The 90,650-nt window shown below is 36.0% G+C and carries 92 protein-coding genes and 2 pseudogenes; 17 read left to right on the top strand and 77 right to left on the bottom strand.

Features of this window, described 5'->3' with window-relative positions:
• Both AC1FXP_RS19555 and AC1FXP_RS19550 read left to right on the top strand, forming a co-directional pair.
• The coding region (locus AC1FXP_RS19555) for an IS3 family transposase (RefSeq protein ID WP_480063667.1) at positions 1 to 101 on the top strand (101 nt) is incomplete at its 5' end.
• 199 nt (positions 102 to 300) lie between these two features.
• On the top strand, positions 301 to 1,308 hold the full coding sequence (locus AC1FXP_RS19550) for a hypothetical protein (RefSeq protein ID WP_480063666.1): 1,008 nt from the start codon (positions 301 to 303) through the stop codon (positions 1,306 to 1,308).
• A 97-nt stretch (positions 1,309 to 1,405) separates the two neighbouring features.
• Here AC1FXP_RS19550 and AC1FXP_RS19545 read toward each other — a convergent pair whose 3' ends face one another.
• From AC1FXP_RS19545 to AC1FXP_RS19440, 22 genes are all read right to left on the bottom strand, one after another.
• On the bottom strand, positions 1,406 to 2,743 hold the full coding sequence (locus AC1FXP_RS19545) for a cell wall-binding repeat-containing protein (RefSeq protein WP_480063665.1): 1,338 nt from the start codon (positions 2,741 to 2,743) through the stop codon (positions 1,406 to 1,408).
• A 58-nt stretch (positions 2,744 to 2,801) separates the two neighbouring features.
• The gene (locus tag AC1FXP_RS19540) at positions 2,802 to 5,264 is read right to left on the bottom strand and encodes a heavy metal translocating P-type ATPase (protein WP_480063663.1); all 2,463 of its coding nucleotides are present in this window, start codon (positions 5,262 to 5,264) and stop codon (positions 2,802 to 2,804) included.
• Positions 5,265 to 5,477: 213 nt separating this feature from the next.
• Positions 5,478 to 5,684 (bottom strand): copper chaperone CopZ, encoded by a 207-nt coding sequence (copZ, locus tag AC1FXP_RS19535; protein WP_480063662.1) that lies wholly within the window; start codon positions 5,682 to 5,684, stop codon positions 5,478 to 5,480.
• A 405-nt stretch (positions 5,685 to 6,089) separates the two neighbouring features.
• Positions 6,090 to 6,332, bottom strand: a complete 243-nt coding sequence (locus AC1FXP_RS19530; protein WP_250096210.1) for a hypothetical protein — start codon at positions 6,330 to 6,332, stop codon at positions 6,090 to 6,092.
• Between the two features lie 89 nt (positions 6,333 to 6,421).
• Positions 6,422 to 6,676: an SHOCT domain-containing protein gene (locus tag AC1FXP_RS19525; protein ID WP_480063661.1), complete on the bottom strand. Its 255-nt coding sequence runs from the start codon at positions 6,674 to 6,676 to the stop codon at positions 6,422 to 6,424.
• A 2-nt stretch (positions 6,677 to 6,678) separates the two neighbouring features.
• Positions 6,679 to 6,876, bottom strand: a complete 198-nt coding sequence (locus tag AC1FXP_RS19520; RefSeq protein WP_480063660.1) for a hypothetical protein — start codon at positions 6,874 to 6,876, stop codon at positions 6,679 to 6,681.
• 261 nt (positions 6,877 to 7,137) lie between these two features.
• The gene (locus AC1FXP_RS19515; RefSeq protein ID WP_480063659.1) at positions 7,138 to 8,550 is read right to left on the bottom strand and encodes a sensor histidine kinase; all 1,413 of its coding nucleotides are present in this window, start codon (positions 8,548 to 8,550) and stop codon (positions 7,138 to 7,140) included.
• Entirely contained in the window at positions 8,547 to 9,242 is a 696-nt protein-coding gene (locus AC1FXP_RS19510) for a response regulator transcription factor (RefSeq protein ID WP_480063657.1), read from the bottom strand. The genes AC1FXP_RS19515 and AC1FXP_RS19510 overlap by 4 nt, the downstream gene beginning before the upstream one ends.
• Positions 9,243 to 9,591: 349 nt before the next feature.
• Complete coding sequence (locus AC1FXP_RS19505) at positions 9,592 to 9,798, bottom strand: hypothetical protein (RefSeq protein ID WP_480063656.1); 207 nt, start codon at positions 9,796 to 9,798, stop codon at positions 9,592 to 9,594.
• A gap of 131 nt (positions 9,799 to 9,929) precedes the next feature.
• Positions 9,930 to 10,232 carry an urease accessory protein UreH domain-containing protein gene (locus AC1FXP_RS19500; protein WP_480063655.1) on the bottom strand — a complete coding sequence of 101 codons (303 nt, stop codon included), beginning with the start codon at positions 10,230 to 10,232 and terminating at the stop codon, positions 9,930 to 9,932.
• Between the two features lie 160 nt (positions 10,233 to 10,392).
• A complete protein-coding gene (locus AC1FXP_RS19495; protein WP_480063654.1) occupies positions 10,393 to 10,647 on the bottom strand; it encodes a hypothetical protein in 255 nt (84 codons plus the stop codon).
• Positions 10,648 to 11,122: 475 nt separating this feature from the next.
• On the bottom strand, positions 11,123 to 12,268 hold the full coding sequence (locus tag AC1FXP_RS19490; RefSeq protein WP_480063653.1) for a YncE family protein: 1,146 nt from the start codon (positions 12,266 to 12,268) through the stop codon (positions 11,123 to 11,125).
• A gap of 502 nt (positions 12,269 to 12,770) precedes the next feature.
• Positions 12,771 to 13,301 carry a hypothetical protein gene (locus AC1FXP_RS19485; protein ID WP_480063652.1) on the bottom strand — a complete coding sequence of 177 codons (531 nt, stop codon included), beginning with the start codon at positions 13,299 to 13,301 and terminating at the stop codon, positions 12,771 to 12,773.
• Positions 13,302 to 13,466, bottom strand: a complete 165-nt coding sequence (locus AC1FXP_RS19480) for a hypothetical protein (protein WP_480063651.1) — start codon at positions 13,464 to 13,466, stop codon at positions 13,302 to 13,304. It lies immediately after the preceding gene.
• 35 nt (positions 13,467 to 13,501) lie between these two features.
• Complete coding sequence (locus tag AC1FXP_RS19475) at positions 13,502 to 14,650, bottom strand: MFS transporter (protein ID WP_480063650.1); 1,149 nt, start codon at positions 14,648 to 14,650, stop codon at positions 13,502 to 13,504.
• Between the two features lie 223 nt (positions 14,651 to 14,873).
• Positions 14,874 to 15,221 (bottom strand): four-helix bundle copper-binding protein, encoded by a 348-nt coding sequence (locus AC1FXP_RS19470; RefSeq protein ID WP_480063649.1) that lies wholly within the window; start codon positions 15,219 to 15,221, stop codon positions 14,874 to 14,876.
• 213 nt (positions 15,222 to 15,434) lie between these two features.
• A complete protein-coding gene (locus AC1FXP_RS19465; protein ID WP_480063648.1) occupies positions 15,435 to 16,268 on the bottom strand; it encodes a M15 family metallopeptidase in 834 nt (277 codons plus the stop codon).
• Positions 16,269 to 16,356: 88 nt separating this feature from the next.
• Positions 16,357 to 16,914, bottom strand: a complete 558-nt coding sequence (locus AC1FXP_RS19460) for a TVP38/TMEM64 family protein (RefSeq protein WP_480063647.1) — start codon at positions 16,912 to 16,914, stop codon at positions 16,357 to 16,359.
• A 322-nt stretch (positions 16,915 to 17,236) separates the two neighbouring features.
• A complete protein-coding gene (locus AC1FXP_RS19455) occupies positions 17,237 to 17,476 on the bottom strand; it encodes a hypothetical protein (protein ID WP_480063646.1) in 240 nt (79 codons plus the stop codon).
• A complete protein-coding gene (locus AC1FXP_RS19450; protein ID WP_480063645.1) occupies positions 17,477 to 17,734 on the bottom strand; it encodes a hypothetical protein in 258 nt (85 codons plus the stop codon).
• 213 nt (positions 17,735 to 17,947) lie between these two features.
• The gene (locus AC1FXP_RS19445; RefSeq protein ID WP_480063644.1) at positions 17,948 to 19,333 is read right to left on the bottom strand and encodes a sensor histidine kinase; all 1,386 of its coding nucleotides are present in this window, start codon (positions 19,331 to 19,333) and stop codon (positions 17,948 to 17,950) included.
• Positions 19,330 to 20,028, bottom strand: a complete 699-nt coding sequence (locus AC1FXP_RS19440; protein ID WP_480063643.1) for a response regulator transcription factor — start codon at positions 20,026 to 20,028, stop codon at positions 19,330 to 19,332. Before AC1FXP_RS19440 ends, AC1FXP_RS19445 begins: the two co-directional genes overlap by 4 nt.
• A 289-nt stretch (positions 20,029 to 20,317) precedes the next feature.
• Here AC1FXP_RS19440 and spoIIP point away from each other — a divergent pair, with 289 nt between their 5' ends.
• Together spoIIP and AC1FXP_RS19430 are read left to right on the top strand one after the other, a co-directional pair.
• Positions 20,318 to 21,481 carry a stage II sporulation protein P gene (gene spoIIP / locus AC1FXP_RS19435; RefSeq protein ID WP_480063642.1) on the top strand — a complete coding sequence of 388 codons (1,164 nt, stop codon included), beginning with the start codon at positions 20,318 to 20,320 and terminating at the stop codon, positions 21,479 to 21,481.
• Between the two features lie 397 nt (positions 21,482 to 21,878).
• Positions 21,879 to 22,715, top strand: coding sequence for a cupredoxin domain-containing protein (locus tag AC1FXP_RS19430; protein ID WP_480063641.1), 837 nt, complete (start codon positions 21,879 to 21,881; stop codon positions 22,713 to 22,715).
• Between the two features lie 72 nt (positions 22,716 to 22,787).
• On the opposite strand, the gene AC1FXP_RS19425 is transcribed toward AC1FXP_RS19430, so the two are convergent.
• The 25 genes and pseudogenes from AC1FXP_RS19425 to AC1FXP_RS19305 form a co-directional block, all read right to left on the bottom strand.
• Positions 22,788 to 23,207: a rhodanese-like domain-containing protein gene (locus tag AC1FXP_RS19425; RefSeq protein WP_480063640.1), complete on the bottom strand. Its 420-nt coding sequence runs from the start codon at positions 23,205 to 23,207 to the stop codon at positions 22,788 to 22,790.
• Between the two features lie 189 nt (positions 23,208 to 23,396).
• A pseudogene (gene asnB, locus AC1FXP_RS19420) lies at positions 23,397 to 25,318 on the bottom strand (asparagine synthase (glutamine-hydrolyzing)).
• A gap of 222 nt (positions 25,319 to 25,540) precedes the next feature.
• A complete protein-coding gene (locus AC1FXP_RS19415) occupies positions 25,541 to 25,783 on the bottom strand; it encodes a DUF1405 domain-containing protein (protein WP_480063639.1) in 243 nt (80 codons plus the stop codon).
• A 185-nt stretch (positions 25,784 to 25,968) separates the two neighbouring features.
• The gene (locus AC1FXP_RS19410; RefSeq protein ID WP_480063638.1) at positions 25,969 to 26,622 is read right to left on the bottom strand and encodes a ferric reductase-like transmembrane domain-containing protein; all 654 of its coding nucleotides are present in this window, start codon (positions 26,620 to 26,622) and stop codon (positions 25,969 to 25,971) included.
• 140 nt (positions 26,623 to 26,762) lie between these two features.
• Positions 26,763 to 28,042: pseudogene (spoIVB, locus tag AC1FXP_RS19405) on the bottom strand (SpoIVB peptidase).
• 181 nt (positions 28,043 to 28,223) lie between these two features.
• Complete coding sequence (lgt, locus tag AC1FXP_RS19400; protein WP_480063637.1) at positions 28,224 to 29,081, bottom strand: prolipoprotein diacylglyceryl transferase; 858 nt, start codon at positions 29,079 to 29,081, stop codon at positions 28,224 to 28,226.
• A 304-nt stretch (positions 29,082 to 29,385) separates the two neighbouring features.
• Positions 29,386 to 29,946, bottom strand: a complete 561-nt coding sequence (locus AC1FXP_RS19395; RefSeq protein ID WP_480063636.1) for a class I SAM-dependent methyltransferase — start codon at positions 29,944 to 29,946, stop codon at positions 29,386 to 29,388.
• 304 nt (positions 29,947 to 30,250) lie between these two features.
• Complete coding sequence (locus AC1FXP_RS19390) at positions 30,251 to 31,153, bottom strand: F510_1955 family glycosylhydrolase (RefSeq protein ID WP_480063635.1); 903 nt, start codon at positions 31,151 to 31,153, stop codon at positions 30,251 to 30,253.
• 308 nt (positions 31,154 to 31,461) lie between these two features.
• A complete protein-coding gene (locus AC1FXP_RS19385) occupies positions 31,462 to 32,172 on the bottom strand; it encodes a cytochrome c biogenesis CcdA family protein (protein ID WP_480063634.1) in 711 nt (236 codons plus the stop codon).
• A gap of 13 nt (positions 32,173 to 32,185) precedes the next feature.
• The gene (gene ccsB, locus AC1FXP_RS19380) at positions 32,186 to 33,382 is read right to left on the bottom strand and encodes a c-type cytochrome biogenesis protein CcsB (RefSeq protein WP_480063633.1); all 1,197 of its coding nucleotides are present in this window, start codon (positions 33,380 to 33,382) and stop codon (positions 32,186 to 32,188) included.
• Positions 33,383 to 33,403: 21 nt separating this feature from the next.
• On the bottom strand, positions 33,404 to 35,011 hold the full coding sequence (gene resB, locus AC1FXP_RS19375; protein WP_480063632.1) for a cytochrome c biogenesis protein ResB: 1,608 nt from the start codon (positions 35,009 to 35,011) through the stop codon (positions 33,404 to 33,406).
• A 5-nt stretch (positions 35,012 to 35,016) separates the two neighbouring features.
• Positions 35,017 to 35,547 carry a thiol-disulfide oxidoreductase ResA gene (gene resA, locus AC1FXP_RS19370; RefSeq protein WP_480063631.1) on the bottom strand — a complete coding sequence of 177 codons (531 nt, stop codon included), beginning with the start codon at positions 35,545 to 35,547 and terminating at the stop codon, positions 35,017 to 35,019.
• A gap of 382 nt (positions 35,548 to 35,929) precedes the next feature.
• Positions 35,930 to 37,333 (bottom strand): sensor histidine kinase, encoded by a 1,404-nt coding sequence (locus AC1FXP_RS19365; protein WP_480063630.1) that lies wholly within the window; start codon positions 37,331 to 37,333, stop codon positions 35,930 to 35,932.
• A gap of 18 nt (positions 37,334 to 37,351) precedes the next feature.
• The gene (locus tag AC1FXP_RS19360; protein ID WP_250095573.1) at positions 37,352 to 38,050 is read right to left on the bottom strand and encodes a response regulator transcription factor; all 699 of its coding nucleotides are present in this window, start codon (positions 38,048 to 38,050) and stop codon (positions 37,352 to 37,354) included.
• A gap of 72 nt (positions 38,051 to 38,122) precedes the next feature.
• Complete coding sequence (locus tag AC1FXP_RS19355) at positions 38,123 to 38,833, bottom strand: hypothetical protein (protein ID WP_480063629.1); 711 nt, start codon at positions 38,831 to 38,833, stop codon at positions 38,123 to 38,125.
• A gap of 541 nt (positions 38,834 to 39,374) precedes the next feature.
• The gene (locus tag AC1FXP_RS19350) at positions 39,375 to 40,970 is read right to left on the bottom strand and encodes a multicopper oxidase family protein (protein WP_480063628.1); all 1,596 of its coding nucleotides are present in this window, start codon (positions 40,968 to 40,970) and stop codon (positions 39,375 to 39,377) included.
• A 160-nt stretch (positions 40,971 to 41,130) separates the two neighbouring features.
• Positions 41,131 to 41,481, bottom strand: coding sequence for an AbrB/MazE/SpoVT family DNA-binding domain-containing protein (locus AC1FXP_RS19345; RefSeq protein WP_480063627.1), 351 nt, complete (start codon positions 41,479 to 41,481; stop codon positions 41,131 to 41,133).
• Positions 41,482 to 41,690: 209 nt separating this feature from the next.
• Positions 41,691 to 42,623 carry a metal ABC transporter substrate-binding protein gene (locus AC1FXP_RS19340; protein ID WP_480063626.1) on the bottom strand — a complete coding sequence of 311 codons (933 nt, stop codon included), beginning with the start codon at positions 42,621 to 42,623 and terminating at the stop codon, positions 41,691 to 41,693.
• 28 nt (positions 42,624 to 42,651) lie between these two features.
• On the bottom strand, positions 42,652 to 43,530 hold the full coding sequence (locus AC1FXP_RS19335; RefSeq protein ID WP_464368897.1) for a metal ABC transporter permease: 879 nt from the start codon (positions 43,528 to 43,530) through the stop codon (positions 42,652 to 42,654).
• A complete protein-coding gene (locus tag AC1FXP_RS19330) occupies positions 43,527 to 44,273 on the bottom strand; it encodes a metal ABC transporter ATP-binding protein (protein ID WP_480063625.1) in 747 nt (248 codons plus the stop codon). The genes AC1FXP_RS19335 and AC1FXP_RS19330 overlap by 4 nt, the downstream gene beginning before the upstream one ends.
• 1,336 nt (positions 44,274 to 45,609) lie before the next feature.
• Entirely contained in the window at positions 45,610 to 45,792 is a 183-nt protein-coding gene (locus AC1FXP_RS19325; protein ID WP_480063669.1) for an aminomethyltransferase beta-barrel domain-containing protein, read from the bottom strand.
• A gap of 27 nt (positions 45,793 to 45,819) precedes the next feature.
• Positions 45,820 to 47,067 carry an NADP-dependent malic enzyme gene (gene ystJ / locus AC1FXP_RS19320; RefSeq protein WP_480063624.1) on the bottom strand — a complete coding sequence of 416 codons (1,248 nt, stop codon included), beginning with the start codon at positions 47,065 to 47,067 and terminating at the stop codon, positions 45,820 to 45,822.
• 650 nt (positions 47,068 to 47,717) lie between these two features.
• Positions 47,718 to 48,002: a hypothetical protein gene (locus AC1FXP_RS19315; RefSeq protein ID WP_480063623.1), complete on the bottom strand. Its 285-nt coding sequence runs from the start codon at positions 48,000 to 48,002 to the stop codon at positions 47,718 to 47,720.
• A 310-nt stretch (positions 48,003 to 48,312) separates the two neighbouring features.
• Positions 48,313 to 49,761 carry a UDP-N-acetylmuramoyl-L-alanyl-D-glutamate--2,6-diaminopimelate ligase gene (locus tag AC1FXP_RS19310; RefSeq protein WP_480063622.1) on the bottom strand — a complete coding sequence of 483 codons (1,449 nt, stop codon included), beginning with the start codon at positions 49,759 to 49,761 and terminating at the stop codon, positions 48,313 to 48,315.
• 229 nt (positions 49,762 to 49,990) lie between these two features.
• Positions 49,991 to 50,668, bottom strand: coding sequence for a CAP domain-containing protein (locus AC1FXP_RS19305; RefSeq protein ID WP_480063621.1), 678 nt, complete (start codon positions 50,666 to 50,668; stop codon positions 49,991 to 49,993).
• Positions 50,669 to 51,165: 497 nt separating this feature from the next.
• Between AC1FXP_RS19305 and AC1FXP_RS19300 the strand changes: the two genes are divergently transcribed.
• Entirely contained in the window at positions 51,166 to 52,080 is a 915-nt protein-coding gene (locus tag AC1FXP_RS19300; protein ID WP_480063620.1) for a cupin domain-containing protein, read from the top strand.
• 353 nt (positions 52,081 to 52,433) lie between these two features.
• On the opposite strand, the gene AC1FXP_RS19295 is transcribed toward AC1FXP_RS19300, so the two are convergent.
• Both AC1FXP_RS19295 and AC1FXP_RS19290 read right to left on the bottom strand, forming a co-directional pair.
• Positions 52,434 to 52,637, bottom strand: coding sequence for a hypothetical protein (locus tag AC1FXP_RS19295; protein ID WP_480063619.1), 204 nt, complete (start codon positions 52,635 to 52,637; stop codon positions 52,434 to 52,436).
• 416 nt (positions 52,638 to 53,053) lie between these two features.
• Positions 53,054 to 53,743, bottom strand: a complete 690-nt coding sequence (locus tag AC1FXP_RS19290) for a Crp/Fnr family transcriptional regulator (RefSeq protein ID WP_480063618.1) — start codon at positions 53,741 to 53,743, stop codon at positions 53,054 to 53,056.
• A gap of 228 nt (positions 53,744 to 53,971) precedes the next feature.
• On the opposite strand from AC1FXP_RS19290, the gene ric reads away from it, so the two are divergent.
• The 3 genes from ric (at position 53,972) to AC1FXP_RS19275 (ending at position 57,944) form a co-directional block, all read left to right on the top strand.
• Positions 53,972 to 54,679, top strand: a complete 708-nt coding sequence (ric, locus tag AC1FXP_RS19285) for an iron-sulfur cluster repair di-iron protein (protein WP_480063617.1) — start codon at positions 53,972 to 53,974, stop codon at positions 54,677 to 54,679.
• A gap of 350 nt (positions 54,680 to 55,029) precedes the next feature.
• Positions 55,030 to 56,001: an NAD(P)H-dependent flavin oxidoreductase gene (locus AC1FXP_RS19280; protein WP_480063616.1), complete on the top strand. Its 972-nt coding sequence runs from the start codon at positions 55,030 to 55,032 to the stop codon at positions 55,999 to 56,001.
• Positions 56,002 to 56,279: 278 nt separating this feature from the next.
• Positions 56,280 to 57,944, top strand: coding sequence for a GMC oxidoreductase (locus tag AC1FXP_RS19275; protein WP_480063615.1), 1,665 nt, complete (start codon positions 56,280 to 56,282; stop codon positions 57,942 to 57,944).
• 269 nt (positions 57,945 to 58,213) lie between these two features.
• On the opposite strand, the gene AC1FXP_RS19270 is transcribed toward AC1FXP_RS19275, so the two are convergent.
• The 12 genes from AC1FXP_RS19270 to nikA all read right to left on the bottom strand — a co-directional run bounded on the left by AC1FXP_RS19270 (position 58,214) and on the right by nikA (position 69,798).
• Positions 58,214 to 59,161, bottom strand: a complete 948-nt coding sequence (locus tag AC1FXP_RS19270; protein ID WP_480063614.1) for a sugar ABC transporter substrate-binding protein — start codon at positions 59,159 to 59,161, stop codon at positions 58,214 to 58,216.
• Between the two features lie 434 nt (positions 59,162 to 59,595).
• On the bottom strand, positions 59,596 to 59,964 hold the full coding sequence (locus tag AC1FXP_RS19265; protein ID WP_480063613.1) for a sensory rhodopsin transducer: 369 nt from the start codon (positions 59,962 to 59,964) through the stop codon (positions 59,596 to 59,598).
• A gap of 16 nt (positions 59,965 to 59,980) precedes the next feature.
• Positions 59,981 to 60,700: a LutC/YkgG family protein gene (locus tag AC1FXP_RS19260; protein WP_480063612.1), complete on the bottom strand. Its 720-nt coding sequence runs from the start codon at positions 60,698 to 60,700 to the stop codon at positions 59,981 to 59,983.
• A complete protein-coding gene (locus AC1FXP_RS19255; protein ID WP_480063611.1) occupies positions 60,697 to 62,127 on the bottom strand; it encodes a LutB/LldF family L-lactate oxidation iron-sulfur protein in 1,431 nt (476 codons plus the stop codon). The genes AC1FXP_RS19260 and AC1FXP_RS19255 overlap by 4 nt, the downstream gene beginning before the upstream one ends.
• 16 nt (positions 62,128 to 62,143) lie before the next feature.
• On the bottom strand, positions 62,144 to 62,863 hold the full coding sequence (locus AC1FXP_RS19250) for a (Fe-S)-binding protein (protein WP_480063610.1): 720 nt from the start codon (positions 62,861 to 62,863) through the stop codon (positions 62,144 to 62,146).
• Between the two features lie 114 nt (positions 62,864 to 62,977).
• Positions 62,978 to 63,106, bottom strand: a complete 129-nt coding sequence (locus AC1FXP_RS19245; RefSeq protein ID WP_480063609.1) for a hypothetical protein — start codon at positions 63,104 to 63,106, stop codon at positions 62,978 to 62,980.
• A 290-nt stretch (positions 63,107 to 63,396) separates the two neighbouring features.
• On the bottom strand, positions 63,397 to 64,746 hold the full coding sequence (locus tag AC1FXP_RS19240) for an MATE family efflux transporter (protein WP_480063608.1): 1,350 nt from the start codon (positions 64,744 to 64,746) through the stop codon (positions 63,397 to 63,399).
• A gap of 45 nt (positions 64,747 to 64,791) precedes the next feature.
• A complete protein-coding gene (locus AC1FXP_RS19235) occupies positions 64,792 to 65,562 on the bottom strand; it encodes an ABC transporter ATP-binding protein (RefSeq protein ID WP_480063607.1) in 771 nt (256 codons plus the stop codon).
• The gene (locus AC1FXP_RS19230) at positions 65,559 to 66,374 is read right to left on the bottom strand and encodes an ABC transporter ATP-binding protein (protein ID WP_480063606.1); all 816 of its coding nucleotides are present in this window, start codon (positions 66,372 to 66,374) and stop codon (positions 65,559 to 65,561) included. Before AC1FXP_RS19230 ends, AC1FXP_RS19235 begins: the two co-directional genes overlap by 4 nt.
• A complete protein-coding gene (gene nikC, locus AC1FXP_RS19225) occupies positions 66,371 to 67,219 on the bottom strand; it encodes a nickel transporter permease (protein ID WP_480063605.1) in 849 nt (282 codons plus the stop codon). The genes AC1FXP_RS19230 and nikC overlap by 4 nt, the downstream gene beginning before the upstream one ends.
• On the bottom strand, positions 67,219 to 68,166 hold the full coding sequence (gene nikB / locus AC1FXP_RS19220; protein WP_480063603.1) for a nickel ABC transporter permease: 948 nt from the start codon (positions 68,164 to 68,166) through the stop codon (positions 67,219 to 67,221). The genes nikC and nikB overlap by 1 nt, the downstream gene beginning before the upstream one ends.
• A 78-nt stretch (positions 68,167 to 68,244) precedes the next feature.
• Positions 68,245 to 69,798 carry a nickel ABC transporter substrate-binding protein gene (gene nikA, locus AC1FXP_RS19215; protein ID WP_480063602.1) on the bottom strand — a complete coding sequence of 518 codons (1,554 nt, stop codon included), beginning with the start codon at positions 69,796 to 69,798 and terminating at the stop codon, positions 68,245 to 68,247.
• A 445-nt stretch (positions 69,799 to 70,243) separates the two neighbouring features.
• On the opposite strand from nikA, the gene AC1FXP_RS19210 reads away from it, so the two are divergent.
• A complete protein-coding gene (locus AC1FXP_RS19210; RefSeq protein WP_480063601.1) occupies positions 70,244 to 70,903 on the top strand; it encodes a phosphatase PAP2 family protein in 660 nt (219 codons plus the stop codon).
• A 68-nt stretch (positions 70,904 to 70,971) separates the two neighbouring features.
• Here AC1FXP_RS19210 and AC1FXP_RS19205 read toward each other — a convergent pair whose 3' ends face one another.
• From AC1FXP_RS19205 to AC1FXP_RS19185, 5 genes are all read right to left on the bottom strand, one after another.
• Entirely contained in the window at positions 70,972 to 71,151 is a 180-nt protein-coding gene (locus AC1FXP_RS19205; RefSeq protein WP_480063600.1) for a hypothetical protein, read from the bottom strand.
• 269 nt (positions 71,152 to 71,420) lie between these two features.
• The gene (locus tag AC1FXP_RS19200; protein ID WP_480063599.1) at positions 71,421 to 73,475 is read right to left on the bottom strand and encodes a peptidoglycan D,D-transpeptidase FtsI family protein; all 2,055 of its coding nucleotides are present in this window, start codon (positions 73,473 to 73,475) and stop codon (positions 71,421 to 71,423) included.
• A 143-nt stretch (positions 73,476 to 73,618) separates the two neighbouring features.
• On the bottom strand, positions 73,619 to 74,125 hold the full coding sequence (locus AC1FXP_RS19195; protein ID WP_480063598.1) for a hypothetical protein: 507 nt from the start codon (positions 74,123 to 74,125) through the stop codon (positions 73,619 to 73,621).
• Complete coding sequence (locus AC1FXP_RS19190) at positions 74,115 to 74,501, bottom strand: hypothetical protein (protein ID WP_480063597.1); 387 nt, start codon at positions 74,499 to 74,501, stop codon at positions 74,115 to 74,117. The genes AC1FXP_RS19195 and AC1FXP_RS19190 overlap by 11 nt, the downstream gene beginning before the upstream one ends.
• A 234-nt stretch (positions 74,502 to 74,735) precedes the next feature.
• Positions 74,736 to 75,911 carry a TraB/GumN family protein gene (locus AC1FXP_RS19185; RefSeq protein ID WP_480063596.1) on the bottom strand — a complete coding sequence of 392 codons (1,176 nt, stop codon included), beginning with the start codon at positions 75,909 to 75,911 and terminating at the stop codon, positions 74,736 to 74,738.
• 242 nt (positions 75,912 to 76,153) lie between these two features.
• On the opposite strand from AC1FXP_RS19185, the gene AC1FXP_RS19180 reads away from it, so the two are divergent.
• The gene (locus AC1FXP_RS19180; protein ID WP_480063595.1) at positions 76,154 to 76,552 is read left to right on the top strand and encodes an SET domain-containing protein; all 399 of its coding nucleotides are present in this window, start codon (positions 76,154 to 76,156) and stop codon (positions 76,550 to 76,552) included.
• A gap of 75 nt (positions 76,553 to 76,627) precedes the next feature.
• On the opposite strand, the gene AC1FXP_RS19175 is transcribed toward AC1FXP_RS19180, so the two are convergent.
• Both AC1FXP_RS19175 and AC1FXP_RS19170 read right to left on the bottom strand, forming a co-directional pair.
• Positions 76,628 to 79,738 (bottom strand): efflux RND transporter permease subunit, encoded by a 3,111-nt coding sequence (locus tag AC1FXP_RS19175; protein ID WP_480063594.1) that lies wholly within the window; start codon positions 79,736 to 79,738, stop codon positions 76,628 to 76,630.
• A 16-nt stretch (positions 79,739 to 79,754) separates the two neighbouring features.
• Positions 79,755 to 81,137, bottom strand: coding sequence for an efflux RND transporter periplasmic adaptor subunit (locus tag AC1FXP_RS19170; RefSeq protein ID WP_480063593.1), 1,383 nt, complete (start codon positions 81,135 to 81,137; stop codon positions 79,755 to 79,757).
• Positions 81,138 to 81,420: 283 nt separating this feature from the next.
• Here AC1FXP_RS19170 and AC1FXP_RS19165 point away from each other — a divergent pair, with 283 nt between their 5' ends.
• The 3 genes from AC1FXP_RS19165 to AC1FXP_RS19155 all read left to right on the top strand — a co-directional run bounded on the left by AC1FXP_RS19165 (position 81,421) and on the right by AC1FXP_RS19155 (position 82,879).
• Positions 81,421 to 81,861, top strand: coding sequence for a hypothetical protein (locus AC1FXP_RS19165; protein WP_480063592.1), 441 nt, complete (start codon positions 81,421 to 81,423; stop codon positions 81,859 to 81,861).
• 369 nt (positions 81,862 to 82,230) lie between these two features.
• Complete coding sequence (locus AC1FXP_RS19160; RefSeq protein WP_480063591.1) at positions 82,231 to 82,596, top strand: hypothetical protein; 366 nt, start codon at positions 82,231 to 82,233, stop codon at positions 82,594 to 82,596.
• 118 nt (positions 82,597 to 82,714) lie between these two features.
• On the top strand, positions 82,715 to 82,879 hold the full coding sequence (locus AC1FXP_RS19155) for a hypothetical protein (RefSeq protein ID WP_250095528.1): 165 nt from the start codon (positions 82,715 to 82,717) through the stop codon (positions 82,877 to 82,879).
• A gap of 459 nt (positions 82,880 to 83,338) precedes the next feature.
• Here AC1FXP_RS19155 and AC1FXP_RS19150 read toward each other — a convergent pair whose 3' ends face one another.
• A complete protein-coding gene (locus AC1FXP_RS19150) occupies positions 83,339 to 83,527 on the bottom strand; it encodes a hypothetical protein (protein ID WP_480063590.1) in 189 nt (62 codons plus the stop codon).
• 456 nt (positions 83,528 to 83,983) lie between these two features.
• Between AC1FXP_RS19150 and AC1FXP_RS19145 the strand changes: the two genes are divergently transcribed.
• Positions 83,984 to 84,181 carry a hypothetical protein gene (locus AC1FXP_RS19145; protein ID WP_332633667.1) on the top strand — a complete coding sequence of 66 codons (198 nt, stop codon included), beginning with the start codon at positions 83,984 to 83,986 and terminating at the stop codon, positions 84,179 to 84,181.
• A 57-nt stretch (positions 84,182 to 84,238) separates the two neighbouring features.
• Here AC1FXP_RS19145 and AC1FXP_RS19140 read toward each other — a convergent pair whose 3' ends face one another.
• The 3 genes from AC1FXP_RS19140 to AC1FXP_RS19130 all read right to left on the bottom strand — a co-directional run bounded on the left by AC1FXP_RS19140 (position 84,239) and on the right by AC1FXP_RS19130 (position 86,476).
• Positions 84,239 to 84,973 (bottom strand): FixH family protein, encoded by a 735-nt coding sequence (locus tag AC1FXP_RS19140; protein WP_480063589.1) that lies wholly within the window; start codon positions 84,971 to 84,973, stop codon positions 84,239 to 84,241.
• A 167-nt stretch (positions 84,974 to 85,140) separates the two neighbouring features.
• The gene (locus tag AC1FXP_RS19135) at positions 85,141 to 85,353 is read right to left on the bottom strand and encodes a hypothetical protein (protein ID WP_480063588.1); all 213 of its coding nucleotides are present in this window, start codon (positions 85,351 to 85,353) and stop codon (positions 85,141 to 85,143) included.
• Positions 85,354 to 85,570: 217 nt separating this feature from the next.
• Complete coding sequence (locus tag AC1FXP_RS19130; RefSeq protein ID WP_480063587.1) at positions 85,571 to 86,476, bottom strand: phosphatase PAP2 family protein; 906 nt, start codon at positions 86,474 to 86,476, stop codon at positions 85,571 to 85,573.
• Positions 86,477 to 86,673: 197 nt separating this feature from the next.
• On the opposite strand from AC1FXP_RS19130, the gene AC1FXP_RS19125 reads away from it, so the two are divergent.
• Positions 86,674 to 86,757 carry a YjcZ family sporulation protein gene (locus AC1FXP_RS19125; RefSeq protein WP_480063668.1) on the top strand — a complete coding sequence of 28 codons (84 nt, stop codon included), beginning with the start codon at positions 86,674 to 86,676 and terminating at the stop codon, positions 86,755 to 86,757.
• A 318-nt stretch (positions 86,758 to 87,075) separates the two neighbouring features.
• On the opposite strand, the gene AC1FXP_RS19120 is transcribed toward AC1FXP_RS19125, so the two are convergent.
• The 4 genes from AC1FXP_RS19120 to AC1FXP_RS19105 form a co-directional block, all read right to left on the bottom strand.
• Positions 87,076 to 87,270 carry a hypothetical protein gene (locus AC1FXP_RS19120; RefSeq protein ID WP_480063586.1) on the bottom strand — a complete coding sequence of 65 codons (195 nt, stop codon included), beginning with the start codon at positions 87,268 to 87,270 and terminating at the stop codon, positions 87,076 to 87,078.
• A gap of 179 nt (positions 87,271 to 87,449) precedes the next feature.
• On the bottom strand, positions 87,450 to 87,620 hold the full coding sequence (locus AC1FXP_RS19115; protein ID WP_480063585.1) for a PAS domain-containing protein: 171 nt from the start codon (positions 87,618 to 87,620) through the stop codon (positions 87,450 to 87,452).
• A 201-nt stretch (positions 87,621 to 87,821) separates the two neighbouring features.
• Positions 87,822 to 88,949, bottom strand: a complete 1,128-nt coding sequence (gene ald / locus AC1FXP_RS19110) for an alanine dehydrogenase (protein WP_480063583.1) — start codon at positions 88,947 to 88,949, stop codon at positions 87,822 to 87,824.
• 137 nt (positions 88,950 to 89,086) lie between these two features.
• Positions 89,087 to 89,506, bottom strand: coding sequence for a hypothetical protein (locus AC1FXP_RS19105; RefSeq protein ID WP_480063581.1), 420 nt, complete (start codon positions 89,504 to 89,506; stop codon positions 89,087 to 89,089).
• 173 nt (positions 89,507 to 89,679) lie between these two features.
• On the opposite strand from AC1FXP_RS19105, the gene AC1FXP_RS19100 reads away from it, so the two are divergent.
• Positions 89,680 to 90,111, top strand: a complete 432-nt coding sequence (locus AC1FXP_RS19100) for a DUF2621 domain-containing protein (protein ID WP_480063580.1) — start codon at positions 89,680 to 89,682, stop codon at positions 90,109 to 90,111.
• A 189-nt stretch (positions 90,112 to 90,300) separates the two neighbouring features.
• Positions 90,301 to 90,417, top strand: a complete 117-nt coding sequence (locus tag AC1FXP_RS19095) for a DUF6254 family protein (protein ID WP_480063579.1) — start codon at positions 90,301 to 90,303, stop codon at positions 90,415 to 90,417.
• 132 nt (positions 90,418 to 90,549) lie between these two features.
• Here AC1FXP_RS19095 and AC1FXP_RS19090 read toward each other — a convergent pair.
• On the bottom strand, positions 90,550 to 90,650 hold a 101-nt coding region (locus AC1FXP_RS19090), incomplete at its 5' end, for an IS3 family transposase (RefSeq protein ID WP_480063667.1).

Below are 90,650 nucleotides of genomic sequence, written 5' to 3'. Positions count from 1 at the left end.
ACAGGTATATTCACTGGTTTAATTACAAACGAATCCATGGAACACTGGGCTATTTGAGCCCGATTGAATACAAACTTGGACACCTTAAAAAAGTTGTCTAGTTTAGTGTTGACTATCCATTATCTATCTTATTCAGCATGGGGAGTTGTTCCTGCTTTATTCCCAGATTGGGGAGCTGATCATCCATTTTGGAGGGCATGGGCACATGCTGCATTTGTTCTTCTTTTCCTTACCCTGATCATTTCACCAGCTGCCACACTATGGCCCCCTATTAAAAGATTGTATTCCTGGAGGCGTGAATTGGGTATATGGTTTGCTGTGTTATCATTCGGACATGGTTACGCTATATGGGACCGTTGGGCGCGCTGGGATGTGGCAAGATTATTTGGATTTGAATATATGGAAGACGTAGGTGGATATATTCTCTTTAGACCAGAAGTTGGCATAATGAACATGATGGGACTTATAATAGCTCCCATGATCATCTTACTTGTCGTTACTTCTTTTGATGGAGCAGTAAAGTTACTAGGAGTATCTGCGTGGAAGTGGCTTCACACCACATTAGTACATGTTATTTTCTATATTATTATGATTCGCGGTGTATTGTATCTTTTTTATTTCTTTCAATATTCGCCTCCTAACTGGCGGACGTATCCTCCAATTTGGTTCTTATATATTTTTCTTGGGATGGCTATTTTTATCGTTTTACTTCAGGCGTGCGCCTTTACTAAGACTGTACTCCATCGGAGAGGACGCAAACAACAGAATGGTATTATCCAGGTAGCTACAGTAATTGGTATAGCCATAATGTTTGCAATGCCTTTGGTGCTAATGACGGGAACGGTTGCGTATTTTGACAATCGAACGATAAAAGAACCACCCGAGTTTACCCAGGCCGCAGAAGATTATGCACAAAATTTTGAAATGGTTATCCATGAAGAAAACCAGAATATTTACATTTGGGCAAAAAACCTTGACAGTGCACCATACTTTCGCCAAATGACCGAAATATCAGGGGAGAAGGTTCTGAACCAGATATACCGTTACGACGATCAGACTTTATATATGGAAGAACTTGATGCTGACAAGGAGCTTGTTTGGTCTAAAATAGAGAATGTGAGACCAGAAGATATTGGAATTTTAGAAGTTGCCATAGAAACAGGGGGATGGGCAGAACAGTACGGAGCAGGAGAACACAAAATTCCATTTTCTAGTGGAGAATTACAAGTCTCCATTCATAATGTAGGAGAAATCATTCCCGATGCGGTGTTTGAAATTCCCGATGATATTGAATTTAGTTCACCTTAATGAGGTATCCGTAAGTTAATTCTGAAATTCTAATGCATAGTCTTGAAATCCGAATCTTAGAAAGGAGGGGTTGGTATACCAACCTCTCCTCCATTTATTAATGTCCTCCGTGGTCGTCTCCGCCTAATGATACAATTTCTAGTTTTTCATCTAGTATGCCTTGAGTTGTAAATGAAATATCCTTAAATGTTCCTATCATAAAACCATGATTATATGGACCTTCTGTAGGATCTTCACTAAAAGCGGGCTTAACAGTTGCTAGGTACTGATAAACTTCATCTGTAAGTTCCCCTTCATCTAACCAAATCAATGGAGCATGCTTTCCTAAATGAGCAAAAGGAGCAGCTGCAATAGCAAGCTCAGCTGTATTAGTTGACGAAAACACAAAACCGTGACCAGGACTAGTGATTCCCCAACCAAAGTCTGTTTCAGCATCTTTATATGACGCGAATTCAATGGATTGAGCTACTGAATTATCCCCTTCAATTCGGTGAACCGTTCCATACGTTTCTAACTCTTGAGCAATCTCTTCAGATATTATATCTTTTGGTCCTACAAGATAGATTGTTACCCCATTCTCTCTTGCATTAAGAGCATCAATTGTTTCTTTAGGAATACCATCATTGTCTACATAAAGTAAAGATTCGTTCATGTGAGCAATCCAATTCCCAGCAGAAATCGTATATTCTTTTGCTTCTTCCTCAGTAGAACCAATTATTACATTTGGATGAACTTCGTTAATAGTTTCTGTGAATTTTTCTTCAATGTTTCTAGCGAAATCAGCTGCATTTTCACCTTGTACTTGTTCAACATTATATGCGTTTAATTTATTCAATTCCGCTTCCGGAAGATCCCCAACCACAAGCACTTGAATGTCTTCACTATTTCCTTTTGGTTGTAGTCGATTAAGTTCATTTAATACATCGTCAGAAATTTTACCATCCCAATACAACATAGGACCATCGTTAGGATGGTGAACCAGCGTTAGAGCGGCTAAGGAATATTGCCATTGATTTAATGGAGCCAATATAACTGTCCCAGGTTGATTTTCCTCATGGGTTGCTGGCCAAACAGTTTGTGATACGTGAATGGATAATTGGATAGGATCATCCTCATTTATTCTAGTAATGTTTTTAGTATTTACGACTTTTAATTCTTCGGTTGCTAACTCGTTAAGGTTTTCTGGAGCTTTTGCCGCTTCCTGTTCTAAATTGGATCTATCTACATCATCTGAATTGGAATCGCCGTGGTGCCCTTCATGGTCCATTTCTTCGTCCATATGATCCATTTCTTCGCCGTGATCGATATCCTGATCGTTTCCATGCCCTGCATGATCTTCTTCGGCTTGGGTACAAGCGGCAAGGAGCATACTTAAAAGTAAGAAAGATACAATTAACATCAACTTAGTAGCTTTTGCTTTTTTCAATTTATCCATTCCTTTCTAATCATTAACTTCTTTTATATTTCCTGCTTTTATCTTATCCAAATCAACTCTACTCAATCGTTGACTTGAATTTTTTAAGTCTTAAAGTATTTAACACAACTGAAACAGAACTAAATGCCATTGCAGCTCCGGCTAACATCGGATTTAGTAGAATTCCAAATAGGGGATATAGCAAACCCGCTGCTACTGGAATCAAGACAATGTTATAACCAAACGCCCACCCAAGGTTCTGCCAGATCATCTTCATCGTTGATTTGGATAGTCTAAGTGCCGTTACAACGCTTTTAATATCACCACGCATCAATGTGATATCAGCGGTTTCCATCGCAACATCCGTCCCCGTTCCAATAGCAATTCCTACATCGGCTTGAGCGAGTGCAGGAGCATCATTAATGCCATCACCGACCATAGCCACCAGTTTTCCTTCTCCTTGTAGTTTTTTCACTTCTTCTGCCTTATGTTCTGGCAACACCTCAGCAATATAGTTATCGATTCCGGCTTCCATTGCTATCGCTTTGGCCGTTCGTTTATGATCGCCTGTTAACATAATCACTTCAATGCCCATCGATTTTAAGGCTTTGATAGCTGTGATGGTTCCTTTTTTCAATGTATCAGCTACTGCTATGATCCCTGCAAATTCCCCGTCAATCCCAACATACATGGGAGTTTTCCCTTGATCAGCTAATGCAATTGCTTTTTCTTCGTATAACCCCAAATCAATATTGTATTTACTCATCAGTTTGATGTTGCCAATTAAGACTTGTTTGTTATTTAATGTGGCAAGTAATCCATGACCAACAATAGCTTCGAAAGATTCAGGGTCATTTATAGGAAGGTCTTTTTCTTTGGCCGCTTCCACAATGGCTTCACCTAATGGATGCTCAGATGCAGTTTCAACTGAGGCAGCGACTTGCAATAGTTCCTGTTCACTTACTATATCAGTTGTAATGATATCTGTTAGTTTTGGCTTGCCTTCCGTTATGGTACCGGTCTTATCTAAAATAACGGTCTTAATTTTATGGGCACGTTCTAAACTTGTAGCATTTTTAATTAGGATGCCATTTTCAGCTCCTTTTTCTGTACCAACCATGATGGCTGTTGGTGTTGCCAAACCTAATGCGCAAGGACAAGCAATAATAAGAATCGCAATAAAAGTAGTTAATGCGAAAATCAGACTTGGGTCCGGACCGACAAAATACCAAACAATAAATGAGACTACCGCTATTAGTAAGACTGCCGGTACAAAGTAAGCAGAAATTAAATCAACGACACGTTGAATGGGAGCTTTCGAACCTTGAGCTTCATTAACCATTCGAATGATTTGTGCAAGTGCCGTTTCTTTCCCTACTTTTGTTGCCCGAAAACGGAAACTTCCAGATTTGTTAATAGTCGCACCGATAACCTCATCTCCAGCTGCCTTTTCTACAGGAATAGACTCACCGGTTAACATGGATTCATCTATCGTAGATCTACCTTTTGTGACGACTCCGTCGACAGGAATACGTTCGCCTGGTCTTACAATGATCTCATCATCAATCTTTACTTCATCAACAGAAATTTCGAGTTCATTTCCATCTCTAATCACTCTAGCTGTTTTTGCTTGCAAACTCATTAATTTCTTAATTGCAGTAGAGGTTTGCCCTTTTGCTTTCGCTTCAAAGTAACGTCCTAAGAGGATAAGCGTCGTAATAACGGTTGTGACATCGTAATAAAGTTGGTACGGGAAGCCCATTGCCGTAAGCTGATCCGGAAATAGCGTCATCGCACCACTATAAAGCCACGCAGCTGACGTACCCATTGCTACTAGTACATTCATATCTGCTGAACCATTTCTTAATACCTTATAGCTATTTTTATAAAATCTCCAACCAGGTACGAGTTGGATGTAACTCGTTAACACAAGTAAGAATAAGGGATTAGACAAAAATGTCGGTACCCATGCTCCCCAGCCATGCATCATATGAGGGATACTACCAACTAACACAACAGTTGTTAAGACAGCTGCTACTGTAAAATCTTTAAACAGCTTTCTCGTTTCTTCCATTTGCTCATCGGATTCTTCTCTATGTTCATCTTCATTGATAATGGATGCTTCATATCCTATTTTTTCAATTCGTTTTATAACAGCTTCGGGATCTAATATTCCTTTTTCTCCTTCAACCTGAGCTTGATTAGCAGCGAGGTTCACATTAACAGATTGTACACCTTCTACTTTTGCAATAGCCTTTTCCACACGAGTAACACAAGAGGCACATGTCATTCCCTTGACAGAAAACAGAACCTTTCTTCGACCATCGTTATCAATAGGCTTAGCATCATATCCAGCCTTCTCAATAGCCTTTATAATTGCCTCAGACATTTCTATTGTTTCATCCGCTTCCACTTGAGCTTGATTGGCTGCCAGGTTTACATTAACAGATCGAACACCCTCTACTTTTGAGATCATCTTTTCAACGCGATTGACACAAGAGGCACATGTCATTCCTTTTACCGAAAATATCATCTTACTCACCTGATTCCCCTCCTTTACAATTCGAATAATACTGTTATTGTGATCATATTTCCCCTATAGATTACCAAAAGAATGTAAAGAAAATATGTGAGCTACATCACAAATTCTTCTTTGTTTCTATAAGTATCTTCATTTAGATATAGCTATTGTAAATAGTGAAGAAGGTCGTACTAAAATCGTGCGACCTCACTTCTATGATTCTATCCAACTATTTCATTCTACATCATATCCTTGGTCTTCAATCTCATGAATAATTTGATCTAATGAAATAACATCAGAATCATAATTAAGGTTTACTTCTCCTTCAGACAGTAGAACTTTTACTGAGTTGACACCATTTAAATTTCCAATATTACTTTCTATCGTACTAATGCAATGCCCACATGACATTCCGTTAACTTTTAATGTTTTTTGTTCCATTTTTTCATCCTCCCAAAATCTTTTTTCTTTTCAAATTAATTTCACCATACCCCCCTACGGTAATAAACCCGAATGCTTATTTAAATGTGAAAATTAATTGAATAGATGAGAAGCATCCTTACTAACTAAAGAATCGCCATGGCTTTGAAAAAAGTCATTCCCAAGGTCTCTTAGCCACGCACATACAGATTGCAACGACGATCTTCGTAGTGAATATTAAACGAATCATCACATTAATGGGTTAGAAATGACCTATTAATTTGCTCTTGTAAGACTCAAAAAAGATTAGAGAATGTTTAAAATCATTCCCTAATCTTTTTAATTTTATTGCACTTCATAGACCGTATATTTTCAGCAGTCTCGGTTTCTCCTTCCTCTTATACTTGAAAGCTTTTATTAGAGCTCCTAATTTGTTTCAGCCCCTTTATTTCCATATGATTCCATAAAGTTACTGCATGCTTCCATCATTTCCTCACCTTCTAAGGAATTCATACCTTGCATCATATTCATCATGCCATTACCATTCATCATATTCATCATACCATGGTCTTCATTAGCTTGAGATACTCCTGAAAACCCCATTGTTCCTACGACTAAGACAGAAGATAACCCGAATGAAAAAAGTAACATTTTCGTTTTTTTTCGCATGTTATTCACTCCTTTAAAAGTGTATTATCTATTTACATTTATAGTTTAAACTATAATTTTGATGAAATTGTGATAGATACTGATATAATTTAATTTTTTCCTTTTAAGAACGTATATTTTTGCTCGAACTCATTTTGCGTTAAATTCCCTTTTGCAAACCTCTCTTTTAAAATTTGAAGTGATGTATCTTGTTCATGATCTTGAATGACAACGGTTGAATTGTTCTTCTTTAAGAGTCTAATGACTAATACCAATCCACCATAAATGATTGAACATAATATAAGAATTACTAAGACCATATACAAAATCATACCGATATTCATTATTCCCCAGTTCATCATCATGATTAAACACCTCCAATTATTTCAACTATATGGTTTCCCTCAAATAAAGACTCTGAATAGACCTCTACAGGCTTAGCAAACATGACACTAATATGTTCCGGTGAAAAGTCCAATTTTTCACTCATTCTCGGACTTATTTCTTTTATTTCTGAATGGGCTTCAACAACAGTTCCGTTTACCAATGAAATGAATATTGTCATAAAAAGAATAAGCCCCCCAAGTAAATCTATCTTTTTTTGTCAACACTAGTTACACACATCCTGTTTTTTCTCCTTGAATTGCTTACTTTCTTTTGAACACCAGAAAGATTAGTCCGATCATTAGAGATGGAATACCTACCCAAAGACAAATTTTCAGGAGAGAGATGATAAAATTTTCGTCGGTCGTTAATGTTAAGGACATACTTAAACAAACTAACCCAATAAGTAAAAGTAGACTAACAATGACCCAGTCTATCCACTTCATATCTGTTCTCCCCTCTCCTTTTTCAAAAATTCGTTAGGAAAAGAAAGGGTAAATTGGGTTCCTTCGTTTTCCTTACTAGTTACTTCTATTGTACCACCGTGTAATTTGACTAACATTTTAACGATGGCTAACCCCAATCCTGTCCCTCCAAATTCCCTTGAACGAGATTTTTCAACACGGTAAAACCGTTCAAAAATAAATGGAACTTCGTCGGCAGGAATTCCGGTTCCGGTATCCTTAACAATAACGAAAACTTGATTTTCACCTTGTTTGAACTCACACATTACCTGTCCGTTAGTCGTATGCCTAAACGCATTATCCAATAAGTTGGTAAGAATTTGTTCAATACGTTTCCCATCTCCATAAAACAAGGAAATGTTTTCATCTACTTTAAATATAAATGATAGCCCTTTCTCTTTTGCTTTTAATAAATATTTCATATCGAGATTATCGGCAAGTTCTGTTAAATCGATCCACTCCTTCTTTATTTCAAACTTCCCTTCTTCCATCTTAGATAAATCAAATAGTTCTGATATAAGAGAATTTAATCGATTTGCTTCATGTTCAAGGATTGATATATACTGTTCTTTTTCTTCCTCCGTCTGATACAGCTTTTCTTTCAAGACTTCCGAATAACCCATTAAATATGAAACCGGTGTCTTTAATTCATGAGAAATACTAGCAAAGAATTCACTTCTTGTATCATGGTGCCTCTTTAGTTCCTGAGTTAGGTTGTTAATGCCAACAGCAAGAGAACCGATTTCATCTTTTGATCGTACAATCACTTTTGTATTTAAATCCCCTTTGGCAATCTTTTTTGTTGCAGCCTGCATTTCAAGTAAAGGTGACGAGAGCTTTCTTGAAGCAATAAATGTAAATCCAAGAGCTAGAAAGAAACCTCCAACACCAGCAAGAAGAAACAACTGTCTTACCGTAGACATCGAATCATACATATCATTAAGTGGAAATAACATGAACAGACTACCTTTGAATTGATCAGCATTTATTGGATGACCATACAAAAGATAAGGAATGTCAGTCAACGGTTCTACGTATTCATAGAAAACAGGCCTTCCTTCAAAAAGGTTTTGTAAGTCGAACTCTTTAATGTTTATTTCCAGATCATCCGAACCTGTAAACTTGATCATATCTCCATCTTCGTCTAGTAAGAAGATCTTTTTTTGTGTAATATTTCCTGCCATTTCGACCATTGGTGTTGACATTAACATTTGATTATTCACTATCATCTGGGCATAATTTGACGTTAATTGATGAGCTTCCTCTTTTGCCTTATTGTAATAATAATTACAAAAAACCTGATCAATGACATAAACAAACGGTGCGAAAACTAATAAAAAAACGGTAATCATCGTCAGCCCTAATTTTACATCAATTCGATTCAATCTCATGTGTCTATTTCCTTCAACTTATAGCCGACACCCCAAATCGTTTCGATGATAGTAAAGCTCAACCCTTCTTTCTTTAATTTCAAACGAATACTTTTTATGTGAGAATCAACCGTTCTTTCATCTCCGAGAAAATCCACTCCCCAAATTTTCAAAAGTAACTGGTCTCGGTTAAACACTTGCTTAGGATTCAAGAGTAAAAATTTTAATAACTCAAATTCTTTAGGAGTTAAATGAACAGGATTGTCTTGAACAAAAACTTTATGATCATCCACATCCATTTTCAGCTCGTGGAAGTGGAGTTGTTTTGTTTGCGTTGTTTGATTTACAACAGCTCTTCTTAAAAGTGCATTCACTCGTGCGATAAGTTCTTCTGGTTTGAAAGGTTTAGTTAAATAATCATCCGCTCCAATATCGAGTCCCTTCACCTTGTCCGTTGTCTCCGTTCTAGCGGTTAACATTAATATAGGCAAAGCCAAATTTTCTTTTCTAATCTCTTCACACACTTCCCAACCATCCATCTCTGGCATCATTACATCTAAAATAATAAGTTGAAAAGAATGACATTTCATTTCTTTAAGTGCTTCTTTCCCATTCACAGCTTCCACTATGTTAAATTCTTGCTTGGATAAATGAATTCGAATTAGATTTCTCATATTCCATTCGTCATCAACAATTAGAATTTTAGTGTCCATGTTTTCCCTCTTTTCTATATAAAGAATATTACTTATAAAATATTTTTTTACACAAATCTACTTGAAAAGAAGAAAATGGAGGCAACTCAATTAAAAGCTTCCTCCACCGATTAATCTTACTATAATTTAGACCTATTTTGAGTTTGTTAAGTGGGATAAACTTACAATAAGGTTAGTTACTTTTTTCCCGTTTATCGAAGGGGGCATTCTGTTTATTAATCAAAAATTCATAACCCACTGGTTTTCTTTTGATAGTAGCATAAGAATGAATCATCATCGCAATTATTAGTAAGAATAAAAGTATGATCGGAACTAAAATTGATAATTCCTCCAAACGTACTCCCCTCCATTATTGTGACCTTTTTAAAGAATCAATTTCCTTCATCAACTTTTGATTTTGTTCCATTAAGTGATTCACATTTTTTTGTAAATCTTTTCCGTTTGGTTCACTCTTATTACTGTTATTTCCATCAGACATCCTTTTCATAAAGAAAAATAACATCACTAACATTAAAGGACATAATAATAGTGGAAGATAATAAGCTAAATTTTCCATAGTCAATACCTCCTAATTTTTAAATCTATTTATATTATAAAAGGTAATTGTGTTAAAATTTTGAAGAATAAAATATAAAATATAAATTTCCCTTTGGAATTAGATCATGGTTTAATGCAACACATACTTTCTTAAATCCCCCAATAAGTTATCGTATCTAAAATCCCAAGGATGATCAGAAAAAAACCTGCAACTCGCTGTATCCATTTTCCGATGTTTCTTCCTTTTTTCAAAAGTGTCCCGTTTAATCCAAAAGTCCAGATGAGATACATCGTAATGAACAAAGGAATCGATGTACCAAACGAAAACACAGTTGGTAAAATAAATCCGTATGAAGTAGAAAGGGTTAGCGGCATTAGCAAAAAGAAAAAGATTGAGAACATGGTTGGACAGAACCCTAATGAAAAACTACTTCCTAAAAGAAATGCCCCCATTTGCCTCTTCTTTTATCACCAGCTTCTTTTTGTTTTAGACCGATAGACCATTTCCATGTGATGAGTCCAACTAAATAAAGACCGATTACGATAAAAATGGGCCCAAGTATTTTACGTATCCAAGGAAGATAACCAATTAGTTCTTGTTGAAATTCAGAACCTAATCTAACCCCGAAAAAACAACGACTTTCCCAAGTTGAAAGAATATGACTTCTGACCATGGAATAGCTTTTTGGATAGACCGATTCCCATAAAGTGTAATGGCACCTACATTTCCGGTGAATTGACACGGTGCAGCAGCTGCTAGAATTCCTATAACAAGTGCTGCTAATATCGGAATATGTTCAAAACCATACGTTAGTTTAATCAAAGGATCATATAATAATCTGCTAATAGAATTAAATACATCATACATATTACGAACCTCGCTTTATAGTAAACAACAATTTCATGAAGCTTCCTTAATAGCATTTTCACTTTTTCACTTAATTACTGCCGTAAAAATTGATAAAAATGATTCAATATTTTGCAATTGTAACGAAGAATTGTGATGAAACTATGAAGAAAAAATCTTAAAAATGCGAAATATATATAGATTTTTTCGACAAGCACCGAGAAAAAATTCTTTCATGTGACAATGAAGATTGTATAGTAAGCAAGAAGAACCTCGAAGAAAGGATTATCGTCGAGGTGTTATTTATTAGAGGTGCTATTGAAGGTATAGAAATAGCTTCAATAGAACTGTCAGACAAATTCTCTAGTAAGAAAACGGGAACCATTGCAAAGCCTGCTTTTGCGCTGGCAGCCGAATTTAGGGGGCCATATATATTAACAATTTATCAATGCAAAAGCCTTAAAAAGTTTACCTGCAACTTCTTAAGGCTTTTTCTCTAGTTTATAGAAATACCATTAGGGTACTCCCCTACATCTAATCGTTTCTCTTCTTCTAACGTTTTTAAATCAACAACGGAAACTGTATCTTCAAACATATTCGTAACAAAGGCATATTGGCTATCCTTAGAAATAACGATACCATGTGCCCCTTTTCCTAACGAAACCTCCTTTTCAACTTCTAATGTATCAAGTCCTATAATAGAGATCTTATTTGATGGATTCTCTTCACTTCCTTGATTTGCAACAATGACATATTGATTGTCGTAACTAGCAAACATTTGTACCGGACCTACTCCGACATCAATGTGTTTGATTACCTCTTGTGATGACGTATCAATTACAGCTAGTTGGTTATCAACATGCAATCCAACAAAGGCATACTTTCCGTCATGGGAAAATCCAGTTTGAACAGCACCCTCTCCTACATGTACTCGATTAACTTCTTCATTCAATTGTAAGTCAATAATGCTAACATCAGCACTTTGCATATTCGCTATATAAGCATATTGTTGATCGGGCGATATCCTTACTCCATGCGGATATTCTCCCACTTCTACATTAACAACTTCATCTGTCTTTCTATTAATAATCGTGACAGAATTATCACCTGAATTGGTTACGACAACGTTCTCACCATTCTCTGTAGCCGTTACATGTGCAGGGTGGCTCCCTACCTGATGTTCTTCCACTTTTTCTAATGTGTTTAAATCATATGCTACAACCTTTTCTTGTTTTACCTTATCTTCTTCGTTACCATCATCTTCATGGCTATGACTATGTTCTTCATCTTCATTATCGCCATGTGGCGGATTAATGGTTACCCAAATTAATTGAGACTCAACATTGACTTCTAGATTATGTGCTTCCCCATCAAGGTAAACAAGCTCTTGCCTTTCTTCTGGATAGTAAATGACAGACATAGTCCCATCCATTTCATTTCCGACTACAACAATGTACTCTTCTTCGAAATCATTATCCCCTTCGTCCACTTCTTTTACCGTTTCTTCCATATCATCGTTTAACTTGTTTTCTACATTAGCATTTTCTTCGTTAGTCATCATGCTTTCAGCGTTCTGTCCACAAGCAGCAAGCAAAAGTAAAAACGTCAAAATCATAAGTATGAAGCAAATTTTTCTTTTCATCTATTTCCCTCCTAGATCTTTATAAATGTAAGTATAAAAGGAGGGGGGTTACGACAAATGTGATTCCAATCACAAAAGCAAATAATAAGTATTTTTTGTTCAATATATTACCTTGCTTTCTTCATAGTTTCTATATAATTATCTGTAATAAAAAAGTCGTTATCTGTATTACATTTGTTTGAAATTACAGAAGTTCAAATAATACAGTAAACACATTCAAAAACCTCCTCATCTGATTTATTCCTAGCTATCTATGAGTGATTGCTGCTTTTTCAAAGTTGTGTTCATATTTAACTTCGATTCAAAAAAGAAATCAAATATTGTACATGGAGACAATTATTAATTCATTGCTGATTATTATTTTTAATTCTATCGAATCACCAGATTGTTTAGTATTCGTTTTATATTTACAATAGCCTTTGTAGAATTAAAAGCAAAAAGAAAAAGACAAGAATTTTTAAAATTCAAGTCTCTGATAGGTGTGATAAAATATTTCATCCCTTTACTTTTCCTTTACTTCTATCCAGAAAGGAAAAACAATTATTTGTTCTGCAAATTTAAACTCAACCCATAGTTTGTAAAAACCGCTATCTATAAATTGAGCAACAAATACTGTTTCATGATCTGAATTAGGATGCACATGAATAAATTGCTTTACTTCATCATCAATGATTACTACATGTCCAAGAGCCCCTAGATAAGGTTCAGGTTTCTCTCCTTTGAGATCGAAATGAAGTGTAACATCTTCTCCGATTTTCAATGGACCATGAGTCATTTCAACTAGCTTCCCATTAACCTCCTTTATCTTTTCTTTGTTAGGAATTAGATTCATATGAGTATGATTAAGTATACTGCCCTCTATTGCATACGGTTCAATTAGATAATGTTTCCCTTTCGAATTTATATCAACAAAAGCCTTATATGATGTAAGATCACGAAGAGGAAGCGTTACTTCATACGTATACAAATCAATTTGTTCAGGATGTAAATGATAAAACTCTTGCAAATCATCACTAACTACGATCAGATGCATTTATTTCTCATGTGTTGGTAAAAACTCTGGTGTATTTCCTTCCCGATCTTCTAAATGAATTTTCAAAATAGAATCTTGATACGTAATGGTTGTGATGATATCGTTTTCGGCTGCACCCCTGTACATATGATATTGCAATTCATGATGCTGATGATATTGTTCCATTTGATTATTCACCTATCTCTGTGGATGACTTTTTTTCAGAAAAATACTTCTTGTTCCCAACCACTAAACGGATGAGAGCGGTTTTTCGTAGGTCCCGGTTGAACTCTTGGTGCGTGTCTCGGCTTATCATCTTGTGTCGCAGCCTTTTGTAATAATTGTTCAAGCAGCTGCCACTTTTTGAGTAATAGAACAACCAAGAATAACGCTACCCCTGTTGCTGCATACACGCCCCACGGCAAATAACTAACTTCTGTTCCGATTTGAAGTAATTGACCACCAATAAAGTTTCGCCCAGCTTCACCTAAGCCTGACATCACATTCGCCAATCCAAAGAAGAGACCTATCAATCCAGCTGTCGATAACTGTGAAATTGTACTATCAATAGTTGGTAAGATAAGCATTTCACCTAAAACAAAGATGGCACCACTTAACACAAGGTGAAAAAACGATGTAGCAAAGTAAAGAGAACCGACTCCAAACCCGATAAATAACATCCCGATTGCAAGTGCGGTTAACGGATGTAACCTCTGAATAACTTTTCCTGTCATCACGTTTTGAGCCAAAATGACAATCCCACTATTGATCGTCCAAATTAGGGCCACATTACTTGGATCGGGCAAGACCTCCGTTGCCCGTATTGGAAGGGTCAAAGCCAACTGAGCATATAAAGCCCAAATAATAACACTAACTACACCAAACACAATAAAAGGTTTATTCTTAAACACTTCCTTATATGCACCCGATGGGATAACAGGACAATTTGCATATCCACAATTTTTCGGAAGGAAAAACCAACTCTTTAATGCGAGTGACACATAAATAATCCCCGCAATCCAAAAAGTCAATTTAGAGGATCCTGTCACAACAAAGAAGATAATAAGCCCAGCTGCTGCTGTTCCGATATTAGCGGCAATCCCACGCATCGAAAAGGCTGTCGTTTGCGTTTCTTCTGATGCCAATGCCGCAATGGCCGCCTTGGTTGATGGAGCGTTCAATCCATTGCCAAGACCTGTAATCAGTGAGGCTACAAGTAACAATCCAAATACATTAAAGAGCCCAAAACCGATTAATCCAGCTGCACCAATCATGGCTCCTAATCCAATAATGAACCTCCTCCCAATACGATCTGCCAAAAATCCTCCGAGTAAGCTCCCAAATTGAAATGATATGGCATTCGTTGCCAATACCATTCCTACTTGCGCTAGAGATAATGCTACATCTATTTTTTAGCATAATCGGTAACATAGGAATCACTAAGTACGTTCCTAAATGAGAAAGCAAGACTCCAAATAATAAAATCAGCATGGTACGATCTAATTTTTTAATGTCTTGTATAATCATTTAATCCCTTCTTTAACAGGTATTGAACAAAAACAGGCAACCTTGGTCACCTGCTTTTGCTCGATTTTAAGCTACCATTTTACGGCATTCTTCTGCACACTTACGGCAGTAAGTAGCACATTCCTGGCAATGATCGTCTTGGAACTTCTCACAGTCAGTAGCACAGGCTTCGCAGATCATAGCACACATTTCACAAAATTGTTTTGCAAACATACTCCCACGAGACATCCATTGAGATGCCATTGAACAAATATCTGCGCAGTCTCTTAACATACTGATACAGTGAGTTCTAGCTTGTACATCAGGCTCTTTTAGACATGATGACAAACATTCTTCGCATGCTTGCATACATTTGTTGCAAGCATCAATACAGGCCTGATGTTGTTGTATAGTTGAATCAATCAAAGTGGTCATTTTACATCTCCTCCCTTCTTTCTTATTATTTAATAGACCACTCTACACAAATCTAGTAAATATTACTAAATCTCACAAGGCAGAAGTATTATAGGAAATTTGTTCAAAATTTTAATTATTATCATGACACCAAAACGTAAATAAGCCCCCTTGAGAAGGGAGCTTAGAAAAAAATATTAGTATTTACTTTAATTAAAATCTACTCTTCATAGCTTACTCAAATCCTAAGTATTCTTCTAACGTTAACCCTTGTTCATGAATTACTTTGGCTGGCTCTTTGCCTACAAAACGAAGATGCCATGGTTCGTATTGATAACCTGTAATTTTTTCTTTATCTTTTGGATAACGTATTATAAAACCAAACTGCGCAGCATTTTCCTTAATCCATTGACCCTCAGGAGTATCTTCAAATGAGGTAACTAATTGAAAGTTCACTTCCGGACTAGTAACATCCATTGCTAGACCAGTTTGGTGCTCACTATGCCCAGCATTCGCACTGACTCGACTTGCCTTTTCTTCACCGCTTCTCTCAACATAATACGCAAAGATACTCTCCTGACGTTCATAAGAGCGATACCCTGATTGAGCATAAAGATTTAAGTTTTCATCATTGGCTTTTTTAAACAAATCTTCAAGTGCTGCCGCTGCTTCCTGTCGCATTAAGCGTTGAGGTAGCTCCTCAATGAACGGAAAGGGGACATTTGGCTCAACTAAATCCGAAGGTACATAGTCTTTTGGTAAATCCCGCACTTTATTTACCAATAAAAGAACATCATCTAATTGCTCTTTCGTATAAGATTCCCATGGTTTATCTTTAGCAAGATCTTCTTGGGATTGTTCGCCTTTATCGATACTATTTTTTATTGGAGCACTATCTATATCACCGTTCTTATTCTTCATTTTTCCGTCGTCTGTTGATAAGTAGTCACTTAATAACATTTCTTTATTTTCTTCTTTTGTAGAATTTGTTAATAGTGAATCTTCTTTATAAATTACAATTAGGATTACAAATACGACTGCTAGTGCAGCAATGTAAAAATACCTCATTAAATAAAATACCTATCCTTTCTGTGTTATTACTGCAATTACAACTTAGCGAGATTTCAGGTCTTAAGCTTTATTAGTAAGTGACTCATTATACAGAAGTGGGTTGCTTCCTTTTTTTCCAAACAACAAAAATTAAATAAATCGCTGCAATGCTAAGGATCATTTTTCCTTGCCACTCAAATTGAGTAATCTGATAAACCGAATACGCTTCAATCAAAAGCGCAGATATTTTACCTATTGAGCTTGCAATAGCAAAAGTGATAAATGAAACACTACCAATGGCTCCAGCAAGAGTAACCAGACCTGAAGGAACAAAAGGAAGAAGGCGAAGGGATAAAATTAAATAAAAGGCATCTTTTCCTTTTAAATGTACTAACCGTTTTAATTTCGGGTACTTGTCCAATGGCTTCTGAGAAAATTGTTTAAACCCTTTTCGATACAAATAAAAGGCTATGATGGCTCCGAGCGACTCTCCAACAAAAGAAATAAATGTCCCCATCCAGAACCCGAAAAAGATAAGATTCGCTGCAGTCACAAAGAAACTTGGAATAACTCCTAATACTGCAACAATAATACTAATTCCAATACTAATTAAGATTGCAAAGTGTTCATACTCTTGAAAGTAATATATAAGCCGATCTTCCATTTTCCCCTCCTCTATTTGTCTTCATAATGATCTTGTATTTTTATGAGATTTCCATAGACCCTGACGCTTAATTTTTCTTGTATTGTTACTCTGATCAAGAACTATCATTCTATCGTTCATTTATGTAGAAAATATGAAGTTTTTAAATTTTGGTTATTATCACTAAAGTAACTTTGCATACCTTTTATAAAATACAAAAGACTCCTACAAATTGATAGGAGTCAATGCCATTATTCTTTCATGCGTCATATGCTTTCTTCAATTACCTTCATTTTATATTAACCTTTTCAACAATGATTTCCCTATAAAGTGAGCATTTTTCTTATGATGACTTTGACTTTTTTAGTTCCTCTAAAGATGCCGTCAACTTTTCATTTTCTTCCATTAATTTACTCATTTGTTTATGTGCTCTCTGCCAATCTTCAGATGAGTTAATTAAATTCTCATTCTTATTTTTTTGCGTCCTATTAGGGGTACTCTGCTTAGTCATCTTGACGGCTTTCCAACAGAAGAACAGACAAACGATTTTAATCGCAATAAATACTATTAAAAATATGTTCAATTATTTCAACTCCTTTCGTAATCCGTCAATTTCTTTCAATAGTTTTTGATTATCCTTTTCCATTTTCTCCATTTGTGAATACATTTTTTGTAACTCGATCGATTCAGAAACTGAATCTTCGTTGTTTACTGGACTAACAGTTATGTTTTTTTTAGGCGAACAACAGGTAGAACTTCCACCATGCTTGCCCATGCCTTTAACACAAGTCAGGCTTAAGAGCACAAGAACACCAAGTAAAAGGAATGTAACTACATCCATTTCGCAAAACCCCTTTCAGTAATTCGGTTCCCTACAGAGCTTTAAGGACCTCTCATAAAAAATGTAACAAAAGAATTTGATGGAAATATGAAGTAGTACAAAAGATTAGAATACTTTCTTTGGAAAATTTATTTTTGAGCCGATTTTTATTTATGAAAAAAGGGCTTACTCTGCTTGCTGCTGTTAAGTCCATCTATTTTTAATAACAATATATCAAGAATTGTTTAATCTAATGGTGAAGACCGTTCCTACATTAACCATACTTTTGATTTGTATTGTTCCACCATGCAGTTCAATTATTTGCTTAGTAATGGCTAACCCTAATCCGCTACCACCGTATTTCGTGGAACGCGATTTGTCTACTCGATAAAAACGGTCCCATATATAGGGAAGATCCTTAGCTGGAATTCCTTCGCCATCGTCTTCAATTTCAATTATTATTTCTTTGTTTCTCTTATCTAGTCTAACTTGTATTTTCCCATTTAGGTTTGTGTGTCTTATACTATTATTCAAAAGATTAAGTAAGACTCGTTCAAACTGATCTGGATCAATGTTAGCAAGAAGAGTTGGGTAGGCGTACGAAAAGAGTATGTCTATTTTCTTATCATCAGTAGCTAATGTTACTTTCTTTTTAACTTCTTGAATGAAATCTACAAGATCGATTTCCTGAATATTCAACGGGATTTTCCCTTCCTCTAACTTCATTAATTGAAACAGGTCCTTTACTAAACTTTCCATTCGTACAGCTTCTTGGTGAATAATTGTTGCCTGCTCATGAACAAGGTCTGCTTCAACCTTCTGATCTTTTAACAATGCAGCATAGCCTTTAATATATGTTAGTGGTGTTCGGATGTCATGGGAGACGTTGGTTAGAAATTGTTGTCTTGTATCTTTATATTCTTTAAGTTGTCTTGCCATAGTAGAAATATGTCTTAATAAATCAGCTATTTCATCATTTCCTCTACTAGAAAGTTGGACATCAAAGTTCCCTTTTGCTATTTGCTTTGTCAAATCCCGTGCGTTCTTAAGTGGAAGCGTAATCTTTTTTGACAAGAAAATTGTTAACATACCTGAAAATAAAAGTGTAATCAATCCCATTGACATTGTAATACCTAAAAGAGTTAATCTAGCTTTTTCAAAGCTACCAGTATCTTGGTCAATAAATAGATACCCTCCCAACTCTCCGTTGATTTCAAACGGTTCGTATGACCAGATATGGGGAATATGTTCGTTCATGGTGTTAACAAATTCTGTTTTTTCATTCGAGCGTTCAGAAAGGCTAACAATCCAACTTTGATATCGATCAATCATTTCCTTTGAAACTTGTTGAGTACTATTTTGAACATTGAAATTCTCATCAAACACAATAAATGAATTATCTTGATTTCTTTTTTCCATAATCATCACATGTTCTAGCGTTTCTGGCACCGTATGCAGTTCTACTACTTCGCGGTGTGCGTCAAGTCTATGCTCAATTTCCACCTGCAGTTGATTTTTGTAAAATGATTTCGAAAGGGTGTAAAAAGAGAAACCCATCATGACTATAATCAATACCACGGACAAAAGTACAAGCAAGCTCACTTTAGTCGACAATTTCATATACTCAATCCCTCACATTGAGGAACTTTATAACCAATCCCCCATACTGTCTCCACAACAGTGTTGTCAAGCCCGGCTTTTGTTAATTTGTCACGGATGTTTTTAATATGGGTATCAATATTTCGGAAATCACGATCATCTGCCTCATCCCATACAAGGTAAAAGAGTTGTTCCCTTGTATAAACACGTCCAGGGTTGGATAGAAGGGTACTAAAAAGCTGATACTCTTTTTTCGTCAGTGGAATCCCTTTCTGATTGTAGGAAACCATTTGCTGCGACTGATCTATAATAATTCCAAACACCTCCTTCCTTTTTTCTACCAGTTGTAAAGGTTCTACACGTCGAAGTACAGAATTAACTCTGGCCACTAGTTCTTTCGGTTCAAACGGCTTCGTAATATAATCAGATGCCCCAAGGTTTAACCCCTCTACCACCTGATCTGTTTCACCAATAGCTGAAATAATAATAGTAGGGACTAATAATTCTTTCTCCGTTAATTCCTTCAATACTTGAAAGCCATTCATTTCTGGCATCATGATATCAAGTAACATTAAATCAAACTGTTGCTCTTTTATTAATTCAAGTGCTTCTTTTCCAGAACCCGCTGTCGTTAACTCAAATTCGCTAGAACCAATACATACACAGAGCAATGATTGCATTTGTTTTTCATCATCAACGATAAGTATTTTTTTCATTGATCTCACCTCATATTTAATCTATTTCTTAAACATACTGCCTTTCGACATAGATTTTTAATATTAACAATCCAATGTCATATTAACTTAAAAGTATGTAAAAACAATGAACTTCTTATCAGAAAAGATTCATTTTATTCTATAACCACTTTGTTATGAACTATTTTCTTGCCCCTTTTACTATTATAAATAAAAAGTTCCGCTTAAATTAATAGAGTTTTGTAGAATTTGATTCTTCTAATATTAACTAATCGTCATATCTATTAACGAGTGAAAGGAGAGGTCGCTATTGAAATCTAGCAAAACTCATAGTACTGCAACCATTCAAAATATGGTAACTATGTTGATTTTAAGTATGATATTCATTTTTATAATTATTGGAGCATTAACGACCTTTCAAACATCTCTAACAAGTGACGCAATTAAACGAACAACTTATGACATCTCCGTTGAATCACTCTATTATTTTATGAGCATGGAGAATCAATATTTTTCGGAGGTTTTGCCAGTTGAAAGTCAAAATCCCTCAATGGGCAAATTTGCATTTGAATTTATAACTAATATAAACTTTGATGATCCTAGAACTTTTTTAGGAAGAGAACTTCCTGGGTTTTCCTTTTATGATGGAACGATTGTTGTCGCTGGAGAAGGGTCTAATTTTACAAACATGCCTACTTCTGAATCAGCGCCCCCTATGGATGTCATTCTTGCTGAAAGAGAGGCTGCTTCTGAGAGTTTGGCAAATATGAACGAAGAAACTTCTGATGAACGTAATGATATGAGCGCCGAATCGCAATCAACAGAGAATAAAGTAGTTCATATTATCCATTCACATAGTCGGGAATCATTCCTTCCTGAATTAAAGAACGCATCTGAACCGGACGATGCTTGGCATGTAGATGTAAATGTCACTTTAGTAGGCGAGAGATTAGGAAAAGAATTAGAAAAGAGAGGTATCGGAACGGAGGTCGACAAAACTGATATAAGTGGTATGTTAAGCGAACGTGGATGGAGCTATCCTCAGTCCTATGAAGCGTCAAGAGATCTTATAAAAACAGCCATGGAAAACAATCAAGACTTGGAATTTTTCTTTGAAATCCATCGTGACGCATTACGCAGAGATATAACAACCGTTACAATTAACGGGATAGAATATGCACGAACATATTTTGTTATTGGGAAAAATAACCCTAACTATGAGAAGAATCAAAAACTAGCTGAGGACTTGCATTATTTACTTGAAAAACATTATCCAGGGTTAAGTAGAGGGGTTCTTGTAAAGGATGGAACTGGGATTAACGGTAGATATAATCAGGACCTTTCGGAAAACTCCATACTTATTGAAATGGGCGGTGTAGATAATACATTAGAGGAAAGTTACCGGACAACTGAGGCCTTAGCAGAAATTATTAGTGATTATTACTGGAACTCCGCCGAGAAAGTTAATAATTAATTTTACTTAGCATTTCTAGTAATTACTATAGTTCTACTTTGATTTTTGACAAACGTAACCTAATGAAAAAAATTGAAATGACTTGACTTTTACATGTTATTGAAGGAACCCATAATTTTGGGACCTTCAATAACAATAATTGTATACCCTTCAAAAAGTACGCAAAAAACAAAAAGTAGAAGATAATTTACTTTAGTATAGTTTACATCGTCTTAAATAAAAATGATTAATTTTATGAGCCCCTGTCTCACCTCACGTACTTATCCCTTACCTCGTTAAAATTATTTATATCGACTTTCTCCCGATGTGTGAACATATAACGAAATAGCAACCTTTGTACATATTTAATCTTTTACGCTAATAAACTAACAGTATGAACATGAAGGGAGAGAATTAATTGCTACAACCAGTCGTACTCGGTATTGTATTTATCCTTTTATTAACTTGGTTAATATGTCTTTCCTATCTATTTAAAAAGAAATTAAGCAATATGATAGGAATGGTTGTTTCAATGACTCTTGGAATAATTATCGGATTAAGTATAGGTACGCTCTCGGCAGTTTTATTTCCTGACTTATTTTTCGAAATAACTGTTCTAAGTATGTTAATTGGTGGGTTCGTTGGTGTAATAGCTGGATTCCCATATTCCTTGCTCGCGATTATAGATGGACTCATTTCAGGAGTAATGGGAGGAATGATGGGAACAATGTTAGGTGTTATGATTTCCCCAGAACATTATAATCAACTTCTAAACATTATGAGTCTTTGGACTGTTGGGATTTTCTTTCTACTATATTTACTATTAGTATATGAATTGAATAAAGAGCCGAACAATCAATCTTTGTTTTCACACCCTCTTCCATTTTTTGCTCTTGTTTGTTTGTTTATTTTTAGTTTTCACAATTTCACTTTTGAATTTAATAACAGCCCAGCCCATCATGCCAATCATGGAAATAATCAAGAAATAGTAGTAGGCGCGAATGAATATCAATTTGGTCCAGATCAAATTCAAGTGTTACCCGGTGAGGAGGTATCACTAACATTAGTTAATAACGGAATAGAGGAACATGATTTTGAGATTAAAGGGTTGGATTTTCACCTCCAAGCAATGCCTGGTACTTCTGAAAATATGTCAGTTGTTTTTCCGAAACCTGGTACGTATGAAGCCGTTTGTACCATACCTGGACATGAAGCAGCTGGAATGACAGCTACTATATTCGTTACGGAATTATAAGACAAAGTTTCCCTACTTACTTTTCGCTCAGACTAAGTAGGGGAACTTTGTTATTTTAAAAAGGAAACGAACTTATTCTGTTGAAAGAGGTCCATCCCAAACAGCCATGCCACCTCCGAAGTTAGCTACTTTATCAAATCCTTTTTCCACAAGAAAATCGGCACTTTCAACTCCCATTCTACCTGTATGACAAATAAGAATAATTCGTTTTTCTTGATTTAATTCATTATAGCGGTCTTGAAACTCTTCATAGGGGAAATTAATGGCTCCAGATATATGCCCCTCCTTATAGAGCTCCTCTTCTCGTAAATCTACTATTTCTACATATTCGTTACCAACTTCCATCAGTACTTCCTCTTGGTCAATATCATCCCATTTTTGACTTATAGGCTCCTCTTCTACGGTAGCTGTTTGGAATGGATTAATAACAATTGCAATTGAAATGATTATTACAACGATAAAACTTAAAGATAAAAGATATTTCCTCATCATTTCTCGCTCCTTTTTCTAGTTCTATATTTTTTCTTGCTTATTTAAAAGATTAGAGAAAAGGATATGTATTAAAACTGTTAACATGTAAGCCCCTTAAGGCAGGACAAGCATTGTTAGAAAGCGTTTAACATACAACAAAAATAGCCGAACATGTTGAATAAAGTTATTCAACATGTTCAATGAAAAAACTTAAAACTGTTTACTATGCTCCATAGTAGTATCAAATTCATAGACCTTTTCAATAAAGACTTGGTGCCAAAGCATGAAAGTCAGTACTGTCCATAATGGACGACTATAATCCCCTTTGCTCTTAAACATTGAACTTTCATGCAAATTGATTTTACGATGTTGTTCAAGCAACTGAAGAATCTCTTCTTTCTTAAATATATAGTCAGTCTGACTATCCATAATCAAATTCTTTGCCCAATCGTACAATTCATTTTGTAACCAATGTCTAATTGGAACAGGAAACCCTAGCTTAGCTCGATTGACAATATGCTCTGGTACAATGTGCTTCATAGCACTTCTAAGAGCAATTTTCGTTTGTGATTTATCTACCTTTAAAGTGGGATGAAGGTTAGCAGCCACTTTAAAGACTTCTTTATCTAAAAATGGAACACGGAGTTCTAATGAATGCGCCATTGTCATTCGATCAGCCTTCACTAAAATATCACCTCGTAACCATGTCTGAAGATCGATATATTGCATCTTCGTAATATCATCAAGGTGTTGAATCTGTTCATAAAATGGCGTAGTAATCTTTTCATAGTTATAATCTGATTGATACTGGCTCAATAACTTAAATTTATCGGCTTCCGAAAACATTTTCGCATTCCCAATGTAACGTTTTTCAATTGGTGTAAGCCCACGCTCTATATAGTTTCTTCCCTTTACTTTTTGTGGAACTCTGTTAAGAATAAAGTCATCATTCTTTTACCACTATCAGGAAGAGTTGATAAAGGACGAAGTGACAAAGGCTCCTTATATATTCGGTAGCCTCCAAACAGTTCATCTGCACCCTCGCCAGATAAAACAACTTTTACATGTTTGGCAGCTTCCCTTGCTAAAAAGTAAAGTGGAATAGCGGCTGGGTCAGCAACGGGATCATCTAAATGCCAAATGATTTTAGGAAGTTCCTCAATAAATTCGGTAACTGAAACTTGATAATAAGAATTTTCAACCTCCAAAGCTTCCACTGTTTGCTTTACAGGGTTTAGTTCATGATAACCTTCTTGCTCAAACCCAACAGTAAATGTCTTAATGTTAGGATTAATTTTTTTTGCTAATGTTACTATACAAGTGGAATCAATTCCTCCAGATAAAAAAGCTCCTAATGGAACATCACTTATCATATGACAATTTACAGACTCCTCTAACGTTTGTGCGATCTGTTTAGAACTTGCATCCAGATCACCTTGACTTGGTTTAAAGGTTGGCTCCCAATATTTTGTTTGGATTAAATTCTCTCCTTTCCTTTTGATGAAATAATGGCCAGGCTCGATTTTAAACGTATCAGTTGTCATCGTTAATGGCTCAGGCACATATTGAAAAGTTAAATAATGATGTAATGCTTCCTTATTTAAAGATCTTTTGTTTTCAAGTGCTACTAAACTTTTTTTCTCGGACGCGAAATATAGTTCATGCTCACTTTCACCATTCGTATAATACAATGGTTTGATACCAAAGGGGTCTCGTGCTCCGTACATCGTTTGCTCCTGCTTGTCCCAAATCAAAATAGCAAACATTCCTCTTAAGTCAGAAAAAGCTTCTTCTTTTTTATGACTAAAAAGAGCAAGAATCGTTTCTGAATCTGATGAAGTTTGAAACGTATAACCTATATTTTTCAATGTTTTACGCAGTTCCTGATAGTTATAAATTTCACCATTAAATACCATCCAGTACCGCTCATTTTCAAATGAGATAGGTTGTTTTCCATTTTCCACATCAATGATACTTAGTCTTTTAAATCCAAAAACGATATGATCATCATTAAAGAAACCTGTGTCATCTGGTCCACGATGATGAATCAACTTAAGCATATTATTTATTTGATTTTTTTCTATATTTCCGATTTCATTTTGTTCATTTATATATCCAACAAAACCGCACATTTGACAACACCTCATATTTCTTCTTGTTTTAGATTAGATAATTACATTACCCTCAATGTATGTTTTTTTCATGAAGAACTCATGTAAAACAAAGGGAAATGAATTTTAATGTTCAACATCACAGTGCCAGTCCCATTTTGAACCGCCATTTTTAAAGACATACCATCATAAAAACATGACCTCTACTTTATGGTCATGTTTAGGAGTACACATCGAATTTAATCAAACAGGTATATCATTCTTGTATTGTCCAGTTCTCCTTGCAACCAACACATGAAATACGAGAACACTCGTAATACTTAGACTTACAGTAAACATATAAATATTAGTTAAATAGGGATGAAGTCCTGAATATAACCACGGAAAAATCCCCAGTGAATAATCCAATATATCGTTTGTTAAAGTCCACAGTGCTACAATTAACAAATGTTTTAATTTGAATCGACTAATTGAGGCACATACCATATTTATACGAAGATCGTTCCCAACAAATTGGTCATAAAATAATAACCAATTTGTGTTATAGAGTATTGCATTTAATTGTGTAGAAACTATGAAGAAGATTTTATAAAAATATTTTTAAAAAAGATAATACCTTTAATCTCTTATGACGACAAAATGAATGGCTCCTAACCTTCGTAAGGAGCCATTCATTTATATACCTTTACTTTTTTAGCCTCTTTTACGGTAAACCAAAACCCTATTAAAGAGCTTAGCCAGACTAATGTAATAGTCATGATGAAAGGTACTTGTAACCAATTAGGCGCATCAGGATTGTGTATAAAAATAAAATAAGCCGTATGCAAAATTACCAAATGATACAAGACATGTACAGTTTGTTGGACGTATTTCCAAGATTTGAATCCCAATATTTTTTTACTTCTTGTATTTGATGTTAACATTAAGATAAGAACATATACCAACGCTACAATTCCCAATAAGTTACCTAAAGCAAATCCAGGATGTAAAACCCACTCACCTGCAAATGGACTAAAAACGAAAAAGAACTGGAATAATTCCCATTGAACCCAGCCATCAAGGATAATCAATACATGAACAATTGCAGTAACACCTGTCCATATCCCAAGTTCTCTTCTCCAAACCAGCCATTTCCTTACTGACTTGAATACTTTAGAAAGGGATCCTAGAAGTAAAATCACACTTAAGAATAGTAACGATACATCTGCAAATGCTCTGTTCCATGCATGCATTGGATCCCAGAGACCTCTGCTTTGAAAAAATAGATAAGCTAGTATAAGCGATAACCCCCCTACAACTATTTGTCTATAAGTACTATTTTTCATCGCACTCCTCCTTAATCTTCTGTTGGAGTATATCCTGCATGTTTGTAGAATGTATGAAGAATGATAGAAGAAAAAAATGTTAACGAGCAATTTAAAATACTAGTTAGTCAGACTAACTAGTATTTTTACACCATACATAGCTATTTAACTCCCGCCTCTTGTAACATCCATTCAATGTGGCCACCATAGCCTGATGTTGGATCATTTACAAAAACATGCGTAACCGCACCAATCAACTTGCCCTCTTGAATAATTGGGCTACCGCTCATCCCTTGTACAATTCCTCCTGTTGTTTCTAGTAATTTATGGTCGGTTACTTTAATAATTAATCCTTTTGTTGTTGGAGACTTTCTTGGATTTGATTTGAGAATCTCAATATCAAATTCTTGTACTTTATCTCCCTCTATAACCGTAAGTATTTTAGCGGGACCTTCTTTAATTTGATCAGCAGAAGCTACAGGAATAGGTTGATCAAAAAAAGTATCTTTATTGAATACTTCTCCAAAAAGACCAAAAGGACTATTTAATGTAACTGAACCTAAAAGCTCCTGATTAGGTAAGAACTTTGCTATCTTCTCACCAGGTTCACCGTTAACCCCTTTCTGAATTGATGTAACAGGGGACAACATTATTTGACCATCATGAACAACGGTTGCCTGTTTGGTTCCAGCTTCTGATATAACGTGACCAAGTGCCCCGTATTTATTCGTATCAGGGTGAAAGAATGTTAGAGTACCTATACCTGCCGTGAAATCACGTATATATAGCCCTGATTGATATTTGTCGTCTTCTTTATTTCTTAATGGTGTTAATTCTTTCAAAAAAATTGATTATCTCTCCTAATTTCTATTTTTAGTATTTCTTTTTTCTCACCAGCTTCTTGAACAATTTCTTCCACTTGATCCGCCCTACTTATAGGATTCCCATTAATTTTCGTTATCAAGTCTCCTACTTCTATTCCTGCCTTAACTGCAGGTGATTCTTCTCCAACTGAAGACTTAACAGAATGATAGCCTACGACAAGCACGCCTTCTGTATTTAGCTTGACACCAATGGATTGACCTCCGGGCACAATTTTCAGTTCTGGTAATGTACGAACCTGAACTTGTTTAATTGGAAAATTACCTATTTCAATTGTCAAAGTTGTATCATTGGCTTCTTTGCTTGTTGCAGTGATTGAGGTTGTACCTGTTCTATTATTTGTAGAAGTAATGTTTGTAACAAGTTTTTCATTTTCAGTTTTTGTAGAGTAGTTACCTATACGTGTAGAAGAGATTTCCCAGCTTATTTGTTGCCCTTCATAAACAGTAATCTCATTTGGAATACTTATGACATCTTGAATAGGCGTAGAATAGCCCAAGAAAAATATGCTTAGTAAGAGAATACAACCAATTAATTTTCTGATCCCCTCGCCCATCACAACTTCAGCCTCCTTGGTACAATACATGTGTTAACTTAATCTCCTAAATTTGAAAGCTACATTTTAAAAAATGATGACATTTAACACTCAAGCCCATGACAACTAACTTCTTGGACAACCTTATTTTTTAATTCATTCTTGGGAATTCACAAAATTTTTATGCTTTTATTAATCATTTATCTTAATTTAATTTCTTCTTCCCTTTATTATTTTTTTGTTGCTTCACTACCTCATCAAGATATCCTTGATTAGCTAAACCTGCTCTTCTTCGATAAATCCAAGTTATTACTGCCCCAATAATCAATATAATAGAAGCTACTTGTGCCGTTCGCAAAGTATCACCCATCATCAGGTTATCTAATCTCATTCCTTCTATGACAAAGCGACCCATAGAATACCAAATGAGATAGCTATAAAAAATTTCACCTTGTTTCAGGTTTAACCTGCGCAGATAAAGTAAAATTGCAACACCAATTATATTCCAGATTGATTCATATAAAAATGTTGGATGATAGTAGGTTCCATTAATATACATTTGATTGATAATAAAATTAGGTAACATAAGATTTTCGAGAAACTCTCTTGTTACAGGTCCACCATACACTTCCTGATTCATGAAGTTACCCCAACGACCAATGGCCTGAGCCAGTAAGATACTAGGTGCAGCAATATCCAACAATTTAAATATTGGTATATTTTGTTTTTTGGCATAAACAATAGCTGTCGCTACACCGCCAATTAATCCACCATGTATAGCTAAGCCACCCTCCCATATATACAACATTCTTATAGGGTCGTCTACGTAATGTTCAAATCGGAAGGCCACATAATACAAGCGGGCACAAATAATGGAGATAGGTAATGCCCATAGAAGTAAATCTGCAAATGTATCTTTCGGTAGCCCTCGTTTAATCGTTTCCCGTGTAGCCATTATATAACCAATGGCTACACCGATCCCAATAAGTGCCCCATACCAATAGATTTTTAAAGGACCGATTTCAATAAAAATTCTGCTTAACGGTTGTATTGTTTCTTCCATTTCCCTTTCACCTCTTAGCTGTTTAATTGTTTTGCAAAGTTAATATAAAATCTTAACTATAGTTATTAATATATAAGGAAAGTTTGAATTAATTATGAAAATTAAATATAATTCCTGTTAGATCTTTTATAATTTAACTAGTTTCAAAGGTACGTTGATAGTTTCGATGATTGATACAGGTACGTTCAAAGGGAAATTCATCCTCCCTACCACAAACAGGATACGTAATAAATTCAGCCTTTCTAATTTTTAAAGTATATAAGAGGATCTCCAATCCAAATTCCTAATAAGTAGAACTTCGATTTTATCTCAATGTCTCTTTCTCACAGACAAAGACAAAAGCAGGAGGAATATTTAAAGGAACTACTTTAAGACTCGTTTTATCAAAAGCCGCATTAAGATAAAGAAGCAAAAAAGGTGTATATTGAAAAGCAATAAATTTCCCGCCTGGTTTGAGAACATAGTCTATCTGATCAAGTAAATTGATTAGTTCTTCTTTTTTGAAATTTAGTAAAGGAAGACCAGAAAAAATATAATCAATTGAATTTTCTTGTTTATTTAGGATCCCCTTCAAGTTAAAGGCATCATCAAAAATAGTAATTTCAGAAGCAAATCTGTTTAACGATTGTTTTAAGGAGTTATTGTTTTCAAATACTATTAATGGGTGATCTAGTTTTGATTCTTTGAGTATTGTTTCAGTAAGAACTCCTGTCCCAGCTCCTAATTCAACAACCTTCGAATTTTTTTGTAATTTTACTTGGTTAACCATACTCTGAACGAGGTAAGAAGAGCTAGGGATAATACTTCCAATAGCCTTTGGGGAGTGCATAAAACTTTTCAAGAAAACTCTTTTCTCATTTGGCATAATAAAAACCCCTTATTTTCGTTAATAAGAGGATTATTTCATATGAATTTGTTCAAAGTATGAAGTTTAGTAGTTTTAATAAAAAGTTATGTTATTCTGAAAAATTAATTTTTAACTTACCTGACAATTACGAGCTGCACGAGCCCTTTATATCCGACTCTTAAAATATCTGCAGCTATGCTTCTTACAAAAAAACGCAACAACTTAATATAATACAAACCAAAAAAGGGATAAATGACTTATTATCTCATTTACCCCTTTCTGTTTTCATTTTATTGACTTCACTCTTAATTGAGTTATATTTTTAATTCTTTCTTTTTCCTTCCTCTGCCAATACTTCCCACGATTTCCCAAAGTCCTTTGTCTCATAAATACTTTGTTTCATTGATCCGAGTACTATCTTTTGATCATCTGTTGGATGGTTACTAATATACATAATGTAATCATCGTCTACCTTAAAATTCAAATATGCCCATGTTTCTCCAAAGTCTTCACTTAAATACAAGCCTTCCTTTTCTCCGAAGAGATAGGCTACTAAATCTTCTGAATCAGAATCAAGAGTTTGGAAAGAACTTGCGCTAAGATTCTTTTCTTTTAAAGCCCACGTTTGACCACCGTCTGATGATTCATACATTCCTGTCTCAGTTCCAGCTAGCAAATAATCAGGAAATTGCGGATGAGACGTTAATGAAAGAATGGAAGCTACAGGTCCTGGTAATCCTGTTGTATCCACCATCTCCCAATCATAACCTCCATTGTTTGACCGATATAGGTTTGAGTTGTATACATCAATTCCATACATGATTTCTTGGTTTTCTTCATTTACGTGTAAAAGATGAAAATCTACTTCCTCATAAAGTGCAATTGGTTCCCATGTTTCCCCAGAATCATGACTAATAATGACCCCTAATGGATCAACATAGTCAGATCGAGCACCAGGATGTCCACTTGAGATCATCAAGTCCTCATCTATAATTGTATAACCCATGAAATCATGCTGATGTTCTGGCTCACCAACTAGTTCCCAACTTTCTTCATTTAAATTAATTAAGCCCATATGTGTAGCTAAAAAAATACTCTCGTCATGTTGTGAGTATTCTAATCCATGAATATGCATAAACGAGTCGATCTGATTTGTGTCATTTGAGCATGCTGATATAACAAATAAAGATAGAGTAATTATACTAGCCATTAATCCTTTTTTCATTGAAATAATCCCCTTTAAATGTATTATCTTTTGTTGAAAATTTGCTCACTTTATCGTTAAAACCTTCTACGATAGAGCGACAACTCTTATTTTAACATGTTCTTTCTCTTTACAAATTCTTCTTTGAGATTTTACCGGCTGCGAAACGTTCCTCCAAAATGGCATAGGGAGACTTCGCTTAACTTTCCAATCGAAACAAATGCCTTAGTATTAAATAAATGATAATAAGCAGAGCAAGTGCAACTAATCCCACTTTTAAGATATACGACATCATTTCAGCTGAATCTTCATACGTATGATCCCCTTTTTTAAAAGCCCATAAAACCATTAAAAATATTATTTACTAAATAAGAGGTAATTCTAGTCATCCAATCAAAATACAAAAATACACCAAATACGATCATTAAAATTCCCCCAAATTTCATAATCAGATTCGTATATTTATTAATCCAGTTCATTCTCCCAATAAAGAATGTCATCATAAAGAACGGTATTGCAAACCCAATACTATAAGCACTCATATAAAGCATCCCGGAACCCGGGTTGGTCATACTTAAAGTAATGACGGAAGCTAAGATTGGGCCAATACAAGGAGTCCATCCAGCAGCAAATGCAATGCCAATTACATAGGTGCCAATATACCCGCTAGGTTTATTGGAAAATTGGAATTGATGATTTTTCATTAGAAGCGACGGCCGGATTACTCCAAGAGTTACCAGTCCAAACAAAATAATAAAAATGGCCCCTAGTTGCCGAATAAGATTATTGTATTTCAAGAATAGGTCTCCTATTAATGTTGTGGACATTCCAAGCACAACAAAAATAGTAGAAAATCCTAAAATAAAGATGAACGTGTGTAACATTGCTCGTGGAGGTAAAAAACGACCTTTTTTCTTCATCTCATCCACCGTCATCCCGGTTATATAGGATAGAAAGGCTGGATATAATGGGAGATTGCAGGGGGAAATAAAAGATAATACCCCCGCTCCAAAAGCCAATAATATTGTTAAATCTGTCATAAATATCTCCCTTTTAAGCGTATGAATGTAATCCTGCAATGACTAAATTGATAAATAGCAAGTTAAACATAATGATCCCAAAACCAATCACTAAAAGCCATGCAGATTTCTCACCATGCCAACCCCTTGATAGTCTTAAATGTAAATAGGCAGCATAAAAAAGAAACGTTATAAGAGCCCAAACTTCTTTTGGATCCCATCCCCAAAATCGTGTCCAAGCGATTTGAGCCCAAATCATGGCAAATATTAATCCACCTAAAGTAAAGACTGGAAACCCAATAATAATCGATCTGTAACTAACTTCATCAAATAGTTGGGGACTAACGTTTTTCAAGATAGGTTGTATCGCAGCTGCAATCCGTCTTCTCAGAATCAAACGTAATAAAAGATAAAGAATGCTACCTGATAGAATTGACCAGAAGAACGTATTCAATTTTCTTGGGGACTCTACTCCGTTCATCCAGCTAGGTGTTTCCAGTAATGGTCCGAACCGGTTTTGATCAGCTGTGATTAATTCTCCTTCATAAGGACCTACAATTGCCGGTAATTCATATTCAAGCTGTGCCTCCATTTCCCATTCATTTATCCAATTAAAAGTGACAGAGTAATTATTTAATGAAAACACTCCAACTGTAATTGCAATGGCTACGGCACATATAACCGAATAAATAACAGCCTCGAGCCAAAATGTTTGTTTTGAGCGCTTACTTTGGTCAACGACACGTATGAGGTAGATTAAACCTGCAATAAATCCAACCCCTAAAATCCCTTGACCAATAGCCGTGGTTATCACATGAATATGAAGCCAGTAAGTTTGTAAGGCAGGTATTAAAGGCGTAACTTCGCTTGGGAATACTGATGCATAGGCAATGATCACAATTCCAACAGGCATTGAGAAAATACCTAATACCGGCTTCTTATAAATAAGATAAAGAATTAGAAACGCAAAAATAATGGTTAATCCTAAGAACGTGGTATATTCAAACATATTACTAACTGGGGCATGTCCAGGCGCAATCCACCTAGTGACAAAATACCCTAGTTGTGCTAAAAATCCTGCACACGCCAGACCAAAACTGATCCATCCCCACCTATTCGTTTTATTAACTGATTTACTATTTTCATAATAGATCGTAATAGAGAAAGCAATTGTCGCGAAAATATAGATAAAAAACGCCGCGAGCAATAGATTACTACTTAGTTCGACCATGTTGTAACACTCCCAAACTACTTATTTGTCTTCTGTCCTATCGACCGGCTGTTCGAGCTCTGCCTCTATTGCCACTTCAGTCATTTCACGTTTAAAAGCATACCAATTCTTATTCGTATGGCCTGCCATCATTACTTTCCCATTCTCTACTTGTATCCAAATTCTCCGGTGAGTCCAATAGCTTCCCTGGACTAAACCGATCATAAAAATGAATCCACCTATAACTAAAATGGGCAAAGTATAGTCTTTTCGAACAATCAGCGCAGATACATGTTTTGTCTCTAGATCAGATAACCTAATTGAATAAACATTCTCATCTGTAGGGTCGAAATTACGTCCAATGGTTAAAAAACTCACTTCTTTTTTTTCTTGATTTGGACTATTTACTTCAAAGATAAAGGCAGGATTATCAGGAATCCTTGATTTGGTACTTGGAATTCCATCATTATTTAAATAATAGTCTGGTAGATAATCTTGTAATTTAACGTAGTAGTCGTTAGGAAGATCATATTGTTGTTCAGGATAAAATAGATCAACTGTAAACTCTCCAATCATTTCTCCTGTTTCATCATGTTCAACTGTAAACATCATCTTATTTAACTCGTGAAGTTTATAATCAACTTGGTATAGACCAAATCCATCAAATTTAAAAGGATCATTTACTCTGATTTGATACGAATCCACCTCTTGAAGATCGCGTTGTAAACCTACTGGGCCGTCATCGTTTCGTTGGTACAATGTCACATTTGTTTGATAAGTTTTAACAACCACTCCCCCCGCTCGATCAATCGCAGTTTGGAAGAGCTCGTCATTTTCATCGTATAATTCAACAATAAACTGATGATTTTCCAGATAATATTCTCCATTTGTCCCTGGGATTACCTCAGTATCCCCTTCTCGAACCCAAAGGTGGTGATCAACAAACATTCCCGGAAAAAAGCGTAGCATTCCACCAATTAAGAAAATAATGAGACCAATATGGTTTACATAAGGCCCCCATCTAGCAAATCGTCCTTTTTCAGCTAAAATAGAAGTTCCATCTGTTCTAACGTTGTATTTTTTTTCCTTTAAACTATTCAACCATTTCTCAGTATTTTCCGTTTTATCTAGTTGTGTTTCACTCACTAGACGCTGTTTCTTCATAAAATTGATGTGCTTATGGACACGTTGGTGTTTTAAGGAACGATATAACGGAAAAAAACGATCCACACTAGCAATGATAAGTGAAACGGTCAAAGCAGCCATTAATAATAAATACCACCAAGATTGATACAGGTTATGAAAGCCTAATTCATAATACACTTGTCCAAGGAACCCATATTGATCTTGATAGTACTCTGCCGGGTTAACGGCTGGTGGTATATACATTTCCTGTGGAAGAATGGTACCCAATGATGACGCTAGCAACAAAATGACAATAATCCAAATCCCTACTTTTACTGAGGAGAAAAAATTCCATATTTGATCAACTATCGTTTTATTGTAGGTTTGCGAACGTCTTGCCGCTCCTTCATAACGCATATTTAAAACTTGCTGATTTTCACTCGCGACAAATGGTTTGCCGCATCCTCCACATAAGTCTGTTCCTTGAGGATTTTGCTGTCCACAAGAACAGCTAAGGTTATTCATTTCAATCACTCCTGCGGTTTAATACTTTCCATATACTGTGCGATCGCTTGCTCTGACATGCCTCCTGTAATGATGTTAATGATTTCTCCTTCCGCATTGATTAGAAATGTAGTAGGAAGTGGAATAACACCATAACGGTCTAATACTTGTTGTCCTTTATCCATTGGAATTGGGAACGTTAAGTTTAGTCTTTCGACGAAGCGCTGAACGGTTAATTCGGGTTCACCTACATTAACAGCAAGGATTTCAACTCCCTGATCTTTATATATCGCATATTGATTTTCCATATAAGGCATCTCACGCTCACATGGTGGACAATATGTACCCCAGAAATTCAAAAAAACACCTTGCCCCCGGTAATCTTCAAGCTCCACCTCATTGCCATTAAGATCTGTAAGAACAAAATTTGGTGCTTCATCGCCTAGCCGAACAGCTGCATCCGCATCTGAAAAAAAATTAGAATAGAATGTATACCCTATCGCGATTGCCATGATGAGCAAGGTCACTGTTCGGATAAATAATCGTCTAGTTTTCATAGAACTCCTCCTTTAAACCTACAATATTTAAGAGTATAAAGAGAAATTGTGAAGGAATCATGGAGAAATGCTAAATTGGAAAATCTGTCACATCCTATTCATATATTCACTATGGCATAAAAAATGAGCCCCTTAATATTAAGAGGACCCATTATATTACTATTTATTATGCTTTGCCTTTTTTGGTGTAGATTTTAAAGATAATATAAACGCAACTTACTAGGAAAACTGGAATAAGAGTATATAAACAAATAGTAATAAAGGTAAGACTGAGATGACGATGTGCTTCAGGTAGAATCCAAGTTGCTGAAATCGTTAAACATATAATTCCTAATAAAATAAAAACAAAAATAACTAGCCATTCTGCTTTCTTCAATTGGCTTCATCTCACTTTAATCCGAATTTTGGGTAGAATAATAGTGAATTCAGTGCCTTCACCAACAGTGCTTTCCACCTCAATTGTCCCATTGTGTAACTCTATTAGTTGCTTCACAATGGACAATCCAAGACCAGTACCACCGAAAGCCCTAGACCGAGACTTTTCTACTCGATAAAAACGTTCGAATATATACGGTAGCTCTTCTTCTTCCATGCCAATTCCCGTGTCCCTTACCTTAATCTTAATATTTTCATCATTACTAACAGTAGAAATTGTAATGAATCCTTCTTTCGTATATTTTATTGCGTTTTCGACTAAATTTATAAGAACTTGCTCCAATCTTAAAGGATCACCAAGCACTATACTGTCATCCTTATCAGATAGTTCACCTAGGTATTCTATTTTAAGGTTTTGTTCTAGAGCTTTGTATGCCGTTTTCTTTACAACAAGTTTTATAATTTTATTTAAGTTCACTTTTTTATGTTCAAGATTAAAACGGCCTTCGTCCATCTGTGCTAAGTCAAATAAATCATTGACTAAATAAGTTAATCGCGTTGCTTCATGATCAATAATTTCAAGGTATTGGTTTCTTTCTTCTTCTGTTTTCCAACGCCCTTCGCGCAAAACTTTTGAGTATCCTTTTAAATATGTCATAGGTGTGCGTAACTCATGTGATATATTGGCGAAAAACTCGCGTCTTTGATCATTTATACGTTGTAAGCTAAATGCTAAATCATTAATAGCTCGTGCCAGTGTCCCTAACTCATCACCTGATTTCTGAACGATACGTGTATTATAGTTCCCTTTAGAAATTTGTCTTGCCGCTTTTTCCATCCTGACTAATGGCTGAGATAATTTTTTGGAAATAAAATAAGTAAGTCCAATTCCCAGAAATAAAGCACCAATTGCTGAGAGTTTTAGGAAGTTTTGCACGTTTTTTATGGACAGTATGATACTCTCGAGTGAAGAAAAAACAATAACATGTCCCTTGGCATTATTTACATGTATATGTGAAGCTGTCGCAATGTACGTTTTCCCATCAGAATCTTCAAACGAATTAGTCATATAGTGGTGTGAATTTGCAGAATGAATAAGGTCAAGAAGATACTCTGTGTCATGATGACTCATTACAAAATTTGATTGAGCCCAAACCTCTCCCTCATCACTAAGTGCCAGCATTTTTTGATTCGAGATTTTCGCAGCCACTTCCACAACCTCTAGTCGGTTTTCAACAGTACTATCATTAATTAAGCTAGCATATTGAGAAGACAGCATATGTGTTTCTTCTTGAGCTTGACTAACATAAAATCCATAAAAAATTTGATTCATGACAAAACCTAACGGCAATATTATCGTAATTAATAACAGAAGAATCGTAAGGCCTAATTTAATATCAATTCGATTCATAAGTTATCCCATCTCTTTTTATACAAATTTGTATCCAACACCCCATACAGTTATTATTCGATTATTTTTTAGTCCAGCAGCATAAAGTTTTGATCGTATATTTTTGATATGAGAGTCTACAGTTCTTTGTGCTCCTACATAATCCTCTCCCCAGATTAAATAAAGCAAGTCGTCTCTCGTATATACTCGTTGTGGATTTAAAGCGATCTTATATAAAAGCTCGAACTCTTTTGCTGTTAATTCAACCAATTCATTGTTCACATAGACACTTCTATTTTCATAATAAATGGATAATCCATCTTCAAATGCTAACTTCACCTCGTCTTTCTTTGCCTCAATTGTGGTTACTCTTCTTAGCAATGCTTTTACACGAGCTATTAACTCTTCTGGCTCAAATGGTTTTGTAAGGTAATCATCTGCTCCTAAATTTAACCCATCTACTCGATCTTCTAATGCCTTTCTAGCTGAGAGCATTAGTATCGGAATTGTTGAATACTCTCTTACGATTTTACATACTTCAAAACCATCAAGATCTGGCATCATAATATCTAGTATAATCAGATCATAATTATCTGGGTTATTCCGAATCTTTGTAATAGCTTCCTTACCCGTCGAAGCCTCAAATAGAACAAATCCCTCATCCTTCAAATATATCGATAAAAGAGTTCGCATTTGAAACTCATCATCAACAATTAAAATAGTTTTGTTTTCAATCATATGATTAACCCCTTAGTATTTAATTTGAAACGAAATGGTAAAAATTATGAAAAGCATGTTATCATATTAATGTTAAAATTCTATTGTAAAAGGAAGTTCCCATATCGTTTCTGACAAATTTGCTCTTGAAACCATTAATACAATAGTCTCAGGTAGTGGTTGAGCGAACTCATATTCACCTTTCATCGTATTTAGATTTTGTTCAGTTTTAGACACCAATGGATAAATCCTCTCTCCTTCAAGCTCTATCGTTACCCCTATTCCTTTTGTTGGATGTACATCATTTAAATTTAACCTTAAATAGTTATCCTTTATATCTATATTTGTTAGTATAATTCCGTCACTCATAACATTATTTCTATTCCCATCTATTTCAAAGGTCACTAATTTTTTATTTAAAGTTGGCTTAACGTATAACGAAAAAGATAGGAATCCTGCTAATTTTTGGTTTTCACTTTCACTTAAATAGAACTCGCGTATCATCACTTTCTCATCATTAACGAACTCTGTTTTTTGCTCCTCATTAATTTTGTAAAATTCATGACCATTAGCTAAAATGATCTGACTTGGAAAAGCAACAGCATAATCATTTTTGTTAATTCCGCCCTCCGTAATACTTTCCAGCGTTACTGTTAAGAAAAAACCATTCTCTACTTCCTCGATTTCATCTATTACCACTTTTATATAACTGTTTTCGTAAATATATTGAACGTCTTTGATATCTGGTTGTTGACATCCAGCCAAAGTAATAAAAATGAATATCAGTACTGATATTATTCTCACATTACTCCTCCTATAGCCCACACATTTATAAAGGGGTAACCAGTCCATTTATATTAAGTTACACTAACTACCATTATTTATAGAGAGAAAATATTACTAGTTGCACTATTAATAGAATTCTACTTCCCTGATTGAAAACTGCTTGCATTTGATATAACAATAGGAGATAAATGTGGAGAAAATATGAAGATAATAAACTAAGATCTTACCTTTTCAAAAAACACTGTAGGCGTTGATGCTCATTCATTTGAACCTACAGCTAGACAAATGACTGAAATAATGGAAGGTGAGTCTCTGAAGCTTACTCATCTTTTTGTCAAACAAATTTTCACGATAAGGTTATTGAAATGATACAGAAATTGGTGCCGACATTATTCTTACACAACCGTGCAGTAGCTCCTTCTGAGATATTACGATCAATGAGAATTATATAAGTTTAATGAAACGAAACAGTCAAAATACGCAAAAAATACTGAGTCATTAAAACAAAACAAACATGACTCATATATAGGAGTCATGTTTGTTTATATTTTCTATGAAATTACTCAGGTTTATTCGGGATGTTAGGATCTATTGAAAAGCTTGGTTCAAAACCTTTATAACGGACTTCCGCCATCATTCCTGCATTGGCATGATGAAATTCATGGCAATGGAACATCCAAATCCCTGGATTCTTTGCTTCAAATACAATTTCATATGTTTCCCCTGGTCTGACATTCAATGTATCTTTTAAGATCGGTGATCCAGAGATAGGTACTCCGTCCTTAGAAATAACATTGAAAAATTCTCCATGTAAATGCATTGGGTGGTCAACATCTGTGTCATTTACAATTGTAAATTTCACAACGTCTCCTTCTTCAACCTCATAACTCTCATGGTCTGGAAACAATTTATTGTTAATTGTAAACGTCTCGCCACCATCATTTGTTCCGAGAATCATATCAAACTCTTTTGTAATATCAGGTAGATTTACATCAACTGCTTCTCCGTAGGCAGTAAAGTCAAAAAATGAAGAAATGGTTTCGGTCGTTTGAAGATCATTGCTTTCATAACCACTATAAATAATAGGTAGTAAAGACTGTAAATTATCTCGGTTCTCTTCAGCGAAAACCTGTACTCCCCATGCCCCTGGATTGTCCAGCTCTATTACAACATCATAGCGTTCAGCAGGCGCTATACGAAATGCTGTATCATTTAACCATTCAGGTTCATTTACAGACTGGCCATCATAATTTGTGATTTTAAAAGAGTGCCCTGGAATCGAAACAACTTGAGTAAAGAGCCCTGCATTCAGAAAACGAAGTTTCATTTTATTTCCTTCTTCAACTTGAATTGACTCTATTTGCGGGGTTGCTTTTCCATTAATAATCATAGTATCATACATTTCATTCATCATTTCAGCATGACTTAACCCATTACTATCACTACTCATATCGCCATGATCCATTTCCTCTTCTTCCATATTGCCATGGTCCATATCGTCGTGATCCATATCTCCATGATTCATGCTTCCATGGTCCATATTACCGTGATCCATACCGCTGTGATCCATGTCTCCCATTCCCATAGAGGACCATTCATCAATTACGACCACTTCATCCAGATCATAAGATTCCCCGTCTTTAGGCTCAACAATAAAGACACCGTAAAGACCTTTGCCAACTTGTCTAGCACCATCTTGATGGGAATGATACCAATATGTCCCCGGCACATCAGCCTGATACTCATAAGTAAATGTTTCTCCAGGCATGATTGCATTTTGTGTTACACCAGGAACACCATCCATTTCATTTGGAACCGGAAATCCGTGTAAATGGAGAGCAGTGGGTTCATCTAGTGAATTGGTCACATTTACTACTACACTATCGCCTTCTAGAACTCTAATTTCTTGACCAGGTAAACTACCATTATATGTCCATGCATCATCCATGATCTCATCATTGAACATCCAGTGAGTTTCTGTCACATTTAGATCAAAAACTTTCTTTCCATCTTCTGAAATCACATCCTGTGTTTGTTCTTCCTGCTGAGGCTCACCATGTCCCATCGCGGAATGGTCAACTGCATCATTTGAACAGCCGGCTATAACTAATGACAATGCCAGCGCTATACCAGCTAAACCGTATGATTTTTTCAATGTTAATTTCCCCTTTTCCAAAAAAAATGTTTGATTAGCTTTCAAATATAATTCTAAAAAAAAAGTATATAGAATTTATGAAGAAATGAACTTACATATCATTTTCATAAAAACGTCACACTTTTTCTCTGGAAATAATAAGCAAGAAGCTACATTACACTTACAAATTTTCCTTTTTTAGAAGGATACAATCATCATTTTTTAATAGATAAATGTGAAATACATCACCTCTACATAGGCCCAAACCTCTTGTTAATTCTGTAGGAATACGAATAGAGCCTCTATCACTAACTATCATTTTATTATCAAGAGAATGATCCGAGTATTTTTTAATAATAAGATCTTTTGAGCCACCTTCTAATCCTATTGCAACCTCTTCTCCAGGTAAGATATTTAATTTCCTTCTAATTGAACTAGGAATGGTAATTTGTTGCTTTTCCTTAATACTACACACTAATTTACTATCAACTAATTCTTTAACTCTTTCTTTAATATCGCTAATTTTTACCATATATTAACACCTCATTTCGATGACTATTAATAGAATAGGCTTGAAATTTAAAGAAAGTGTGAAGAAGTCGCAATAATTTTAAAGGGATATTTTGTGAAATTTAGCTATTTACGTAACCCAAAAGATATAAACTACTGAACATTAATCATACGAAAACACACCATCCCTTATTTGTAGGGATGGTGCGTTTTCTTTAAAGAATAAATCAATTACTGACTTAAACCCTCAAGAATCATATTAATATTTGATTTCATCATTTTTAGATAGGTATCTCCATCTGTTCCTTCTTTTCCTAAAGAATCTGTATATACGGTACCTACAATAGGTACACCAGTTTCCTTTGATACAGTTTCCATGGTACGACGATCGACACTTGTTTCAACAAACAGAGAAGTAATCCCTTTATCTCGGACAAGATCAATTACATCACGCATTTGTTGAGGGGAGCCTTGATTTTCAGAATTGATCTCCCAAATATATCCTGTTTCTATGCCATAGGCCTTACCAAAATATTTAAATGCCCCTTCACTTGTAATTAAAAATCGTTTATTTACATCGATAGTTGCAATCCTCTCAATCGCTTTTTCATGCAGCTCGGTTAACTCTAGTATATATTGATCAGCATTTTCTACATAAATACTCTCATTCTCGGGGTCTTCTTTAATTAATGCATCACGTATATTTTCAGTATACTTAATTCCATTACGCAAATCGAGCCAAGCATGTGGATCAGTTTCATCTTCTAACCCTTGGGATTCTAAAAGAATAGGCTCTACTCCTTTACTCACTTGATAAACGGGTGCTTCCTCATCTCCTTTTCCGGCAACTTCAATTAACTTCTTGAACCATCCGTTTCCTTCTTCTAAGTTTAACCCATTATAAAAGACAACATCTGCATCAGTTGTTTTCTTAACATCCTCTGGAAGAGGATCGTATTCGTGTGGGTCCGCACCAATTGGTGTTAAATTATAAATTTCTACTGCATCTCCTCCGACATTCTTTGTAATATCATAAATGATGGAATAAGTCGTGACGACCTTCAATTTATCATTCCCACCCTCTTCTTGGCCAGTCGGTTTACTTCCACATGCCCCAAGTAAAAACAGTGTAAGAATAGTAGTAATAAATAATAAATTTCTCATATTTCCTCTCCCTTTTACGATAATTATTTTAGCTATCTGATTGTATTATCAGTGCTCTCTTTTTTCGAGCACGTATAGAACGCCATAACACCCCTTGCTTTGGTGATAAGAAAAATGCTAGGGCAAACAATGTGCTTGCTACAACGACAATAGTTGGTCCAGAAGCTAAATTATACGAAAAGCTAAAATAAAGACCAACTATTGACGCAACAACGCCAAAACCTGCTGCTAGGAAAACCATAAGCCCCAAGCGATTCGTCAAAAGGTACGCAGTTGCTGCAGGTGTTATTAACATCGCTACAACTAATACAATGCCGACTGTTTGCAATGAAGCAACTGTAGACATTGTTAACAGGGCCATTAACAAATAATGTATGATTTTATTAGGTAAGCCATAAGCTGCTGACATCGTAGGATCAAAGGTAGTAACAAGTAACTCTTTAAAAAATAGATAGACAGATAGCAACACTACGACTGTAACAATTAAGGTCATCCACATTTCAGAAGTGGGCACAGCCAAAACATTTCCAAATAAGATATGGTATAAATCGGTGCTACTTTGTAAGAGGGTAATGACGATTATACCCACTGCAAAAGCAGCAGTAAACATGATTCCTATCGATGTATCATCTTTAATCCGACTATTTTGACTAATAAAGCCAATGGCAATCGCTGTAAGTAAACCCGTCACTACAGCACCATAAAAAATATTGATTCCTAGCATATAAGAAATCGCAACCCCTGGAAGGACTGCATGTGAAATGGCATCCCCCATTAAGGACATCCCTCTTAAAATGATAAAACAACCGATAACTCCACAAACAATCCCTACTAGAACTGATGTAAGTAATGCTCTTTGTAAAAACTCATATTGTAAAATAGACTCATAGAAAGCAATTATACTCATGATATTGTCATCCCCATTTCCTCTAAAAAGGATAATTGTCCATGGTAAGCTTTCGAAATTATCTCTGGTCGACATACCTCGTGTACCAATCCATATTTGATTAGTTCTTTATTTAGTAACAACAACTCATCAAAATACGCACCTGCTTTACTTAAATCATGATGGACAATGAAAACGGTTTTTCCTTCATCTCGCTGTTCACGCAAAATGTTAATAATGGTTTCCTCACTTGTCACATCGATCCCGACAAATGGTTCATCAAGAAAAAACAATTCCGGATTTTGAGCTAACGCCCTAGCAACGAATACTCGTTGCTGTTGCCCACCCGATAACTCTCCAATTTGACGCTGACTATACTCGTTCATCCCGACTTTTTTTAAACATTCATAGGCCCATTCTCTTTCTCTTTTCTTTGGTCGTTTAAACAAGCCAAGCTTCGGATATGTTCCGATCAAAACTGTATCAATCACTGTAATAGGGAAGTCCCAGTCAATAGTACTACGTTGAGGGACATAGGCAATTTTCTCCCGCATTTCCTGAATCGATTTACCTGCGATGTTTATTTCACCCTTATCTTTTGGGATCAAATTCAACAGTGATTTTAATAAAGTTGACTTTCCCGCCCCATTTGGACCGATAATTCCAACAATTTGCCCCTTTTTTGTGGAGAATGATATATTTTTCACCGCTTCATTCCCGTGATAGGAAACATGTAAATTTCGAACTAAAACTAAGTCGTCCAATAGCTTCAACTCCTTTAGATATTTAATAATTTAATCATAAACTTTCCTCAGGGCAACTTTTTAGTTAAAAAGAAAATGTACGTTTGGAATACCTATATCATGATATGTATTTGCATTAACGAAATAAACTTGTACAAATGAATTAATTTTTCACTAGGGCAACTTTAGTTACCATTATATTCACTTTACATATAGTTTACAAGCTTATTTTCTTGAATGATTATTCATTTGAGAATAAAACCATAAAAACACCCCCGAAAGTTAGATTTTCTACTCTAACTTTCGGGGGTCGGAACCATCGCTTATATACGATTTAACTCTATTTCATTTTTTTATCAAATGGAATCATATCTCCTAATGCCTTTTAGTGAATGTCTTCGTATGTACTCTCATCATTTGACATCATCAACTAGTAGATAGTATTTTCCCTTACGAGAGTATATAAAGTTTTTCTCTAGTTTAAGTTTTTTTAATTTATCAACGGAAAAGGATAGAAGGAATTAAGTCAATATTCAGGGCACGAGTTTATCGTGCCTTTGATTGTTCTTCTCAAAATCGCTAGTTGTTTTCTCGCAATCAGAGCATTGGTTCATTTAACGCCATCCTCCCTCGACAACTCAATAGATATTGTTATTCTTTTAATATACATCTATTTTATCACCGAGAAATTCTGTTACGAAAGGGTTTTTCTTAGACAAATAACGTCATTTCCTCCCAAAGAAAGATCGTCTTACATGAAAAAAGGTGAGAGCGAAAGGAGTTTTGTATAGGGTTCATTCAACCTTAATTAGTCCTCTGCTTCTTCTTTAGAAAAATCTGGATACATACTCAACATGTATGGAGTAACTATGGCAGGTATATTCTACGAGACTTTGTTGACAGGCTGAAACAACCAGTTAAAACTGGTTGTTGTTTAAATTTCATAAGAAAAGACCTTCTAGAATTTCGGAACAATTAGATTATAAGTGTTAAGTTTTTCAAACTCCAACCCCACAGAGATTTAAGTAATGAAATTAACCAAAAGCTATTTAAATTGCTCCAATTCCTGTTCTATCTCATAGGTTACTTTTCATCCCCATCTGAACACCAAGAATAACAACCGCTAAACTTAGCTTGGATCGCAGAAATGCATTCACAACGGTCCTTAATAATCCTATTCCTAGATCTATCCTATTTTTTAACTCTTTTTAATATTAAGGTTCGTCCAAAAAGGATTGTTGTATATATAAAATGTTGAAAAGAAGTTGATAGGAGCGGAGATCAACTTCTTTATCATGAATATATTTCAAAAAGAGGGGCACCCTAACCGGAGATAGCTTTTATCTCCGGTTTGTCTTTACCCCACGTAAGTTAACTGTTTATTGTCACGATATACTTGATTAATAGTCCCTCCCCCGAGACATTCTTCCCCTTGATAGAAAACAACTGCTTGACCAGGTGCTATAGCACGAATCGGCTTATGGAAAATTACTTGAACTTTAGAATCATCCAATCTTTTTACTGTTACTTTATAGTAGATAAATTTTCCTTCTTGATTGAATTGGATTTATACAAGAACGGGTTGTTCTACTTCTCCTAATGTTAAAAGCCGCTTTTTGATTTCTTCTACATTCACATATTTCTGTGAAACACCTGTTTCCATTGCTGCAAATGCAACAGCAGAGGCAACATGAGCTGCTACCCGGCGATCAAATGGGTCTGGAATCACATAATCCACATGAAGACTTTCTTCTGAAATCAATTCAGCAATGGCATAAACCGCAGCTAGTTTCATTTCTTCGTTGATTTCTCTAGCGTGAATATCTAAAGCACCTCGGAAAATACCAGGGAATGCCAATACGTTATTGACCTGATTTGGAAAATCAGAACGGCCTGTCCCCACTACAAGTGCTCCCGCTTCCTTTGCCTCTTCCGGCATAATTTCAGGTACAGGGTTGGCCATGGCAAAAATAATTGGATTCGGATTCATGGACCGAACCATCTCTTTCGTAACAGCACCTGCAGCTGATACTCCTACAAACACATCCGCTCCTGCAAGAGCATCTGCTAAGACTCCTTGCTTTTGTCCTTTATTAGTGATACTAGCCATTTCTTCTTTAAATGGATTCATTCCGACCGGGCGTCCTTCATAAATGATTCCTTTTGTATCACATAAAATGACATCTTTTACGCCCATATGCAGAAGCAGCTTAACAATCGCTACCCCGGCAGCACCCGATCCGTTTGCTACAACACGGATGTCTTCAATCCTTTTGTTAGCTAATTTTAAAGCGTTGATTAAACCCGCAGCTGTTACAATCGCTGTACCGTGCTGATCATCATGGAAAATTGGAATGTTACAAATCTTTTTTAGTCGTTCTTCAATTTCAAAGCACTGAGGTGCTGCAATATCTTCTAAATTCACGCCTCCGAACGTTGGCTCTAATAATTTAACAACTTCAACAATCTTGTCTGTGTCAGTTGTATCGAGACAAATCGGGAATGCATCCACATCCGCAAATGATTTAAACAATAACGCTTTTCCCTCCATCACTGGCATGGCAGCTTTTGGACCAATCTTTCCAAGACCAAGCACAGCTGTTCCGTTTGAAACAACGGCAACAAGATTTCCCTTCATCGTATAGTCATATACTTTACTTTCATCATTATGAATGTCTATGCAAGGCTCTGCTACACCTGGTGAATAAGCAAGACTTAAATCTTTTGCATTGCGAACGTCAACTTTTGAATGAACACCAAGTTTCCCCCGATTTTCCTTGTGCATTTTTAATGTTTCTTCACGTAAATTAGACATATCCAGTCTCTCCTTTTAATTAACAACATATATTTTTACACGGTATAAACAAACAAGTTAATGGAATAACCGCCATCCAGCCGTTTCCCGAATACAACCATCACAAGTAAGCTTCCAATCAATCGGCTAAATAACCCCTATATTTAAACGCTTACAATCGTATACTAAAAAGGTGACAAACCAATGGAGGGAAAGGCTCATGATTACCCTATACCGGTGATACAACAGAATTGCTTTCTCTTACTATTTCTTTTGTCAGAACCTCTTGTGCAATCGCTTCCAATTAACTTATACATAGTTTAATAAATTCGAATAATTTAAGACAGTTTATGAAACTTATAAAAACTTTCGTAACTAAAAAAAGCAGATACATCTAATAGATAGTAAATCAATCACTTCTCGTTTAATTACTTCCATTGCTTCATTAATAGATTTTTGCAATATCCACCAACTGAAATCCTTCAATTTCGTTTAAATATCGTTTATTGAACTAGTTATTGATTTTGGGCGGGCGGTGCTAAGGACTGTAAAGAAAGGAAGGGCAATCCACGTAAGAAAGACCTTTAAGCCTGATAATTTAACGAGACTGAAGTTAATATTTTCTACTGTATAAGTTCCAAGAGTTTGAATTAGGAGTACTACTCCCCACTCTACTTAAAAATTTCTTTATGCTCTTCTTTTATAGTATTTAGTGTGTCATTAATGGAGTGGTGATCAACATCTAGCCGATAACTACAAACTCTCTGTAACAGATCTGCTTTACCGTATCCATGAAAAATGTATATGAGTTCTTCCGTTCCCTGATTTCTTTCTTCAATTCTGTTCTCCTTAATTAAAGCCTCAATGTTTTCGAATTTTTCATAGACTACATAATAATTCAATTTTGTTTCATCGACAAAATACTGTTTTGACTCAATTAAATTATGAATTTCCATTCATAATCCACCTCTCTGTATTTAGGAGTATCATACAATAAAAATTTACCATAGAGAGTAACTTGAATATAGATTACATAAATAAATTGAATATTTTTTATTTATAATCATTTTGTTCATTTTTTTCACATAATTACATCACCTGGTGAAGCTTCCTGTATCACCGAAGAAGTATTACAATACAAGGAAAACTCTTATTTTGTTAATTAATTACTAAGGCATGAATTAGAAAAAGCCAAATCATATTCATAAAAACATTTCTAAAAACAGGTAATACCTTATGTATTACCTGTTTTTAGAAATCAACACTTTAGCTCTGCATTTGAATACACTTTAAAATTGTTTCTTTATCGTTACGTGTGTTATAACGGTACTCTTCTCGGTAATTTTCCGGTCCTTTTCCCGTAATGATCATTCCATCGCCTTTTTTTAATAGAGATAGTACATACATGATCGCTTCCGTTCGATCGTCCATAACAACGATATTTTGGTATGGCTTGCTTAGTTCCCTTAACTCAGCCAACATCTGTTCTTTTTTCGTTCCATTCAAATCATCCAATGTTAGAAATACATAGTCACTAACGTTTTGACTGATTTCAACCATCGTTTCTCTTTTGGAACAATCTCTTTTCCCCTTAAAACCAAAAATATGATATAGATATTGTTCTGTGCATTCTTTTGCTGTTTTTAAAGAGTACTGAAGACCATCAGGGGTATGCGCATAATCAACGAACGCCTTTGCACCATTTGGTATCGCAACTGCTTCAAATCTTCCTGGGACACCTTCAAACGTTTCCAATGCCTCTATTACTTCTTTAGGAGAAAGACCTATCTCTCTTGCGCATATATAACTCCCTATCGCATTATAAACATTGTGTTCACCTTGGATTTTCATTTTGATGAGATGATCTTTTCCATTGTCATCAATCACTAAATTTACATCAGGAACAGTCTGATACGATTTTAAATAAATCGATTCAACACCTTTCGATTGTCCAAACGAAATGGAAGGGATTAATTCTTCTGCTAACTCTTCGTGTAATCTCTCTCCCCATGAACCATATGTCCCAACTATTCCTCTACCATCATCCTTTAGACACTGAAATATTTTTTTCTTAGTTTGATAATAATTCTCAAAGTTTTTGTGATAATCTAAATGTTCGTGACTCAAATTCGTAAAAAGGGCATAGTCGAACATTGGACCGTGTACCCGATATTGGTCTATACCGTGAGATGAAACTTCCATAACAACATATTCATCATCGCTTTCGTGAAGCATTTGTTGTAACAAAATGGCATCTGGCGTAGTTAAACTGGATTCTCTCATGTCTCCATTTATCACATATTCAACCGTTCCTAACCTAGCAGCTGTTTTTCCATTATGTTTCAATATATGGTGCAATAAATAAGAGGTTGTAGTCTTTCCATTTGTCCCTGTAATGCCGATCATTTTATGCTTGTTTTGAGGCATCTCGTAGAAATAATTGGCCAACATTGATAATGCCTCTCTTGAATCAGATACTCGGATATACGGAACCGACAACTTCTCCTGAAGATTCTTCTCCCCAATAATAGCAACAGTTCCATTTTCAATGGCAGACTGAATGAATTTATGACCGTCTGATTCATACCCAGAAACCGCAACAAATAGATTCCCTTCTTTTATCTTTCTTGAATCGAATTGGATACCTGTAATGTCAATATCTTCGTCACCTTGTATTCCAAAGGGTTCTAGCAAATTATTTAATGTTTTATTCATAAATTTTTACCCTCGGTTAATAGTTGTATTAAAATTGCAAGCTTTATTAATGTGTACAAATATCCATTAATTTACTCAAAAACATCAATTTCTTGACATACAACATATTTCGGTATATGAAATTTAAAGAACTAGCTAGACAGGATTCAATGAACCTTAAATTTAGACTTAAAGAAGAGGACTCACCTGAGCCCTCTTCCTTTTCGCATAATTGGTTTTTATCTAACTTTTAATCTTTAAATAATTGGACAAACATTTTTCCGTAAGGACCACCTTCGATAATACCAATCCCTACTTCACCATATTCTGTATTAAGGATATTAGCTCTATGGCCGTCAGAATTCATTAATGCTTGATGTGCAGCTTCGACCGTTTGGTTCCCTGCTAAGTTTTCCCCAGCTGTACGATAGCTCACATCAAATTGAGCTAACATATCAAAAGGCGAACCGTATGTTGGCGATTGATGGGAGAAATATTGATGATCAATCATATCTTGTGCTTTCACTCTAGCAACTTCAGTTAGCTGTTCGTCGACTTGTAAAGGAGTTAATCCACGATCAATTCTTTCTTGATTAACTAAATCAACCATATGCTGTTCATCCTGTGTTAATTCTTTCTGCTCATCTTCAGTTGAAGGATTAGTTACTTTACTTTCCGTAGTGGCTTCAGGTTGTACTTCTGCAATTGAATTATCGTGTTCAACCTTGTTTTGCCCCTTTTCTAATTGGTTAAACTGGCTTACGTATGATTGATAGATTTCTTTATACCAGTTTTGCAACGCTTCTTGATTAAATTCATTTACATGAATCGTTTTAACTTGTACTTGCTCACTTGCATCAACCTGTCCACTAAAATTAGTAGCAATTAAGGTTGTAGCAAGAACAGCTGTGACCATTAATTTTTTCATCTTTTGCCTCCTAAGGAATGTTTTGTTGGTGGCGCTTCTCTTAAAATGTAACATGTACAGTCTGCGATCTCATTGGTAAAAAATAGATTAATAGGAAATACAATAACCGTGATTTATTTGACCTATCTGCAACAAAAACCTTGGTATAACAGCAATTACTTCATTATGGACGGTCAAAACCTACAAAATTACAATTTCCAAATTTCATTAGTAATCGCTAATTCTATAGATTTCTACACAGTTGGTTACAAACCTGTAAAAAAGCGTCATCCTTCTTACTCTGCCATGATGCCTGTGCTTGCCAAATAATAAGAAGACTGTCTCAAAAGCCGGTAACAGAGGCAGGGATGTCCCAAAAGCAAACCTTTTGGGACATCCCCTTCAATATTTATACTAAGAGTGCCTATTTCATAAGTAACGCTGAAGCATGCACATTCCCTTCAGATCGGCATATGTTAATGAATAAATTTGATAAACCTTTGAAAGGAATGTATAAAATGTATAATGTGCCTAAAAACACCCCATATCCTTATTATCCGAATATTAATAGGACTAAAAATCATGCAGGGTATATGATCAGGAACCAACATGAAAACAAACAACAAATGGAAAACATACTGTCGGGAATTAATCGAGAGGCTACAGCTATTGAATTCTATAGACGATTAGCTAATGTAGCACCTGATCAAAGACATAAAAAAGATATTCTGCAAACATTAGAATCGAAAAAAGCCCATTTGAGCCTCTTTTCTCAACTTTATATGAATCTAACCGGCAGACAGCCTCAGTACCAAATTGACAAAATTCCTTTTCAAAGCTTTAGAGAAGGTTTGCAAAAGGCTAACGAAATAGAAGTAGAAAGCTATCATGAATATCAGAGAAGTTGTTCACTATCCCATGATCCAAATATACAAAATGTTTTTTTATGGGCTTTACAAGGAGAACAAGAAAATGCTTCTAGGTTAAGCTCATTGATTGAGGAAGATTTGTATCGCTTAACCGATTATGGAACCGAGCCGTTCGTAATTGATATTGAAGAAGTTACAAAGCAAAACAACACGTTCCGAACTGCATTATGGACAGGGGAATATTTGCAAGTGACGCTAATGAGTATCGGCGTAGGAGAAGATATCGGTTTAGAAATTCATCCAAAATTAGATCAATTCCTTCGTATTGAAGAAGGTCAAGGGCTGGTGCAAATGGGAGATAGCAAAGATCAACTTAATTTTCAAGCAGAAGTCTTCGATGACTTTGCAATCGTAATCCCTGCTGGAACATGGCACAATTTAACCAATACGGGTAATAAACCAATTAAACTCTACTCGATCTATGCCCCACCGGAGCATCCATATGGAACTGTTCATGAAACGAAAGCCATTGCAATGGCTGCTGAAGAGGACCATCACCACTAGTCAGCAGCTAAAATGAAAGTCGTAGGATAAAGCAAGAAGGGGTGCATCAAAAAGTCAAAACAAACCTTTTGGCACCCCTATATTTTTTACCCTTTTCTAATCCAAAACTTTAACACACCGTTTTCTTCTGTATCTGTTACAAGCTCATAACCGCCAAATACACATATCCCTACATGTATATAATTATCAAATTCATAGTTTGTCAATTATATCAACTAGAGAAATACTAAAAGCCACTATGTAATACCAACACCCCTTTTTTGAATATAATGAAAAAAAGGTAATTACCGACCTTTTAGTACAATCTATTTTGGGGTGTTGTTACAGGATATGCAAAGAGAAATCTATAGCTATTAGCAACAATAATATGGGTACGATGGATATGGCGGATATATTGGATAAGGTGGATATGCCGGGTATGGATAAAAAAATCCTGGTCGTGGACTTAACAATACCCCGGCTGCTAGCCCTGTAAAAAATGGCAACGCAAATGGGACAAATCTTTGATCTCTTCTATGAAACGGATGATGGTTCATAGCGTAATTACTTCGTATCACTTTTATCTTCCTCCATCATATTTTTTTTAGACGTTACACTAAAGAATATGCCTTACCTATCAAAGGTTCTTGGGTGTTCGTTCCTAATTTCAAAAAAAACATATGATACATGCAAATTTATTTACTGGAGGTACTTAAAATCCGCCCACGAAAAATTTCCCAAATATATAATAAACCAAGTTATGGTAAATGTAGGAGATTAAATAACTGGAGATTATGAGCGGAATGCACCTGTGCCACTTATTAATCGACCGCAACACCGAGCCCTTGATCCGCTTTATACGATAAGATTTGAAAGTATCAAATGAAATAAGTAACAAGCACTTCGCCTTTAGAAGTTCTTGTTACTTATTAAATGGCTATTACAATGGCTTCATTAAGTTCAGTTAATTATCATGTAGTCATAGCAATAAAGCTTACATTATTTCATCTTCCAATTTTTCTAAACTTATTAGAAAAAAACCTTCTGCATCCGTATCAATCATTTCTTTCTTCCGTAAACGATTAATGGTACGATTTATCGTCTCTCTCGAAGTTCCAATCATATTAGCTAATTCTCTATTAGTAAAATGGGTTGTTAGTTTAAACCGGTCGCCGACCTGCTCACCATTTGATTTACATAAGCGAAGAAGTAACATCACAATTTGTTCATATGTGTCACGAAGAATTTTTTCCTCTAAGCGATTCTGGAGATCCACAATTTTTTCCCCTAACACTTTGAACATCTTCATACATAGTTCAGGATATGTAAGAAGGATCTGTTCAAACTGCCCCACCGGAATAACAATTAACTCTGAGGTCTCAAGGATCTCGGCATGTGCAGGGAAGTTTCCTTTTCGGAAAAAACCAGCGTGAGGAAACATATCCCCATCCTCAAGAATGGAGACAATTTGTTCTTTGCCTGACAGATCGGTTTTATTTATTTTCACCTTACCCGAATGAATAAAAAACACTCGATCAAGTGGTTCGCCTTGCATAAAAACAAATGACCTTGCCGGATATGTCCGCAATTGTGAAATATCGACGATCGGCTGGATCTCTTCTTCTGAAAGATCCTTAAAAAGGGATACTTCCTGTAAATGGTTTTTAATCAGCGCTGTTTTCATATCAAAACCCCTTAACTTACATATTCTTCATTTAATTGTAGTAAATCATCAAGAAGTAAACTGTGAGCTAGATCACAAGTATACCTAATAATGGTGAGTTTAATTCTAGAGCTGGTATTTTTGAAAAGACACTTTCCTTTTAGTCGTGATCTAAATCACTACAAGTACGATAATTCGTTGTTATCATTTACTTAGATTCAAATTAATTAATCAAATGGAGGAATTATAATGGACCGAACATTTACTGAAACATCAGTTGTAGGTGAAATCGTAACGAAATTTCCTAAGGCAAGTGACCTTTTCAAATCTTATCGCATTGACTTTTGTTGTGGCGGAAACCGTCCAATTATAGAGGCTATAAATGAAAGAAATCTTTCAGCAGAGGAAGTTTTAACAAACTTAAATACACTGTATCAAGAAACAATTGCTTCAAATGAATCAAGAATCGAGTGGGAACGCGCATCATATAGTGAACTAATCGATTATATTATTAATAAGCATCACCGCTTTATTAATGAAGAGTTTAGTCAATTAAGTCCTTACGTCACAAAAGTATTACGAGTTCATGGGTCTGGACAACCTCATTTAGCTCAAATCCATCGTTTATTCCACGAATTACGAGTTGAATTAGAGCAACATTTAATTAAAGAAGAAACGGAAGATTTTCCTCTTATTTTAGAAGTTGAACAAAACAGAACGAAAGAAAACGTTGAGAAATTACAAAAGGTCGTTGAAGAACTAGAAAATGAACATAGCCACGCCGGGAACATTTTAAAAGAACTCCGTGAGGTTACAAACGACTTTACTCCTCCAGAAGGAGCGTGCGGCACGTATCGTTTAGTCTATCAACGTCTTGAAGACATTGAAGCTGATATGTTCCAACACATTCACTTAGAAAATAATGTATTGTTCCCTCGAGCAGTAGCACAGGTGTAGTTCTCTTAGAGTATATGATGCATGTAACCGGTTAAAGGGGTTTGTTAAAAGATCTGTTTTTGACAAACTCCCACGGCATTGCCTTCTCTGTTTCTGCTTATGAGACAACCATTTGTTTCAACAAAGAAACAAAGACATGAACGCTTTTGCTCATGTCTTTGTTTTTTCTTGTTTCTGCTTTCTCAGTGATTTTGGAATATATACGCAATTCGGTTCACATTCCATATAATCTCCAGTTGACGCATACGCTCTTTAGCGCGATATATTAGGAGTAAATGTTAATTAAGTCACAGTTGTTTGAAGAGTCTATTGTTACTATTAACAGTATTAAGGTCAAACTTAATAAATAGTTGAAATGGGGTGTATCTTTGAACTTTCCACAATTAAAAATAGGCCATATGGTGCCAGAGGTTCCAATCATTCAAGGTGGTATGGGTGTAGGGATTTCTTTAAGTCGGCTCGCATCTGCAGTTGCGAACGCCGGAGGAATCGGGATCATATCAGGGACGGGTATTACTGTAGATGAGATGAGATCACATATTAGGAAGGCTAAGGAAAACATAAACAATTCAGGATATATTGGGGTAAACGTTCTCTTCTCCATGAATGACTTTGCTGAAAAGATGAAAGCAGCCATTGAGGAAAGAGTGGATTTCATTATATCAGGTGCCGGAATTTCAAGAGATATGTATGCATGGGGCAAAGAAGCCGGCATCCCCGTCATCTCGATTGTATCTTCAGCGAAACTTGCTAAGCTATCAGAACGACTTGGTGCTTCCGCAGTTGTTGTAGAGGGCCATGAAGCCGGTGGACACCTTGGTACTGATAGGCCGTTGTTTGATATATTACCGGAAGTGGTAAAAGCGGTTAAAATTCCGGTCATTGCTGCTGGAGGAATTTTAACTGGAGAAGATCTCGCACGCGCATTAAGTCTGGGAGCTTCTGGAGTACAAATGGGAACGAGGTTTGTGGCTAGTGAAGAGTGCGACGCACCGTTATCATTTAAAGAAAAATATGTACATGCCAAACATGAAGACACTCTTTTGGTAAAAACAACTGTTGGTCTCCAGGGTCGTGCAATAAAAAACCATTTCACTGAACTTATTTCAGACGATAAAAAGATAAAAATTAAAAAGTGCATTGATTGCTTGAAAAATTGTTCTTATCGTTTTTGTACGCTAGATTCTTTGATCACTTCTAAGAATGGAGATTGCGAAAATGGCTTAGTTTTCGCAGGTTCAAGAGTACATGAAATTAAAGATATTTTACCAGTTAAAACAATCATCGATAATATCATGAGAGAATATAAAACTTGTATATGACAACTATGGATAATATTTTCTAAAGAATATGAACCCCTTAATTAACAAGGGGTTCAACAAACTTCAAAATTTATATTTAAACCCACATTCAAGCCATCAATAACCTTACGTTCATCTCCTTGTGCCACTACTACACGCTTACATATTAGTGTAAAGTATACGACTAATACTGCAAATTAAGATTATTAAATTATAAACAATCATTTTCAATTGAACCCATACATATGAATATTAAGATTGTAGTTACTTTTTAGAAATACACAAAAGGATGTGTCCGCATGAGAATTTATGTGGCTAAAAATGGTGATACCCTTATAAAAATATCTGAAACATATAAAATTGAGCTTAATAAATTACTAATGTATAATCCACACATTTCAAATCAACTGATGAACATTGCTGGCTATAAAGTATATATCCCTTCTCCACCAAGTTTAGCAACAGTTAAATCACCTATTGGTGAGTGTACATTGTCTCCTCCTTCTGACCCCCTCTCCTCTTGGATTCCACTTACATCTTTAGAACAAATGACTGATACTGATTATGACGTGCTTATCGTAGGGTCTGGTGCAGGAGGTGGAGCTGTACTTAGGAGATTAGCTGAACATTGGAGAAATAGCGGAAAAAAGGTAGGGATGATTGAAGCGGGAAACCTCTTACTCCCGACTCATGCAAGGAATATCCCAACGATGAATGATCCACGCTTCACTCAATATTTTCATACCGCTTCCAAATGGACCGGTAAATACCTACCTGATTTCCCCGGTGCAAGACAGCTTTTTGCTTTAGGGGGGAGAACGTTATTTTGGGGAATGTCTGCTCCTAGAATGGACCGTTCTGAGATTTTAAAATGGCCGATCTCCCTTAAAGAAATGAATTATTACTATGAAATTGCTGAAAAAGTTATGAGGGTAACGACTGCGTATATGGAGGGATCTTCGCTTCAAGAAAAATTGTTAAAACGCCTCCATGAAAACGGGTTCCCGGAAGCAGCAGATGTTCCTACACCGGTTGATCTTCAGGTCACGAAATATGGAGAAATACATTCCGATGTATTTTGGAGTTCTATCTCAACTCTTGCTTATGCTTTAAATCGCATGCCTTTTGATTTAGCTATTAATGCCCGTGCGGTAGAATTGCTCGTCGAACAAAACAGGGCAGCCGGTGTAAAGGTAATGTCCCCTAATAAAAAGTCATATGTTCTAAAAGCAAAAACAATTGTCTTATCTGGGAGTACATTTGAAACCCCCCGACTACTGCTTCACTCAAGAATAAAGGGAAGAGCTATTGGTCATTATTTAACGAATCACTCCTTGCTCTTGGCAACGGCCAAAGTGAACCGACAAGAATTTCCAGAAGTACTCGGTACACTTAGTATATTTATTCCACAAACAACTAAACGTCTCTACCAAATTCAAATGGGTGGCCCTGGAGGAGCCGACCAATGGTACCTTTGGTATCCGCAGTATGAAGAAAAACCCTTACTCGATGAATTATTAATTGGTATCAGTGCGTTCGGCAAAGTTGAATCACGCTTTGAAAATTATGTCACACTAGACCCACACGAACGAGATCAATATGGAGTACCTAAACTAAACGTTAACTTTTCTTATAGCCAACAAGATACAGTAATCATTGAACAAATGGCGGAGACTTTACATGAAGTTTCTTCTGCGATGAATGCTACCTTAGTTGCGAGAAACGGTCAACATCCCATTTGTCTTATGCCTCCGGGAAGTGATTATCACGAGGCAGGAACCTGTCGAATGGGGAGTAATCCATTCTCTTCAGTTACGAATCCGTATGGTCAAGTTCATGGCATAGACGGACTATATGTAGCTGATAATAGTATCTTTCCTTCAATGGGGGCAGCTAATCCTACATTAACAACTGTTGCTTTATCTATAAGAACAGCTGATTATATTGCAAGCAAACATAATTAAATTTTTAATAAATCAGATTTGGATCTTCAAACCGATTTTGAAGTTATACGCGGAGACGACTCATAACTTTAATTCTACTCGAATCTAATTTCCGTACCCCTTTTCTATAACATAACTTAATAGAAAGAGAGAACAATGCCATCTATCGAATGTTCTCTCTCCAATTTATCTTATTAATAAGAATTTGTTATTTCATATCCCTATACATGATTTAATTCAATGCTATTACATTTGTTTACTTAACCAAAAAAACATGCTTACTAATTGGGCTAATCTAGCAACTTTTTCTGAAAATCTAACCTTTGCTGCGCGTTACCCTTAATAATAATATCTACACCACTATCAATATTGCTTTCAACTTTTTCTCCCTTGATGACTTTCATTGCTGCTTCAACGCTCAAATATCCCATATCATAAGGATTTTGTGCTACTGTTCCAGGTAATTCTCCTTCTTCTACCAATTCAATCATATCATTTATACCATCTGCGCCAATGACCGGCATATGGAGATCATGTTCTTTCAAACTCTCAAAAGCACCTAATGCCATGATATCAGTTACAGCATATACACCTTTAACATCAGAATGATTGTATAAAATTGTTTCCATCACTTCTTTTATCACGTTTGTTTCGTTTGGTAAATCTATTTTTTCTACAGCTATACCGATTCCTATATCCTCAAGGCTTTTTTTAGCTCCATTTACCCTATCATTTGAAATAGAGTGGTTCATATCACCTGCAATTATAGCCACTCTATCTCCAGGCTGAAGTTGAGAAGCTAATAACATTCCGCCTACTCTTCCTAATTCGAAATTATTCGTACCTATGTACGAGATTTTATTTTCCCAAGATTCATCTGAATCAACTAGCAATACAGGGATACTTTTTTTATGAAATTCCTTCAAAATAGGGATAACGTTGGAGTTCATAGGAGCAACAATTAATGCATCTGGATTTTGTTCAAGAGTGTCATGTAACATATACTCCTGTAAAACTACTTCAGAATCAACTCTCGGTGCAATCACTTTGCCATTTACACCAAAATCTTGAAATCCTTTCTCTGCTCCAGCTTTTAAAAGTTGCCAATATTGTGTATCTAAATCTTTTATTACAACTACGATTGTAGGTTTTTCATTACCTAATGCCTTTGACAGAAAAAAAACTAAGGTGACTGCTACGACTAGAAGATATAATAGAATAGACCTATTCTTTAACATTAAAGCCTCCCTTTTGCATATAAGTACAATGTTATGTTTCATTAGTTTTGGAGCTTATATGAATATGTATTTTATATGGTATCGGTTCCACATAAGGCCAAAACAATTCCTTTCCTGTTGGTATATAGCAAAAATTCTGTGTTTTCATTCTACTTTCCTTTCTAATAGATTGTCAATACAATCTCGTATTATACTCAAGAAGCCTACGACCGATTTTCTCATTGAACAAAAGTGCTGCAGCTACATAGACATGTGTTGTAAGTATTTCCTCTTCTATATCGATGTTGTGGGGTTGTCCCAAGCAATGAGCGGGAAGGCTACAACGTTTAAAAAGCCTAGAGAGGAGAGATTTTCTCCTCTCTAAGCAAAAAGCGAACGAAGCCCATACCGTATCTTTTTTTCGGCTTTTAAGACAGCTCCTCCTTTCTACGCTTTTAAATAGAATAAGCCATCGTCGACATTAACCCTAACTCAGATTGAGTCGTATCTAATCTACTATACTGAACGATAATTGGAACAAAACTCTCCACCTCAATCGCATAAGGCACATCTACAGGAATATATTTTCCATCTTTATTTAGGGAAGATGTACGAATATGCTTGGTGCGCTTCCCTGATACGATATACTTCATTCTTTCTATAGGAGGCTGATCCTTGAAATAAGTCGTTATCGTTAGATCCGCACTTTCCTCATAGCAATTCAGTACACATATTGATTCATGACTAATTAAATTTACGTTACTAACAGATGGGATATAGCCGTCTGGAATGAACCAATGCTTTTGACCTATTGTTACGCTCATATTAAAATCACCTTTCTTATTTATCATCAACAATCAAATAATAAGCCTTAACCGGCCCATGAACCCCAACAACTAAATTCATTTCAATATCTGCACTGTTACTTGGCCCAGAAATAAAGTTAATACAAGAGGGAACTGTTCCTTTCTCTTGTTGCATTTGGTGAATATAACTAGTCGCTTGTGTCATCCGTGGCACAAGCGTGCTCTTTGGAATAATCGCAATATAAAAGGTTGGCAGTAAACTAACTGATCTGCCTTTCCCTTTATCACTTAATAAGACAACGGTGCCAGATTCAGCTAATGTCATATCCGCAAATGTAATTCCGATATCTGCTCTTTCAGCAATCTTCACATTTTCATCTGCAATACTAGGATCCCATTTATGCACATCAATTCCTTTAGCGGAAGCCTGTTCAAAATAGGTATCTAATTCATACTCCTTAAACCTTGGATCATTCCAGCTTACAATCGACTTAGCGTTCCAGTCGTCTACCACTCTTTCTAAAACCTTTTGAAGGGATTCGTTCGTCACTACTTCTACTTGTGTATGAATGTTCTTGCATTGTTCTTTTAATCTTTCAACCAATTGATCCTGACTTAACCCTTTAAACACATCATGCTGTGGCTGATGCTTCCACTTCGGTCTGGCGACAGGTACAGTTTTTCTTTCACGCCCTAGACTTTTCGCTACTTGGTCTAGAAACCGATCTTTGTTTTGAATGCTTCCAGTTGTCATGACTTGTCGCCGCCTTTCTCACGTTTTTTGTACCATTCTCTAAAGCTCTGTTTACTTGGCTCTGGAAAATCTCGAATATCCGTCCATGGCTTAATTGGCCCTGGTCCTTTCTTAATTTTCCCTTTGCTTACAAGCTGCCCCATCATCGTTGGGGCAGCTTTTGAACCAAGGCTGAAAAGCTTAGGAGAACTGGCAGCTAAAGAAAAACCTCTCATGGCCAGTTTCTCGCCAAAGCCTGCTCTTCCTTGCTCTTCCACAATGTTCCTGCGATGTTTGATGAGTAAATCATGTAGAGGTATTTTAACTGGACATGCTTCCGTACACGCACCGCATAAACTAGACGCATAAGGCAATTCCTTGTAATCATCATAGCCGCCAAGTAATGGAGAAAGCACAGCACCAATTGGCCCTGGATAAATAGAACCATAAGAATGCCCGCCCACATGACGATAAATAGGACAAACATTAATACAGGCTGCACAACGAATGCATTGCAGGACAGACTGGAATTCTGTTCCTAATATATTAGAACGGCCATTATCAACAATGACGAGATGAAATTCCTCCGGTCCATCAACATCTCCTTCTTCTTTTGGCCCTGTTAATCCAGTAATATAACTTGTGAGTTTTTGCCCAACTGCACTTCGGCAAAGCATGCTAACTAAAATATCTAATTCTTCCCAAGTAGGCACGATCCTTTCCATGCCCATAACCGTTATTTGCGTTTTAGGTAACGTTGTTGCAAGTCTAGCATTCCCTTCATTTGTCACAAGCGAGATGGCACCTGATTCTGCAACGGCAAAGTTACAGCCAGTAATTCCAATATCTGCAGATAAAAATTCGCCACGTAATTGTTCTCTAGCAAACCAGGCAAGTTCCTCTGGCTTAGAAGATTTTGAGTAGCCTTTTTTGTCTTTAAATGTCTCCCTTATTTGATCCTTATTTTTGTGTAAGGCAGGAGCAACAATATGAGACGGTGGATCATGGTCATCAATTTGAAGGATGTATTCCCCTAAGTCAGATTCTATGACTTCACAACCAGCTGCTTCTAACGCTTCATTCATACTGATCTCTTCAGTTACCATTGATTTTGATTTGATGACCTTTTTGGCTTCCTTTTGCTTGGCAATCTTTGTAATATATTCATTTGCTTCTTCCACTGTTTGCGCAAAAAAGACATGTCCTCCTCTTTTCATCACATTTTCGGAAAGTTGATCTAAATAATAGTCTAGGTTCTCTAACGTATGTTGACGTATCTCTTCAGATAATGAGCGCCACTCTTCCCAATTTCCTAACTCTTCCTGCGCATCTAGTTTTCTACCTTTTAGTCTTTCCTGTGCAGAAACCATCGCAGTTCGCATAAAATCATTGTTAATTCCCTTGTCGACTCGATCAAAAAATTTATCCTCACTGATTTTCATAGACACTAATAATCACCACCTTTTATTGTTTGCTGTTTAATACTTGAGCGATATGCATGACCTTAATAGGCTTTCCCTGACGTTCAATTCTTCCACCAATATTCATCAAACACCCACAGTCGGCTCCAATTAAAACTTCTGCTTCCGTCTCTTCGATATGCTCAATTTTCTCATTGACCATCTGCTCTGAAATCGGCATCATCTTTACTGAAAACGTTCCTCCGAAGCCACAGCATGTCTCTTTATTTGGAAGACTGGCAAACTCTAATCCTTCTACATTTTCTAATAATTTCATAGGAGCATCCTTTACCCCTAAAAGGCGTGTCATATGGCAGGATGTATGGTACGTTGCTTTCTTATTGAAAACAGCTCCAATATCATCTTTCTTTAACACATCTACAAGAAATTGCGTAAATTCAAACGTCTTTTTTGCTAATGTATTCGCTTTTTCTTTCCAAGTTGGGTCATCTTCAAACAAATGGCTGTATTCATGAATCATAGCCCCGCAAGAGCCTGAAGGAGTCACAACATAGTCAGCATGCTCAAATGTTCGAATCATATGTTTGGCAACGTCCTTTGTTTCTTTGTGATAGCCGCTGTTATATGCTGGTTGACCACAGCATGTTTGCGCTTGTGGAAAATCGACTTCACAGCCATTTTTCTCAAGAATTTCAATAACATCTTTGCCGACACCGGGGTAAAACACATCAGCTAAGCACGTTACAAATAAAGATACTTTCATTGTTTTCCCCTCATTTCAGAGATTTAGTGAGGTTATTTACAAAGGTAACAATACCATTTGTCATAAACCTTACGAGCGAATCATTCGAATTCCAAGATCTAAAAATTCTTCAATCTACTCCTGACCTTTATTCCAGTTATTATAGTATGGATTGCATGAATCGTTCCAACTCGTGAAACCAAACTTTGTATGATCTGCTAGCAAGTAAATTTCATCAGATATGTCAATCATTTTCTTTACCATAATTATCTCCGGTGTAATATTTATTTTCTTCTGAAACAAATATAACGTTTTTTGTTTATTTTTGTATATACCTTTGTTTTGTTTAACAAATAAAAAAGATGACTATAAATAGAGCGATCCTCTAGCATTCAAATTTTCTCACCTTTTGTTTTTGTTTATGTTTTTCATTAATTCCAATACCGCTATCAACCTGTGTTTTAATTTTAGATTTATTAAGGAAACCTTTTTAAAAAACAAAGAGGCCTTTACTTGTAACACAAGTAAAGACCAATAACGGGCAGTTATATTCGTTAACTAAAATGGCTACGCGTTAATTTAGGAACATACAATGATAAAAAAATGGAACGTCCAAAACTAAACAAAACAAAAGCCAACCAAATTCCATGCTGTTGATAAATAGGTACGAATAACCAGATTGCTAATAAAAATAAGATTAATGCGAGAGTAATGGAGTCTCTTACAGACTTTGCCTCTGTAGCCCCTGCAAAAATCCCCTCTAACTGCAATCCCCAAAATCCAACAAACGGGAATATGAGCAGCCAGATTAAAAGATCGTTAGCAACGATCCTTACATCAAGTATCGTTGTGAATAATGCAACGATTGGTTCACCAAATAAAAGGATAACAAAAAACAATACAAAGGCTGAACCAAATCCCCATTGTCCAGATAAAGAAAATGCACGTTTATAAAGTGAGAAGTTCTTTCCTCCTACCGCTCTTCCAACAAGAATACTTGTTGCATTGGCAAAACCACCAAATAAATAAGCCATGATGTAATGGATTTGAAGTAAAATTGCATTAGCTGCTAGTGTTATTTCACCCATACTTGCACCTTTTGCTGTAAAAACTCCAGTCATAATCAATAAACAAACAGTCCGTAAGAAAAAGTCTCTATTCACGTTCAACATCTTTATTAGAGGTTTAGACACTAGTACCATTTGTAGATTTAAGTGTGAGAACTTTCCCCTATTTGCATGAATAATTACCCACGCTCCAAACAATACAGCACTGATTTCAGATATGACTGTTGCATAAGCTACTCCGCTAACTCCCATCCCTAATCCTAAAACAAACACAATATCTAAAAGGATATTCAATAGATTCATTGTAATTTGAATAGCTACAGCTAACCGAACCTTCCCCATACCTATCAGCCAGCCAATCATCACATAGCTTAATAGAATAAAGGGCGCTCCCCATATTCTGATTGAAAAATAAGTAGCAGCAAAACTTGATACCTCTGCGCCGCCTCCAAATAATTGTAAAGCTACTTGCAATATAGGTTGCTGCAAGATGATGAAAAGCAAGCCAAAGATAACGGCCATAATCATTGGTCGCAGGAAAGATAAAAGCATCTCGTTTTGATTGTTTGCTCCTTCTGCTTGTGCCGTAAATCCACTCGTACTTACTCTCAGAAAGCCAAGTAACCAATACATCGTATTAAAAATGACGGCTCCAATCGCTACTCCACCTAGAGCAGCCGGATTAGGTATTTGTCCAACTACAGCTGTATCAACCGCACCTAATATCGGAGTCGAAATCCCAGAAATAATAAGTGGGACTGCGAGCACTAAGTATTCCCTATGGGTGAAAGGCTTCGTTTTCTCTAATTCTAATGATTGTGATGTAGCTAGCTTCATACGCTTCTCCTTTTATCTCTCTCAATCTGTCTATCGTTCCTTCTCTTATTCAATCTTTGCTGCTTGAATCAAAGCCTTCGTATAAGGATGACGTCCCTCATCATATATTTCTGACAACTCGAATTGATCGACAATGGAACCATCTTTAAGAACCATCACCTTATCACACAAAAAAGAAACCGCCCTAATATCATGAGAAATAAAAAGAATGGTCATGTTCGTTTTTTGCTGCAGCTCTTTTAATAAACGCAGAATTTGTACTTGCACTGTAACATCTAAGCTTGCTGTAGGTTCATCGCAAACAAGGAGAGATGGTTCAATACTTATGGCTCTTGCGATACTAACTCGTTGTTTTTGTCCGCCACTTAATTCTCCCGGATAACGATCCACCATTTCTTTATCTAATCCAACTATCTCTAATAGCTCTTGCGCTATTTCCTTTCTTGAGAGGCCTTCTACTTGAAGAAAAGAGGGAGTGATTTCCTTAAAGTTATCTAATGGCTCAAGTAAACTTTTCCAAATGGGCAATTTAGGATTCAACGTACTTGTCGAATCTTGAAAGACCATTTGGACACTTTTCCGAAACTGCCGTAAATCAGAACGTTTCCTCGGGGCTATTGTTTTACCATGGTAGATGATGCTGCCTTCTTTATAAGTTTCCAATCCTAATAAAATTCTTCCTAACGTACTTTTCCCACTACCACTTTCCCCTACAATTCCTATGCATTCCCCTTCATTAACACGAAAGGAAATATGATTCAATGCTTGAACCTGTTTGAAATATTGTTTAGAAAGACCTTTTACAACTAAACTCATACAGACATCACTCTTTCTGTTACTAACGTTTCTCCAGGAAGAGCGAGTAAACAAGAACACAGCTTTTTGGTATAAGGATGTTGGTGATGACAACGTATTTGTTCCGGTAGTCCTTCTTCAACGATTTCGCCTTGATTCATGACATACATTCGGTCCGTCCGCTTATAGGCTTGAGCAAGATCGTGAGTAATCATTAAGACTGCACAACCAGTTTCTTTGCGAACTTCATCAATATAATGCAATACCTTTTCACCATTCATCACATCTAGTGCCGTTGTCATTTCGTCACATATTAATAATGAAGGCTTTAGCGAAATAGCCGTTGCAATCGAAGCACGCTGCAATTGTCCGCCACTTAATTGAAATGGATAACTCAGGTAGACTCGTTTTGAATCTAAGCCCATTTCATCAAGAACTTGCAGAGCTATGTTTTGTGCCTCTTTCTTTCGAATCTTTTGATGCGTACAAATGGTTTCAACCATTTGCTTTCCTATTTTAATGAATGGAGTAAAGCTCCCACGATAATCTTGAAAGATCATACCAATTTCATTTCCTAAAAGTTGACGATGCTCTTCTGTAGAAATCTTTACTACGTCGCTATTTTTAAAAAGAATCCGACCATTTATATTCATTCCATGTGGAAGAAGACCCATGATGGCTCTAGCTGTTAAACTTTTTCCACTGCCACTTTCACCGATGAGACCGACAACCTCCCCTTTATTCACCTCAATATGGACGTTTCTTAAAAGAGTTTTTTCACCGTCTCTTATCTGAATATGCAAATCTTGAATAGATAGTAGAGACTCGCTCACAAACCATCCCTCCCTTTCCGAATATCAAAATGACTTTTCAATCCATCTCCTAATAAGTTACAACATAAAACCGTTAACATAATCGCAAGTCCTGGGTAGATCATTAAAGAAGGGACTACTTGAAAATATCCTCGTCCATCATTAAGCATCGCTCCCCATTCTGGAAGTGGTGGTTGTGCTCCAAGACCGATATAGGACAAAGCTGAAATGAGTAATATCACTTTTCCGACATCAATCGCAGCCATGACAATTATGTCTGGCATAACTTGCGGCATTAAGTGCATACGAATCGTTTTGAACGAACTTGAATAAGAAACCTTTGAAACGAGTACATACTCCTTTTCTTTTTCGGCAAGAACTAAACCACGAACTACACGAGCATAGACAATCCACTTTACTAAAGCAATGGCAATAATAATATTGGTTAGACTAGGTCCTAAAATACCAGCAATAGCAATAGCTAAAATAAAATCAGGAAAAGCTAAAATACCGTCTATGATTCTCATAAAAAACGCATCTAATTTCCCTCCAATATAACCAGAAAGAAGCCCGATCGGAACACCAATACAAATGGCTATGCCAATAGCAAACAGCCCTAACCCGATTGTCAGCTTGGCACCATATATAATTCTTGAAAACACGTCACGACCGAGTTGATCTGTACCAAGCCAGTGTTCAGAAGATGATCCTTGTAACCTATTACTCATATCAATCTGAAAGGGATCATAAGGAACAAGAGCTCCCCCAAAAAACGTAACACCTGCAAGAAAGAGCGCTAGGATGGTCCCTATAGTCATATTAGGATTACGGATCAGTTGAGAGGTTTTCACAAATGCTGGTTCCATTACCCTACCTCCTTTCCTTGCTTTATTTGTGGGTTAATCATTAAGTACATGACATCAACAACAAGATTTGATATCACAACTAAAAATCCGACTATAATAATGTAGCCTTGAATCACAGGATAATCACGCTGCATCACGGCATTTACAATCAACTCCCCCATTCCTGGCCAGGAAAAGAGAATCTCAATGACCGTTATTCCTCCAAGCAGACTGCCAATGCTTAATCCAAACATTGTGACTAGAGGAATGAGACTGCCTCTAAGAGCATGAAAAAGTAGGATCCGCCCTTTCCGTAACCCTCTTGCTTTTGCCGCTTCAATATACGAGCTCTGCAATGTAGCAATAAGCCTTTCTCGTAATAACCGAATATACATTGGCGCCATAGCAATTCCTAGTGTAACAGATGGCAAAACAAAATGAGCCAATGTCCCTGTTCCCATAACAGGTAAAAGGTTAAATTTTAAAGAAAAAACATAAATCAACAACAACCCTAGCCAAAAGCTTGGAATAGAAGCTCCCAGCATGGCTATCCATCTACTCACAAAATCCGGCCAGCGACCTTCATAAACAGCTCCTAGCACTCCTAACGGAACTGAAATGATAAAGAGAACGACCATACCTCCAATCGATAAAGCAACAGTCGCTGGCAATTTGCTCATAATCATCTCAATTACTGGCCTTTTAGCAATGATCGATTCTCCTAAATCAAATTGAGCAATATTCCAAAGCCATTGACCGTATTGAACTAAAATCGGTTGATCAAAGCCATATTCTTTCATTAATCTCTCTTCTTCCATGGTTGTTGATATCACATCGTCTACTTTTAGGATCGCTCTAATTGGATCACCCGGTGTGATTTTCATCAATAAAAAAGTCACCAAAGAGAGCACTAAGATCATGATGATTAATTGGACGAATCTTGAACCGATAATCGACAAAACCCTCATCTTTTCTTCACCTGCCATATTCTCATAAACTAACAAGAAAAGTGAAAGTGTCCTTAAAAAGGCACTTTCACTTTTCCACTATTCTACATCGATTGTATTTGTAATTAGGTAATACTCCTCAGAGCCTGGGCTCCAGTTTTTAACACGTTCATTAACTCCCACAATTATGTGAGGATATAAAATAAATGATTGTGGAACTTCTTCCTGAATGATTTCAACCGCCTGCTTTTGCAAGGCAACTCGTTCATCAAAGTTTGCTATTATATTTAACCGTTGTGTTAATTCATTTAGTTCTGGAATATTAATTTGCCCTGGATTCAAAGACCCCTCTGGTAAGTAGGCAACATTTAAGAAATATCCACCGTCTCCCCTAGGAGCTGTTAGCATCGAGTACGTCGCTAGGTCCCATTCATCTTGTTGATCCCATAAATAACTATCAATATTTTCAACTGTTACAATATTAATCTCTATTCCAATATTTGCCGCTTCCGCTTGCAAGTATTGCGCCATTAAAGGTAGTTCAGGTCTTCCTTGAAATGTTGCCAATGTTAATGTAAGAGACTCTCCATCTTTTTCTAATTTCCCATTTTCATTTTTCTCATATCCAGCCTGTTTCAATAAAGCTTCTGCTTGAGTTGGATCGTAACTTTCTGGCTCTTCATTACTCGCGAATGCAAAATCAGGGTTGAACGGTCCATTTGCAGCTGTTGCATGTCCATTCATGATTTCACTTACTGCGACGTCACGGTTTATAAGTAGATCGATCGCTTTTCGAACGTGTACGTCTTGTAAGGCAGGTTTTGCTGCATTATACAGAATGAAATGAGCTCGCAAACTCGACACCGACTCAACACGAAGGTTATCATTAGCTTCAACTGGATCTAACGTCTCAGGAGGCAAATGATAGGCTATGTCAGCTTCACCTGATTGAAGAGCAAGAGCACGAACATTTCCGTCAGAATTATACTTGATTGTCACTTCATCTAAATTTGCCGCTCCATCCCAGTAATTATCATATCTTTCAAGCTTAATTTCTGTTTCAGACGTAAAATCAACTACTTGGAATGGACCTGTCGCTATCGGTTGTTCACTAATGTTTTCTGCATCAACCTTGATAATAGAAGCATTTGTATGTACCAATTCTGAGACAAATGCCGGGTACTCTTCAGTGGTAGTAAACATAATCTCCTGTCCGCTTGCTTCCATTGTTTCAATTTTTAGATTGGATGCAAGTGCGTCGTTGACTTCCATCAGACGCTCAAACGAAGCTTTTACCGCTTCTGCATTAACTGCGGTTCCATCATGGAATGTGACTCCCTCTCTAATTGTAAACGTCCATGTTCTATCATCGGTTTGTTCCCAAGATTCTGCTACCCATGGCTTGATGTCTAAATCTTTATCTACTTTCACTAACGTCTCTGCAATTCCTGCACGTACACCCATCCAGTCTTGATGTGGATCTATTGTTGTAGATGCAAAGCTAAACAATAGCGTTACTGACTTATCCCCTGCTTCAGAAGAAATTTCACTTTCCCCTTGCGAACTAGTATCCTCCCCTGAGTTATTACACCCCGTAACAAAAGCAAGAATCATAGCAAAAACGAGATACATCATTAATTGTTTTTGAAACATTACTCCACTCCCTTTTTTTAACCACATTTACATATAATAACACAAATCGTAACGATTATTATTTCCACTCACTTAATTTACTTCAAGCAATAACTGAATGTCAATCATAAATCGTAACCATTATGAAATATTTTCTAGTTTAAGTTAGATTCTATTAATGGTTTTTTCATAGATCAGCAAAAAAGTTGTCCCAAAGGTTTATTGACCTTTTAGGACAACTTCAAACAATGATTAGCCGTACGGAATTTCTTCTTTTCCTCTTTAAGTCACTTTGGAAACATATTTGCTTGAGCTGGGATATCTTCATTTCACCAAAAAATTCTTTCCGCCTTCTTTATAAATCAGCTGTAAATTGTCTAAGGTTTTTCATAATATTATTCTTCCAGACTATTATTTGTGATGTTACAATAGAATCTTATTATCAATTTAGAAAGAGTGACAGCTTATGGCAGAATCAAACAAGCATCAATTTTTTATTGCGACAGGTTGCCTTATTTTATTTATTTTTATATCTATTCTTTCCTATCGTAACCAATTGGTCCTTTTTGATCAAACGATTATTTCGTGGGTAACAGAAGGTGCATCCCCATTAATAATCTTAATCATGGAAGGGATTACGAAAATCGGTTCAGGCGAGGTCATTTTAGTTACATCTTTCGCTATTGGTTTATATTTATTAGTTAGAAAGATGTGGGGATATGCTTTATTTTTATTTACAGTTACATTTGGTGGTATCGCATTAAACTTCCTTCTTAAAATCCTGTTTCAACGGGAAAGACCCGGCGAGATGAGTGTAATTGAGGTATTCGGTTACTCGTTAGAAATTGCCTCCTATAGCTTTCCTAGCGGTCATACTATGAGAAGTTTTACTTTCTTTTCATTCTTAATCTATATTTGTGTTCATATTATTAGAGATTCGTTCACAAAGGTTTCGCTTACCCTTCTTTTCATTTCAATGATTGTTTTGGTTAGTTTAAGCAGAGTGATTGTAGGAGCACACTTTCCATCAGATATTCTTGCAGCGGGAACGATATCCATTGCGTGGTTCTATTTTTGTTTACTATTTCTTCGCTTTTTGTTAAAAGGCAGAATATCCTACACGTAAAGTATTAAATACCTAGGATAAGTAATGTGAAAATTCCAAACACCTTAAAGGCGCCAAAAATGGCGCCTTTACTTATGAACTAATGATCGATAGTCAATACAGCATTTCATACAGCCATTCCAAGAAAATACTTTTCTTTGCTTATGTATACAAGATACACAGAGCAACCGTTCACAATAAGGACATTCCTTTCCATTAGACTGTACTTGATCATTAGATCCGCAATCTGCACAACGTGATACCGCCATATTAACCTCCTCCTCTATACAAGAATATGGAAGAGTATAAGTACTTAGACCTGTAAGTATAGCTATATTATTTAAAATTAAGATTCGCTTACCTTTAAAAGAAAAAATACAAAGAAAAGCTTTTACCTTTCCTGTGTATATCAACAAATTTACCATAAAAAAGCTAGCTATAGATGAGGCTACTGAAAAAGTCACTTTTAGTCAATTCGAGGAGGCCATTGAAAAAGGTCAAAACCGTACCTTTTTCAGTGGCCTCTCTATAAATCAGCCTATTCATCCATACTTGCCCAAAATCTATTTGCCATATCAACGACATCGCTGCTTCCGCGACCTTCAACCATTAAGGTGACAAGAAAATCACGATTGTTAACATCTATACTTGTATACCAACCAATTTCGTCACCCTCCGTACCTTGAGTGTCTTTAATCTCTGCAGTTCCTGTTTTTCCAGCAAGCGTACGAGAATGTCCCGCGCTTCCTCTGTATGCTGTCCCATTTGGCTCATTTACTACTGCAATGAGTGTTTCTAATACCATTTCTGCTGTACTTGGTTCGATAACATGTTCTTTCCATGGGTTAGACTCACTTTCCATAAAAAGTATCGGTTGAACAATGGTCCCCTCATTTACGAACATTGTATATAAACTACTTAAATGGACAGGGTTCATTTGCACTTCTCCTTGTCCATAACCCGTATCAGCTAAAAGGATTTCATCATCAAGACCTTCGTTAGCGATCTTTGAATCATTCAGTGGATATTCAAATGTAAACTCCTCTGAAAAACCAAGTTTTTCAGCCCAAGCTATCATTCGTTCTGCCCCAATTTCTAAAGATTTTTGCGCAAAATATATGTTATCGGAGTACTTCATTGCCGTTTTCAAATCAACGTCTGTTACACTTGGGTTAACGCGGGTTACACGATAGTTCCCCCAACTGCTATCAGCTCTCCATCTTTCACCCTCTATGTGAACGACTTCATTTGGATCAAGTTCGTCTTCCTCCACTCCAATTGCAGCTGTAATCGGTTTAAATACAGACCCTGGTGAGAATGTACGATTGAAACGGATCAGATTCACATTCCGCTCATCTTCAATCCAAGCTGTACGTTCAGGTGATCTCGTTTTTAAATAAACTTGATTCGGATCAAATACAGGTCGACTAACAAGTGCAGTTACCTCGCCTGAAACTGGATCCATGACAACACCGGCCCCTGCTTCGTCACCTATGGCATCATATAATTTTTGTTGTATATTCACATCAATCGTTAAATTTAAATCTTTACCGTCTTTTGGCTCCTGATTCATAAGAACATTCCGTATCTCGCCATTAGCATCAACGACTCGAACTTCAAAACCAACTTCACCACGGAGTTGTTCTTCATATGCTTTTTCTAAACCAAATCGACCAATATGTTTTCCAGCTCCGTAACCAGGCCAATCCTCACGCTCCAAGTCTTCTGCATTTACCTCTCTAAGGTCCCCTGTCAAGTGAGCAGTCAAATTTGCGTAAGGGTATTCACGTCCAGGTCTAGTATCCACAACAACTCCAGGAATGTCAGCTTCACCAATTTCATGAATACGTTCATCATTAAATGGAACATACATGATCGGTGCGAGCCAATCTGGATTCGTATCCTTATAAACTACAGCGAGTTCTTCCACTTCTTCCGCTTCTAGACCAAGAATATTAGCAAGTTGTTTTACTTCACCTTCTAAGTCTTCTATTTTCTCGTATTGAAAACCAATTCGACGATATTGCCCATTAATGGCAAGATGCTCTCCATTTCGATCAAAAATTTGTCCACGATTTTCTGGAGTTATTGTTTGGTAGACGATTTCATCATCGATCGATTCAAAGCTTTCAAAAAGGTGATGAGGTTGCCAGCTTACAAACCAATCATCAACCTCTTCTCCCTCTTCATTTGTTTGCAACTCTCTAACTACTTGTACTTCTGAATCATATGTAATTGGACCAACTAGTGTATCTAGTTCTACAGTAACTGGATATGTAAGGTCACTAACTTCATCCCAATCAATCTCTTCTTCCTCAAAGTCTCTTGATTCGTAACTTAGTTCAATACTTGAAACTTCCATCTGCTCATGAACTTCAGCATATTTTTCAGCTAACGTTACACTCCCGTTTGAGATTTCCTCTTGAGAAGCTAATGTGAGAAACTCGGCTATTTCATCATATTGCTGATTTTCCCAAGCATGAATATACCCCTCAACTACATCTTCAGGATTTGGGTCATCTGTAGAACACCCAATTAATAAGAGTATACTAACTAATATTACAACAACATACTTCTGAAACTTTATTTTCATTTGTACCCCCCACATTTATGTTAATCTATTCTTATTTTAATAGTTTTAATATCCATTTGCTACCATTTAAAACTATTTCAATCGGAGTTTCTTTTTAAACAAAGAAAAAGAGATACAAGTTACCGCCATGTATCTCTTAAATATCAATATTTAAATATGGTTGAGATGACCTCATCTAACGACATACTACTATCGATTTCAAATGTACCTGGACGTAATGAATTGGCAAGTCCACGACTTTCTACTTCATTAAAGAAAGCCATTGAATTATCAATAATATCTGCACGAACAAGAGCATTTCCTACATCAATACTCGTCATTCCTGATGAAACAGTTAGGATCAACTTCGTACGATATTCAACCGCCTCGTTCTCTTCCTCTGTTTCTTCATCACTTTGATCAACAGCTACAATTGCTTCTGCTTCTTCATAAGCTTGTGCCGCAACATATTCAAGTTGCTCTTGCCATTCTTCTTCTGTATAGATGAAATACCCTTCAGCTGCTAATGTGGTTTTCATTTCATCTATTGACATCTTCTCTTCTGCTTGTGTTTGGACTACATCACTTGATCCCCAAAAATAAACTGCTCCGCAAACGCTTGCTGCAATAAGCATCCCTCCAGCAAAGCTCCGTAATGAGTTAGCTGTCATTGGCTACTTTTCTCCTTTCCTCTTTCTCTTCTAGGTAAGGAGTAAGCAAGAGTCTTACTTCGTTTTCAGTCAACTCTGTTTCTGTAGCAATCCCTTCCAATGAATACCCGCGCTTATGTAGGTCTAGTACTTCACGCATTAAGATTCTTTGTTTAGGAGAAACAGTTTGTTTCCCTTTCTCATTTGCAGAAATTTCAGCATCAAGCTCAAAATCACGCATTTTTTTCTGTAACTGATACACTTCTTCCATTATTGAAATAGAGAATTGTTCCAATTCTTGTTGTGCTGCTTTTTGAGATTGCCTAGTTTTAGAAAACGACAAAATGAGCAACAAAATGGCTACACCAAACAATATGGCTAACGCCCATTCCATCATAATAGAATCCTCCCTTATATGAATCTATTTTCTCTCAAGTTCTTATTATACAATGATTATGTCTAAATTTCGATTCAAAACAAGAAAATACGACAAAGGTTAGATGTTTGTAACAAAAATGACATAATCCCAGGATAAGATCATAACTAAATGCCTAGTAATTGAACGATAGATCTATGATTCGACTACATATCAAAAAAACCATGCCTCAAACTGTGAGACACGGTGGATGTTCTAAGAACCTAAAATATTTTGTATAAACATACGAACGACGTCGGCTCCTCCTATGATGGACCCTAACGTGCTACCTAAGTTTGCCAACACAACAACAAGTAAAATTCGAGTTACAGAGTTGCTCCAAAAACCTTTCACTGTAAACACATCATCTGATAAATTTTCAAAATCCCCCACTTTTGGTTTTCGAATATACGCTTCGACAAAACCCGCAAACCATCCCGCTGCAAGAAGAGGATACAACGAAGTAATTGGCGCTACGATAAATGCTGTAATGACCGTCAAAGGGTGTCCAAAAGCGATAGCTGCTCCAATTGCAGCGAAAAAACCATTCCAAAGCACCCAACTCATCGTTAAATTGACGCCAACAGCAGGGTTAGCATAGAAGGTATAGCCAATAATCCCTAAAATAAGGAGCGGGATGAACCACGCAATTAATTTAGGAGCGACAGACTTCGGTGGTCGCTTAGATAAAGCGTCTAAATCATGATCACTTTTAATTTCTTCTTTAATGCCAGGAACATGGGCAGCACCTAAAACAGCAACAATTTTATTCCCAGGTGCTTCTTTAATCTTTTGGGCTAAATATTGGTCCCGTTCATCAATTAATGGTTTCTTTAATTTAGGAAAGGCAATTGTAAATTCATGAAGCATGGAATTGAGCATATCTTTTGATTTCATCTTTTCCATTTCTTCTTCTGAAATTTCATCTTTGCTAAAGACACTATAAATAATTTCCATCATTAACTTTGCTCTTCCCCATAATCCCACACCATGCCAAATTCTTGCAAATGTAATTTGGATATTGCGATCAGCAAGGACGAGGGTAGCACCTGTTTCTTCTGCAGAATCAATCCCTTGAATCATTTCTTGACCAGGCTTAATCCCAAATTGTTTGGCCATTCTCTTCTGAAATGAACCTATAATTAAGTTCATTAGAAGGAGGGTAGCTTTCTTTTCTTTAATAACCTTAAAGATATCCATGTCTTTCCATTTATTAGCATCCTTTATGGACTGATATCTTTGATCATCTAACTCCACACAAACCGTGTCAGGTTTTTCTGATTCAATTACTTGTTTTACTTGTTCTGCACTTTGCTTTGATACATGTGCCGTACCAATAAGAATTAACTCTTTGCCTGATATATGTAATCTTGTTATGTTTTGTTCCGACATAAATTACCTTCCTTTATGTATTCTCTCTAAGTATATATGTCTTTTGCATAGTTTCCATTTTAACACTTTTTATTGTATTGTAGGAAAAAATTAATCTTTTTTATTTTGCTAAGGCTGTAATGAGACTGAACTCAAAACAATTTGGTCGGAATAATAGTGTTTTATTGTAAAAAGTCATTAAATCTGCAAAAATAAAATAATTGATAACTTATTTATTAAAATAAAAACTTGTAGGTGACAATATGATCGAAGTTAAAAAATCCGAACTTAGCGATGGTGAATTTAATCGAGGGGTCTTTGCTACTAAAGATATAAAGAAAGGTGAGCTTATTCATACAGCCCCAGTCGTCCCTTATCCAAATGAACAGCACATTTTAATTGAACATACGGTTCTTTCCGATTATGTCTATGAATATGGAATTAACCACGGGGCAATTGTTTTAGGGTATGGAATGCTCTTTAATCATTCCTACACTCCAAATGCAACTTATGATATTAATTTTGAAGACCATACATTTGACTACTTTGCTTATACGGATATAAAAGCAGGTGATGAGATCTTAATTAATTATAATGGCGATGTAAATGATAAAGAACCGCTTTGGTTTAACAAAGAACAGGATACAGAAAAAGAAGATTAGGGGAAAAAAACTTTTTAAAATATAACAAAATGAGTCTGCCTGAGGTACCTATCCCTCAAGCAGACTCATTCTTAATTATTCCTTATCTGTTTCTATTTCACGGTTCTTCTTTCTTCTAAATAACCCTTTCCACCAATTTGTAAAGTTGTCCGTGTAAATGTACATAACTGGTACAAGGAGCAGTGTAATAAATGTCGAGAATGATAAACCAAATACGATAACAGTCGCCATCGGCGCTTGAAGTTCTGCACCTTCACCAATTCCAATTGCAAGTGGTACCATGGCAAGAACCGTTGTAAGCATCGTCATAAGAATAGGACGTAACCTTGTAGGTCCTGCTTCTAATATGGCTTCTTCTCTCTCGAGTCCACGTTCTCTTAGCTTATTAATGTAATCTACTAAAACAATGGCATTATTTACAACAATCCCCGCAAGCATAATGACCCCAATAAAGGCAGGTGCACTTAGAGGTCTGCCCGTTAAGACGAAACCAAGTATAATACCGATAAATGTAGCAGGGAGACTGAACATTACAATAAATGGATACAACACTTTTTCAAACTGGAACGCCATAACCGCGTAGACTAAAAAGATAGCAAGAGCTAATGCAAGAGTGAGATCAAAGAATGCGTCAAGCATCATTTCATAATCTCCACCTGTTTGATAATCATACCCTTCAGGGAATATATATTGGTCAAGCTCTGCTTCTATCTCTGACATAACACTACCTAAATCTCGATCCATAATATCAGCTGTTATTGATACACCCCTCGTTTGATCTTGACGATTGATCGCGATTGGCCCCTCAGCTTGTATAAATTCCGCTACATCGGATAAAAAAATCATATCACCTGTTGGAGTTAAGATAGGAAGGTTTTGAATTTGGTTATAATTCTCTCTGTATTCGATCGGCAAAATAACCGAAATATCGATCTCCTGTCCTTCTGTTCGCATCTGTGTTGCAACAACCCCATTAACACTGTTTCTGACAGTTTGCATCACATCACTATATGATAAACCGTATTGTACAGCTACATCACGATCAACATGAATTTGCACTTCAGGTCTTGCATCCCCCATAGAATGCGTAACATTATTTGTACCAGGAACGTTGTTGATGATTTCTTGAATATCGTCAGCAACAAGTCTTAACGTATCAAAATCTTCGCCACGAATTTCAATTTCAATCGGGTTTCCACCCATACCATCACTTTCGAAGGCCATAACACTAAGATCAATATCAGGAAGAGTATCAGAAAAATCACTAAAATCTTTTATCACATCATTTGTCGTTACATTTCGTTCACTTGCTGGTACAAGACGGATGTAGAGGTCTCCACTATTTCCTCCTCCTCCCATTCCCATCATTCCCCCTCCACCAACAGAGGAATAAATGACTTCTGTAACACCTGTATCTAGTAAATACTCTTCTAGTTCGATTAACGATTCTCTTGTTTCTTCTAAAGATGTACCAGTAGGCATTTCAAAACTAGCTGTTATTTCACCCTGATCAAACGCTGGGATTAATTCTACTCCTACGAATCTTACTCCACCCAAACTAGCAATAAGTAAGATTAATGTACCAAAAACAATTGTTTTTTTGCGTCTGATTGACCACTTTAACATCTTTCGATAGAGGTTATCGACACCCTCAAAGAATCTTCCAATACCGACGCTTACCTTCCCTAACCCTTTAGGTTCTTCTACCACAGTTATCTTCGGCAACAAAAGACCGGACAGCATGGGTACAATCGTTAAAGCAACAACCAAAGAAGCAAGTAGCGTAAAACCAACCGTAAGAGCTAACGGCATAAACAGCTCTGCAGCAATTCCACCAGTAAAAACAATTGGAACAAAAACAACTAAACTTGTTAATGTTGAGGCAATTACAGCAGAAGATACTTCTGATGCCCCTTTTTTGGCAGCTTCAACACGGCTGTAGCCTCTTTCACGGTATTTATAGATGTTCTCCAAAATGACAATCGAGCTATCTACTAATAATCCAATACCTAGTGCTAATCCACCAAGAGTAATAATATTGATCGTTTGACCAGCAAAGTATAGTAATGTAAATGCTGATATTAACGCTATTGGAATCGATAAACCAATAATTAATGTACTTCTAAAACTTCTTAAGAAGACTAGTAGAACGATAATTGCCATTGATCCACCGAGAATCATATTCATAACAACACTTTGAATAGAGTCTTTGATGAACTCGGCCGAATCCATTATCTTTGTTAAGGACACACCTTGTGTTAACTCTGATTCGATCGTCTCTAATTGATCTGAAACAGCATCAGAAACATCTACTGTATTCGCATCACCTTGCTTTACAATATCAAGGCTTAAAGTAGGTTCCCCGTTGACATAAGCTAAAGAGGACACCTCACGGAACGTATCATTTACGTTTGCAACTTCAAATAACTTTATCGTACCACCTGTTTGAAGAGGTATGTTAATGTTTTCAATATCTGTTGTTGAGCGGAAATCACCAACGATACGAAGGGGCACTTCTTGCCCACCGCGCTCCACCTCACCAGCAGGAGCACTCATGCTTTCTCCACCAATAATTTGCGATAGCTGAGTTAATGTCACACCATAGTTTTGTAACATTCTCACATCAGGCTCCACAACAATCTCTCTTACTTGTGCACCCGTTAATTCAATTTGACCGACTCCAGGTATTCGTTCAAGCCGCGGGATAATGCTATCTTCTGCAATATGCGTGAGACTCGTTAAATCCATTTCCCCCGAGATCCCAATCTGCATAATTGGCATTTGATTCGGATCAAAGCGCATGACACTTGGATCGCCGGCTCCTTCCGGTAGCCCTTGTCGTACCATATCAATCCTATCTCGCAAATCTAACATGACCGTATCCAAATCCGTATTAAAATCATACATTAATAGAATGAGAGATTGATTTTGGGCAGAAATTGACTGCATCGTGTCTAAACCTTCAGTAGCACTCAACGCACCTTCGAGAGGTCGAGTAACTAAATTCTCAACTTCTTGAGGCGCAGCACCGTTATACGGTGTCATGACAACAGCAATTGGCAAGTCCATATCTGGCATTAAATCTACCTTTAACCCAGATAATGAAACTCCTCCTAAAATCATCATCACAAGAGCAATGATGATAACACCAACTGGTCGCTTGACAGATTCATTAATCAGTTTCAACTACAGTACCTCCGTTTTAATTACCTTTAGTAGAAGATCCTTCAACATTTTCGATAGGTTCTTCACTTAACTCTTCTTCATCATCTTGACCTTCTTGTTCCACTTCTTCATCGTGTTGTTCTTCAAATGACGGATTAATATCGTTACGAATATTGATCAGTGCACCATCATATAACTGGTGACTACCTCTTATAACAACGTATTCTCCTTCTTGTAAACCACTTTCAATCCCAAACCATTCTGCCGTTTCACCATTAATTGAAATGTCGCGCCTTTCTACACTTGTACCATCTGTAGTTACATACACGAATGTTTCATTATTCTGTTCAATGACGGCATTTACAGGTGCAACAACTTGTTCATTATCTCCACCAGTTTCGATCAACACTTCTGCAAGCATACCTACACGAAGATTGTCGTCTGGATTCGCAAGTTCAATCTCAACAGGATAAGAACGGGATTGTTCAGAAGGAAGCAAACTTATATAGTTGATCTTGCCTTCATACGTCTGATTGAATGACCTAATATGAACTACTACTTCTTGTCCTTCCTTTAAATTAGGAAGCTGAGATTCGTTGACATTTACTTCAATGACTGGTGAATCCATTTGTACTAATTGTAAAAGCGGTGCTTGAGGTGATGCCATTTCTCCTAAGCTGACATCAAGGCCTGTAACTTGACCTGTCATTGGCGCCTTTACAACAGCATGTGTTTTTTGTTGCTCTGCTATATCAACAGAAATTTCAGCTTGTTTTACAGAGGCTTCAGCTGCTTTAATTTGATCGGTTGCCTTTGCTTGTTCTAATCCCATCTCAGCTTGTCTCACAGCAGCTTTTGCTTGTTGTTTATCTTGTTCAGTCGGCATACTCCCACCTAGTAAACTAGCAAAAACGGCCTGAAACTCTTCAGGCACTTCAGAAAGATCAACATCCGACGAATCTTCAGCATTTGAAATCATATTGTACGTATTCTTTGCTTGTTCTACCTGCATTTCTGCTTGTTTGACACTTTGATCTCTCATGTTTTTGGCATTAGTTAGACTCGCTTGAGCAGCTTCTAATCCTGCACGTGCTTGAGCAATATTTAAATTTGCATCTGTTGCATCTAACTCAAAAAGGGTGTCTCCACGTTGTACCGTATCACCATTTTTGACGTGTACCGCCTTTACTTCTCCAGTTAACATTGGTAAAACAGCCATGTGTGACTCAGCCATTACATGACCTGATAAATTAAAATCATTAGAAAGGGTTCCTTTTGTTATCTGTTCTATTTCAACTGGATGTATTGGTGCTTGCTCTTCATCTGCTGATACACTATTTTCAGTCGTCTGCGAGCTACACCCAGCTAACATAACAGTCATTAACATTAATGCTGCCCAAAAGATTCTCTTACTTACCATGCATTTGCCCTCCAATTAATTAAAATCGTTATAACTAAGCCTTTAGAATAAGCCTTTTCACCATTAATAAATGATCCAAGTACCATTCTATCATTAATAAATGAACTGAATATGAACTAATTTATGAACTTACATGTTATATAAGACTCTCTAATGATTGATCGTATCAATCTATTATGAACTGAACATGAACTATAAATAATTTCGTTTATCTGACTGATAAGCTGTCAAGGCTAAGGATGATATCACTTTTGATCATAGCATGGAGAAGTTGGAGGGATTTATGGTTTCTTTTCGCGGGGACGCACATAAATTTTATTTGAAAATAAAAAAGAAGTATCAAAAAGGCTTTAAACCTGAGGAATCAAAAGAGCTTCGAGAATTAAAGGAAATAAGACATTTTTACCAAAAGATTGAAACTCGAACACTAGGAAATATTCATTATTGGATTTTAAAAGAAAAAAGTGGTTCTGGATTAATTCCGATTTTAGTAACCGCTATACCTTGGGTGCTCTTTATATTCGGGAATCAGGTACAAGAGTTTTTTAAGAACGATGATGGATACCTATGGTTACTATTTGTCTTTATTTATTTAACAGCCGTTACAATTAGTGTTAGTATTCACTTCCGAGAACGATCGTGGGCAACCGTACACTCACGGATTATAGAGGATATTATTGAAGAACGAGAACAGGAACAAAAGCGTTCCAATACCAATTATTGAAAATTTTTTTATTTGTAAAAAGATTCCTATAAGGTCAATTAACCCTATAGGAATCTGATTAAATAAGTCTAATGCCTGATTTACATCTTCCCATACATCTTCCCACGCTTCTAGCCCTACTGATAAACGAAGAAGTTAATTGGAGATACCCATTCGCAATCTTCCTTCAACTGGGACAGCAGCAAGCAGCTTGCATTGTTTCGAAAGAAGAAGAAACTTTAACTTGTTTTAAAAAAAACAATTCTTAATTGAGATTGGTAGAATTGATGTAATCTGCTAAAATAAGTGTTTAATATAATAGATGACTGTACTTTAAAAAGGTAATTACACCTTTTTAAGTGGCTTCAGGTAGACAAGGGGGTTTTTTACTTGTATAGAGGAAAAGCTTATTGTGAAGCAAATATTTACTTATACGCTCCAGAAAACGCATGTAATGAGACTCTTACGAAGCACAAGAGTGTTATAAAAAATTATTGTAGCAACACCGTTAAAGTAACTGAAATTCGTATTAAAGAATCAGGGTTCGACAAAAAAACAAAAGAATATTTTATATCGCTTTCCGTCATGTCAGAAGTGCTCGTCAAATATGATCCTGTCATTACTCATCTAAATGATTATAGAGTGAATGCTTGTAGAGAATTTAGAAAACAGTTTCCAACCGCTGGAGCTATCATGGCGCACTACATTGATACGTATAGTCCTTTTCGATTAGATGGATTTAAAAATCGAGCATAATTCACTTGCCTTTCAATAGTCATGATTGTTAATTTTAAAATTAAGTTAATTTCCTTTAATAAAAGGCAATGTCACTGAATATAATTTTGTGAAATTACTTACCAGGGGGGATATCTTAATGGTACATTGGAAAATTACAGCCACCTTAAGAAATGGTGATTATGTACTTCAATATGGATCTTCCGAATCTGAAGAAAAGGCTTATGAAGAAATGAAGCAAGAAGAGTTATTAATAAGGCAACAATATAGCGACAATGTTAAGGAAATGGATTATTGGCTATAAATATGGCTCTCCAGCATTGGAGATTTAAATGCTGGAGATTCTACGTAGTGTACATTTATTAACCAGCTAAGCTCTCAGTATTCTTTTTGAATAGACTCGTATTAGTAAAGAAGATGCAAAATCATATTATAATTCCAATGAGTCCAATTATGCTCCCAAATGCTCCACCGACTAATAACGACCGTGCCTTTAGAAAATCAAGTAACATAATGTTCCCCCCTTTTTTCCTTTCTATCACATAATATGCTGTAAATTCATTATCATGTGTATATAGTCGTATACCTTTTTAATCAAAGGAAGTTTGATAATGTTTTTTCGGGCTTTAATAAATTAGTGAAGTTATATGTAATCGAAGTAGGATAGATGATATCAAGGAAGATTTGTAAAAAGCAATGCGCTCTAGCAATTAAATTAATTAATAATATAAAAGATTAATAGGGTTAGAAGATTAAATTATCATTAAGCCAAAGCCTCATTCGTTCTGTGATATTGAGAATCAATCATGAAATTAAGTATATCAATTTCTTCAGTTGTAAGTTGTCTATTTAACTTTTCTTCAAACTCTTCTCTTAATTCTTTTAAAGTTACCATAAAAGCGTCACTCCCTTTTAGTATCATTGGAGATTTCTTGTTACTTTGTTTCGACATACCTTGTACACCTTATTATAGTGAAAAGAGAAAATATTGCAAGCGTTTTCAATAGATGATATAGCTTTTTTTTAGTTGTCTCCATACATACGTTACACATATGAAAAAAATATAATTGAAAAACTTTAAAAACAAACAATGAAAAATAACATTAATAATAATATTCGAGCTTCCAATCCCATACAATAAACTAAGACCTGACATATTAAAGAAGACACGTTTTAAAAAATGAAGTCACCGAAAAGGCCCCCCCTCTTCAGTGCCTCGATTAAGTGTAATGGCTGCGCACATTGCATAGAGGACACTGACGTGAGAAATTCCCTTTCTGTGCCCTCTAAAAAAAACATGTCTTTTTTTCTTTTTATCAGGAATTATTCGTTAATAGCTCCTCTGAACAAAGGGGAATTATAGTTTTTTATAGAAACGTGATATACTATCTTTAAGGAGCTGATTAGTATGAAAAAATTTCAAGTCTCCGTTGAGTTTCATAGCGGACAGCAAGTTAATTTCACTACTAAGTCAGATGTGAGAAAGGATATGTACCGGCTCAAGATTAACGGTGAAGATTGTATTGTAACCGACGATAATTTTGTCTTAAACATTTCCAAAATCAAAGCCTTAAAGGTCAAGAAATTAAAACGTAATTCTGCTTAAGCATCTGTATTAAGTAAAGAAGACGCGGATCAACACATATCCGTGTCTTCTTTTATTTTAAAAGTCTAACGTCATATGAAGATGTTCATGTAATTCTTCATCTTGAATATGGACAATGACAGAGTATTGACCTGACAACCCTTCTATATTACGAAGCTCGTACACTCCATTACCGACCTCAATTAAATCTAACCATTCTCTTTGTTCGTCTTCCTCTTGCCACATTTCAAATGTCACATTCCCGGATTCATAATTGTCACCTTCCACTACAATTTGAACAACTAGTCGATTATTTTTTAACTCTGTATCTATATCGACATGATAGTGATGGTGAGAATGGTTATTATCATGCACCTGCTCATGGCTATGATCAGCCGTTATTTCTTCTTCGCCAATTTGAATTTGTTCAGTCGGCATACGATGCATTCCACGTGCTGTCACATGTGTTTGGACATGATACACTCCTGCCTCTTCAAACGTATAATCTAATGAATAAATATGCCCCTCTTGAGCATCTGCTTCTACCATAATACTTGCTTCCTTTTGGCCTTCTAGCCAAATTTCATAAATTACTTCATTTGCATCTTCAACTAAGTTATCACCATGAGTCACAATGCTGTTAAACGTAACGGCTTCACCAACTTCCGCAAATTCAGGAATCTCTAATTCCACTTCTATGGCCGTAAGTTCATCAACGATTTCAACACTTCCTTGTTCCTCTTCTGTCTGCCCACATGCAGTAAGGATTAAGAATAAAACAATTAGTGCTACACTTCCTATTGTTTTTCGCACCTTAAGTCACCTCATTTTCATATTCTCTACTAACCTATAACATTCTCACCAAGAATTTCAACGTTATACTACTAAATTCATTTTTTTTTCACCTTTTATGTAATCTATTCAAATGAAAGAGGAAATCTATTGACAGATCCCCTCTCTTCATACTAACTTGTTATTTTTTATTTAAAAGCTCTGCCTTTTGTTAAATGACAGGCAACTCCTTTCCCTATAGTACCAGGTTTGCTCATTTTATCTATATATCGTAATCCCCTTGTGCATTGTTGTTTACAAGCTAGACAGGTTGCTGATGTAACTATTTTCATCGTATATTGATATTTTTCTGCTGCTGTAATTTTCGGTGCTGCTTTTTTCTTTTTATTCTTTGTTGCCATATTCATCGCTCCGTTCTTTGTGATGCTACATAGTATGCGATCTGTACCCAAACGGCGCATCTTCTAAAAAAATAATTTCTTCGTACAGTCAATTGATCCAGGTAAACATTAAACGAAAAAGGAGCCCCAAAGTTAGCATAACGTTTTGGACTCCATTCTTATTAACATGAATTTGTAAACTTAATTGAAGGTAAGAAATAGAACTGGATTCTAGTTATTAAACTGATAAATGTTCACTCGGAATTGTCGTTTCATAATCCTTCTTATAAATATGTAACTTTACAAATACGTAAGGTGCTCCGAGTAGTCCCCATAAACCTATGCATCCATAACGTATAAAATCAAAAACTAACATTTCAGGAAACAACACTTTTAGCCCAACTTGAAGTGCAAATAGGCCTACAAGTCCAACCGCATAGGCAGCTGTCTTTCTCCATACCTTCTTTGAAATAATCATTCTAACTTTTTTATATTCAAATAAATATCCAATCCCTGCTCCTAACAAAAAGCCTGCATATTTCACGCCTTCTTCTTCAGGGAAAACAGCAACAATAAGTAGTGGCGTAACAATTGCTAACGTCCATTTTACTTTCTCTGATAACTTCGAGACTTTATCTTGTAATCGTATAGAAATAATTAAAAAAATAACTGCTACAATAATACCTATTACCACATCCTTTGGCCAATGAAGCCCTGTGTAGAGACGAGAAAATGAAATACACAAAATAAGAATGATCGAAAATACCCAAAATAAAGGTTTTGCTACTAAATACGCTAAATAGCCCCAAAGTGTTGTGGAACCTTGAGCATGACCACTAGGAAATGAATCATAAGGATAATGACTCCCTACCTCCGCTGATTCTATAAACAGCGAATTGATTCCATCCGTTCCGATCGGACGCTCGATAGCATAAGTAATTTTCAAGAAAGCATTAATAGTAACCGATAATAGAAAAATGTAAAATAACCTAAATCCTGCTTGTTTTGCAATACACCAATAAACCAATGGAACAATTAAAAAGTAAAACTCTTCGTTTCCAAAAAAGGTAAAAAGAGCTGCTAACGCATTAAAGAAAGGTTGTTGATGCTGGGTAATATTCATTAAAATTTCCGTCTGACTCATAAATTCCTCCATATGTATTTTTTACAACTATTAAATATTCTACTTAGTTTGATAATCTCCTTGTCGAAATCACGAATTTGCACCTCTGCAATTAAAGTCTGAAGATTTCGACCATTGTATTTTTTAGGCATATGCCCTTCCATTATCTCATATAAAACATATTCATACATTGTATCGATAAAAAGGAGGAATGCTTCATGAGTCACACTTCTACCAGCTTTGCGTTAATTGTAGTTCTGTTCATCTTATTAATTATCGTAGGGGCTACTTACATTGCGTAACTAAAGAGATATCCATTAGCATTAGTACGTTTCCAATTTAAAAAGGAGGTGTTTCAAAAAGCTTACCTTTTGAGACACCTCCTAAACTACATCGAACTTGCGAACAGGTAACATTTTAACCGTACACACAAGAAGATTAATAAGTAATTAATTAATGCCTCATCTATCGAATAAAGTCTACTTCCATTTAACAGTAGATAAATGGAAACGGCCATAAAGTGGATAAAAAAGAAAGCACCTATTATTAAATAACAGGTACTTTCTTTAGAACTTATTTAGTTAACTGTATATACGAGCTAACGAAATTATCACAGCTAATTATTTCGTCCAACCGGGTTCGTAAGTATAAATTGTTTCCCCACTATGCTGGGCATTTCCTCGAAAATCAATTGCATCCTCTTGTTTAAGTAATATTATTCGAAAAACATTAAAGTCCTCTTTCGACACTCTATACGATTTCAATTCTTGATCACGTAACTGGTTTAAAATCGATAACACTTCTTGTTGATCCATCTCTTATCATCCTCTTTATCAGCCTACTTACTAGCACTCTGTTAAAACTTTATAATTTAAATTTCATTTAGTTTTAGGTTCTGCTTCAACTGGTAAATAAATTTCAATTGTTGTACCTTTATTTTGTAAACTTGATATCTCCAATTTGCCGCTATGCGAATTAATAATTTTTAATGCTGTCATTCTGGAAAGACGGACCAAACACTCTTCCCAATTATTTTTTCCCTGTCTTGCTGTAGAATTCTAGAAGCAGCTTTATTAATATATGTAAAGTTCCCGTTTAGATCGATAGCATAAAATGGATCCGTAATTCGGTCTAAGATTTCATTCTCCGTTTCTGATATGTTCATCTTAATACCCCACCAAATTTATAATTAGTAGTTAAAAGCTTTTATAAAATGACATACTGTCCTTTCAATTAGTTTAAGCATATCATTTTCTAAAAAATAAGGAAACTAACTATCGACAAAGAGATTTTCTTGTAAAAACAGACCAGTTAGTTAAGCCAATGAAAAGTCCCTTATTTATTGGCTTTACTAACTGGTCTGCCCTTATTTATTTAATTTTTCCAGTGCTTCGTTCGCTGTCATGTATTCCAACCCTAAATCAGAAGCCACGGCAGCATACGTAACTGCTCCAGCTGCTGTATTTAGCCCTAACAATAATGCATGATTCTCTGTAAGAGCGAGATGCACTCCTTTATTAGCAATTTGAAGTGCATAAGGAATTGTCACATTTGTTAACGCAATAGTTGACGTTCGCGGAACAGCACCGGGCATATTAGCTACTGCATAATGAACAACATCATGTTTCGTGTAGGTTGGCTCATCATGTGTCGTAATTCGGTCAACAGTTTCAATAATACCACCTTGGTCAATCGCTACATCAACAACTACAGATCCAGGTTTCATTGATTTAATCATTTCTTCTGTAACAAGTTTAGGAGCCTTCGCACCTGGTATGAGTACTGCACCAATCACTAAGTCAGAATCAGCAACGGCTTCAGCGATATTTAAAGGATTGGACATAAGTGTTTGTATGTCGGTTCCGTATAAATCATCTAACTGACGTAAACGGTCTGGGCTTAAATCCATAATTGTCACATCTGCCCCTAGACCCATAGCAATTTTCGCTGCATTTGTCCCAACAACTCCACCACCAATAACTGTTACTTTTCCACGTTTCACCCCAGGAACACCAGATAAAAGAATTCCCATCCCGCCTTTTGGCTTTTCAAGGAATTGGGCCCCTATTTGAGCGGCCATACGACCAGCTACTTCACTCATCGGTGTAAGAAGTGGTAATGTTCTTCCTACTTGAACCGTTTCATAAGCTATCGCAGTAACTTCTTTCGTAACTAACGCTTTAGCTAGCTCAGGTTCTGCTGCAAGATGTAAATACGTGAATAAAATTAAGCCTTTACGAAAATATCCATATTCCGTCGGAAGTGGCTCTTTGACTTTCATGATCATATCAACTTTTTCCCAGATCGCTACTGGATCGGCTTCGATTTCAGCACCCGCTTGAACATACACAGCGTCTTCAAACCCACTCCCTAATCCTGCATCCTTTTCAATGATTACTTCATGACCAGCTTGAACGAGTGTCATAACACTTGCTGGAGTCATCGCAACACGGTTCTCATTGTTTTTAATTTCCTTTGGTACTCCAATCAGCATTATAGGTCCTCCTTTTACATTTCTCTATTACTGTTAGTATAGACACTTTTACAGTCAATGACATTGTTCACATCGCAAAACATACATTGCACCATTTGTGAACACTCACTAATCAATAACCTTTTTTTACCATTTCATTATATGTATAATACTATTTTCATCATAAACATTGATAGGATGGCAATCGTCAGTAAAAAGCTATACAATCTTAACTTACTTATTTCATCTTCTACTTTTTTATCCTTCTCCAGACTCTCTAGAATAATCCGAACTGCTTTTGCTGTCATCCCCAAAAGTGCGCTTAATGCTAACCAAATTAACACAACAATGAAAAACCACACTGTTAACCACTGTGTCGTCATAAGAAATCCAGAAACAACGGCAATAACTACACCACCATGAGCAAGCCAAATGATTCGTTTGTATATTTTCAACAAAAGAGTAAACCTGCCAGACTCGTCCAATAAGCTACCCTTAATTAGAAAAGGAAAAGGAATTAAGACAAAGAACAAAACTGACACAAGCATATGAAATGCATAGCTTATTAAATAAATCATTATTTTCATCACCTCGATTACTTATCTTACCAAACGTTTTTCAAATTTGGAATCACACACTCAATTCGAAGGCAATAAAAAAGAAAAATCGTCTTTTTCATTGCCCTCTTCTATTCGCAGGTTCTTATTTTTTATGGTAGGATAAGTATGATAAAAAGTTGAGGTGAAAAACGATGCCTACTTGGTTTATGTGGTTTATTATCTTATGGACAATCTTTTTAATAACAGTAATGTTTATTGGTGGGTATTTTATGTTTCGGAAATTTCTTAAAAGGCTGCCAAAGGAAGATGGTAAATCCATTTTAGATTGGCAGGATTATTATATCGAAAAAACATTACATCTTTGGAATGATGAGCAACGAGATTTATTAAATGACTTAGTCGAACCTGTCCCAGAATTATTTAGAGATGTAGCTAAAGGAAAAATTGCAGGAAAGATCGGGGAGCTTGCGTTACAAGATAATCTTAATTACCTTCCACAAGATTATATTATTAGAGGGTATATACTTGCTACACCGAAACGCGACCATAAATTTCTTATGAAAAAACTGCGAGAGAAAAACATCGATATGAAACCATATAAAGATCTTTTAGAAACGTCTTAATAATCATAGGGTCTTATAAGAGTTCTATACGTTATTTTTTCTTCAGGTTGATGTGTTTATTAGTCCTCTAAATTAATTACCAGATTTTTGTCTGTTCTACATTGGATAATATAAATTGCTATTTGGCAAGCTAGAAATTAGATACGCAAACATTTTTCAAATGACAATAAATATTAAAGGTGATGAAGCATGAGCCAATCAAAAAGACAAGCTGAACGACAATTTAGAGCACGTAAAGAGGCACAGAATCCTCATGGGAAAATTAAGTCATTAAAACGACTCGCAAAAGAAGATGTGAAAGATTGAGGCTGCCCTAAAAGTCCGGAACAGAGTTGGGGGTGTTTCAAAAGTCATAAACAGACCTTTTGAAACACCCCTTTTAAATGCCAACAAAAGTAGACGTGCTCCTTTTTGGACATGTGGATAGTCAACACTAAACTAGACAACTTTTTTAAGGTGTCCAAGTTTGTATTCAATCGGGCTCAAATAGCCCAGTGTTCCATGGATTCGTTTGTAATTAAACCAGTGAATATACCTGT

It is taken from the genome of Halalkalibacter sp. HAAS-P013, assembly GCF_056619925.1.
The sequence above is the reverse complement of the archived record's forward strand: the minus strand, read 5'-3'. Positions and strand labels throughout refer to the sequence as shown.

Coding starts and splice junctions, on each gene's coding strand:
- AC1FXP_RS19425 (WP_480063640.1), bottom strand. CDS start 23,207: ATGATGAGGAAATATCTTTTATCTTTAAGTTTTATCGTTGTAATAATC.
- AC1FXP_RS19170 (WP_480063593.1), bottom strand. CDS start 81,137: ATGGTAAGTAAGAGAATCTTTTGGGCAGCATTAATGTTAATGACTGTT.
- AC1FXP_RS19200 (WP_480063599.1), bottom strand. CDS start 73,475: ATGAAAATAAAGTTTCAGAAGTATGTTGTTGTAATATTAGTTAGTATA.
- ystJ (WP_480063624.1), bottom strand. CDS start 47,067: ATGTCTAATTTACGTGAAGAAACATTAAAAATGCACAAGGAAAATCGG.
- AC1FXP_RS19115 (WP_480063585.1), bottom strand. CDS start 87,620: ATGAACATATCAGAAACGGAGAATGAAATCTTAGACCGAATTACGGAT.
- nikB (WP_480063603.1), bottom strand. CDS start 68,166: ATGAGGGTTTTGTCGATTATCGGTTCAAGATTCGTCCAATTAATCATC.
- resA (WP_480063631.1), bottom strand. CDS start 35,547: ATGAAAACTAGACGATTATTTATCCGAACAGTGACCTTGCTCATCATG.
- AC1FXP_RS19105 (WP_480063581.1), bottom strand. CDS start 89,506: ATGATTTATTTAATAAGCTATGCATTTCATATGCTTGTGTCAGTTTTG.
- AC1FXP_RS19095 (WP_480063579.1), top strand. CDS start 90,301: ATGAGCCAATCAAAAAGACAAGCTGAACGACAATTTAGAGCACGTAAA.
- ald (WP_480063583.1), bottom strand. CDS start 88,949: ATGCTGATTGGAGTACCAAAGGAAATTAAAAACAATGAGAACCGTGTT.
- AC1FXP_RS19415 (WP_480063639.1), bottom strand. CDS start 25,783: ATGGTATGTGCCTCAATTAGTCGATTCAAATTAAAACATTTGTTAATT.
- AC1FXP_RS19510 (WP_480063657.1), bottom strand. CDS start 9,242: ATGGACACTAAAATTCTAATTGTTGATGACGAATGGAATATGAGAAAT.
- AC1FXP_RS19185 (WP_480063596.1), bottom strand. CDS start 75,911: ATGTCGGAACAAAACATAACAAGATTACATATATCAGGCAAAGAGTTA.
- AC1FXP_RS19150 (WP_480063590.1), bottom strand. CDS start 83,527: ATGTCGAAACAAAGTAACAAGAAATCTCCAATGATACTAAAAGGGAGT.
- AC1FXP_RS19130 (WP_480063587.1), bottom strand. CDS start 86,476: ATGAGTCAGACGGAAATTTTAATGAATATTACCCAGCATCAACAACCT.
- AC1FXP_RS19470 (WP_480063649.1), bottom strand. CDS start 15,221: ATGACCACTTTGATTGATTCAACTATACAACAACATCAGGCCTGTATT.
- AC1FXP_RS19365 (WP_480063630.1), bottom strand. CDS start 37,333: ATGAATCGAATTGATATTAAATTAGGCCTTACGATTCTTCTGTTATTA.
- AC1FXP_RS19265 (WP_480063613.1), bottom strand. CDS start 59,964: ATGAGCGTAACAATAGGTCAAAAGCATTGGTTCATTCCAGACGGCTAT.
- AC1FXP_RS19235 (WP_480063607.1), bottom strand. CDS start 65,562: ATGAGTTTAGTTGTAAAAGGTCTTTCTAAACAATATTTCAAACAGGTT.
- AC1FXP_RS19450 (WP_480063645.1), bottom strand. CDS start 17,734: ATGGATGTAGTTACATTCCTTTTACTTGGTGTTCTTGTGCTCTTAAGC.
- AC1FXP_RS19495 (WP_480063654.1), bottom strand. CDS start 10,647: ATGTATGATGTATTTAATTCTATTAGCAGATTATTATATGATCCTTTG.
- AC1FXP_RS19240 (WP_480063608.1), bottom strand. CDS start 64,746: ATGAAGCTAGCTACATCACAATCATTAGAATTAGAGAAAACGAAGCCT.
- AC1FXP_RS19315 (WP_480063623.1), bottom strand. CDS start 48,002: ATGGAAATTCATAATTTAATTGAGTCAAAACAGTATTTTGTCGATGAA.
- AC1FXP_RS19125 (WP_480063668.1), top strand. CDS start 86,674: ATGAGTCACACTTCTACCAGCTTTGCGTTAATTGTAGTTCTGTTCATC.
- AC1FXP_RS19335 (WP_464368897.1), bottom strand. CDS start 43,530: ATGAGTATAATTGCTTTCTATGAGTCTATTTTACAATATGAGTTTTTA.
- AC1FXP_RS19120 (WP_480063586.1), bottom strand. CDS start 87,270: ATGGATCAACAAGAAGTGTTATCGATTTTAAACCAGTTACGTGATCAA.
- AC1FXP_RS19260 (WP_480063612.1), bottom strand. CDS start 60,700: ATGACAACTGGAAGCATTCAAAACAAAGATCGGTTTCTAGACCAAGTA.
- AC1FXP_RS19195 (WP_480063598.1), bottom strand. CDS start 74,125: ATGACAGCTAACTCATTACGGAGCTTTGCTGGAGGGATGCTTATTGCA.
- AC1FXP_RS19345 (WP_480063627.1), bottom strand. CDS start 41,481: ATGGTAAAAATTAGCGATATTAAAGAAAGAGTTAAAGAATTAGTTGAT.
- AC1FXP_RS19305 (WP_480063621.1), bottom strand. CDS start 50,668: ATGAAAAAATTAATGGTCACAGCTGTTCTTGCTACAACCTTAATTGCT.
- AC1FXP_RS19180 (WP_480063595.1), top strand. CDS start 76,154: ATGATCGAAGTTAAAAAATCCGAACTTAGCGATGGTGAATTTAATCGA.
- AC1FXP_RS19310 (WP_480063622.1), bottom strand. CDS start 49,761: ATGAATAAAACATTAAATAATTTGCTAGAACCCTTTGGAATACAAGGT.
- AC1FXP_RS19250 (WP_480063610.1), bottom strand. CDS start 62,863: ATGAAAGTATCTTTATTTGTAACGTGCTTAGCTGATGTGTTTTACCCC.
- AC1FXP_RS19515 (WP_480063659.1), bottom strand. CDS start 8,550: ATGAGATTGAATCGAATTGATGTAAAATTAGGGCTGACGATGATTACC.
- AC1FXP_RS19505 (WP_480063656.1), bottom strand. CDS start 9,798: ATGGAAAATTTAGCTTATTATCTTCCACTATTATTATGTCCTTTAATG.
- AC1FXP_RS19395 (WP_480063636.1), bottom strand. CDS start 29,946: ATGCCAAATGAGAAAAGAGTTTTCTTGAAAAGTTTTATGCACTCCCCA.
- copZ (WP_480063662.1), bottom strand. CDS start 5,684: ATGGAACAAAAAACATTAAAAGTTAACGGAATGTCATGTGGGCATTGC.
- AC1FXP_RS19525 (WP_480063661.1), bottom strand. CDS start 6,676: ATGATGATGAACTGGGGAATAATGAATATCGGTATGATTTTGTATATG.
- AC1FXP_RS19270 (WP_480063614.1), bottom strand. CDS start 59,161: ATGTTAAAGAATAGGTCTATTCTATTATATCTTCTAGTCGTAGCAGTC.
- AC1FXP_RS19490 (WP_480063653.1), bottom strand. CDS start 12,268: ATGAAAAGAAAAATTTGCTTCATACTTATGATTTTGACGTTTTTACTT.
- AC1FXP_RS19100 (WP_480063580.1), top strand. CDS start 89,680: ATGCCTACTTGGTTTATGTGGTTTATTATCTTATGGACAATCTTTTTA.
- AC1FXP_RS19465 (WP_480063648.1), bottom strand. CDS start 16,268: ATGAGGTATTTTTACATTGCTGCACTAGCAGTCGTATTTGTAATCCTA.
- AC1FXP_RS19545 (WP_480063665.1), bottom strand. CDS start 2,743: ATGGATAAATTGAAAAAAGCAAAAGCTACTAAGTTGATGTTAATTGTA.
- AC1FXP_RS19135 (WP_480063588.1), bottom strand. CDS start 85,353: ATGGCAACAAAGAATAAAAAGAAAAAAGCAGCACCGAAAATTACAGCA.
- resB (WP_480063632.1), bottom strand. CDS start 35,011: ATGAATAACCTTAGCTGTTCTTGTGGACAGCAAAATCCTCAAGGAACA.
- AC1FXP_RS19300 (WP_480063620.1), top strand. CDS start 51,166: ATGTATAATGTGCCTAAAAACACCCCATATCCTTATTATCCGAATATT.
- nikA (WP_480063602.1), bottom strand. CDS start 69,798: ATGTTTCAAAAACAATTAATGATGTATCTCGTTTTTGCTATGATTCTT.
- AC1FXP_RS19410 (WP_480063638.1), bottom strand. CDS start 26,622: ATGAAAAATAGTACTTATAGACAAATAGTTGTAGGGGGGTTATCGCTT.
- lgt (WP_480063637.1), bottom strand. CDS start 29,081: ATGGAAGAAACAATACAACCGTTAAGCAGAATTTTTATTGAAATCGGT.
- AC1FXP_RS19520 (WP_480063660.1), bottom strand. CDS start 6,876: ATGACAATATTCATTTCATTGGTAAACGGAACTGTTGTTGAAGCCCAT.
- AC1FXP_RS19485 (WP_480063652.1), bottom strand. CDS start 13,301: ATGCATCTGATCGTAGTTAGTGATGATTTGCAAGAGTTTTATCATTTA.
- AC1FXP_RS19290 (WP_480063618.1), bottom strand. CDS start 53,743: ATGAAAACAGCGCTGATTAAAAACCATTTACAGGAAGTATCCCTTTTT.
- AC1FXP_RS19440 (WP_480063643.1), bottom strand. CDS start 20,028: ATGAAAAAAATACTTATCGTTGATGATGAAAAACAAATGCAATCATTG.
- AC1FXP_RS19500 (WP_480063655.1), bottom strand. CDS start 10,232: ATGGGGGCATTTCTTTTAGGAAGTAGTTTTTCATTAGGGTTCTGTCCA.
- AC1FXP_RS19190 (WP_480063597.1), bottom strand. CDS start 74,501: ATGATGGAATGGGCGTTAGCCATATTGTTTGGTGTAGCCATTTTGTTG.
- AC1FXP_RS19445 (WP_480063644.1), bottom strand. CDS start 19,333: ATGAAATTGTCGACTAAAGTGAGCTTGCTTGTACTTTTGTCCGTGGTA.
- AC1FXP_RS19165 (WP_480063592.1), top strand. CDS start 81,421: ATGGTTTCTTTTCGCGGGGACGCACATAAATTTTATTTGAAAATAAAA.
- AC1FXP_RS19145 (WP_332633667.1), top strand. CDS start 83,984: ATGAAAAAATTTCAAGTCTCCGTTGAGTTTCATAGCGGACAGCAAGTT.
- AC1FXP_RS19155 (WP_250095528.1), top strand. CDS start 82,715: ATGGTACATTGGAAAATTACAGCCACCTTAAGAAATGGTGATTATGTA.
- AC1FXP_RS19480 (WP_480063651.1), bottom strand. CDS start 13,466: ATGGAACAATATCATCAGCATCATGAATTGCAATATCATATGTACAGG.
- AC1FXP_RS19360 (WP_250095573.1), bottom strand. CDS start 38,050: ATGATTGAAAACAAAACTATTTTAATTGTTGATGATGAGTTTCAAATG.
- AC1FXP_RS19390 (WP_480063635.1), bottom strand. CDS start 31,153: ATGAAAAAAGGATTAATGGCTAGTATAATTACTCTATCTTTATTTGTT.
- AC1FXP_RS19245 (WP_480063609.1), bottom strand. CDS start 63,106: ATGGTAAAGAAAATGATTGACATATCTGATGAAATTTACTTGCTAGCA.
- AC1FXP_RS19530 (WP_250096210.1), bottom strand. CDS start 6,332: ATGCGAAAAAAAACGAAAATGTTACTTTTTTCATTCGGGTTATCTTCT.
- AC1FXP_RS19210 (WP_480063601.1), top strand. CDS start 70,244: ATGGCAGAATCAAACAAGCATCAATTTTTTATTGCGACAGGTTGCCTT.
- ric (WP_480063617.1), top strand. CDS start 53,972: ATGGACCGAACATTTACTGAAACATCAGTTGTAGGTGAAATCGTAACG.
- AC1FXP_RS19385 (WP_480063634.1), bottom strand. CDS start 32,172: ATGACAGATTTAACAATATTATTGGCTTTTGGAGCGGGGGTATTATCT.
- AC1FXP_RS19205 (WP_480063600.1), bottom strand. CDS start 71,151: ATGGCGGTATCACGTTGTGCAGATTGCGGATCTAATGATCAAGTACAG.
- AC1FXP_RS19275 (WP_480063615.1), top strand. CDS start 56,280: ATGAGAATTTATGTGGCTAAAAATGGTGATACCCTTATAAAAATATCT.
- ccsB (WP_480063633.1), bottom strand. CDS start 33,382: ATGGTCGAACTAAGTAGTAATCTATTGCTCGCGGCGTTTTTTATCTAT.
- AC1FXP_RS19340 (WP_480063626.1), bottom strand. CDS start 42,623: ATGAGAAATTTATTATTTATTACTACTATTCTTACACTGTTTTTACTT.
- AC1FXP_RS19460 (WP_480063647.1), bottom strand. CDS start 16,914: ATGGAAGATCGGCTTATATATTACTTTCAAGAGTATGAACACTTTGCA.
- nikC (WP_480063605.1), bottom strand. CDS start 67,219: ATGGAACCAGCATTTGTGAAAACCTCTCAACTGATCCGTAATCCTAAT.